Origin of the sequence: Staphylococcus shinii (assembly GCF_017583065.1) — a bacterium.
Lineage (GTDB): Bacteria > Bacillota > Bacilli > Staphylococcales > Staphylococcaceae > Staphylococcus > Staphylococcus shinii.
On sequence record NZ_JAGEVL010000001.1, the window covers coordinates 692,058 to 807,400 of the forward strand.

Annotated in this window: 113 protein-coding genes, 1 tRNA gene and 1 pseudogene (2 of these 115 cut by a window edge); 20 read left to right on the forward strand and 95 right to left on the reverse strand. The window is 32.6% G+C overall.

From position 1 onward, the window contains the following. Positions 1 to 533: the 3' portion of an Mph(C) family macrolide 2'-phosphotransferase gene (locus J5E45_RS03240; RefSeq protein ID WP_039066825.1), read on the forward strand. It extends 367 nt beyond the left edge of the window; only the last 533 of its 900 coding nucleotides appear in the window; its start codon lies beyond the left edge, outside the window; it ends in the stop codon at positions 531 to 533. A 400-nt stretch (positions 534 to 933) separates the two neighbouring features. Here J5E45_RS03240 and J5E45_RS03245 read toward each other — a convergent pair whose 3' ends face one another. The 29 genes from J5E45_RS03245 to bshC all read right to left on the reverse strand — a co-directional run bounded on the left by J5E45_RS03245 (position 934) and on the right by bshC (position 33,533). After that, positions 934 to 1,116, reverse strand: a complete 183-nt coding sequence (locus J5E45_RS03245) for a hypothetical protein (RefSeq protein ID WP_039066827.1) — start codon at positions 1,114 to 1,116, stop codon at positions 934 to 936. 22 nt (positions 1,117 to 1,138) lie between these two features. Further along, positions 1,139 to 1,750, reverse strand: coding sequence for an orotate phosphoribosyltransferase (pyrE, locus tag J5E45_RS03250; protein ID WP_039066829.1), 612 nt, complete (start codon positions 1,748 to 1,750; stop codon positions 1,139 to 1,141). Then, positions 1,751 to 2,443 carry an orotidine-5'-phosphate decarboxylase gene (gene pyrF, locus J5E45_RS03255; RefSeq protein WP_208181574.1) on the reverse strand — a complete coding sequence of 231 codons (693 nt, stop codon included), beginning with the start codon at positions 2,441 to 2,443 and terminating at the stop codon, positions 1,751 to 1,753. Positions 2,444 to 2,547: 104 nt separating this feature from the next. Further along, a complete protein-coding gene (gene carB, locus J5E45_RS03260) occupies positions 2,548 to 5,721 on the reverse strand; it encodes a carbamoyl-phosphate synthase large subunit (protein WP_101094257.1) in 3,174 nt (1,057 codons plus the stop codon). Next, complete coding sequence (locus J5E45_RS03265) at positions 5,714 to 6,814, reverse strand: carbamoyl phosphate synthase small subunit (protein WP_039066834.1); 1,101 nt, start codon at positions 6,812 to 6,814, stop codon at positions 5,714 to 5,716. The genes carB and J5E45_RS03265 overlap by 8 nt, the downstream gene beginning before the upstream one ends. After that, positions 6,814 to 8,088, reverse strand: a complete 1,275-nt coding sequence (locus tag J5E45_RS03270) for a dihydroorotase (protein WP_208181575.1) — start codon at positions 8,086 to 8,088, stop codon at positions 6,814 to 6,816. Before J5E45_RS03270 ends, J5E45_RS03265 begins: the two co-directional genes overlap by 1 nt. Next, positions 8,085 to 8,987 carry an aspartate carbamoyltransferase catalytic subunit gene (locus tag J5E45_RS03275; RefSeq protein ID WP_107548724.1) on the reverse strand — a complete coding sequence of 301 codons (903 nt, stop codon included), beginning with the start codon at positions 8,985 to 8,987 and terminating at the stop codon, positions 8,085 to 8,087. The genes J5E45_RS03270 and J5E45_RS03275 overlap by 4 nt, the downstream gene beginning before the upstream one ends. Positions 8,988 to 9,019: 32 nt before the next feature. Then, entirely contained in the window at positions 9,020 to 10,324 is a 1,305-nt protein-coding gene (locus J5E45_RS03280; protein ID WP_039066839.1) for a uracil-xanthine permease family protein, read from the reverse strand. 276 nt (positions 10,325 to 10,600) lie between these two features. Continuing rightward, positions 10,601 to 11,128 carry a bifunctional pyr operon transcriptional regulator/uracil phosphoribosyltransferase PyrR gene (gene pyrR / locus J5E45_RS03285; protein WP_039066840.1) on the reverse strand — a complete coding sequence of 176 codons (528 nt, stop codon included), beginning with the start codon at positions 11,126 to 11,128 and terminating at the stop codon, positions 10,601 to 10,603. Positions 11,129 to 11,711: 583 nt separating this feature from the next. Further along, complete coding sequence (locus J5E45_RS03290; RefSeq protein WP_039066842.1) at positions 11,712 to 12,629, reverse strand: RluA family pseudouridine synthase; 918 nt, start codon at positions 12,627 to 12,629, stop codon at positions 11,712 to 11,714. A gap of 12 nt (positions 12,630 to 12,641) precedes the next feature. Further along, positions 12,642 to 13,118, reverse strand: a complete 477-nt coding sequence (gene lspA, locus J5E45_RS03295; protein ID WP_069792868.1) for a signal peptidase II — start codon at positions 13,116 to 13,118, stop codon at positions 12,642 to 12,644. A 211-nt stretch (positions 13,119 to 13,329) separates the two neighbouring features. Next, a complete protein-coding gene (locus J5E45_RS03300) occupies positions 13,330 to 14,124 on the reverse strand; it encodes a VOC family protein (RefSeq protein WP_101050796.1) in 795 nt (264 codons plus the stop codon). A 259-nt stretch (positions 14,125 to 14,383) separates the two neighbouring features. After that, on the reverse strand, positions 14,384 to 17,134 hold the full coding sequence (gene ileS / locus J5E45_RS03305; RefSeq protein ID WP_208181576.1) for an isoleucine--tRNA ligase: 2,751 nt from the start codon (positions 17,132 to 17,134) through the stop codon (positions 14,384 to 14,386). Positions 17,135 to 17,383: 249 nt separating this feature from the next. Beyond that, entirely contained in the window at positions 17,384 to 18,001 is a 618-nt protein-coding gene (locus tag J5E45_RS03310) for a DivIVA domain-containing protein (protein WP_107548727.1), read from the reverse strand. A gap of 153 nt (positions 18,002 to 18,154) precedes the next feature. Next, complete coding sequence (locus tag J5E45_RS03315) at positions 18,155 to 18,934, reverse strand: YlmH family RNA-binding protein (protein ID WP_107548728.1); 780 nt, start codon at positions 18,932 to 18,934, stop codon at positions 18,155 to 18,157. 89 nt (positions 18,935 to 19,023) lie between these two features. Beyond that, the gene (locus tag J5E45_RS03320) at positions 19,024 to 19,314 is read right to left on the reverse strand and encodes a YggT family protein (protein ID WP_039066850.1); all 291 of its coding nucleotides are present in this window, start codon (positions 19,312 to 19,314) and stop codon (positions 19,024 to 19,026) included. Positions 19,315 to 19,327: 13 nt separating this feature from the next. Further along, entirely contained in the window at positions 19,328 to 19,927 is a 600-nt protein-coding gene (locus J5E45_RS03325; RefSeq protein WP_039066851.1) for a cell division protein SepF, read from the reverse strand. Between the two features lie 5 nt (positions 19,928 to 19,932). Continuing rightward, positions 19,933 to 20,607 carry a YggS family pyridoxal phosphate-dependent enzyme gene (locus J5E45_RS03330; protein ID WP_208181577.1) on the reverse strand — a complete coding sequence of 225 codons (675 nt, stop codon included), beginning with the start codon at positions 20,605 to 20,607 and terminating at the stop codon, positions 19,933 to 19,935. A 17-nt stretch (positions 20,608 to 20,624) separates the two neighbouring features. Next, positions 20,625 to 21,413: a peptidoglycan editing factor PgeF gene (gene pgeF, locus J5E45_RS03335; protein WP_039066853.1), complete on the reverse strand. Its 789-nt coding sequence runs from the start codon at positions 21,411 to 21,413 to the stop codon at positions 20,625 to 20,627. Positions 21,414 to 21,536: 123 nt separating this feature from the next. Then, positions 21,537 to 22,712, reverse strand: coding sequence for a cell division protein FtsZ (gene ftsZ / locus J5E45_RS03340; RefSeq protein ID WP_039066854.1), 1,176 nt, complete (start codon positions 22,710 to 22,712; stop codon positions 21,537 to 21,539). A gap of 29 nt (positions 22,713 to 22,741) precedes the next feature. Further along, positions 22,742 to 24,169 (reverse strand): cell division protein FtsA, encoded by a 1,428-nt coding sequence (gene ftsA, locus J5E45_RS03345; protein WP_039066855.1) that lies wholly within the window; start codon positions 24,167 to 24,169, stop codon positions 22,742 to 22,744. 105 nt (positions 24,170 to 24,274) lie between these two features. Then, on the reverse strand, positions 24,275 to 25,162 hold the full coding sequence (locus tag J5E45_RS03350; RefSeq protein ID WP_208181578.1) for a cell division protein FtsQ/DivIB: 888 nt from the start codon (positions 25,160 to 25,162) through the stop codon (positions 24,275 to 24,277). 15 nt (positions 25,163 to 25,177) lie between these two features. Next, the gene (gene murD, locus J5E45_RS03355) at positions 25,178 to 26,527 is read right to left on the reverse strand and encodes a UDP-N-acetylmuramoyl-L-alanine--D-glutamate ligase (protein ID WP_039066856.1); all 1,350 of its coding nucleotides are present in this window, start codon (positions 26,525 to 26,527) and stop codon (positions 25,178 to 25,180) included. Position 26,528: 1 nt separating this feature from the next. Then, a complete protein-coding gene (gene mraY / locus J5E45_RS03360; RefSeq protein ID WP_069792875.1) occupies positions 26,529 to 27,494 on the reverse strand; it encodes a phospho-N-acetylmuramoyl-pentapeptide-transferase in 966 nt (321 codons plus the stop codon). A gap of 209 nt (positions 27,495 to 27,703) precedes the next feature. Next, the gene (locus tag J5E45_RS03365) at positions 27,704 to 30,001 is read right to left on the reverse strand and encodes a penicillin-binding protein (protein WP_107549552.1); all 2,298 of its coding nucleotides are present in this window, start codon (positions 29,999 to 30,001) and stop codon (positions 27,704 to 27,706) included. Further along, on the reverse strand, positions 29,982 to 30,374 hold the full coding sequence (gene ftsL, locus J5E45_RS03370; protein ID WP_017724210.1) for a cell division protein FtsL: 393 nt from the start codon (positions 30,372 to 30,374) through the stop codon (positions 29,982 to 29,984). Before ftsL ends, J5E45_RS03365 begins: the two co-directional genes overlap by 20 nt. 14 nt (positions 30,375 to 30,388) lie before the next feature. Beyond that, positions 30,389 to 31,324, reverse strand: coding sequence for a 16S rRNA (cytosine(1402)-N(4))-methyltransferase RsmH (gene rsmH / locus J5E45_RS03375; protein WP_039066861.1), 936 nt, complete (start codon positions 31,322 to 31,324; stop codon positions 30,389 to 30,391). Between the two features lie 15 nt (positions 31,325 to 31,339). Beyond that, complete coding sequence (gene mraZ, locus J5E45_RS03380) at positions 31,340 to 31,771, reverse strand: division/cell wall cluster transcriptional repressor MraZ (RefSeq protein ID WP_039066862.1); 432 nt, start codon at positions 31,769 to 31,771, stop codon at positions 31,340 to 31,342. Positions 31,772 to 31,919: 148 nt separating this feature from the next. Continuing rightward, positions 31,920 to 33,533 carry a bacillithiol biosynthesis cysteine-adding enzyme BshC gene (bshC, locus tag J5E45_RS03385; protein ID WP_208181579.1) on the reverse strand — a complete coding sequence of 538 codons (1,614 nt, stop codon included), beginning with the start codon at positions 33,531 to 33,533 and terminating at the stop codon, positions 31,920 to 31,922. A 270-nt stretch (positions 33,534 to 33,803) separates the two neighbouring features. On the opposite strand from bshC, the gene J5E45_RS03390 reads away from it, so the two are divergent. Continuing rightward, positions 33,804 to 34,250, forward strand: coding sequence for an N-acetyltransferase (locus J5E45_RS03390; protein ID WP_039066865.1), 447 nt, complete (start codon positions 33,804 to 33,806; stop codon positions 34,248 to 34,250). 123 nt (positions 34,251 to 34,373) lie between these two features. On the opposite strand, the gene J5E45_RS03395 is transcribed toward J5E45_RS03390, so the two are convergent. The 11 genes and pseudogenes from J5E45_RS03395 to J5E45_RS03445 form a co-directional block, all read right to left on the reverse strand. Continuing rightward, complete coding sequence (locus J5E45_RS03395) at positions 34,374 to 35,060, reverse strand: YjjG family noncanonical pyrimidine nucleotidase (protein ID WP_039066866.1); 687 nt, start codon at positions 35,058 to 35,060, stop codon at positions 34,374 to 34,376. A 115-nt stretch (positions 35,061 to 35,175) separates the two neighbouring features. Next, positions 35,176 to 35,310: a beta-class phenol-soluble modulin gene (locus J5E45_RS03400; RefSeq protein WP_037556984.1), complete on the reverse strand. Its 135-nt coding sequence runs from the start codon at positions 35,308 to 35,310 to the stop codon at positions 35,176 to 35,178. A gap of 43 nt (positions 35,311 to 35,353) precedes the next feature. Further along, positions 35,354 to 35,488 (reverse strand): beta-class phenol-soluble modulin, encoded by a 135-nt coding sequence (locus J5E45_RS03405; protein WP_039066868.1) that lies wholly within the window; start codon positions 35,486 to 35,488, stop codon positions 35,354 to 35,356. A gap of 47 nt (positions 35,489 to 35,535) precedes the next feature. Further along, on the reverse strand, positions 35,536 to 35,670 hold the full coding sequence (locus tag J5E45_RS03410) for a beta-class phenol-soluble modulin (protein WP_208181580.1): 135 nt from the start codon (positions 35,668 to 35,670) through the stop codon (positions 35,536 to 35,538). Between the two features lie 43 nt (positions 35,671 to 35,713). Further along, positions 35,714 to 35,848 carry a beta-class phenol-soluble modulin gene (locus tag J5E45_RS03415; protein ID WP_039066868.1) on the reverse strand — a complete coding sequence of 45 codons (135 nt, stop codon included), beginning with the start codon at positions 35,846 to 35,848 and terminating at the stop codon, positions 35,714 to 35,716. 47 nt (positions 35,849 to 35,895) lie between these two features. After that, on the reverse strand, positions 35,896 to 36,030 hold the full coding sequence (locus J5E45_RS03420) for a beta-class phenol-soluble modulin (RefSeq protein ID WP_208181581.1): 135 nt from the start codon (positions 36,028 to 36,030) through the stop codon (positions 35,896 to 35,898). A gap of 485 nt (positions 36,031 to 36,515) precedes the next feature. Next, complete coding sequence (locus tag J5E45_RS03425; protein ID WP_069792878.1) at positions 36,516 to 38,399, reverse strand: glycosyltransferase family 2 protein; 1,884 nt, start codon at positions 38,397 to 38,399, stop codon at positions 36,516 to 36,518. A 640-nt stretch (positions 38,400 to 39,039) separates the two neighbouring features. After that, positions 39,040 to 39,500: pseudogene (locus J5E45_RS03430) on the reverse strand (ATP-binding cassette domain-containing protein); the annotation flags it as partial. 667 nt (positions 39,501 to 40,167) lie between these two features. Continuing rightward, positions 40,168 to 40,785, reverse strand: a complete 618-nt coding sequence (locus tag J5E45_RS03435) for an FMN-binding negative transcriptional regulator (RefSeq protein WP_208181583.1) — start codon at positions 40,783 to 40,785, stop codon at positions 40,168 to 40,170. Positions 40,786 to 40,800: 15 nt separating this feature from the next. Next, the gene (locus J5E45_RS03440) at positions 40,801 to 41,307 is read right to left on the reverse strand and encodes a GNAT family N-acetyltransferase (protein WP_208181623.1); all 507 of its coding nucleotides are present in this window, start codon (positions 41,305 to 41,307) and stop codon (positions 40,801 to 40,803) included. Between the two features lie 17 nt (positions 41,308 to 41,324). Continuing rightward, positions 41,325 to 41,777, reverse strand: a complete 453-nt coding sequence (locus J5E45_RS03445; RefSeq protein WP_208181584.1) for a MarR family winged helix-turn-helix transcriptional regulator — start codon at positions 41,775 to 41,777, stop codon at positions 41,325 to 41,327. 200 nt (positions 41,778 to 41,977) lie between these two features. Here J5E45_RS03445 and J5E45_RS03450 point away from each other — a divergent pair, with 200 nt between their 5' ends. Further along, positions 41,978 to 42,616 carry an HD domain-containing protein gene (locus tag J5E45_RS03450; protein ID WP_208181586.1) on the forward strand — a complete coding sequence of 213 codons (639 nt, stop codon included), beginning with the start codon at positions 41,978 to 41,980 and terminating at the stop codon, positions 42,614 to 42,616. 557 nt (positions 42,617 to 43,173) lie between these two features. Here the strand turns inward: J5E45_RS03450 and J5E45_RS03455 are convergent. Continuing rightward, positions 43,174 to 43,395 (reverse strand): hypothetical protein, encoded by a 222-nt coding sequence (locus tag J5E45_RS03455; protein WP_208181588.1) that lies wholly within the window; start codon positions 43,393 to 43,395, stop codon positions 43,174 to 43,176. Next, positions 43,385 to 43,540, reverse strand: coding sequence for a hypothetical protein (locus tag J5E45_RS03460; protein WP_208181590.1), 156 nt, complete (start codon positions 43,538 to 43,540; stop codon positions 43,385 to 43,387). Before J5E45_RS03460 ends, J5E45_RS03455 begins: the two co-directional genes overlap by 11 nt. A 428-nt stretch (positions 43,541 to 43,968) precedes the next feature. Between J5E45_RS03460 and J5E45_RS03465 the strand changes: the two genes are divergently transcribed. Beyond that, entirely contained in the window at positions 43,969 to 44,898 is a 930-nt protein-coding gene (locus tag J5E45_RS03465) for a DUF5067 domain-containing protein (protein ID WP_208181592.1), read from the forward strand. Positions 44,899 to 44,957: 59 nt separating this feature from the next. After that, positions 44,958 to 45,995, forward strand: a complete 1,038-nt coding sequence (locus J5E45_RS03470; protein WP_208181594.1) for a tyrosine-type recombinase/integrase — start codon at positions 44,958 to 44,960, stop codon at positions 45,993 to 45,995. Between the two features lie 124 nt (positions 45,996 to 46,119). On the opposite strand, the gene J5E45_RS03475 is transcribed toward J5E45_RS03470, so the two are convergent. The 13 genes from J5E45_RS03475 to zapA all read right to left on the reverse strand — a co-directional run bounded on the left by J5E45_RS03475 (position 46,120) and on the right by zapA (position 59,681). Then, positions 46,120 to 46,193, reverse strand: a tRNA-Arg gene (locus J5E45_RS03475). A 322-nt stretch (positions 46,194 to 46,515) separates the two neighbouring features. Next, complete coding sequence (locus J5E45_RS03480; RefSeq protein WP_208181596.1) at positions 46,516 to 47,025, reverse strand: YfcE family phosphodiesterase; 510 nt, start codon at positions 47,023 to 47,025, stop codon at positions 46,516 to 46,518. Beyond that, the gene (locus tag J5E45_RS03485) at positions 47,025 to 47,606 is read right to left on the reverse strand and encodes an XTP/dITP diphosphatase (protein WP_039066880.1); all 582 of its coding nucleotides are present in this window, start codon (positions 47,604 to 47,606) and stop codon (positions 47,025 to 47,027) included. The genes J5E45_RS03480 and J5E45_RS03485 overlap by 1 nt, the downstream gene beginning before the upstream one ends. An 11-nt stretch (positions 47,607 to 47,617) precedes the next feature. Further along, a complete protein-coding gene (racE, locus tag J5E45_RS03490) occupies positions 47,618 to 48,418 on the reverse strand; it encodes a glutamate racemase (protein WP_039066881.1) in 801 nt (266 codons plus the stop codon). A 207-nt stretch (positions 48,419 to 48,625) separates the two neighbouring features. Next, the gene (gene sdhB / locus J5E45_RS03495) at positions 48,626 to 49,438 is read right to left on the reverse strand and encodes a succinate dehydrogenase iron-sulfur subunit (RefSeq protein WP_039066882.1); all 813 of its coding nucleotides are present in this window, start codon (positions 49,436 to 49,438) and stop codon (positions 48,626 to 48,628) included. Between the two features lie 2 nt (positions 49,439 to 49,440). After that, positions 49,441 to 51,204 carry a succinate dehydrogenase flavoprotein subunit gene (gene sdhA / locus J5E45_RS03500; protein WP_039066884.1) on the reverse strand — a complete coding sequence of 588 codons (1,764 nt, stop codon included), beginning with the start codon at positions 51,202 to 51,204 and terminating at the stop codon, positions 49,441 to 49,443. 45 nt (positions 51,205 to 51,249) lie between these two features. Continuing rightward, complete coding sequence (locus J5E45_RS03505; RefSeq protein ID WP_039066885.1) at positions 51,250 to 51,861, reverse strand: succinate dehydrogenase cytochrome b558 subunit; 612 nt, start codon at positions 51,859 to 51,861, stop codon at positions 51,250 to 51,252. Positions 51,862 to 52,190: 329 nt separating this feature from the next. Continuing rightward, entirely contained in the window at positions 52,191 to 53,978 is a 1,788-nt protein-coding gene (uvrC, locus tag J5E45_RS03510; protein ID WP_069792883.1) for an excinuclease ABC subunit UvrC, read from the reverse strand. 332 nt (positions 53,979 to 54,310) lie between these two features. After that, positions 54,311 to 54,625, reverse strand: a complete 315-nt coding sequence (gene trxA, locus J5E45_RS03515) for a thioredoxin (protein WP_017724191.1) — start codon at positions 54,623 to 54,625, stop codon at positions 54,311 to 54,313. 81 nt (positions 54,626 to 54,706) lie between these two features. Beyond that, positions 54,707 to 57,055, reverse strand: coding sequence for an endonuclease MutS2 (locus tag J5E45_RS03520; protein WP_039066886.1), 2,349 nt, complete (start codon positions 57,053 to 57,055; stop codon positions 54,707 to 54,709). A gap of 9 nt (positions 57,056 to 57,064) precedes the next feature. Beyond that, complete coding sequence (gene polX / locus J5E45_RS03525) at positions 57,065 to 58,777, reverse strand: DNA polymerase/3'-5' exonuclease PolX (protein WP_039066887.1); 1,713 nt, start codon at positions 58,775 to 58,777, stop codon at positions 57,065 to 57,067. Positions 58,778 to 58,893: 116 nt separating this feature from the next. Continuing rightward, complete coding sequence (locus J5E45_RS03530) at positions 58,894 to 59,415, reverse strand: CvpA family protein (protein ID WP_039066888.1); 522 nt, start codon at positions 59,413 to 59,415, stop codon at positions 58,894 to 58,896. Beyond that, the gene (gene zapA, locus J5E45_RS03535) at positions 59,415 to 59,681 is read right to left on the reverse strand and encodes a cell division protein ZapA (protein ID WP_017724187.1); all 267 of its coding nucleotides are present in this window, start codon (positions 59,679 to 59,681) and stop codon (positions 59,415 to 59,417) included. The genes J5E45_RS03530 and zapA overlap by 1 nt, the downstream gene beginning before the upstream one ends. 308 nt (positions 59,682 to 59,989) lie before the next feature. On the opposite strand from zapA, the gene rnhC reads away from it, so the two are divergent. Next, on the forward strand, positions 59,990 to 60,928 hold the full coding sequence (gene rnhC / locus J5E45_RS03540) for a ribonuclease HIII (protein ID WP_039066890.1): 939 nt from the start codon (positions 59,990 to 59,992) through the stop codon (positions 60,926 to 60,928). 314 nt (positions 60,929 to 61,242) lie between these two features. Here the strand turns inward: rnhC and pheT are convergent, their stop codons facing one another. The 6 genes from pheT to J5E45_RS03570 all read right to left on the reverse strand — a co-directional run bounded on the left by pheT (position 61,243) and on the right by J5E45_RS03570 (position 67,681). Continuing rightward, on the reverse strand, positions 61,243 to 63,645 hold the full coding sequence (gene pheT, locus J5E45_RS03545; RefSeq protein ID WP_208181598.1) for a phenylalanine--tRNA ligase subunit beta: 2,403 nt from the start codon (positions 63,643 to 63,645) through the stop codon (positions 61,243 to 61,245). Beyond that, complete coding sequence (gene pheS, locus J5E45_RS03550) at positions 63,645 to 64,703, reverse strand: phenylalanine--tRNA ligase subunit alpha (RefSeq protein WP_039066895.1); 1,059 nt, start codon at positions 64,701 to 64,703, stop codon at positions 63,645 to 63,647. The genes pheT and pheS overlap by 1 nt, the downstream gene beginning before the upstream one ends. A 332-nt stretch (positions 64,704 to 65,035) precedes the next feature. Then, on the reverse strand, positions 65,036 to 65,776 hold the full coding sequence (locus J5E45_RS03555) for a TrmH family RNA methyltransferase (RefSeq protein ID WP_039066897.1): 741 nt from the start codon (positions 65,774 to 65,776) through the stop codon (positions 65,036 to 65,038). A 27-nt stretch (positions 65,777 to 65,803) separates the two neighbouring features. Continuing rightward, on the reverse strand, positions 65,804 to 66,748 hold the full coding sequence (locus J5E45_RS03560; RefSeq protein ID WP_237282762.1) for a M23 family metallopeptidase: 945 nt from the start codon (positions 66,746 to 66,748) through the stop codon (positions 65,804 to 65,806). A gap of 130 nt (positions 66,749 to 66,878) precedes the next feature. After that, positions 66,879 to 67,052, reverse strand: a complete 174-nt coding sequence (gene rpmF, locus J5E45_RS03565; protein ID WP_017724181.1) for a 50S ribosomal protein L32 — start codon at positions 67,050 to 67,052, stop codon at positions 66,879 to 66,881. 80 nt (positions 67,053 to 67,132) lie between these two features. Continuing rightward, on the reverse strand, positions 67,133 to 67,681 hold the full coding sequence (locus J5E45_RS03570; protein ID WP_039066899.1) for a YceD family protein: 549 nt from the start codon (positions 67,679 to 67,681) through the stop codon (positions 67,133 to 67,135). Between the two features lie 126 nt (positions 67,682 to 67,807). Here J5E45_RS03570 and J5E45_RS03575 point away from each other — a divergent pair, with 126 nt between their 5' ends. Beyond that, positions 67,808 to 68,941, forward strand: a complete 1,134-nt coding sequence (locus J5E45_RS03575) for a nucleotidyltransferase (RefSeq protein ID WP_208181600.1) — start codon at positions 67,808 to 67,810, stop codon at positions 68,939 to 68,941. Between the two features lie 118 nt (positions 68,942 to 69,059). On the opposite strand, the gene coaD is transcribed toward J5E45_RS03575, so the two are convergent. After that, complete coding sequence (coaD, locus tag J5E45_RS03580) at positions 69,060 to 69,545, reverse strand: pantetheine-phosphate adenylyltransferase (RefSeq protein ID WP_039066901.1); 486 nt, start codon at positions 69,543 to 69,545, stop codon at positions 69,060 to 69,062. 1 nt (position 69,546) lies between these two features. Beyond that, a complete protein-coding gene (gene rsmD, locus J5E45_RS03585) occupies positions 69,547 to 70,089 on the reverse strand; it encodes a 16S rRNA (guanine(966)-N(2))-methyltransferase RsmD (RefSeq protein ID WP_039066902.1) in 543 nt (180 codons plus the stop codon). Between the two features lie 71 nt (positions 70,090 to 70,160). On the opposite strand from rsmD, the gene J5E45_RS03590 reads away from it, so the two are divergent. Then, positions 70,161 to 70,550: a DUF7147 family protein gene (locus J5E45_RS03590; protein WP_039066903.1), complete on the forward strand. Its 390-nt coding sequence runs from the start codon at positions 70,161 to 70,163 to the stop codon at positions 70,548 to 70,550. Positions 70,551 to 70,660: 110 nt separating this feature from the next. Here the strand turns inward: J5E45_RS03590 and J5E45_RS03595 are convergent, their stop codons facing one another. Then, positions 70,661 to 70,912, reverse strand: coding sequence for a YlbG family protein (locus J5E45_RS03595; protein WP_039066904.1), 252 nt, complete (start codon positions 70,910 to 70,912; stop codon positions 70,661 to 70,663). Positions 70,913 to 71,042: 130 nt separating this feature from the next. Between J5E45_RS03595 and J5E45_RS03600 the strand changes: the two genes are divergently transcribed. After that, positions 71,043 to 71,963: a glycerophosphodiester phosphodiesterase family protein gene (locus tag J5E45_RS03600; protein ID WP_039066905.1), complete on the forward strand. Its 921-nt coding sequence runs from the start codon at positions 71,043 to 71,045 to the stop codon at positions 71,961 to 71,963. A gap of 90 nt (positions 71,964 to 72,053) precedes the next feature. On the opposite strand, the gene J5E45_RS03605 is transcribed toward J5E45_RS03600, so the two are convergent. Both J5E45_RS03605 and J5E45_RS03610 read right to left on the reverse strand, forming a co-directional pair. Next, positions 72,054 to 72,488, reverse strand: a complete 435-nt coding sequence (locus J5E45_RS03605) for a YlbF/YmcA family competence regulator (RefSeq protein WP_039066906.1) — start codon at positions 72,486 to 72,488, stop codon at positions 72,054 to 72,056. A gap of 17 nt (positions 72,489 to 72,505) precedes the next feature. Beyond that, entirely contained in the window at positions 72,506 to 73,555 is a 1,050-nt protein-coding gene (locus J5E45_RS03610) for a CAP-associated domain-containing protein (protein ID WP_039066907.1), read from the reverse strand. 188 nt (positions 73,556 to 73,743) lie between these two features. Here J5E45_RS03610 and J5E45_RS03615 point away from each other — a divergent pair, with 188 nt between their 5' ends. Beyond that, complete coding sequence (locus tag J5E45_RS03615; protein ID WP_081325013.1) at positions 73,744 to 76,002, forward strand: ATP-binding cassette domain-containing protein; 2,259 nt, start codon at positions 73,744 to 73,746, stop codon at positions 76,000 to 76,002. Positions 76,003 to 76,397: 395 nt separating this feature from the next. On the opposite strand, the gene J5E45_RS03620 is transcribed toward J5E45_RS03615, so the two are convergent. After that, positions 76,398 to 76,859, reverse strand: coding sequence for a DUF420 domain-containing protein (locus J5E45_RS03620; protein ID WP_039066909.1), 462 nt, complete (start codon positions 76,857 to 76,859; stop codon positions 76,398 to 76,400). Between the two features lie 24 nt (positions 76,860 to 76,883). Beyond that, positions 76,884 to 77,795, reverse strand: a complete 912-nt coding sequence (gene cyoE / locus J5E45_RS03625) for a heme o synthase (protein ID WP_039066910.1) — start codon at positions 77,793 to 77,795, stop codon at positions 76,884 to 76,886. 285 nt (positions 77,796 to 78,080) lie between these two features. Here cyoE and J5E45_RS03630 point away from each other — a divergent pair, with 285 nt between their 5' ends. Next, positions 78,081 to 78,989, forward strand: coding sequence for a COX15/CtaA family protein (locus J5E45_RS03630; protein ID WP_039066911.1), 909 nt, complete (start codon positions 78,081 to 78,083; stop codon positions 78,987 to 78,989). 328 nt (positions 78,990 to 79,317) lie between these two features. Here J5E45_RS03630 and J5E45_RS03635 read toward each other — a convergent pair whose 3' ends face one another. The 4 genes from J5E45_RS03635 to J5E45_RS03650 all read right to left on the reverse strand — a co-directional run bounded on the left by J5E45_RS03635 (position 79,318) and on the right by J5E45_RS03650 (position 85,015). After that, positions 79,318 to 82,773: a pyruvate carboxylase gene (locus J5E45_RS03635; protein WP_180948505.1), complete on the reverse strand. Its 3,456-nt coding sequence runs from the start codon at positions 82,771 to 82,773 to the stop codon at positions 79,318 to 79,320. A gap of 360 nt (positions 82,774 to 83,133) precedes the next feature. Beyond that, the gene (ftsW, locus tag J5E45_RS03640) at positions 83,134 to 84,369 is read right to left on the reverse strand and encodes a cell division peptidoglycan polymerase FtsW (RefSeq protein WP_039066914.1); all 1,236 of its coding nucleotides are present in this window, start codon (positions 84,367 to 84,369) and stop codon (positions 83,134 to 83,136) included. Positions 84,370 to 84,445: 76 nt separating this feature from the next. Beyond that, complete coding sequence (locus J5E45_RS03645; RefSeq protein ID WP_039066915.1) at positions 84,446 to 84,625, reverse strand: hypothetical protein; 180 nt, start codon at positions 84,623 to 84,625, stop codon at positions 84,446 to 84,448. 114 nt (positions 84,626 to 84,739) lie between these two features. Continuing rightward, positions 84,740 to 85,015: an Fpa/YlaN family protein gene (locus tag J5E45_RS03650; protein WP_039066917.1), complete on the reverse strand. Its 276-nt coding sequence runs from the start codon at positions 85,013 to 85,015 to the stop codon at positions 84,740 to 84,742. 339 nt (positions 85,016 to 85,354) lie between these two features. On the opposite strand from J5E45_RS03650, the gene J5E45_RS03655 reads away from it, so the two are divergent. Both J5E45_RS03655 and J5E45_RS03660 read left to right on the forward strand, forming a co-directional pair. Further along, complete coding sequence (locus tag J5E45_RS03655) at positions 85,355 to 85,837, forward strand: hypothetical protein (RefSeq protein ID WP_039066919.1); 483 nt, start codon at positions 85,355 to 85,357, stop codon at positions 85,835 to 85,837. 1 nt (position 85,838) lies between these two features. Next, positions 85,839 to 86,012: a DUF2197 domain-containing protein gene (locus tag J5E45_RS03660; protein ID WP_080706854.1), complete on the forward strand. Its 174-nt coding sequence runs from the start codon at positions 85,839 to 85,841 to the stop codon at positions 86,010 to 86,012. Between the two features lie 367 nt (positions 86,013 to 86,379). On the opposite strand, the gene typA is transcribed toward J5E45_RS03660, so the two are convergent. Continuing rightward, positions 86,380 to 88,227, reverse strand: a complete 1,848-nt coding sequence (typA, locus tag J5E45_RS03665; RefSeq protein ID WP_039066921.1) for a translational GTPase TypA — start codon at positions 88,225 to 88,227, stop codon at positions 86,380 to 86,382. 99 nt (positions 88,228 to 88,326) lie between these two features. Between typA and J5E45_RS03670 the strand changes: the two genes are divergently transcribed. After that, positions 88,327 to 88,512, forward strand: a complete 186-nt coding sequence (locus J5E45_RS03670) for a DUF5325 family protein (RefSeq protein ID WP_208181601.1) — start codon at positions 88,327 to 88,329, stop codon at positions 88,510 to 88,512. A 100-nt stretch (positions 88,513 to 88,612) separates the two neighbouring features. Here J5E45_RS03670 and J5E45_RS03675 read toward each other — a convergent pair whose 3' ends face one another. Continuing rightward, positions 88,613 to 89,434 (reverse strand): inositol monophosphatase family protein, encoded by an 822-nt coding sequence (locus J5E45_RS03675; RefSeq protein ID WP_039066925.1) that lies wholly within the window; start codon positions 89,432 to 89,434, stop codon positions 88,613 to 88,615. A gap of 264 nt (positions 89,435 to 89,698) precedes the next feature. Here J5E45_RS03675 and J5E45_RS03680 point away from each other — a divergent pair, with 264 nt between their 5' ends. Then, positions 89,699 to 90,310, forward strand: coding sequence for a YktB family protein (locus J5E45_RS03680; protein WP_039066926.1), 612 nt, complete (start codon positions 89,699 to 89,701; stop codon positions 90,308 to 90,310). 183 nt (positions 90,311 to 90,493) lie between these two features. Here the strand turns inward: J5E45_RS03680 and J5E45_RS03685 are convergent, their stop codons facing one another. Together J5E45_RS03685 and J5E45_RS03690 are read right to left on the reverse strand one after the other, a co-directional pair. Then, positions 90,494 to 90,649, reverse strand: coding sequence for a hypothetical protein (locus J5E45_RS03685; protein ID WP_182477867.1), 156 nt, complete (start codon positions 90,647 to 90,649; stop codon positions 90,494 to 90,496). Positions 90,650 to 90,898: 249 nt separating this feature from the next. Beyond that, positions 90,899 to 91,402, reverse strand: coding sequence for a DUF4064 domain-containing protein (locus J5E45_RS03690; RefSeq protein ID WP_069792892.1), 504 nt, complete (start codon positions 91,400 to 91,402; stop codon positions 90,899 to 90,901). A gap of 204 nt (positions 91,403 to 91,606) precedes the next feature. Between J5E45_RS03690 and J5E45_RS03695 the strand changes: the two genes are divergently transcribed. Beyond that, positions 91,607 to 92,959: an Nramp family divalent metal transporter gene (locus J5E45_RS03695; RefSeq protein WP_052253481.1), complete on the forward strand. Its 1,353-nt coding sequence runs from the start codon at positions 91,607 to 91,609 to the stop codon at positions 92,957 to 92,959. A gap of 96 nt (positions 92,960 to 93,055) precedes the next feature. Here the strand turns inward: J5E45_RS03695 and auxB are convergent, their stop codons facing one another. From auxB to J5E45_RS03755, 12 genes are all read right to left on the reverse strand, one after another. Continuing rightward, entirely contained in the window at positions 93,056 to 94,246 is a 1,191-nt protein-coding gene (gene auxB / locus J5E45_RS03700; protein ID WP_039069768.1) for a lipoteichoic acid stability factor AuxB, read from the reverse strand. Between the two features lie 72 nt (positions 94,247 to 94,318). Then, positions 94,319 to 95,392, reverse strand: coding sequence for an ABC transporter substrate-binding protein (locus tag J5E45_RS03705; protein ID WP_208181602.1), 1,074 nt, complete (start codon positions 95,390 to 95,392; stop codon positions 94,319 to 94,321). Further along, positions 95,389 to 96,201, reverse strand: coding sequence for an ABC transporter permease (locus J5E45_RS03710; protein WP_069792894.1), 813 nt, complete (start codon positions 96,199 to 96,201; stop codon positions 95,389 to 95,391). The genes J5E45_RS03705 and J5E45_RS03710 overlap by 4 nt, the downstream gene beginning before the upstream one ends. Positions 96,202 to 96,206: 5 nt before the next feature. Continuing rightward, a complete protein-coding gene (locus J5E45_RS03715; RefSeq protein WP_039069771.1) occupies positions 96,207 to 97,010 on the reverse strand; it encodes an ABC transporter permease in 804 nt (267 codons plus the stop codon). After that, positions 97,003 to 98,097, reverse strand: a complete 1,095-nt coding sequence (locus J5E45_RS03720; protein WP_039069772.1) for an ABC transporter ATP-binding protein — start codon at positions 98,095 to 98,097, stop codon at positions 97,003 to 97,005. The genes J5E45_RS03715 and J5E45_RS03720 overlap by 8 nt, the downstream gene beginning before the upstream one ends. A 10-nt stretch (positions 98,098 to 98,107) precedes the next feature. Then, complete coding sequence (locus J5E45_RS03725) at positions 98,108 to 98,647, reverse strand: helix-turn-helix domain-containing protein (protein WP_039069773.1); 540 nt, start codon at positions 98,645 to 98,647, stop codon at positions 98,108 to 98,110. A 166-nt stretch (positions 98,648 to 98,813) separates the two neighbouring features. Further along, entirely contained in the window at positions 98,814 to 99,086 is a 273-nt protein-coding gene (locus J5E45_RS03730) for a UPF0223 family protein (protein ID WP_208181603.1), read from the reverse strand. Between the two features lie 261 nt (positions 99,087 to 99,347). Beyond that, positions 99,348 to 100,754, reverse strand: coding sequence for a dihydrolipoyl dehydrogenase (lpdA, locus tag J5E45_RS03735; RefSeq protein ID WP_208181604.1), 1,407 nt, complete (start codon positions 100,752 to 100,754; stop codon positions 99,348 to 99,350). Positions 100,755 to 100,757: 3 nt separating this feature from the next. Further along, entirely contained in the window at positions 100,758 to 102,053 is a 1,296-nt protein-coding gene (locus J5E45_RS03740) for a 2-oxo acid dehydrogenase subunit E2 (RefSeq protein ID WP_208181605.1), read from the reverse strand. A 147-nt stretch (positions 102,054 to 102,200) separates the two neighbouring features. Next, positions 102,201 to 103,178, reverse strand: coding sequence for an alpha-ketoacid dehydrogenase subunit beta (locus J5E45_RS03745; RefSeq protein ID WP_039069777.1), 978 nt, complete (start codon positions 103,176 to 103,178; stop codon positions 102,201 to 102,203). Positions 103,179 to 103,181: 3 nt separating this feature from the next. Next, entirely contained in the window at positions 103,182 to 104,294 is a 1,113-nt protein-coding gene (pdhA, locus tag J5E45_RS03750) for a pyruvate dehydrogenase (acetyl-transferring) E1 component subunit alpha (RefSeq protein WP_017724145.1), read from the reverse strand. 266 nt (positions 104,295 to 104,560) lie between these two features. Continuing rightward, on the reverse strand, positions 104,561 to 105,187 hold the full coding sequence (locus tag J5E45_RS03755; RefSeq protein ID WP_208181606.1) for a YkyA family protein: 627 nt from the start codon (positions 105,185 to 105,187) through the stop codon (positions 104,561 to 104,563). Positions 105,188 to 105,310: 123 nt separating this feature from the next. Here J5E45_RS03755 and def point away from each other — a divergent pair, with 123 nt between their 5' ends. Next, positions 105,311 to 105,862: a peptide deformylase gene (gene def, locus J5E45_RS03760; RefSeq protein WP_069792897.1), complete on the forward strand. Its 552-nt coding sequence runs from the start codon at positions 105,311 to 105,313 to the stop codon at positions 105,860 to 105,862. Between the two features lie 57 nt (positions 105,863 to 105,919). Here def and J5E45_RS03765 read toward each other — a convergent pair whose 3' ends face one another. Beyond that, a complete protein-coding gene (locus tag J5E45_RS03765) occupies positions 105,920 to 106,192 on the reverse strand; it encodes a hypothetical protein (protein WP_039069780.1) in 273 nt (90 codons plus the stop codon). Positions 106,193 to 106,687: 495 nt separating this feature from the next. Here J5E45_RS03765 and J5E45_RS03770 point away from each other — a divergent pair, with 495 nt between their 5' ends. Both J5E45_RS03770 and rnjA read left to right on the forward strand, forming a co-directional pair. After that, positions 106,688 to 106,903, forward strand: a complete 216-nt coding sequence (locus J5E45_RS03770) for a DNA-dependent RNA polymerase subunit epsilon (protein ID WP_039069781.1) — start codon at positions 106,688 to 106,690, stop codon at positions 106,901 to 106,903. Continuing rightward, positions 106,903 to 108,759: a ribonuclease J1 gene (gene rnjA, locus J5E45_RS03775; protein WP_039069782.1), complete on the forward strand. Its 1,857-nt coding sequence runs from the start codon at positions 106,903 to 106,905 to the stop codon at positions 108,757 to 108,759. Before J5E45_RS03770 ends, rnjA begins: the two co-directional genes overlap by 1 nt. A gap of 256 nt (positions 108,760 to 109,015) precedes the next feature. On the opposite strand, the gene J5E45_RS03780 is transcribed toward rnjA, so the two are convergent. The 3 genes from J5E45_RS03780 to J5E45_RS03790 form a co-directional block, all read right to left on the reverse strand. Next, a complete protein-coding gene (locus tag J5E45_RS03780; protein ID WP_017724139.1) occupies positions 109,016 to 109,675 on the reverse strand; it encodes a potassium channel family protein in 660 nt (219 codons plus the stop codon). Positions 109,676 to 109,773: 98 nt separating this feature from the next. Next, positions 109,774 to 110,790 carry a cytochrome d ubiquinol oxidase subunit II gene (locus tag J5E45_RS03785; protein ID WP_101051318.1) on the reverse strand — a complete coding sequence of 339 codons (1,017 nt, stop codon included), beginning with the start codon at positions 110,788 to 110,790 and terminating at the stop codon, positions 109,774 to 109,776. Beyond that, a complete protein-coding gene (locus J5E45_RS03790) occupies positions 110,787 to 112,142 on the reverse strand; it encodes a cytochrome ubiquinol oxidase subunit I (RefSeq protein ID WP_101051319.1) in 1,356 nt (451 codons plus the stop codon). Before J5E45_RS03790 ends, J5E45_RS03785 begins: the two co-directional genes overlap by 4 nt. Before the next feature lie 199 nt (positions 112,143 to 112,341). Between J5E45_RS03790 and J5E45_RS03795 the strand changes: the two genes are divergently transcribed. Then, positions 112,342 to 112,572, forward strand: coding sequence for a glutaredoxin family protein (locus J5E45_RS03795; RefSeq protein WP_101094588.1), 231 nt, complete (start codon positions 112,342 to 112,344; stop codon positions 112,570 to 112,572). Between the two features lie 205 nt (positions 112,573 to 112,777). Here the strand turns inward: J5E45_RS03795 and ptsP are convergent, their stop codons facing one another. The 3 genes from ptsP to J5E45_RS03810 all read right to left on the reverse strand — a co-directional run. Further along, entirely contained in the window at positions 112,778 to 114,493 is a 1,716-nt protein-coding gene (gene ptsP, locus J5E45_RS03800) for a phosphoenolpyruvate--protein phosphotransferase (RefSeq protein ID WP_208181610.1), read from the reverse strand. A 2-nt stretch (positions 114,494 to 114,495) separates the two neighbouring features. Continuing rightward, positions 114,496 to 114,762 (reverse strand): phosphocarrier protein HPr, encoded by a 267-nt coding sequence (locus tag J5E45_RS03805; protein WP_017724134.1) that lies wholly within the window; start codon positions 114,760 to 114,762, stop codon positions 114,496 to 114,498. 164 nt (positions 114,763 to 114,926) lie between these two features. Beyond that, a protein-coding gene (locus J5E45_RS03810) for a hypothetical protein (protein WP_039067578.1) crosses the window boundary here: on the reverse strand, positions 114,927 to 115,343 show its 3' portion. 126 nt of this gene lie beyond the right edge of the window; the window shows 417 of its 543 coding nt (coding positions 127–543); its start codon lies off the right edge, out of view — the gene reads right to left on this strand; its stop codon occupies positions 114,927 to 114,929.

Below are 115,343 nucleotides of genomic sequence, written 5' to 3' on the forward strand. Positions count from 1 at the left end.
ATACATTAGCCGAAACACTCGTAGATTTACACAATATACCAGAAGAAAACATTACCGCAGAGCATATAAAAATTAAAACCATACAAGAAATAAAAGATGACTTTCAAAGAAGAATGAATAAAGTTAAAGAAACATATGGCGTAGCATATGAATTATGGGACAGATGGAAACAATGGTTAGAAAACGACGAACTATGGCCTCGACATGCGACCATGATACATGGAGACTTACATCCAGGACATATAATGGTTGATAACCAAGCAAACGTCACAGGTCTTATAGATTGGACTGAAGCAACTCACTCCGATCCATCAATGGACTTTATGGGACACCATCGTGTATTCGGGGAAGAAGGATTAGATCAACTTATAACTGCATACAGTAAAGCTGGTGGTGAAATATGGCCACGAATGAAAGAGCATATCATAGAATTTAATGCAGTATTTCCAATGTTTATTGCTGAATTTGCTATGAAATCAGGAGAATCAGCATTTGAGAAAATGGCATTGAAAGAGTTAGGTATGGAAGAATAGGAGTTTTAAAATAACGCATATAATTTTTATTGAAGGTTCAATAATAGATTGAATTAGCTGTATCAAAGTTGTAACAGTAATGTACACGACGATTATCAAAAGTACCTTTCATATAAAAAATACTAGCCGAAGACTAGAGGTTAAGCCTGAAGAAAACGTGTACAAAAACTGTCGACAGTTTGAATCCTCAATCCAGTTAAAATGGAAGATTTTTCCATGTAATATTTAGTTATTACTATTTAAGATAGAACTATTATTATTGTTTGTCGTGTATAAACAATAATGAGACAGAAATTTAACTATTAAAAATTAAATTTCTGTCTCATTATTTTTATTCTAAATTCTCAAATATGATGTTAAACAACATTAAAGCTATATAGAAGTCACATTAAGTTCGTTATTATATGTGTCCTTTTTGTTTAATAGTTGATTTAGATTTTTTATAAATATTTTCTTCAGCTGTTTGCATTGAACCGATTTTGTCATATACTGCATTATCTTGATGTCTATAATCTTGCTCTTTTTTTAAAAATTTGTTTAAGTGTGCGAAATGATTATAAGCTTCTTTCGGGTCATTTGTCATAACATCCCCTCCACTTAGTATATTATGATAAGTTGTCTCTCCAATCAACTAATCTACTAATATCATTGTCAGAAATTTCTCCATTTTCTTTCGCGACTTCTATAAGTTCATTATAATCGCTCAAAGTGTAAAATGGTACTCCAACGTTTTGAAATTCTTCATCAGCTTTTTTCAAGCCATAAGTAAATATAGCAACCACACCAATAACCTCTGCGCCTGCTTCTCTAAGTGCATTGACCGCTGTAATTGATGAACCACCAGTAGAAATTAAATCTTCTATAACTACAACTTTTTTACCGTCGCTTAATGCACCTTCAATTTGATTTTGCTTACCATGACTTTTACTTTTTGAACGCACATAATTCATAGGTAAGTTAAGTACTTCAGATACATAAGCTGCATGTGGGATGCCTGCAGTTGCTGTACCAGATAGGACTTCGACATTTTCAAAATTTGTTTTAATCAATTCGCTTAAACCATCTCTAATGTCGCGTCGTACATCTGGATAACCCAGTGTTACACGATTATCACAATAGATAGGAGATTTAATCCCTGAACTCCACGTAAATGGATCATTTGGAGATAATGAAACTGCTTTAATATCTAATAATGATTTTGCAATTGCTTTTGCCATTTAACTCAACCAACTTTCTTTAATTTTATGGTAACTTTCGACTGGATTACTATTTTTAGTAATCGGACGACCTACGACGATGTGTGTCGCCCCCATTTTTTTAGCATCTTCAGGTGTCGTCACTCTTTGTTGATCATCTTTCGTTGAATCTAATGGTCTAATACCTGGTGTTACTTTTAAAAATGCTTCTCCTAATTCACTTTTAAGCAATTCAGCTTCAAGTGGTGAACAAACTACACCATCCAAACCAGCTGATTGTGCCAACTGCGCATAGTTAAGTACAGCATCTTCAATCGAACTTTGAATATTTTGTTCATTTCTCAACATTGCTTCCGTTGTAGACGTCAGTTGTGTTACTGCTATGAGTTTAATGTTAGGGTTATGCTTTTTAAGTCCTGCTAAAGCACTGTTCATCATTTCAGTTCCGCCAGCAGCATGTACATTTACTAAATCAACATTCAATTTACTTAACCCTTCCATCGCTTTTCCCACAGTATTTGGAATATCATGTAATTTTAAGTCTAGAAAAATATCATGACCGCGTTCTTTAATCGATGATATCAATTGTGGTCCAGTTTGATAAAAAAGTTCCATTCCAACTTTTACAAATAATGGTTCTTGAAATCGATCTAAGAATGCATCTACCGCTTCCACAGAATCAAAATCTAATGCAATAATAGGTAAGTTTCTCATTTAATTTACACCCCAACACTTTAAATTTCTTTATTTACTTAATTAAAAGGTAAAATAGTATTTGGATAAAATACTGTTTTACCTTAGTTTATTTTAATAACGTATTACATGTTTTTCATTGTAAAAGTCATACTTTCAAGCACACTTGTTAGTGCGTCTACTGTATCTAACGATGTTAGACAAGGCACACCATTTTCAACAGATGCACGTCTGATTTGGAAGCCATCACGTTCAACTTCTTTTCCTTTTGTCATTGTATTAACGACGATTTGAACTTCACCATTTTGAATGCGAGTTAATAGATCATCTTCGCCACCAATTTTGCCTACGACTTCTGAAGGAATTTCATTTTCAGCTAATTTCTGGGCAGTACCTTCTGTCGCTAAAATTTTATAGCCGACTTCGTTTAAGCGATGTGCGATAGATACAATTTCATCTTTATCTTTATCACTTACTGTCATCAAGACTGTCCCGTGGTCACTGACTTCCATACCACTTGCAGTTAACCCTTTGTATAGCGCTTTTTCCATTGTAGAATCTTTGCCCATCACTTCACCTGTAGATTTCATTTCAGGCCCAAGCGTAATATCTACATTTTTCAATTTATTAAAACTAAAGACCGGTGCTTTAACAAACACACCATTTGCATACGGTTGAATACCCGCTTCATAACCTAAATTAGCAAGTTTTTCTCCCATTATGGCACGCATTGCCAATTGTGCCATTTGAATATCAGTAATCTTACTTAAGAATGGCACCGTACGACTGGCACGTGGATTTACTTCCAAAACATACACGCCGTCGTGTGCGATAACAAATTGAATATTAATTAATCCAACTATGTTTAAGCCTTTTGCTAATTTAATAGTGAAATCTTCTAATGTGTCTATTTCTTCTTGTGTCAATGTCTGGGGTGGATAAACTGCAATAGAGTCACCTGAATGAACGCCCGCTCTTTCTATATGTTCCATGATACCTGGAATAATTACAGTCTCTCCATCACATATAGCATCAACTTCAATTTCTTTCCCCGTTAAGTACCTATCTACTAATACAGGGTGATCTGGACTAGCTTTAACAGCTTGATTCATGTAGTCTTCTAATTCTGCATCACTATTAACAATCTCCATCGCTCGTCCACCTAATACGTAAGATGGTCTTACAACGACTGGATAACCGATGTTTCTTGCATTTTCTAGTGCTTCTTGAGGTGATGTAGCCGTCTTACCATTTGGTTGTGGCACACCAATTTTATGCAATAATGCTTCGAATTCTTTACGGTCTTCTGCTCTATTTAAATCTTCTAATGATGTTCCTAGAATTTGAACGTCATGTTTTGCAAGTTTATCAGCCAAGTTAATCGCTGTTTGCCCACCAAATTGAACGACTACACCTTTAGGTTGTTCTAAATCAATGATATTCATGACATCTTCTTCAGTTAGTGGTTCAAAGTATAATTTATCTGATATTGAAAAGTCAGTTGATACTGTTTCTGGATTATTGTTTACAATAATTGCTTCATAACCAGCTTGTTGAATTGCCCACACAGCGTGCACTGTTGCATAGTCAAATTCAACGCCTTGACCAATACGTATTGGACCTGATCCTAGCACTAGAATCTTTTCTTTCTCTGTAACGATAGATTCATTTTCGTATTCATATGTCCCATAATAATATGGTGTTGCTGACTCAAATTCTGCAGCACATGTATCTACCATTTTATACACTGGTGTTATACCATTTGCTATTCTTAAATCGTGAACTTCAGTTTCTGTCATATCGAAGCGGTGCGCGATGACACGGTCACTAAAGCCATAATTTTTAGCGAATTTCAGGTAATTAATATCCCCTTTATTAGCTTTTAAATCATGCTCAATATTAATAATATGTTGGAATTTATTTAAGAAGAAATAATCTATTTTTGTCATTTCATGAATTTCTTCTAATGTAGTACCTCTGCGGATTGCTTCTCCTATAAAGAATAGACGTTCATCATCTTGGTCTTTGATACGTGATTTAATATAATCTAAATCAAATGTCTCGCCGTTTGGTAAGCCTAAATGATGGACACCGTACTCTAAAGAGCGAATTGCTTTAAGTAAGGACTCTTCATATGTTCTGCCAATTGCCATTACTTCGCCTGTGGCCTTCATTTGCGTACCTAGAACACGTTCACCTTTTTCAAATTTATCAAATGGAAAACGTGGAATTTTAGAAATCACGTAATCTAATGTTGGTTCAAAGGCTGCGTATGATGTTTCAGTAATTGGATTTAACATTTCATCTAATGTCAATCCTACTGCAATTTTGGCAGCTAGTTTTGCAATTGGGTAACCTGTTGCTTTAGACGCTAACGCTGACGAACGAGATACACGAGGATTCACCTCGATGATATAGTAATCCATAGAATGTGGGTCTAGTGCAAGTTGTACGTTACAACCACCTTCAATGCCTAATGCGCGTATCACTTTTAACGACACGTCACGTAACATTTGATATTCTACATCTGATAACGTTTGACTAGGTGCTACTACGATTGAGTCACCTGTATGTATACCCACAGGGTCAATATTCTCCATATTACAGACAACGATAGCATTGTCATTTTTATCACGCATAACTTCATATTCAATTTCTTTATAGCCAGCGATTGATTTTTCAATTAAACACTGTGTGGCTGGACTATAATGTAAGCCATTACCTACTATTTCTTTAAATTCTTCGTCGTTATAACAAATGCCGCCGCCAGTACCACCCATTGTAAATGCTGGTCTTACGATTAACGGATAACCAACTTCTTCTTTAAATTCAAATGCTTGTTCAACTGTATTGACGATATCACTTTCAGGAACTGGTACATTTAGTTCATTCATTAATGTTCTAAATAACTCTCTGTCTTCTGCTTGTTGAATAGATTTCAATTCTGTACCTAATAGTTGCACATTATTAGCTTCTAATTCACCACTATCATGTAATTGAATTGCCATATTTAATCCTGTTTGACCGCCTAATGTAGGCAAGAGTGCATCTGGTTGCTCTTTTCGGATAATACGTGCAATAAAATCATGCGTTAACGGTTCAATATACACTTTATCGGCAATTTCAGTGTCCGTCATGATTGTAGCTGGGTTTGAGTTAACTAATATAACGCGGTAGCCCTCTTCTTTTAATGCCAAACATGCTTGAGTACCTGCATAATCGAACTCTGCAGCTTGACCGATAATAATTGGTCCTGATCCTATAACTAAAATCGTTTCTATATCTTGACGTTTAGGCATTGATTGTACGCTCCTTTGTTTTATATTCGTTCATCATATCGATAAATTCATCGAATAAATAATTAGAATCTGATGGTCCCGGACATGCTTCAGGATGATACTGTACTGAAAAGGCTGGTAGTGTTTTATGTCGTAAGCCCTCAACTGTGCCATCATTAATAGCAATATGTGTAATTTCTAAGTCTGTATTTATTAAAGAATCTTTATCGATCGCATAACCATGGTTTTGACTTGTCAATGCAATTTTGCCAGTTTTTAAATCTTTGACTGGGTGGTTAGCGCCTCTATGGCCAAACTTCATTTTGAAAGAAGTTGCTCCTTGAGCCAGTGCAAATAATTGGTGCCCTAGACAAATACCGAAAAATGGAACCTGTCCTAAGATGCCTTGAATCATCTCCACTGCTGTTTCAACTGCTTCAGGGTCGCCGGGGCCATTTGATAACATCACACCATCTGGTGACATTCTAATAATTTCTTCTGCAGTAGTGTCGTATGGTACCACCGTTACATTACAACCACGTGCGTTAAGTTCTCTTACAATATTTTGTTTTTTACCAAAATCAACCAAGACAACATTCAAGCCATAACCAGTAGATACATAAGGAGATTTTGTAGATACCGTTGTCACTTCATTACGCGGTAATTCTTTTGCTTTTAATTGTGTCACTATTTGCTCAATCTCGGCTTTATTATCTGTAAAAGCTGCTTTTAGCACACCATGTTTTCTAATTTTCCGTGTAATACTTCGTGTATCAACGCCTGAAATGCCTGGTATATCATACTCTACAAGTACTTCGTCAAATGTTTTTTGTTTTCTAAAATTACTTGGTTGGCTGCTGATTTCTTTAACTACAACACCATTTAAAGTAGGAACGAGTGATTCAAAATCGTCTCTATTTATACCGTAATTCCCTATTAAAGGATAAGTAAATGTAATAATTTGACCAGTGTATGAAGGATCCGAAATTGTTTCTTGATAACCCGTCATTGCCGTATTAAAGACAATTTCACCTAGTGTTAAATTATCGGAGCCTATTGGATATCCTTCATAATATGAACCATCTTCTAAAACAAGATAACGTTGTTTTAACATTATTTTTCCTCCTTAAATTTAACTTCACCTTCGACCATTGTTAATACTGGTGTTCCATAAACGCTATACCCTATAAAAGGAGTATTACGCCCTTTAGACGCAAAGTCATCTGCGTTGATTTCAGTTTCTTTGTCTAAATTGATAACTGCTAAATCTGCTAATCCACCTTCTTCTAATTTTCCGTATGGTAAATCAAATGTCTGAGCTGGTTTAATTGTTAAATAATCAACTAATTGTTGTAATGTCCACTCACCATTTTTAACAAAGTGTGTATAAAGTAATGGGAAAGCTGTTTCACTACCTACGATACCAAATGGTGCTTTAGTCATTGGTTGATCCTTTTCTTCTGCTGCATGTGGAGCATGGTCTGTCGCGATACAATCAATTGTTCCGTCTAGTAATCCTTCAAGCAATGCATCTCTATCCTCTTTACTTCTTAAAGGAGGATTCATTTTATAAATCGCATCATCTCCAGGAACATCGTCTTCAGTCAATAATAAGTGATGTGGGGTAACTTCAGCAGTTACATGTATGCCTGCTTTTTTAGCATCGCGTATCGCTCTAACACTTTCTTTAGTAGATACATGGCACACGTGGTAATGCGCGCCTGCTGCTTCTGCTAATAACACATCTCTAGCAATTTGTACTGCTTCACAAATATTTGGAATACCTGGTATACCTAAAGATTTGCTGCGTTCTCCTTCGTGCATGGCACCGCCATAAATCAAGCTGTTATCTTCACAATGTGCTACGACAGCCTTATTAACTTTTGCAGCTTCTTGCATAGCTTCGTACATCATGTTTGCTTGTTGTACGCCTACACCGTCATCTGTAAAAGCAAAAGCGCCATTTTGTGCAAGCGTAGAAAAATCAACATGTTCCTTACCTGCTTGTCTAATCGTTATAGCGGCATATGGTAAAACTCTAACTTGCGCGTTTTCAGCGATTAATTGATTTAAGTGATTAAGATTTTCTTCAGAATCTGGTACAGGACGAGTGTTTGGCATAGGACAAACTGTAGTGAAACCACCTCGAGCTGCGGCTTTAGTCCCTGTTTCAATTGTTTCCTTATGTTCGCCGCCTGGTTCGCGTAAATGAACATGAACATCGACTAATCCTGGTGAAACAAATTGTCCTTTGACGTCGATTTCTTCTGTGTCTGCATCAACATCTATTTGAGGTGCGATTTTCTTAATATGTTTTCCCTCTATTAAAATTGATACTTTTGTTAGCTCACCGTTTTGTAAAATTTGCGCATTTGTTAATAATTTCATTTTGCTGTTGCCCCTTCCATTTGTAAGATGTAGTCAATAATTGCCATGCGAATATACATACCATTTTCCATTTGTTTAAAAATACGAGACTTAGGTGCTTCAACAAGTGTATCTTCTATTTCTACGCCTCGATTAACCGGTGCGGGATGCATAATAATCGCCTGATCATTTAGCTTGTTATATCGTTGTTGTGTAAGTCCAAACTGTTCATGGTATTGCGTTGTTTCAAAACTAGCTATTTCACTATCGCCATGTCTCTCGTGTTGTACCCTAAGTAGCATCACAATGTCTATTGAATCAATCACTTCATCTATTTCTACATACGGTGCTTCTAATGTTTCATCTTTCCATGACTCTGGGCTTGAAAACATCACATTGGCACCTAAGGCACTTAAACTTTGAAAGTTACTTTTGGCTACACGTGAATTTTTAATATCTCCACATATTAAAATATTTAAGTTCTCAAATGTTTTGTATTCTTCGTAGATTGTCATAATATCTAATAAACTTTGAGTGGGATGTTGTCCACTTCCGTCACCAGCGTTGATAATGGGAATATTTAGATTCTCTAACTCATCATAATAATTTGTTTGAGGATGTCGAATTACTAACACATCTGCACCTACTTGTTCTAAAGTCTTACAAGTATCATATAGTGATTCACCTTTTTGAACAGAAGATGTATCTGTTTCAAAATCAATTAATTTCAAACCTAATTTTTGTTCGGCTACTAAAAAGCTACTTTTTGTGCGTGTAGAATTTTCAAAGAATAAATTTGCTACGAATTTATCATCAAAACAACATGGCTTTGCATCACCATTTTTAAAAGCGCTCGCGCGTTGTACCAATTCATAAATTTCAGTCGTATTTAAGTGTTCCATTGTTAGTAAATTATCCATATGTTTCAGCTCCTTATTATGACAATTTTTTATTAATCTGCTGGTGTTTCTTTTGGTAAAATCAAATTTAGTGTTATGCCTGCTAAAGCAGCTAATGCCATGCCTTCAATTTCTAAATTAATACCTAGTCCGTTTAAATTAAATACAAGGTTACCTATCCCTATAACTAATATGACAGATGCAATAACCAAGTTTCTGTTACTCGCGAAATCCACTTCACTTTCTACTAACATCCTCAGACCACTAGCTGCGATGATACCGAAAAGTAAAATCGAGACGCCTCCCATTACTGGCGTTGGTATAGATGAAACTAGTGCTGTGAATTTTCCTACAAATCCTAAAATAATTGCAATAGTTGCAGCGCCACCAATAACATAAACACTGTAAATTTTTGTTATTGCTAACACGCCGATGTTTTCTCCATATGTTGTACTTGGAGGGCCACCAATGATGCTCGCAAACATCGTTGATACACCATCACCAATGATAGACTTATCTAAACCTGGATCTTTAAAAAAGTTACGACCCACAATTTTGTTTATTACCATTTGATGTCCAATATGTTCACTAACTGTCACAAACACAATTGGTATTAATACCATTACTAACCCCAAGTGAAATGAAGGTGTATAATCTTTAAATGGTATGTATACTTCAGGAAATTGTAACCATTTGGCCTTGGCAATAGGCGCAAAGTTTACTAATCCCATAGCAATTGAAACAATATAGCCAGTTACTATGCCGATGAGTACTGGAATTAAAGATAAGAAACCTTTAAAGTAACCTTGCACTATAATCGTTACTAGTAATGTAATCACTGCTACTGCTAAATAACTTAAGTTATAACCTTTCATATCTCCCGAGTTCTCAAACATTGCCATATTGACAGCGGTTGGTGCTAAACTCAAGCCGATAACCATAATAACCGGACCAACAACTACTGGAGGTAATAAGTTCATTAACCAATTTGTCCCACTGATTTTAATTGCTATACCAATCAGAACATACATAACACCACTCATAAAAAGTGCCACAAGCATGTCGCCTAAGCTATGTGAGTTTAACCCTGTAATGATCGGCGTTATAAAGGCAAAGCTTGATCCAAGATAAGCAGGTATTTTTGCTTTAGTAATTAAGATATATAACAATGTCCCTATTCCTGATGCTAAAAGTGCCGATGATATTGGTAGTCCTGTCAAAAATGGTACAAGCACTGTGGAGCCAAACATCGCAAACAAATGTTGCGTACTCAAGAATGCCCATTGTCCAATTTTAGGTCTATCACCTACATCTAATACTGGTTTGACTGTCCGTTCAAACATTGTTTCATTTTCCATGTTTATGCTTCCTCTCATAAAAAAATCTCTTTACATTGAATTCATGTAAAGAGACTAAAAAGTATATATTATCTGTTTTGATTATAGAAAACTAAGCGTTATTCGTAGTTTAAACGGTAGCTCTATATAATTTAATCAAGATAATATGAAGAGGCGTTTGTTTTAAGCTAACAGCTTATCTTTCTAAAAGCTTTATAACCCCCCTGTTAAACGGTGATTATCATAATAGCTTTTACCTCTTCCCTTTTCCAGTCTCTCGTACTGAATTAAAAGGTGCTATTCAATTACAACTGCATTTCTATCATCTATTTCTTGAAGAAACACTGATACATCTTCTTCTTTTGCTGTAGGAATATTTTTTCCTACGAAGTCTGCTCGAATCGGTAATTCTCTATGACCTCTGTCTACTAAAGTAGCTAAACCAATTTTTTTTGGCCTCGCGTACTGTAGAACAGCGTCCAATGAAGCTCGCACTGTACGTCCTGTGTATAAAACGTCATCGATAATAACAACGACTTGATTTGTAATATTTACATCTATTTCATACGCTTTGTCATCAACTTGGTTTATTGTTTGTTCTAAATCATCTCTAAATTGTGTAATATCAATCGTTCCAGTTGGTACGGCGATCTCTTCTATTTGTTCAATCTTTTGTTGTATACGTCTCGCTAAAAATGCACCGCGTGTTTTAATGCCTAACAAGATTAAATTATCGGTACCTTTGTTATATTCTAAAATTTCATGTGCAATACGTGTAACCGTTCTTTGTATTGCTGCTTCATCCATAACAACGCGTTCTGACATTTTTATACACCTGCCTTTAATTAAGTGATGATATAAAGAAAACCTCATGTCTTTATCAGACATGAGGTTTAGTTAAAAAGTGTTCCAAACTTCAAGAGACATCACTCATTAAAATGAGACGCTTTCTCTTCCATAGTTAAAAATTTATACTATGACTCCTATTGTGTTAAGATATTATAACTACAACAGTGCTTCTTCATTTACATGAACAAACAGTAAGTTTATAACCTTTTTTATTAAATACATGTCTTCGGAGCCTCTCTGGACTCTCAATTAAAGACGTTCTCTCTTTATTAAACTGTCATAATAATACCATGAATCATATTACCTTGCAAGTCGGTAAACATGAAAATAACAACTCTAGTAATTGTTAATTCCATTCATCATAAAAACAATAAAATTCTTAAGACATAGACTTCATATTCAATATAAAAAACTAATATTTATGATGGTATGCTCACTTCAAAGTGGACACTTAAAAATGTGAACTTCAATAGACAAAGAAAACGTCAATTTCTATATAATCTCAATAGAAATTGACGTTTATTCTTTAGGCACTGATATTTATATCAAGCTCTTATAATTATTTTTCGCTTCTACGTAACTCAGCTAATAATTGCTCAAAATCGTCTGGTAATGCAGCTGATTTTTCGATATTTTCATGTGTAATTGGATGTTCAAACCCTATTACACCAGCATGTAATGCTTGGCCGCCTATAGCCATCGTTTTTTTCGGTCCATATTTTGGATCACCAACTAATGGGAAACCAATATATTTCATATGCACACGAATTTGGTGCGTACGGCCAGTTTCTAAAATACACTCGATTAATGTATATTTATCAAAATGCTCTAATACATTAAAATGTGTAATTGCATCTTTTCCATCATCAACAACATCCATAGATTGACGATCATTTTTATTTCTGCCAATCGGTGCATCAATTGTGCCATAATCATGAGGAATGTTTCCATGTACTAATGCAACATATTTACGAGTGACTGTCTTATTAACTAATTGATTTACTAAACTACGATGTGCAATATCATTTTTAGCAACCATTAATAATCCAGATGTATCCTTATCGATACGATGCACAATACCTGGACGAATTTCACCATTAATTCCTGATAAATTCTTCATTTGATACATAAGACCATTAACTAAAGTACCTGTATAATGACCAGCTGATGGGTGAACTACCATACCTTTAGGTTTATATACAATAGCTACATCATCATCTTCATAAAAAATATCCAAATTTAAATTTTCTGGTTGAATATCCGCTTCTACAATTTCCTTTTCAGTCACAACTATATAATCATTCATCTTCGTTTTGTAGTTAGATTTAATGACCTTATCGTTAACTTTCACAAGATTCTCTTTAATCCAATCTTGGATTTGAGTACGTGACCAATCTGAATTATATTCAGGTAATAGCTTATCAATACGTTGACCTGTATCGTTCTGGTCTTCTATCTTAAACTCATGTATATCCATACGATATCTCTCCTATTCTTCTTTCTTCATATCTGTTAACAAAGCGATTACTATCAACAAAACGCCTATAGTCAAACTAGAATCTGCTACATTAAATATAGGGAAATTATAACCAAAAATATTTGTATCAACAAAGTCTACAACTTCTCCATGTAACACACGATCAATAAAATTACCTAAAGCTCCTGCAAATAATAAACTAATAGCCACTTGCATTAATAAATGCTGTTTTGCTTCTTTAATGTAAAATATAATTAATACAACAAGAATTATAATTGTAATAATATAGAAAAAACTCATTTTCCCACTCAATATACCCCACGCTGCACCATTATTACGGTGTGAAGTTATATTTAAAAAATTGGGAATTACGTTAAAAGAATCTCCAACTTTCATAGAACTAGCAACAATAAATTTTGTGATTTGATCTAATAATAATATAACGATTGTTATGAATAAAGAAATACCAATGTAGTACTGACGTTTCATGTCTGTACCTCCTATTCTGCGCTCAGTCGCTTTTACAACATCTTTCATTATATCCTAATCAAACTTATAAAAAAAGTTACAGTTTGATTATATATATATAAATTAATAATTCATGATCAACCATTGATCTAATGCTATATATTTATATGAAAGTCATTTAATAAGTTTTCTTAGTATCATAATAAAATAATTTGTCATTGCTCCATGTTAATTACATAACTTTATAAAAATTAAAACGAAACATTATACCGTCAGGTCCTGTAATATTTTTATGCGTCGTCTCAGGATAGTGATAGTCTACACAAGCTAACCCATATGTTTTATGGTTTTCAATACGCTTAATTCGAGAAAACCAATTATTGACTACTATATGTTGGTGATAACCGTTAGAAGATAAATACAATGCTGTGTTTGTTTCTAAGGAAGAAGCTTCTAAACCAAAGAAATTTTTATAATATGAAATTACACGTTTTAACTCTATTGTTTTAAGATTAATATATCCGATTATTGTTTCATCAGGGATGCCTTGCCACTTTTCATTTGAAACATAGGTTAACAAATTAGGCACGTTGATTGGTCGTGTCTCTAAGACAGCCTTATCATCTTCAAACACCCAATCTTCAATCGGATGATCCACATAAAATTCTAAACCATTGCCTTCCGGGTCTTCTAAAAATAATGATGTTGTAATATCGTGTTCTCCACCATTAATAGGTAAATCATTCTCACTCAATTGAACGAGCAAATCCGCTAAATCTGTTTTCGATGGTAATCTAATAGCGAGATGAAATAACCCCGCTTCCGAAGTTAAAGGCTCTCTACCATGGTTAATTTGCTTTAATGTTAGAAAATGATTTGAATTACCAATTTCATAATGAACAATTGAATATGATTCATTTACTACATTAAGCCCTAAGATATGTTCATAAAATTGTTTCATAGCTTCTTTATCTCTTACATTTAATGTTATGCCGTTTACAAAATGTGCACTTTGATTATGAAACATAAAAAACACCCTTCTAAAATCAAGTTTTACTTAAATTCTTATAAATTTCTTTATCCCTGTCCAATTACAGATTCTATTATAAATGCGCATTGTCGAAACTTAAGTAATGGAAGCGTAAATATCAAGCCTCAATGGCATTATGTTTATAAAAATAAATTGGAACGTCAATACACTCCAGAAAAGATGAGGCTAAGACAATTAATTATGTCCCAGCCTCATCCAAATCAATTTATTCAATTAATAACAACTAGCGTTTTAATTATACTAGTGTTTTGACAACTTCTTGACAACGTGGACACAAGTTATTTAATTCGCCTACAGAACCTAATGATTCACTATAATTCCAACAACGTTCACATTTTTCACCATGTGCATGCTCAATACGGATATCACCATATTGGTAAGGAATTCTATTTTCCACTTGGTCTACTACTTCTGCTTGTGAAGTAATAAATAATTGTTGTAAGTCAGCAAATTGTTGTAAGAAAGACGTCGCATCAAAGTTATCATTGCTTCCAATCACAACTTTAGCTTCTAATGATTTACCAATTACTTTTTCGTTACGTGCGACTTCTAATGCACGGTTAACATCATCACGTAATTTCATAAACGTATTCCATCTATCTACAAATTCACGATCTACTTCAACACGTTCTGGCATGTTTGTTAAGTGTACACTTTCTTCCTCTACATGAGGGATATGTGACCAAACTTCTTCAGATGTATGAACTAAGATAGGCGCTAACAATTTGGTCATATCAACAACGATTTGATATAACACTGTTTGCATACTACGACGTTTATGAGAATCACGCTCTTCAATATAAAGAATATCTTTACCATAATCTAAATAGAAATTACTTAGTTCTACATTAATAAAGTTTTGAACTTCTTGGAAAATATCTAAATAATCATAGTTATCATAGTGGTCTAACGTATTCGCAGTAAACTCACGTAATCTATTCAATAAATATTTATCCACTTCTAATAAATTATCTTCAGCGATTGCATCAGTAGCAGGGTTATAATCATTTACGTTACCTAACATAAATCTTAAAGTGTTTCTGATTTTTCTATAAACATCAGAAGTTTGTTTTAAAATTTCATCTGAAATACGTACGTCTGCTAGATAATCAACACTACTCACCCATAGACGTGCAATGTCTGCACCTTTTTGTTTAACAATTTGATCCGGTACAATCACATTACCTAATGATTTACTCATTTTCTTACCTTCTCCATCCATTACAAAGCCATGTGATAGTAACATTTTATATGGAGATTGCCCTCTCGTAGCTACTGAAGTTGTAATTGATGAGTTGAACCAACCACGGTATTGGTCACTACCTTCAAGGTATAAATCAGCTGGGTATGATAATTCCGGACGTTCCTCTAACACACCACGGTGTGATGAACCTGAGTCAAACCAAACATCCATGATATCAGTTTCTTTTGTAAATTCACCATTTGGACTACCTGGATGCGTAAAGCCTTCAGGTAGTAAATCTTTCGCATCACGTTCAAACCAAATGTTTGATCCATTTGCTTCAAATAAATCAGCAACATGGTTAACTGTTTCAGATGTCATGATAATGTCGCCATTTTCAGCATAAAATACTGGTAACGGCACACCCCATACACGTTGACGTGAAATAACCCATTCGCCACGGTCACGAATCATGTTATAGATACGTGTTTTACCCCAGTCCACTTTGAATTGGGTTTCATCGATAGCATCTAAAATATCTTGACGTACTTTATCTATAGATGCAAACCATTGTGGCGTCGCTCTAAAGATAACTGGTTTTTTCGTACGCCAGTCATGAGGATAACTATGTGTAATAAATTCTAAATGTAGTAATGCACCATTTTCTTTTAGTAGGTCTGTAATTTCTTTATTCGATTTATCATAAAACATGCCTTCAAATTGACCAGCTTCATCAGTAAATACACCTTTATCATCTACTGGGCTAATCACAGGTAAATTATATTTTTGACCAACTATATAGTCATCTTCACCATGTCCAGGTGCAGTGTGTACACATCCAGTACCTGCATCAGTAGTAACATGTAAACCATTAATTACTAATGATTCACGCTCAAAGAATGGGTGTTGGGCTTCAACATATTCTAATTCTTTACCTGTAAATTCATTTTCTAATACTAAAGTATCTTCGTCCCATCCTAACGCTTCTACAACATCACTCGCTAAATCTTTACCAATGATGTATTTTTGACCATTTACATTGTATTGACCGTAAGTTAAATCAGGATGCACCGTAATCGCTACATTTGATGGCAATGTCCATGGCGTTGTAGTCCAGATAATAAATTTTGCATCTGGATCGATAATACCTTTACCATCTTTAACATCAAACGCTACATAAATAGATGGTGAACGTTTATCTTGATATTCAATTTCCGCTTCTGCTAATGAAGATTCACTTGATGGTGACCAATATACTGGTTTTTTCCCTTTATAAATCAAACCTTTATCCGCCATTTCTCCAAATAAACGAATTTGAGCTGCTTCATATTCTGGTTTTAAAGTAATATAAGGGTCATTAAAATCGCCTTTAATACCTAAACGCTTGAAATCTTTTTTCTGATTTTCAATTTGCTCTAATGCAAATGCTTCACATTTTTTTCTGAATTCTGCTACTGACAATTCTTTGCGTTTAACACCTTTTTTAGTTAACGCTTGTTCGATTGGCAAACCATGTGTATCCCAACCTGGCACGTAAGGCGTATAATACCCACGCATTGATTTATAACGTGTGATGATATCTTTTAAAATTTTGTTTAACGCATGTCCCATGTGTAAGCTTCCATTCGCATATGGTGGGCCATCATGTAGAATGTATGAAGGATTCCCTTCATTTTTATCTAATACTTTTTGATAGATGTTTTTTTCATCCCATTCTTCTTGTATCTTAGGCTCTTTATTTGGCAAACCACCACGCATTGGGAAATCTGTTTTTGGCATTAATAATGTATCTTTATAGTCCATTTCTATACACTCCTCGTTCCGTTTTCATACTTTATTCATTTTAAATAATAAAAAGAACTCTAAGTTCAATTAACAGGGACGATGTATACCGCGTTACCACCCTGATTAACTCAACTTAGAGTTCTCTCATTATCTTTATTACTTTGTAATGACATAACAGTGATATAAGAAACTAACATATGAAAGGCTCCCACTATCCCTAACTCGCTGTGATATGTTTATTGTTTCAAACGCGTCTGTTATCTAATATTATTTATTTTCTGAATCAGTAGCTGATGTTTGATCGCTAGCAGTTGCGTTATTGTCTGCTTCAGCTCTCGCTTTCATAGCTTTTTCTTCTTCAGTCAATTCATTATCATTTAAGTGATTAATATTTTCTTCAGTGACTTGTTCAGAATCAAGATCATAATTTAATAAATAATCCCAATCTTCATTTTTAAGTAAATCTAATTGTGCTTCGACTAACATACGGAAACGCGATCTGAAAATTTTGGATTGACGTTTCATATCTTCAGTTTGGAAAGATAGTCTACGTGCTTTTTCAACTGCGTCGTTAACAATTCTATCTGCTTCTGCTTTTGCTTTAGATACTATCGCTTCGGCATCTTTTGAAGCAGCTGCTTTAGTTTCTTCTCCGGCTTGTTTAGCTTGAATTAACGCATCACTTACAGATTGATGTACATCTTTATACGATTGAATATTGCTTTCTTTGTCTTCAATCACTTTTTCTAACTGTACTTTATCTTCTTTCAAACGTTCAATTTCATTACTCAATTGTTCTAAATAGCTTTCAACTTCAGTAGGCTCAAAACCATTTCTTGCATTTGTAAAAGTTTTATTTTTAATTTCATTTGGTGTAAAAGGCATAAATATCCTCCTTCTATAATACACTATTTTCTACAACGATTAAATAACAGAAATAGTGTTTTATCGACAATATGTTTTTATAATATATCATTTACTAAATTGCGCAAAGCGTTAAATATGTTATCTCAAATTATATGATAGCTTATTATACCATTATTTGAATAACGTTTTGTAAGAAATTCTGATTTTATCTTTTTTAGTTTTACCGCCTATGTCAGTAATCATAGCTCTACCAAATCCTTGGATTGATAATAAGTCACCACTATCAAGTTGAAAGTCTGCAACGTCAACCACTGTATGATTCACTTTAACACGTTTCTTGTCTATCAGTTGTTTTGCAATAGTTCGTGATTTCCGTATCATGTCTTTTAATACAACATCTAACCTTAAGCCACTTACAGTTGTATCAAATGTTTGCCAATTCTCTTTTGATTGTATCATATCTTTTATAGGAATAGAATTAAGTTTAACTGTTGCGCCTTTGATTCTATTTAATTCCAATATAATATAAGATTCTAGTTGCTTTGTCAAAGTGAATTGAATATTATCTGCCACAACAATGTCACCTAATTGTTCTCTTTCAATTCCAAGTGACATAATTGTGCCTAAAATATGTTGATGTTGTAATGTTACAAATTTTTGTGGATAATCAACTTTAATCAATACAATTTCGAATGCTTCTTCACTTGGTACAAAGTAACTTGGCGCGACAATAGCACGTTTTCTTTCCGCATATGGTCCGCCATAAAATGTAACATTCAAGTCTTCAAAGCTACCGACGACAACCTCCATTATATATTGACCACGTGGATCAAGAAACGTTGTCAATACAGGTGCGTATTGATTATTAGCACGATTGCATTTATCTATAAGTTGATCTATTAAATCATGTTCTTCTTTTCTGAAATGCTGATAAATATCGATGTGTATCACTCCAAATACAATACAAAGCACCTCTCGTTATTTAACGTTAGGTGCTTGTCATTTATTTTATGTTAGTTCATTTAGTATTATTCAATGCCTTACATTAATTTAGTTAAAATCAAATTAAATATGCTCGCTAAACCACTACGGAATAGTACGAGTACTACTATGGCAACAATTGATGATATATCAATCATTCCAATTGGTGGTATAACTTTACGGAATTGCTCTAAAAACGGTTCATATAGTTTTGATAAAAATTGACCGAATTTATTTTCACGTGCATTGGGAATCCATGACATAACAAAATATACAATCATCCCATAATAATAAATCTGAACCAAGAATAAAATAAAATTAAATATGTTTGCTAATAAACCAATATCCATTTATTTTTTACCTCTATTCACCTTGGTATTCCATATTTTCTATTTGATCAGTGATACTTCCAGCAACTTCAACATTGTCTGGCGTACATAAGAATATATCTGATCCAACTCTTTGAATATCTCCACCAATTGCATAAACAGTACCACTTAAAAAGTCGATAATACGTTTAGCAGACACTTTATCAATACGTTGTAAATTAACTAATGTGGCACGACGATTCTTAAGTTCGTCTGCAATATCTTGTGTATCTGAAAAAACACGGGGTTCAAATAAACACATTTTAGAACTTTCTTGTGCAAAAGCGAATTGATCTTGTTCTTGATTATTCATATTCACAACGTTCCTTGTATTATTTTTAGATGAACTGTTATTCATTTGATACTTCCTTTCTCCCGATGATTGCTGTAATCTAGTTGACTGTTTCTTGGGAACGGACTGTATTGATCTTGGCTTTTCTGTATAACCATTATTTGATTGTTCATTAAAGTTGCTTTGAGACTGCGCTTGTTGTTTGTTTTGTGTTCTATTTTGTTCTTCTTCTGGCGGCGCTTCTAATTCGTCATCTTCCTCTTCTACAACGAAAAATCCATTAAATAAATCTTTTAAAGCCACGGGGCTCACTCCTCTTTTCCTACAAGTTTAGTCCCAATTCTCACAAATGATGCACCTACTTCAGCGGCTAAATGATAATCGTTACTCATTCCCATAGAAAGCTCAGTACATGGTGCATAATTTAAATTGAGCGCTTTAATTTCATCTCTTTTTGTTTTTAATAATTGAAACAAGCTTTTTATATATGGCTCATCTTCAGTCAAAGGAGCCATCGTCATAAGACCAACGATTTCTATATTCTCATATTGCTTTAACTCTTCAATAAAAGTCTTAACCTCTGATAACGAAACACCTTGTTTAGATGATTCACCAGATACATTCACTTGAACAAAACATTTAATTTTATGTTCGGCTCTTTTATCAATTTCTTTTGCTAATTTCAAACGGTCTAATGCATGGAAATAGTCAACTTCATTGATAACTTCTTTAACTTTTCTAGTTTGTAATGAACCTATAAAATGCATAACGGCGTCATTAGGTAAGATTGCTTTCTTTTGTTGAAACCCTTCCAAACGGTTTTCGCCGAAATGTCTAATTCCTGCATTATATGCATCATTAGCTCGGTCTATTGTAACATACTTTGTCACTGCAATCACGTTTGGCATTGTTGAAATATTACCCTTTTCGCAATGTGACTGTATTTGTTCATTTATACACTTTAAATTATATTGTACGTCCAATTCTATACACCTCTTCGTTATTGACCAATAAATGCTAACATACGACCCGTATTTCCTTTTTCAACTCTATAAGAAAAAAATAATGATAAATCTTCAGATGTCGCATAGCTTGTTATATAAATATTATTTTTGGGAACACCAGCATATTCTAACAGTAATGCATTCGCAAGTTTCAAATCAATACCGTGTCTATCTACACCTCTAGTTTGTGTATATTGATTAATATCTATCGGCAGCGCTTCAAATTTAGATTTTATATCATCGTTAATTTCATAAGATATAGAAGTTGCGGGTCCAATGACAACATTTAAATCGCTTAACTCAAAATCTATACGTGAAACCATTTCATTGACTATTTGACCAACAGTTCCTCTCCAACCTGCATGTGCAAGACCTATAAAATGATATTTTTCGCTATAAAAGTAAATAGGTACACAGTCAGCATAGCACATTGTAAGTAAAATATTATCATCATATGTGTATAAACCGTCTACACCATGCAATCGATCTGTCAGTGAATCTATATTAGACCCTCTATCTTGTTCAGTTACTTCTACAACTTTATTTTCATGAGTTTGAATTGGAAAAACCCATTGCTCTCTAGGAAATTCAATAGTAGCAGCGAGTATTTCTTGATGTTCAGTGATACTTTGTTGATTGTCGTTAATATATCTTGCCATATTAAAGGCGTTTTGAGGAAAAGGGCTAAAACCATCTTCTCTTGTTGTTATACCCAGTTTAACATTTTTTAAATGAACGTCCTCATATTCTAATGTATGATGCTTTTTAATAAATTTATCTTGCATGATCACAAACCTCCATAGGATATATAAAAGCAACATTATTATTAATTAAATTTAAAAAAGTCATCAGATCTACTGACCTGATGACACTTTATTATTTAATTTAGTCTACAAAACTTGTTGCGACTAACGTCTAGTTCTTCTTGAACGTCTTTCTTCTCTATTTCTAATGAAACTTGGAATATCATCTTCATTAGTTGTATGTGCTCTACCTTCACTAGCGTTTTCTGATGATGCTTGTGAAGCACTTGCTGAACTTGAAGAAATTGTGTCTTCTTTAGTAGTACTTCCGCTTGTTGCACTATTACCAAAGCCAGTGTTTGAAGCTTTACGACCTTGTGATGAAGGTTTGTCTTCAAAACCAGTTGCGATAACTGTTACAACAATTTCATCTTGTAATTCTGGGTTAATTACTGTACCGAAGATCATATTAACATCTTCGTCTGCTGCATCTTGCACGATATCTGCTGCTTCTTGTGCTTCGAAAAGTGACAATGATTCTCCGCCTGTAATATTCATAAGCACACCTTGCGCACCTACGATTGAAGTTTCTAGTAATGGTGAAGAAATTGCTTTTTTAGCAGCTTCTACTGCACGGTTTTCGCCAGAAGAAACACCGATACCCATTAAAGCTGAACCTTGGTTAGACATAATTGTTTTAACGTCTGCAAAGTCTAAGTTAACTTCACCAGATACAGCGATTAAATCAGAGATACCTTGAACACCTTGACGTAATACGTTATCTGCTTCTTTAAATGCTTCCATCATTGGTGTTGATTTATCAACAATATCTAATAAACGGTCATTAGGAATAACGATTAATGTATCAACAGCAGCTTTCATTGCTTCAACACCTGCTGCAGCTTGCGTTTGACGCTTACGGCCTTCAAAACCAAACGGACGTGTTACAACACCTACTGTTAATGCGCCCATTTCTTTAGCAATTTTTGCTACAACTGGAGCAGCACCTGTACCAGTACCGCCACCCATACCAGCAGTTACGAATACCATATCTGCACCTTGAATTGCATCTTCAATTTGTTCACGTGACTCTTCAGCAGCTTTTTTACCAATTTCAGGGTTAGCACCGGCGCCTAAACCACGTGTTAATTTTTCACCAATTTGGATTTTAGACTCAGCTTTTGATAAATTTAAAGCTTGTCCATCCGTGTTAATTGAAATAAATTCAACATTATTCATACCATGGTCAATCATACGGTTTACAGCGTTATTACCGCCGCCCCCTACACCGATGACTTTTAACGTCGCTAAATGATTAAATCCTTGTTCAAATTCTAACATTTATATTTCCTCCTAGTTTTAATGGCCAATCAATCGAATAGAGATTTCATAAGTTTTTTGAATTTACCTTCTTCTTTGTCTTGAGGTTTACGTTCTTCATCATGATCGATGTTTACTTCGTTATCGTACACCTCTGGCTCTTCTTCTGCTTCAACAGTATTAGTTGCTTCTCTTGACTCAGTTGATGACATTTGAGGTTCTTCAGGTTTGTTCGATTTTTTCTTAAACCAATCAAATCCACTTGATTTTGTACTATGTTCTCTTTCATCAGATTCGATGACTTCTTCCTCGAATTCTTCACTGTCATGATTACTAATTGTAACATAATCTAGTAATTCGTCGAAAGTAATGCTACTAGAAATTGTTGAAATTGCTGACGAGAACTCAGGTTTTCTGATTCCCATTTGTGATGGAGTGTGAATTCTCACTTTTTCACTCACCATATCTTGAAGCAATTCTTTAACTCCTAATAAGTTTGCAGAACCACCCGTAATAACAAAACCACCATTTACTTTTGTAAGTCCTAATTCTTGCAATACTTCAAACACATTAAAGAAAATATCTTCGACGCGTGCTTCAATAATGTCTGCTAAGTCTTTTTGTGTAAATTCCGCTTCTTCGTCACTGTTGACTTGTTCAACGGAAAATACATCGTGATCAGAAGCAGAATCAAAGAAAGCGTGTCCATATTGATGTTTAATTTTTTCAGCGGTCTCGTATGAAGTATTTAAGCCTGAAGCTATATCTTCAGTAATATCTCGACCTGCCATTTCTAATGCATCTGCATCAACTAATTCACCACGCTCGTAAAATGCAAGTTGCGTGATATCTTCACCAATGTCGATTACACATGCACCTAATTCTTTTTCAGTAGCTGAAAGAACTGAGCCATAGTTGTATGCATCAGAATATACATCAAGTACATCCACGCCACAAGATTCAACACATTTAATCATATTAATTAATATTGATTTTTGTATTGCAATAACACCAGCTTCAACTTTCAGACTATGTCTAGCAATCAATTCTTTTGGATCAGAAACTTCATTCTCCCCATCTACAATAAATTTAATTGGAAATGCGTTAATAATTTCAGTTTCAGGGACATCATTTTTATCGCGAATACTTTCAAGTACACTTTCAATATGTGTACCATCTAATTCTGTATCTTCATAAAATTCTATTTCATTGGACTCATCAAATACCTCTGTTCCGATAATAGGTAGTTTTAAAAATACTTCCTTAATATCTACTCCTGAAGCAATAGAGGCTTTTTTGATTGTATCTTTAATTGCTTGTTTAGCAATATCGAAATCATCAATAAGACCATTTTTAATCCCACTTGTGTAGGTTTGTCCTGTACCTATCACATTTATACCGTTGTGAAATTTCTCGCCTACTATCGTTTTAACGCTCGATGAACCGATATCTATACTTACATAATAATGCTCTTCCATAGATAGGCACCTCCTGACAATAACTTATTCAAATTCACACTATTAATAGTTTACAATAGGTTTTAACGCTTGTGAACTATAAAGATAAGTATTTGTCGAAATTTTTTAATTATTTTTGTCTGTTTTCTCATTAATCTTATTTAATGCACTTTGAAGCTCATCTTTTGCCTTATCTTCTTCTGTTGTACCCTTATCCACATTTTGGTCACTTGAAGATTTTGTAGTGCTATCACCACTATATGGAATAAACGATGCACCTACTGATAAATCAATATACCCCGCTTTTTTTAATTCTCCAGATTCATCACGTTCTAATGATTGTGACATTTGCGGATAGTATTTCATTTTTTTACCAATTGTATTTAAATTACCAAGAATTTGAATATCGTCTGTTGTGAATAATTTGATTTGATTTTGTGCATTTTCTTGAGGGTCAAATTTAATTTCTGCTATCATCCCTCTAACCTTCGCAGGCATTTCAGAAAGCGCTTGTATAATCTTTTCTTTTTTGTCTTTTTCAAACCCTTCAAGAATTGGTCCATTATCAGTAGCATTACCATCATAATCTTCTAACTCTGTACCGTCTTCTAAAACAGGTACGTAATTATCTTTCTTTTTAGTTAAGGCTACAATTTGTTTTTCTGACACTTTCACAGTTAACTTGTTTGGAAAATGCTTTTTAACTTCTGCACTTTTGATAAGCGTGCTTTCTTCAAGCTTGTTTTGAGCATTTGTAGTGCTATAAGTGTACATTCTTGAGTTGTCTTTTACGTTTATAGCTTTATTAATTGTATTCTTAGATGTATTATCATTCCCGCTAATCTCTACACTACTAATCTTACTCAAAGGTGTAAACATATAAATCAATATTAAAATAATTATAAACAATAAAACACCAAATACTGAATATTGAATTTGCTTTTGTCTTTTACGTCTTTTTGCTCGTTTCTCTTTTAAGTAATCAGAGTCAAATTCACTAACTTTGTCAGACATTTAATATCACACCCTTTAAAAAGAAGGTAAATTTGCTTGGAAACTTTGGATAAATTTATTTCCACGCTCTTCAAAAGTATTGTACTGATCCCAACTTGCACATGCTGGTGATAATAATACAACGTCATTTGGTTCTATGACAGACTGTATCTTATCTACTGCATCTTGCACATCAGAAGCTGTAATGACGTACTTACCTTGGCTTTCACCTAACTTCACAAATTTCTCCTTTGTCTCACCGAAAGTTACCATAACTCTTACATTTTTCATATGTGGAATAAGCTCATCAAAGTCATTGCCACGATCTAGCCCGCCACATAACCAAATGATTGGTTGTTTGAACGAATTTAATGCAAATTGTGTAGCTAATGTATTCGTAGCCTTTGAGTCATTGTAATACTTGTTCGTTTTATTTGTTCCAATATATTGTAAACGGTGTTCAATACCTGAGAATGACGTCAAACTATCAATAATTGCTTTAACGGAAACTCCAGAAAGTAATGCTGCCAATACTGCGGCAAGAATATTTTCTAAATTATGTTCACCTGGTAGCACAAGATCATCTATATGAATGATTCTAAAACCTTTAAATACAATATAGCCATCCTCAACATAAATACCGTCTACTTCTTGATGAGTTGAAAAATAATATGTTTTTGCTTTCAATGATTCAGATTCGATTAAATGACGTTGATGGTAATTACAAATTAAATAATCATTTTCTGTTTGGTTAATATATATTTTCTTCTTAGCATTTTGATAATTTTCTAGAGATTCATGATAATCAAGATGCGCTGAATAGATATTCGTAATTATAGCGATATGTGGTTTATACTTATCGATTCCTAATAATTGGAAAGATGATAACTCCGTAACTAAATAGTCATCAGCTGAGACTTCTTGTGCAACTTTTGAAGCCACATAACCAATATTACCCGATAGTTTACCAGTCACCCTACTTTTTTGAAACATATCTCCAATTAATGAAGTCACTGTTGTTTTACCGTTTGTACCAGTTACACCAATAATTGGCGCTTCTGATATTAAATAACTTAATTCTACTTCCGTTAATATTTTCAATCCTTTTTCAGTTGCTGCTTCTATTAATGGAACATTATAAGGAATACCTGGATTTTTAAATATTATAGGATTACTATCTAACAATGAAAGTGGGTGGTCTCCCCCAATTACTGTTATGCCCATATTTTCTAAATCGATCGCATGTGCATCTTGACTCAAGTCTTTACCGTCATTGACAATTACATTTGCACCAAGTTTTTTTAATAATTTAGCGGCTTCATAACCACTTTTCGCCAATCCAATCACTAATACGTTTTTATTTTCTAATTCTGTATACTTCAGCAATTTAATTCACTCCAATCCATAAACCGATGAGTCCTGTAATCAATCCTACTGTCCAGAATACTGTCGTCACTTTTTTCTCATTCCATCCAATCAATTCAAAATGATGATGTAACGGAGACATTTTGAAAATACGTTTTCCAGTCAATTTAAATGAAGTTACTTGTATCATAACCGATAATGTTTCTGCTACAAATACAAAACCGATAAAAATTAGAGACAGTTCTTGATTGAGCATAATAGAAATAGTAGCAAATATACCACCTAGTGCCAAACTACCCGTATCTCCCATAAAGACTTTCGCCGGATTCAAGTTGAATGGTAAGAAGCCAATTAGCGCAAAAATCATGATAATACAGAATAATCCGATAGACGTTGCACCTTGGAAGTAAGCCATAATTGCATACATTACAAAGCCGATAATAGATAAGCCTGTAGCTAGGCCATCTAATCCATCTGTTAAATTAACTGCATTTGAAAAACCTACTTGCCAAAAGACTATGAAAATTACATATGCAATCGAAAGTGGTACTTCAATATTTGTAAAAGGCAAATGAATTCCTGTAGAAAAGTCAGTTAAGTTAAATACTTGGCTTAAAATAAAGAAGATAACTGCAATACCTATTTGAGCTAAGAATTTTTGCTTACTCGTTAAACCTTCATTATTTTTCTTTACTACAATAATGTAATCATCAATAAACCCAATTAAACCAAAACCTATTGTTACAAATAACAACAAAATAATCGGATTAGAGTTATCCATAAAAATGATTGCTAAAATTGAAGTTACAATAATACTAATGAGAAAAGTCAATCCACCCATAGTAGGTGTGCCTGTTTTCTTCATGTGACTTTGCGGACCTTCTTCTCTAATGCTTTGCCCAAATTTCATTCGTTTTAACGTTGGTATTAGAACTGGGACTAATATAAACGTGATTAACAGTGCGATAATTGCGAGTAAATAAACCATATTGCGCTCCTTTATTTATTTAATTGGATTATGTCGTTATGCTCGTCGATTAGTCATATGTACTGAGGTTCGTAGCCAACCAATTCAAGTTGTTACTTTATTGCAACACTTAGTGATTAGCTACTTTTATTTAAACCTCAAAGTTGATTACATATTAAGTCTTAGATTTTAATGAAATATCTCCATTAAGAAAATCCACTTAGCTCAAACTACGATTCATTATCTTTTGAATCTTTATTTTCATCTGAGTCTTTGTTGTCATCTTTGTCTTTTGAATCTTTGTTTTTATCTGAGTCTTTGTCCGAACTAGATTCGTCTTTTGAAGTTTGGCCATTAATATCTTCTGAAGATAACGTTACTTCAATTTTATCTTTGCTGCTTATTTTTTGTCCTTTAGTAACAGATTGATTCGATACAAATCCACTACCTTTTGTTGTTACTTTAGTTTTTGTAAGTAACTCAAATGCCACAACTTCTTCTTTCGACCAACCTGTCATATCAGGCATTGTAATATCACTATCTGTCAATAATAATACTTTACTGTTAGGCAATACTTCTTTATTAGCGCTCACAGATTGCTTAGTAATTTTCTCTCCATCGCCAATTACTATAGGTTTTAGAGACTTACTATTTATTTTATCTTGCGCTTTTTGCGTTTCTTGTCCTTCAACATTAGGTACTTCACTATATTTCACATCTGAGTTGTCTTTAGTATTCTTATCTCCAACATTCAGATATTTTAGCGTATTTTCCATAATAGGTTTAAATGCTTTACTTACACCCATCTCATAAGCTTCTTGATCATTTTTCTCTGCTAAACTCATACCAGCATAAACAATTACTTCAGGGTCATCTTTTGGTGCATCACCGATAAAACTAACAAAATACGGATTTTCACCTTCAACATAACCACCATTATCTGGGTCTGCAACTTGTGCTGTACCTGTTTTACCTGCAACATCATAACCATCGATTTGATAGTTCTTAGCATGGCTATCTTCACTATTTACAACTTTATCTAACTCAGTACGCACTTTTTTAGCTGTATCTTTCGTTATAGGTTTACCATCATATTCTTTCTTACCTTTATAAAAAGTATCTTTGCTGACGGGGTTCGTTATATTATCAACATACCAAGGCTTAATCATGTTACCGTCATTAACGAAAGCAGATTGCGCTTTAAGCATTTGTACTGGTGTTACTGTAGTAGACTGACCAAACGCAGATGTTTTCTGTTGTGCTTCATTATCCCAAGCGATTCCACCAGTAGCTTCCCCGTCAAACATACCGTTTGTAGATTGACCGAAACCAAATTTCTCATACCAGTCTTTCATTTTATCTGCGCCAACTAAATCTTGCAGGTGCATCATTAATGTATTAGACGAATATGTGAATCCTAGTGACATTGGGATTTCTCCCCAACCCACCTTGTTCCAGTCAGAAATTTTTGATCCCATGACTTCTCTAGGTTCGGCTGTATATTTTTTATCTGGTTCAAATTTCCCTTCTTGTATAGCAGCTGCTAAGCCATATGATTTAAAGGTTGAACCAGGCTCATATGTGTTTTGGTATAAATCATTTGCCCACTTTTTACCGAAATCTTTTCCTGTTTCTGGATTAAAAGTTGGACGCTGACTAAACGCGAGTATTTCACCGGTATGTGCGTCCATTACAACAGCGAATAAATCTTTCGGTTTATAGTGTTCCACCATGCCATCTAATGCCTCTTCAACAAATACTTGGATATTAGAGTCCAATGTTAAATGTACATCATCCCCACGTTTAGGTGTTTTTTCCTTCTTAGTATTAGGTGCAATATAACCCCATATATCATGGATGTAAGATAATGCTCCTTTTTGCCCAGATAAATAACTATCAAATATTTTCTCAACGCCCATAGCGCCTTTCAAGTCGCCACTATCCGGATCTTTTTGAGCCATTCCAATTAAATGTGATGCAAAGTTTCCATTAGGATAAAAACGTTCAGTTTCTGGATAAAGCGTTACACCAGGTAACTTCATTTTTTCAATTTTTTCTTTTTCTTGATATGTTAAATCAGTTCCTTTTTGTCCAAATTCAACTTGGAACGCTTTTTTATTATCTAATTTTTCTTCAATTTCTTTAGCAGACATATCAATGACTGTCGCTAACTTCTTAGCAGTTTCTTTCTTATCTGTAACGTGTTTAGGTTTATCGCTACCTTCACTTGCTTTTTTATCAACAATAGCCACGACTTTATACCGTTCGACGTCTTCTGCCAAAATCTTCCCATTACGGTCATAAATTTTTCCGCGTTCAGGTTGTTGCTGGCTATTAACTAAATATTTCTCGTTTGCCTTCATAATTAAATCTTCACCTGAAGAATGTCCAGTTAGCATTATATATGAATATCTTAAAACCAACGTAAAAAAGAGCAGTCCGAATCCAAGAATGAGTAGGACTGCCCCTATTTTACTTTGTTTAATAAGAAACTTGGGTTTTTTTAATCTAATTTTTCGCTTCGCCATTATTACGCACTACCTTTACATTGTCGTTCTTAAGGCTCATTCCTTCGTTTTTGGCCTTATCGTAAATGCGTTCATATGAAGAGTTCTTTTTAATTTCAGATTCTATTGCGCTATTTTCACTTGATTGTTTTTCGATTTTTGTATCTAAATCTGCAATTTTTCCTCGAGTATCATACGCATCCATTTTTAAAGATAGCATATAAATACTTATCAATGCAATTACTGTTATAAGTCCTATGTATAACATTTTCTCAAATTTTGTAAGTTTAACTACAACTTTGCGTTTTACGGTTTTGGGCTGGGTCGAGGGTTGCGACTCAGGAATTTGTGTTTCCGGTTCATTATAAGGTTGATATATCTTTTCTACTGCCACTCAACATTCACTCCTTATTTTAATATTTCTGCAACACGTAACTTCGCACTACGCGCTCTATTATTAGTTTCTAGATCTTCATCAGTAGCGGTAATAGGTTTACGATTAACGCGTTTCAATTTAGGTGTGTATGCTTCGGGTATAACTGGTAATCCCCTTGGTACATCTGGCCCCTTTTCGTACTCTTGAAACATTTGCTTGCATAAACGGTCTTCCAAAGAATGGAACGTTATGACTGAAATTCTACCATCAACTTTTATTAAATCTATCGCTTGTTCTAATGAGTCTTCAAATGATGACAATTCATCATTTACCGCTATTCTAATTGCTTGGAAAATCCTTTTTGCTGGGTGCCCGCCTTTACGTCTCGCTTTGGCAGGTATTCCTTCTTTAATGACATCAACAAGTTCTAATGTCGTTTCGATTGGCTGTTGTTCTCTATTTTGCTCAATACGTCGGGCAATTTGTTTAGCAAATTTCTCTTCACCATAACGATGGAAAATTTTCACTAATTTTTCAAACTCCCAATCATTAACGACTTCATAGGCTGATAATGATTGGGATTGATCCATACGCATATCTAACTTCGCATCGTGATGGTAACTAAATCCACGCTCTGGTATATCTAACTGTGGGCTAGAAACCCCTAAGTCGTAATAAATACCATCTACTTTTTCAATATTCAAATCATTTAAAATTTCAGTTAATTTTCTAAAGTTGTTATGGACAAAGGTAACTTTATGCAAATGATCCTTTAAAACTTCTTTTGCATTTTCAATAGCTGTAGTATCTTGATCTATTGCTATCAGTCTTCCTTTGTCACCAAGTTGATTTATTAAATATAGTGCATGACCTGCTCCACCTAATGTACAGTCGACATACACGCCATCTTCTTTTATATTCAAATAATCAATGGTCTCTTTAAGCATTACGCTGACATGATGAAACAAAATAACGCCTCCATATTAGAAATCAAAATCAATTAAGTCTTCAGCAATATCTTCAAAACTATCTTCAGATTCATCGTAGAAGCTGTTCCAAGTTTGTCTATCCCAAATTTCAATTCTATTCGAGACACCTATTACTGTGCATTCCTTACTTAAGTTTGCGTATTGGCGTAAGTTTTGCGGAATATTAATACGCCCCTGTTTATCAAGTTCTACTTCAACAGCACCTGAAAAGAACATACGCATAAATTTACGTGCATCTTTTTTAGTCATTGGTAAGGTTTTCATTTTTTCTTCAATAACTTGCCATTCTTCCAAAGTATAACCAAATAAACATTTATCAAGGCCACGAGTGATTATAAAACGCTCATTTAAGTCATAACGAAATTTTGATGGAACAATCATGCGTCCTTTTGTATCCAACTGATGTTCGTATTCTCCCATGAACATTTATAATCACCTCACCTTCTCATATATATAATTTACCACATCTCACCACTATCCTCCACTAATTATACAATTTTCACCAAAATTTATCGTTTTACATAAAAAAATGCCCGATCCATCATTTTGATGAATCGGGCGAAACCTTGGCGCTCTAAGGTTTAACAATAATATGATCGAAAGTGTAAGAAAGTGGTGGATAGGTGGAGGGACTGAACACATCTATCCCAAAATCATTCATAATTTGTAGCGGATTCCAGATTCTTTCTTGTAAACCTCCCATCGGATGGAGGACTTCATTTAATTCTTTAAAATGTTTAATACTAATTTCATTTTCACGTTCTATATTTAATAAATACCTTTTAATTAAATAATCATATTGCTTTTGGTGTATTTCATTATTTTTGTCCAATAACTGTTTATTATCATTGTTCCCATCTACTTCAGCTTGCAATCTTTGATATAACTGAGTTTGTTGTACTTTTAAATGCTCTATTTGATCTATAAACTCTTGTGAAGCTTGTGCACGTACGAACTGCTTTTTGTAGTCTTCAACACCTTTTTCAATAATTGAATTTTCATCCAATTGGTATTGTTTAAGTAGTTTTTCAGTTCTTTCATATAAATAGCTAATACGTAAACGTGGTAATACAATCGGCATCGTTACATCCAAAGTTTTAAATACATCATTTAATTCAGTCCAATATTTAATTTCACTCGGACCACCGACAAAAGCAACTGTGTTAAACAACCATTCTTCCATAACTGGTCGTGTCACAACGTTATTTGAAAAGAGCTGCGGTTCAGAATCTACTATTTTTAATAACTCATCTTTTGAAAAATACTTATCTGATTTATTCAAATAAAACTTGTTATCTTTAAAAGTTAATAATTGCCTCATATTATTATCATGCATAAACAAATGGACATTCGTGTCTGTTTGAATCATTTGTTCTAAGCCATTTGCTATAGTCTGCTTTTGTGTATTTCTAAACGCTTCATCCACTTCACTATGATGTTCAATAATTTGTTTAATAAATGGTTGTTCTAAATCCCTTAAATGAGCATCATTTGCATCTATAATTAATAAGCCATAAGACTTAAATACTTCATGCAACAATGCTTTAAACATATCTGTCCAACTATCATTTGCTTCAATGATATCATTACACATTTTTAATAATGGTTTGGAATGAATTGTTTCGTTCATTTGTTTGAAAAACTGTCCTAAAGTTTCTTTTAATTGTTCTTTATCAGGATAATACCTTGAGACACTAGTTTCAGGAGGTGTCATTGTATGATATTTTATTTTTTGTAATTTAGCATATTGTGTATTATAGGCATAAGTATGGTTAACTTCATCAAAATCATGATCTTCACCAGCAATCCAAAATACAGGGATTACATTTTTCTCATATTCATTCGATAATTTCTCACTTAATGTAATAATAGAAAATATTTTATGGAAAGTATATAATGGACCGCCGAACAAGCCAGCTTGTTGGCCTCCAATAATTACCTTCGCCCCATCACTTAATAACGCTATATTATTTTCTTGTTGCTCAGTTAAAGATAAATCGCTCATATATTCTTTTATAATATTAGCTAATTCAACTTCTCTACCATTATTAGAAGATGTTAAACGTTCATAATAGCTTTTATCTTCCATAGCATCTAAATTATAAAACTGTCCTAGCGTTGAATCACTCTTTTTTAGTTTTGATATAAATTGATCTTTTTCGTTGAGTTTTGTCGTCATACAATCCATGCGTAATTCTCCTTATGTTACTCTATTCCTAATCAGTATAAAGTTTATATCCAATATTGACAATTATACGGCTTACAAATTTCAAATTTTCAAAATGCAAACCATACAATACGCTTGGACATAATATTTCTATAGTTCAAAATTTTTATGTTTACATCGTTGCAAAAACGATAACAAATTAACAAAATAAAGTTTCTAACAGTCATTTTTGTGAAAAAAGTCATAAAATAAGGTATAATAATACTTAATAATACAAAGGGGGAAGATGCGATGAGTAGTGTAAAGCGTCTTGATATTAATTACAGAACTGACGAACTATTCGAAGATTTTAGAAACTTTGGAAATGAAGATTTATATTTAGTCGATGAGCTACGTGGTGAAATGATTGATGCAAGTTCAGACTCACCATTTTATGGCGTTTATGTCGGCGATCGATTAGGTGCAAGGATGGCACTTTATCGTAAAGGTGACGTAGAAGAAAAACACTTCCCTAATTTCGACGATTATAATGTGTTGTGGAAATTAGAGGTCTTACGTGATTTCCAAAATAGAGGTTATGGTAAAGCATTATTAGATTTCGCAAAGGATCAAGGATTACCAATTAAAGTAATAGCACGTAATCAATCAAAACAATTTTTCATCAAACATGGCTTCACTGATTTAGAAGAAGCAAACAAAGAAGGCCACGATGTTTTAGTGTGGTCGCCAAGTCAATAATACTTATTTATATGAATAAGTATTTATAAAAATATCGATTGTTAACTTATTATAAGCTCAGAATAATATAAAAGCGGGTCTATGAAATCAATTTTTAAATATATGATTTCTGCCCCGCCTTTTTTATTGAATATAAGTTACTATTTCATCTAATGCTGTAATTGTATAATCTGGTATTATCGTTGTCTCATTTACTTTATTTCTTGGGTTAAACCAACAAGTTGCTATTTTAGCATTTTTGCCTCCTAATATATCTGAAGTCATTGAATCACCAATAATCAATGATTCTCCACGCTTTTCTTCTCCAATTTTATCAAATACATAATCAAAAAACTCTGGCATTGGTTTTTGAAAACCTGTTTGTTCTGATACAAATACATCCTTGAACCAATGACCGATATTAGTTTTCTCAATTCGACGTTCTTGTGTTTCTAAAACGCCATTAGTCACTATATACAAGTCATAATTATCTTTTAATCTATCAAGTGTTTCTATTGTATTTGTAAAATGTTTAATCGGCGCATTAGCTAACTCATCTCTAAATATATAATCTGCTTCAACACCATTTACTATTAAATTATGTAATTTAAAGTACGCTTCAAATCTTTTGCTTAACACTTCATCTTTGGTAAGTTCATTTTTTTGGAACGCATCCCAGTGAGCTTGGTTAACTTTCATAAATACTTCTAAATCGGCTTGAGTTGTTTTTAAATTATAATTTTTTGCCAATTTATTAAAAGCATAAGCTTCAGCATCATGAAAATCCACTAATGTATCATCAAAATCTATCAGTAAACTTTTAATCGTCATTTTAATATCCCTCCGCTCATTATTAATAATCATTAACCATCTCAGTATACACATATTTTACACATAAAAAAATGGCCAAGGTTATCACCTTGACCATTGTATAAAAATTGAAAGACTAGAATCCAAATAATTTTGAAACTAAGCCTACGCCGTTTTCTACGATGCTTACAATGCTTGTTCCTAATTTAGCGCCGTCTCCTGCGATACCTGCTTGTACTGTTTCTTTGATTGCGTCAAATAGTCCTGCCATAATTAATTACCCCTTTAATTTGTATTTTTTATTTATAAAAGACTTATAGTCCGAATAATTTTCCTACTAAACCTGCACCACTTGATACGATATCTACAATGCTTGAACCTAAATCTGAACCATTACCTGATTTTGCCGCTGCTACTGTGTTTGCAATTGCTTCTGCTAATTTAGTCATTTAAATATCTCCTTTATTTAGTTCATTGATTTATATTAAATTAAAATCTAGAATCCGAATAATTTTGATGCTAAACCTACGCCATTTTCTACGATACTTACAATGCTTGTCCCTAATTTAGCGCCGTCTCCTGCGATACCTGCTTGTACTGTTTCTTTGATTGCGTCAAATAATCCTGCCATAATTAATTACCCCTTTAATTTGTATTTTTTATTTATAAAAGACTTATAGTCCGAATAATTTTCCTACTAAACCTGCACCACTTGATACGATATCTACAATGCTTGAACCTAAATCTGAACCATTACCTGATTTTGCCGCTGCTACTGTGTTTGCAATTGCTTCTGCTAATTTAGTCATTTAAATATCTCCTTTATTTAGTTCATTGATTTATATTAAATTAAAATCTAGAATCCGAATAATTTTGATGCTAAACCTACGCCATTTTCTACGATACTTACAATGCTTGTCCCTAATTTAGCACCGTCTCCTGCGACACCTGCTTGAACTGTGTTTTTAATTACTTCGAATAAACCTTCCATTGTAAACACTCCTCGTTAAATTTTGATTATTATGACTGTTTTTATGTTGAAAACGATGCTTTTAAACAATTATTTTGTTTAGCTATCGTTCCTTACATTTACTATAAGATAATACATAATTAAATTGTCCATTTTTCCTTACTTAACTTTAAATATGCTTCATCTGTTCATTTTTTTATTTTGCTAAACAGTTTTGAATGCTTAAGTGTATTACACACAATTAAATCAATCACAATTATGTAAATCCTGCATTAATAATATATTTGAAAATTGTTAAATTTATTAGATAATTTAATAATCACTACTAATACCCATAGTATGTTTTTCTGTAAACAATGCTGGTTATAGGAAAAGAATATTTAAATTTATACTCTTCTACTTTATATAAGTAAAAAAAAAACTATAAAGACATCTATATGGATATCTTCATAGCTTAATTTCATTTCTAAAATATAAATTATTATAGTTCAAATACCTTCGCAAATTTATATTTCTGTTACAAATTCACGATTAGCCGTAATAAAGGTACCGTGATTTGTTTTGAGTCTTGGTGTGCCCTTAGGTGATAAAACTATCTTTTGAATTTCTAAATTATCGCCTGAATTTAATATATTAACTGCTTCACCTTCAAATTTTCTATTTGTATACTCTTTACATTTTTTCAACACAGCAACAGTATCAGGTTTACTATATATATATTTATCTTGCTTGTCCTTATTAACTGGATACACATTTTTTTTATTAGCAGTTAAATAATAACCTTCAGTTGTAATAAGCCTTGGTGTACCTTTAGTAGTTTCCACGACATCTAAAACGTCTACTAATTCTCCAATTTCTAAATCTTTTTCAGCAATTTTTTTGAATTCGACATCTTCATATAAATTCGATTTTTTAACAAGCGATACCGATTGCGGTTTATATGTCAGATATTCTGCTAAACCATTATCTCTATTTGTAGACTTGCTTGCTGATACAAACTCAGTTTTAAAACTTTGTCTGTTTAAAGTTGCCAATTGACTTGCATTAGGTAAATTCATATTCACGTAAATTGCTTTATACCCATCATAGATTAAGGAGATATTGAATGCGAAATCACATTGGTTCAAATCTTCAGTGTTGATATAAATATAGTTATTTTTTATTTCAAAATCGAGAATCACGTCATTTATTTCGTTATTAATTTCATTAAGTATCACTTTATCAATAATGGTTTGATCATCTTTATATACACGAATCACATCTTTAAAAGTTCCTTCGATTAAATGTGAACCTTCATATACAGCAAACACTGTCTCTTTAATTGGTAAAACATTACGTAAAGTTTCGGGCATTAAGAAATGTACTCGATTATTTTTAACAAATTTATTTGCTTTGCCACCTTGTTGCAGCATAGTTATAAATTCTATTAGATTTTGATACTCTTTGTTTTTCAAAAATTGGTAGATGTTTTTAAATGTATCTGTTAATAAATAATCTTCAATATTTTTACCATATGATTCTAACATTCTCACCATTTTATCAAACACTTCATAAAACACTGGTTTATTTTTAGCTTTTAAAAATCTATTATTTTTAAATAATCGTGACATATAATCAAGTTCCACAATTCGACTAATTGCTTGATGTTCTGCTTCACTTGGAAGTTCAAGTTTCAAAACTTCATCTAAAACTGTTAAATTTAAATTAGTTTTTTCAATTATATCCGTTTGACCAACTAATGATTGATTATAAGTATAACGGTTCACATGATACGTTGGTGTAGGATTCATTGATCCTGTTTTACTTTTAGATATTACTTCTATAAAGAACAATTTATCTTCGCCGTATTTCATATGTTTAAAATAAATACCATTTTCTGTAATGATATTACGCTTAATGATTTTGCCTGGTGGACCAACTGCTCTAAATATTTTTTCTATTTCATATGGAACCAAATTATTAGCATTTTTATAAGAACTAAATCTTCCAATTTTCTTTATAGCTTTTTCTGTATGTTTAACACTTTGACCAAAAGCTATATCAGAATGGTGATCTATTGCTTGATTTAGTAATATCGGCAGCCCTTCCGCATCTAACCAGTCATCTGCATCTAAGAAAGTAAGGTATTTACCTACAGATTTTTTTATACCTACATTTCTAGGTTCAGATGGACTGCCTGTATTTTCTTCTAATTGTATTATTTTAATAAAATTATATTTAGTAGCAAATGCTTCAACAATTTCTAATGAATTATCACTTGAACAATCATCAACAAAAATTGCTTCTATTTTGTCTTTATTGATATTTAGTTTATTGATAGATTCTATACACGTTTCTAGAAAATACGATTTATTGTATACAGGCACTATGATAGATAGTAATTTTTCCAATCCAATAATCTCCTTTTAAGTCGCTTTTTGTAATAAAACTGCTTATACTTATTATCAAAATATGTACTTTCATTCGTTTTTGAACTATTCAATATGGAGATATGTTTTATACAAACCCTTAATTATTTTTTTAAATGAAGCGCTCTAATAAGATAACATAATTTAATTACTTACAACACAAATAACCTATATGAGACAAATTAAAAATTAAAGATTGTATATTAATCTTGTTTTCACTTTTCTAATTATTTTTAAACAAACATCATAAAAATTAGACAAAAAAACAACCACCTTCCAAGGGAGAAGGTGGCTCAAAAAGAATGAAGTAATGGAGTACTTCATAACACAATTTTATTACGCACAACAAAATTGTTCAATGCTTTTTACAATAATTTAACATTCTTTTTTTAATCCTGAAATTTGGTAAGGCACGTTAAGAAATATATTTTCAATTTTTCAATGAACTTCCCTCAATGTATTCGCAAATCTTCCTTTAATATATTTTTTGTATAATTAAACAGATTATATTTCAACTTATCTAAATTATGACAACATATACCTATACTGTCTTTTTCATAATTGTCAATTTACTACCTAATACACCGTTACCACCTAAAATACCTACTCGATTAAACATCTATCATAATCGCCAAGCTTCTGATTGATTTTTTATAGTTATAAAATCTTTATACATTCCTGATGTTTGAAGTAATGTATGATGATTACCAATTTGAATTATTTACCTTCATTAAGCACGATAATCTCATTAGCATTTTTAATCGTTCCTATCTTATGTGCGATAGTGCTTACTGTTTTACCTTTACTTAATTCATCAATAGCTTGCTGTTTGAGATGTTCATTTTCTGGGTCAATACTTGCAGTTGCTTCATCTAAAATAATAATAGATGCATTTTTCAAAATAGCTCTAGCAATTGCTATTCTTTGCTTTTCTCCTCCTAAAAGTGATAATGGATTTTCATATTTTTTAGCCAGTAAATTCATAATTTCTAACATATTGTCGACTTGTGCTTCAGCTACTTGAATATTTAGTAGTTGCAATTCTTGTTCTAAGTTTTCCGTAAATAATTGTGTATTCACATCTTAAATGACCATGAAGCCCTACTTTAACAAGACAACTTTACTATAAGTAACAATAATTTTCTGATTTTTAATTGTGATATCGACAATTACATCACATTTATATTTTTCGATTCATCATTATATTACCCCCTATTGATAATCAATATCAATATAATTTATAACGAATAATTACGTTAAATAATAATTTTATAATAATGTACTAATAACCACTTTTTTTACATTAGCTATTAATACTTCAATTTTACTTACACTACACATTGACCTTTCGCTCCACATAATAAAAAGACGACACAATGTGCCGACTAATAGAATTAATTAGATTGTGTTAATTTATAAATAGAAAAAGGACAATACACCATAAATGTATTGCCCAACTGAGACCGTTAAAAAGACGCTGACTCAATTGAATATAAGATAAAAAATAATCATCTTCCTCGTCAAAGATAGAGGTGGTTATTTTTATAGTCACTTTTACTAAATAATACTAAACCAATGATTGTCAAAATAACCATCAACATTTCATAATCAGTCAATGAAATTTATTTCTTTATATAATTTAGATAGCTATTACAATCATTAAGTGGTTAAATTATGGTATTTTGTAATTGTTTTCAGGTTAATAAAAGCTATATCCTTTTATCATCAAAGTATTTAGCTATTTTTTGCTTCAATCATTTCGAATGACTCTTTTCATTTCGTCTGCTAATTTTTTATCTGACAATTCGTTAGAATTACTTAACTCATTAATAATATTATTTTTTTCACTTTCACTACGTTTTTGACTTAGTTTATAGGCAGCTAAAATTTTAGTTGCTTTAATTTTAAAACCTACAATACCTTTAATCTGTTTTTTTGTTTTATCTGACATATTATCCCACGTAGCACCATTTTCACGATATTTTTCATATTTATCCAATAATTGTTCTAGATCTGCTGCTAATTCATCTTCATTTAAAGTCTTACCCTTACCGTAGATATGAACACTTTGATAATTCCAAGTCGGAACATCTTCTTGATGATACCATGTTGACGATATGTAACTATGTTCTCCTTGAAATATCACTAATATGTTATCGTTGTCGTCTATAGTTCCCCATTGCTTATTTCCTTTTGCAAAATGACCAGAAATATATAAATCATTGTCCTTCTCTGTAACCATAACAGGAATATGTGTAGCTATAGGACATCCATTATCAGTCGATACTATAACGGCAAAATTATTTTTCTCAATAAAGCTTTTAATTTCCTGATAATCATTAATTTGATAATAATTTGGTATGTACATAGATTATCTCCCCTTTTATAATTCTTTTAACATAATGAAATCAATTTGTTTCTCATCTCCCATAAAAAATACATGTTCACCTATTTTATAGAAACCTAGTTTTTTATAAAATTGAATCGCATTTTCATTTTTTTCCCAAACCCCTAACCATATATTCTCACACTCTAAATCTTTCGCTAGTTTTAATGCTTGTTTATATAATTCTTTCCCTAATCCATTTTTTTGAAATTTCCTCAATATATAAATTCGTTCAATTTCTATATTGTTACCTTCAATTTCTTCAGTTTGTGCATTACTTAGATTTAGCTTCAAATAACCGGCTAATTCATTTTTAAAATAAATGAAATAAAAATATGAATTTGGATTTTTTAACTCTTCTGCCATTCTTTCCGAAGTAAAAGCTGTTTTTAAGTATTCTTCAATATTTTCTTTTTTGTTTTGAGACCTAAAGGTTTCGCCAAATGTTTTTTTCCCAATTTGTTTCAAGTATTCTGTATCACTCACTTTACAAATTCTAATCATCACTATCCCCCCATTTTCTAATAGTTTCTTTTATTGCCTTTTTTAACATAAAGCCAATCTTCTGATATATTATTTTTAACTTTGTCTAGCAATTCTACTAAAGTTGTAATTTCTGTTTCTGTTAATCCTTCTAAAGCGACAGAATTAGAATGTTCATTCTCTCTAATTATAAAAGAGTAAAGTTTTAGCCCTTTTTCAGTAGCATATAATAATTTATTTTTTTTATTTTCCACCTCACTTTTTTTCGTAATCATTCCATTATTTTCCATGTTTTTAATAGCTCTTGAAGCTGTTGCTCTATCAATTTTCAACATTTCTACTAATTGTTCTTGAATAATACCTGGGTTCTCACAAATTCTAACTAAATAAACAAATTGCCCTTTTGATAAATTGATGTCTTTAAACTCAATATTACTTATTGAATCCAAAGCTCTTGCTATAATTCCTATATCTCTTAATATATCTTTCATTATTACTCCTTTATTTTTATTGCAATTGCAACAAAAATGATATAGTGATATTCTAACACAACTACACTTATAAAATATAGAAAAAGGAAGTGGAATGAGAAAAAGTATTTAAAATAATATTTCCCTATATATTATTTTAAAATGTGATTAATTTAAATAAAGATAGGGAATTCTAATAGAAAAGTAAAGGAGGAACTATTTTGCTTAAAAATATTAATGAAGTTAGAGTTCCAGATAGTAAAATAATAAAAGATGCTCAAGACATTGTTAGAGAATATGGTAATGAATTAATATGGAACCATTCTAATAGAGTTTTTTTATTTGGAGAAGTTAAGGGGGTACAAGATAATTTAAATTATGATAAAGAACTGTTATATATAACAGCCTTGTTTCATGATTTAGGATTAACAGAAAAGTATAGTAGCGATGATTTAAGGTTTGAAGTGGACGGAGCTAACGCTGTCAGACAGTTTTTATCCACATATAACTATGAGAAGGGAGATTTACAATTAGCTTGGGATTCTATCGCTTTACATACAACTTTAGGTGTCGCAGAACATAAAGAGAATAATGTTGCATTACTTTATCATGGTGTAGGAATGGATGTTATGGGAGACAATTGGAACCAATATTCTGATGAGATTAGAAAAGCAATAGTTAATAAATTTCCTAGAGGTAATTTTAAACATGATGTAATAGAATCTTTTTATAACGGGTTTAAACATAAACCAGAGACTACTTTTGGGAATATTAAATCAGATGTTATAAAATATTTCGAACCAGAATATCCACAAAATAATTTTTGTTCTTGTATTTTAAGATCTAAGTGGGATAGTTAAACTAATGTGAGCCTAAGAGATAAATATCTCTAATTAAAAATAAACGCCAAATTCTATTGAAATAATATAGAGAAAACTAGACAAAAATTTTAAATTTTAGCTACTTATAATAAATAGATGATATGAGTATGACCACTTAACTATTTGGTAATATTTTTCTACTGTGTTAATTTATATATAGAAAAAAAGCAACACATCATAAGTGTATCGCCCAAGTGATTCCATTAAAAAACGATGGCTAGTTACTAATAATTATCAAAAAATAATCATCGAAACTGTCCAAAGTTAGCGATGGTTATTTTTTATAGTCATTTTTACTAACTAATACTAGGCTTATGATTGTCATAACAACCATTAACATTTCATAATAATTCAATGTTACTCCTTTCTAGGAGTCAAACCATATTTCATAGGCAATCATCCCTTATTTAAAGAGATTAGCCGCCATCTATCCAACTTGCTTATTTTTTATTTTATCATATTTTTATAAAATTCGTATAAATTTTATATACTGTTGCTCTTCCCCTTTTTTCTTTAGTATTATAGGTGAATGCAAATTACTCAATTGGGTGTCCATTAAATGCGTAATATACTTCTCTTTCATAATCCTCAAACCATATAAGTATTTCTAAATTAGAACCTAAATAAGGAAATTCTCCGTTTTCTTTCACATAAACATCAAATTCGTAAATTTCAAAATCACCATACTGTATTGCTTTTAAATATTCAAAGAACTTTTTAGTGCTAAAATATAAGCAAGCATTATCATCACCCCCCATTGTCTTCCATTGTTTTATCGATAAACTCTTTAACTAATTCTTCATCTAGGAAATTATTTAAATCCATTTTCGTGTCATCATAATAAATACCCAAAGTTACCTTGCCATATGATTCTTTCTCATCTACTACTTTGATTTTATGCACTTTAGTTTGACCTCTGTCTTTTAGAAAATCTTACTTTATTAAATTGCACGCATAAATATATTAAGATATTTTATATTTTTATAAAAATAAGTCGTACAATTAATGATATAATATTCAATAGTTCAGCATAAAAAAATTTAAACTTAAAAGTTTTGCCAAATACAAATAATGATAAGTATTTGCATGAACTGAATTATACTAAATCTGAGGAACTATGTATTATATTAATCACCGAAAAACTTTTCATTAAATAACTGTATTAAAATATACTAGTCGCCTTTTTTGATTTTTAATAATATTTCGAACAATGATGTATTGTTGACAATAAAAAAGGTATGGTTTATCCGTACTTCATAATGGTTACCTTATTCATTTCGAACCATTACGTGTATTTGAATATAAAAAAATTAAATAAAGGGGTATGTAGAATGAAAAAGGTTTTTGGATTATTATTAGCTAGCACACTAGTATTGGGAGCATGTGGCAATAGTACCGATAAAAAGCAAGAAAATAAAACGGAATCTGTAAATGATAATAAGACACAATTCAAAAATAATACTTTAGTTATTGATGATGCTGTCCTATCAATAAAAGATACATTTTTAGTAAATGATAAAAATTCAGAAGAAAAACTATTAGCGTTCAAATATGAAGTTAAGAACAAAACTGATAAAGAGGAAATCACACCTTTCAATGTATGGTTAGCTACTATGCAAGCCAAACAAGATAGCGATAACACTGTTAATGATTTAGAAGTCGGAATCACACCTAATACTGGAAAGTATGAAGAATGGTTCAAACATTCAGATGACCAAATTAAAAAAGGCAAAAGTGCTAAAGGTATAATTACATACACTTTGCAAAATGACGAAGACGTTACCTTGAAAGCTTCTAAAGGTGTTGACGGTAAAGAATTAGGGTCTAAAAAGATTAAACTTAGCGACTTAAAAACGGTAGATTATGATGCTGCAGCAGATATAACGAATAAAAGTAATAACGAAAATGAAACAGAAGATGAACCAGTTAGTCAAAGTGATGATGAAAATAACTCCACATCTACAAAAGATGCAGTAGCTAGCAATAAATCACAACAAGAAAATAATCAATTTGTCACTCCAACCAACAACACAACCAAAGAGCAAGGCTCATCAAACAAACAAGAAACAACTAACGACTATATGAACGAAACTGAAATAGCTGAATGGAATAAATCAAAACCAACTACACATGACGAATCGCAATTGCAAGGTGTAGGTGGTCACCCTTCTGCTTTCGACCCATCAATTCCAAAAGAGACGCAAGGAGTTCCAAAAACAGATAGTAACGGAGAACAATATATAGACGCAACAGGTGAATAATTTTTAGGGTAGCACGCCTACCCTTATTATTTTTTTACCTTTTTTAGGAGGAATAGACTATGACAGTAAAAAAATATGGTAATGGTAAATGGGGATATTACTTCGGTCATGATGGTAAAAGATATAGAAAACAAGGTTTTAAAACAAAAAGAGAAGCAACAGAAGCAGAAGTAAAAGCATATTCAGATTTAACGCAAGGACTGGTTATAGATAATAAAGTATCTTTCGGTGAATATTTTAAAGACTGGTGTGAAACTTTTCAAAAGCCAAAAGTATCAGAAAAAACTTACGAATCATACATGACGGCAGTAAAACATATCAAACAAAGTGATTTGTATAAAATACCGTTAAATAAATTAACTAGACAACAGTATCAAAAGTTCATCAATGAATTTTCATCGACCCATTCAAAAGAAACAATACGAAAAATTAACGGAAAGATTAAAAGTAGTTTAGACGATGCAGTATTTGAAGGTTTAATAAAAAAGAATATTAATTATAAAGTTGAATATAAAGGGAAAATCCCACAAAAAACAGAAGATGCTAAGTTTATTAATTTAAATGAATATAGTAGTCTAAAAAGATATTTAATGACCAAGGAAAATAAATCAGCGTTAGCATTATTTATAATGATTGCAACAGGATGCAGAGTAAGTGGAGCTATAAATATGAGAACAAAATATATAAACCAGTTGAATGATACGATTTATATAGACGAACACAAAACGGATACTTCACCTAGAACTGTAGAAGTGTCAAAAGAAGATATGAATCATATAATCAAGACATTGGAAAAATATCCCATAAATATGGATGGATACATTTTTAAAGATCACGGAACATTCTTATCGATAAATGCCATAAATAAAGTATTAAAAAAGTATTGTGATAACTTAGGGATTAAGAAAATCACTTCTCACGCTTTAAGGCACACCCACTGTTCTTATTTATTAGCAAAAGATATTTCTGTATATTATATTTCAAAAAGGTTAGGTCATAAAAATATTTCGGTTACTACAGAAATATATTCTCACCTATTAGAAGAAAAATATATTGAAGAAAATCAGAGAGCTGTGCAAGCTCTTAAAGTATTATAATCTCGTTGGCGTAACGTTGGCGTAAAAATATAGAAACGATGGAAAACGAAGGATATCGAAGATAAACAAATCCCCGTTGTATCAACGTTTTAGTTAACGAAGACAACGGGGATTACGCTATTAGTGTCCTGGGAGGGATTCGAACCCCCGACCGATGGCTTAGAAGGCCATTGCTCTATCCAGCTGAGCTACCAGGACATATTCTTTTTGAACACAAGAATTATTATATCTAACTTATCGCTATAAAGCAATACTCCAAGCATTAAAAATAAATATGATTTTTCACTTTAATAGACTTTTTATCATCTTTTTTTAATTTCATTAAAAAATTTACTGATTTCAGCTTTTTACTGGGGTAAAATAGCTTAATAATTAAATGATTTTAGGAGCGAAAGCGAAATTAAACTACATTAATCGCCCCTAAAAAGTTCTATCCTCACCAATATTACTTTATTATTCCTATAACAACACGTAATTTTACATAATTTATATAATTACTAGGCTGTACGTCCTTTTATCATTATAGACTGAACGTTTCACTATCAATGATTTGATGATTACGATTATAAAAATTTAATTTTACATCTTTTTCAATTTCATCAATCAACAATTCGGCATAGGTTTCTTCTATGTTACTTCTCGATTGTGAAATACTTCCAGGGTTTATGACATGAACGTCTCCAATGTGTTCATGTTTAGCCACGTGTGTATGGCCATAAAAAGCAAATTGACATTCTGATGCTTTTGCTTGTTCTGCAAGTGGCATTCGTGTACGGTTCACATTATATAAATGGCCATGTGTATAAAATGCTTTAATACCATTTACTTCTATAATTTCTTCAGTTGGAAATTCTGGATAAAAGTCCGTGTTCCCTTTAACTCTATAAAAATGGCTTAATTCGCTATCATGATATTCAAATTCTGAATCACCTAAATGAATCGCAACATCAATATCATCGTGATGACTTATTACGTCAAAAAGAATACCTTGTTCTGTGTGGTTATCACTTACTATAATCCATTTTAACATCACTGTTCACCTTCTAAGTATTGTCGTAACTTTTCAATTGCTTTACCTCTATGACTTACTTCACTTTTTTCTTCAGCTGTAAGTTGAGCCATTGTTTTATTTTTGTCATCTAAATAAAATATAGGGTCATAACCAAAGCCTTGTTCTCCTATTTTACTCAAAGTAATTTCCCCTTCAACTGTGCCTTTAAATTGGACAGTTTCTTCTCCAGGAGCACTCATACTAATGACACACACAAATTGTGCAGCACGGTTGATTTCATCACCTAAATTGGTTAACAATTTATCTATATTAGCATCATCATTTTTTTCAGTTCCTGCGTAACGCGCAGAATATATTCCAGGTTCTCCACCTAAAGCAAATACTTCTAGGCCACTGTCATCAGCTATCACTCGTTTATTTAATACTTTTGCAGCTGCTTCTGATTTCAACTTCGCATTTGCTTCAAATGTATGTCCTGTTTCTTCTACATCAAAATCTTCAATTAATTCTGTGATGCCTATTACATTATAATCAGGGAATATAACTCTAAAATCATTTATTTTACCTTTATTATTTGATGCAATTACTATATCTTTCATCGTTTAATCTCCTATTCTTGTAATTCCATTTTTTCAACTTTCACTTTCATTTTTAACCACTCTTCAATAATTAATTCTATATGTTCAGTTTCTCCTGTAGCAAAAAATTTATGTTCAGGTTGTCGTTTATATCCTGCATGTTCATTACTAAAAGTTAATAATGCACTTACTTCTCGTGCAGTTTCTAATCCAGAAGAAATCACTACTTTTTCTCCACCAAAATAATCATTTATTGGTTGGTATAACAGTGGATAGTGTGTACAGCCTAAAATCACTGTATCAGCATTACTATTTCTCCAATGCTTTAATGTCTGATGTATAATAATACTTGTGATTGTAGGGTCTTGATACCTCATTTGCTCAACTAATGGTACAAAACCAGGACAAGCTATCCCTGATACTTCAACATTAGGGTTTATATTTTTTATATGATGTCTATAGGCTTCGGATTTAATTGTGCCTTCTGTACCTAAAATTAAAACATCATTGTTTTTGGTAGTCATAATCGCTGTTCTTGCACCAGGTTCAATAACACCAATTACTGGAATAGGTAATATATTTTGCAAATGTTTTAACGCTACTGCTGTAGCTGTATTACAAGCAATTACTAGCATTTTGATATCAAATGCCATTAATTTCTGTGCTAATTCTGTAGTGAATTCCCTAACTTGTGAGCCCTCTCTTGGGCCATAAGGGCAACGCTTAATATCACCTAAATAATATATTGTTTCATTTGGAAGTTGGCGCATAATTTCTTTGGCAACAGTTAAACCACCAACTCCAGAATCAATTACACCGATTGGTTTGTCCATATTCAATTACATCCTTATTTATTATCTTGTACTTTATTGTAGCATAGTCTTGTTTTCAAAATCATTAATCATGCTAATAGTTAAGTTTTCATCCGTAATATATACAATATGTATTTACCCTATTCAACTATGAAATAATTATCTAATTTTATAAAAAAGACTTAACATTTATTGTATAAATGTTAAGTCTTTAATAATATTGTGAAATTAATATACTTGATGATCTGAACCAAAGAATGATTTGAACATATGGAACGATGTTTCTCTATTTAAAGCGGCAATAGATGTAGTCAACGGTATACCTTTAGGACATGCGTTTACGCAGTTTTGTGAGTTACCACATTCCTGTAAACCTCCACCGCCCATTAATGCTTCTAAACGTTCATCTTTTGTCATTGAACCTGTTGGATGTAGGTTAAATAGTCTAACTTGTGAAATTGCCTGAGCACCAACGAAGTCATTTTTGCTAGTTACGTTTGGACAAACCTCTAAGCAAACACCACAGGTCATGCATTTAGAAAGTTCATAAGCAGTTTGACGTTTTTTCTCTGGCATACGTGGACCTGGACCTAAATCATACGTACCGTCAATCGGAACCCATGCTTTCATTCGTTTCAAATTATCGAACATTCTAGTACGATCTACTTGTAAATCACGGATAACAGGGAATGTACTCATTGGTTCTAATTTAATAGGTTGTTCTAATTGATCAACAATTGCAGAACATGATTGTCTTGCTTGTCCGTTAATCACCATTGAACAAGCACCACAAACTTCTTCTAAACAGTTCATATCCCAAATAACAGGAGTCGTTTTTTCACCTTTACTATTAACTGGGTTACGTCTGATTTCCATTAAACATGCTATAACATTTAAATTCTCTCTATAAGGAATTTCAAATTCTTCGTTATATGGTGTTGAGTTGTCATTGTCTTGACGTTTTATAATTAATTTAATTGTTTTTTGGCTAGGTTGCTCGTTTTGTGCAGGAGTTTCATTAACTTCTTTTGTTTCTACCATAATTATTTACCTCCCTTTGACGCCTTAGAGTAATCACGTTTACGCGGTGGTATTAAACTAATATCAACTGGTTCATAAGTAAACTTAGGTGCCTCTGTCTTGCCTTGATACGTAGCTAATGTTGTTTTCAACCATTCTTCATCATTTCTTTCTGGGAATTCTGGTTTATAATGCGCGCCACGAGATTCATTTCTATTATATGCACCAATCGTGATTACACGTGCGAGTACTAACATATTCCATAATTGACGTGTAAAGAATACAGCTTGGTTACTCCAAGTTTGAGTATCTTCAATATCAATATTTTGATAGCGTTCCATCAATTCTACAATTTTCTTATCTGTCTCTAATAATGTTTTATTTTCACGCACAACTGTAACATTTGCAGTCATGACTTCTCCTAATTCTCTATGAAGTTTATAAGCATTTTCAGTACCCTTCATATTTAATAGGTTATCAAATTTCTCTTGCTCTTCTTTAACGTGTTTTTCGTAAATGCTCTCATCTAAATCTGTATATGAATCTTCAATATTTGAAATATAGTCTACTGCATTTGGACCAGCAACAGTACCACCGTAAATTGCAGAAAGTAATGAGTTAGCACCTAAACGGTTACCACCATGTTGTGAGAAATCACATTCACCAGCTGCAAATAACCCTTTGATATTTGTCATTTGATCATAATCAACATATAATCCACCCATTGAATAGTGTACTGCAGGGAAGATTTTCATCGGTACTTTACGAGGATCATCACCGGTAAATTTCTCATAAATCTCAATAATACCACCCAATTTAATATCCAATTCATGTGGATCTTTATGAGATAAATCTAGATATACCATGTTTTCACCATTAATACCTAATTTTTGATTCACACATACATCAAAAATTTCACGTGTCGCGATATCACGCGGTACCAAGTTACCATAATCTGGGTATTTTTCTTCTAAGAAATACCATGGTTTACCATCTTTATATGTCCAAATACGGCCGCCTTCACCACGTGCTGATTCACTCATTAATCTAAGCTTATCATCGCCGGGAATCGCAGTTGGATGAATTTGAATAAATTCACCGTTAGCGTACATTGCACCTTGTTGGTATACAATTGAAGCAGCTGAGCCTGTATTAATCATTGAGTTTGTTGTCTTACCAAAGATAATACCAGGGCCACCAGTTGCCATAATAACAGCATCTGAACCAAATGATTGAATTTCAGCAGTTGTCATATTTTGAGCAACGATACCTCTTGCCATATTATCATCATCTTTGACTATACCTAAGAATTCCCAACCTTCATATTTTGTAACTAAACCGTCAACTTCATAGCTACGCACTTGTTCGTCTAATGCATAGAGTAATTGTTGACCTGTAGTAGCACCGGCATATGCAGTTCTATGATACATCGTGCCACCGAAACGTCTAAAGTCTAATAGACCTTCTTTAGTTCTATTAAACATTACGCCCATACGGTCAAGTAAATGAATAATTTTAGGTGCCGCATCTGTCATTGCTTTTACAGGTGGTTGGTTTGCTAAGAAATCTCCGCCATAAACAGTATCATCTAAATGCACTGTAGGAGAATCTCCTTCCCCTTTTGTATTTACCGCTCCATTAATGCCACCTTGTGCACAAACAGAGTGTGAACGTTTAACAGGAACAAGTGAGAACAGATCTACATGCGCGCCCTGCTCTGCTGCTTTAATTGTTGCCATTAGACCAGCTAGTCCACCGCCGACAACAATAATTTTCTTCTCTGCCATAAATTGTCACTCCCTCAAATATATGTGAAACTTTATTTTATAATTTTATAAAAATGCTAAGATTGCGCTCATACCGATGTATGAAACAACTAAGAATACAATAAGTGAAACCCAAGTGAAGATTTGTTGTGATTTTTTAGATTGTAAGATACCCCAAGTAACTAAGAATGACCATAAACCATTCGCAAAGTGGAATGTTACAGCTAATAAACATACAATGTAAAAAATCAACCACCCTGGATTAGTTACAATATCGTGTACCATATCAAAGTTCACTTCATGTCCTAACGCACGTTGTATTCTTGTCTGCCATAAATGAATTGCTATAAAAACGAACGTTATGATGCCTGTGAGACGTTGTAACATGAACATCCAGTTTCTAAATGCTGAATAATGTCCTACGTTCTCTTTTGCCGTAAAGGCAATATGTACACCGTATACTGCATGATATAGTATTGGAATATAAATAACAGCAAATTCCAATACAATTAAAAAAGGTAATGATTCCATAAATCCAGCTGCCTTGTTAAACGCTTCAGCGCCTTTAGTTGCCTGATGGTTAACAAGTAAATGGACTAATAAGAATCCACCTATTGGTATTACACCTAGTAAAGAATGTAATCGTCTTAAATAGAATTGATTTTTCGAGTATGCCAAAAGGAAGTCCCCCCTGTGAAACAATTAATTTTTTAGATTTCTTTTTTTGATGTGAAAGTAATTGGAATTTCTATATAACCCCTGCGTACAATAACTCTTTATGTATTGTATGTTTGTTACAACACAATATTATTGCACAATTTTAAACATAGAAGTATTATACAAAGTCTATTTTTATACATAATTTAAAATACAGTGTTAATGAGAATATTCTCAATTAGAAAACGCTTCCACATACATGTAAAAAAAGAATTCCTGTTATTTGCTATTGTAACACTAATTAAATAGAAAATGGGCATGAGAATGATTCTCATGCCACAAAGTTTTCACTACTTTTTGTCATATAACGCTTGATGAAGATTCTCAGCAACATTTTGTGGGAGCCCTGATTTTTTTAAATCTTCTACGCTTGCTGCTTTCATTTTCTTAATAGAACCAAATGTACGTAATAATTTTGTTTTTCTTTTAGCGCCAATACCTTCTACAGTATCCAATACAGATTGTAACCCAGTCTTCTGTCTTGTTTGTCTATGGAATGTAATCGCAAATCTATGCACTTCATCTTGTATTCTTTGAAGTAAATAAAATGGTTGACTATTTTTCTTCATGGGAACAACCTCTGCATTTTCACCGTAAAGAATTTCTGATGTTTGGTGCTTATCATTTTTACGTAGTCCTGCTACAGGTATATCAAGCCCTAATTCATTTTCAAGGACATCAAGTACACCGCTCATGTGTCCTTTACCGCCATCTACAATAATCAAGTCTGGTAATGGACTACCTTCATTAAGTACTCGCGTATAACGTCGACGCACAACTTCTCGCATAGATTTATAATCATCTGGACCTACTACTGTCTTTATCTTATATTTACGGTAACCTTTTTTATTAGGTTTACCATCCACAAATGATACCATTGCCGAAACAGGATTAACTCCTTGAATATTTGAGTTATCAAAAGCCTCTATACGAATTGGTGTTTGAATGCCCATCACATCACCAAGCTCTTCTATTGCTTTTACTGTACGTGATTCATCTTTGGCAATTAATTCAAATTTATTTTCAAGTGTGATTTCGGCATTATGATTAGCTAAGTCTACCATATCTTTCTTTTTACCTTTAAGAGGCTGAACAATTTTAGTATCTACAACTGATTGGATAATTTCTTTATCAAGATGCTTTGGGACATGTACTTCTTTAGGTAAAATATGCTGATTCAAATCATAAAACTGACCAATGAATGTATAGAATTCTTCTTCTTCCGTCTGTTGAATGGGTATCATCGTAGCATCTCTTTTAATCATATTTCCTTGTCTTATAAAGAAGACTTGAATACACATCCAACCTTTTGACACACTATAGCCGAATACATCTCTAATAGTGCTGTCAGAGGAGGTAACTTTTTGTTTTTTATTTAAATTGTGTATATGTTGAATTAAATCTCGGTACTCTTTTGCACGTTCAAAATCTAATGACTCACTAGCTTCTTGCATTTTTTGTTCTAAATTATGCAAAATTGTCTTATCTTCACCGTTTAAGAAATCTGTAATTTCTTTTGTCATCTCAGCATATTTTTCTAAATCAACTGGATAAACACAAGGGCCTAAGCATTGTCCTATATGATAATACAGACATAATTTATCAGGCATTTTATCACATTTTCTAAAGGGATAAATACGATCTAATAGTTTTTTAGTTTCTTGTGCTGAATAAGCATTAGGATATGGTCCAAAGTACTTACCGCTTCCCTTTTTAACAGTACGTGTAACAATTAACCTCGGATATTTTTCTTTAGTTATTTTAATAAAAGGATAACTTTTGTCATCTTTTAATAAAATATTGTATCTAGGTTGATATTGTTTGATTAGGTTTAGTTCTAACAATAAGGATTCTGTTTCACTCGATGTCACAATAAACTCAAAATTTCTAATTTCACTTACTAAGCGTGTCGTCTTAGCGTCATGTGCTCCTGTAAAATAAGATCTTAATCTATTTCTTAACTTTTTGGCTTTACCAACATAGATGATTTGGTTATTGCGGTCTTTCATTAAATAACAACCTGGTTCAGTAGGAACCACCGTAAGTTTTTGTTTAATTTCTTTTTGATATGTTTCCATAATCAGAGCAGCCTCCTTTCTTTATCATTTTTATACTGGTTAAACTTGGCTTATAAAGACAAAAGCGTTACTACTAAAAATCTATATCTACACTATTATAAAATAGCTTGGCTACATTACACAATTTATTGAAATCTCTACACTTTAACTTTATAAGTGCTTATATAAGATGACACTATTAGACGAACAATACTAGCTTCTATCAACAAAGCATTTAAGATTAAACTCATCTATAAGATTAAGAGGTTGGTCTCATTTCAATAAATTACTTTTCATATGATTAAAAAATCCAGGACATTGATATGTCCCGGATTAGGTTCTTCTTTAGTATATTATAAGTGTTTTTCGATTACTTCAGCTAAGTTTTCTTTAGGTTGGAAACCTACAACTTTATCTACGGGTTCGCCATCTTTAAATACGATTAAAGTTGGGATACTCATAACTTCAAATTTAGCAGCTGTTGATGGATTTTCATCTACATCAAGTTTTAAAATATTAGCCTTACCTTCAAAATCACCAGCTAAATCTTCTAATACTGGAGCAATCATCTTACAAGGGCCACACCAAGTTGCCCAAAAATCTACTAAATTTACCCCTGATTGAATATTTTCATCAAAGTTTGAATCCGTTACTTTTACGATTGCCATAACTGCCAATCCTCCTTAAATTTCAAATGATGAAGAAATTATAACAGACTTTATGATATTCTGCATACCTCTTGCTCACGATTATTTTAATTCTACCACGGTTACACCAAATCCGCCTTCACTTGGCATCCCGTTTCTATATGATGACACACTTTTGTGCCGTTTCAAATGATTTTGCACACCTTTTTGTAAAGCACCTGTACCTTTACCGTGAATAATATAAACTTGTTCATAGTTACTTAGCACAGCTTGATCTAGATATTGGTCTACCGCGACCATTGCTTCATCATAACGGTAGCCACGTAAATCAAGTTCCATTTTAATACTTTGTCTATTTTCGCGTTTAATCATTTTAGTAGGCTCTTCTTTAGTTTTCTTAGTTTTTTCCAAGTCTTCTAAAGGTAGTTTCATCTTGATTATACCCATTTGTACTACTGCTTCATTATTATCAATTAGTTCTAACACTTCACCTTTTTGACCGTAAGTCAATACTTTAACTTCGTCACCAGTTTTAATCGTATCCCATTTTTTCTTTTCAACATTTTGTTTAATTGATTTAGCTTCATACTGATCGTCCAATTGTTTCTTCTTATCAATCAGTTCATGTTCTTTTACATCTGCACCTTTTTTATCTCTTAATTCACGTAATTCTTTTAAAATCTCATCCGCTTCATTAGTAGCTGATTTCACACGTTGATTCGCTTTTTCTTTCGCTTCATTCATGAGTTGCTTTTCATGGTTTTGATATTGTTCATATTGTTTTGCTAAAGCATCATGTGTATCTTGAGCTTCTCTAAGCAGTTGGTCTAACTCAATTCGTTGTTCATCTACACGTTTTGAATTTGTTTCAAGCGAAGCTATCATTTCATTAATTTCTTGTTCGTCTTGGCCAATCATAGATTTAGCTTTTTGAATAACTTGAATGTTTAGCCCTAGTTTTTTTGAAATGTCAAAAGCGTTTGAACGTCCTGGGACACCCATCAATAATTTATATGTTGGGCTCAGTGTATTAACATCAAACTCTACACTCGCATTCATAACTCCGTCTCTATTATAACTATATGCTTTTAATTCTGGATAGTGTGTAGTTGCCATTACTAAAGAACCTATATCATGTACATAATCCAAAATACTCATTGCTAAAGCAGCACCTTCGCTTGGATCTGTTCCAGCGCCTAATTCATCGAATAAAATCAAACTATGCTTTGTTGTTTCTTGTAAAATCTCAACGATATTTTTCATATGAGAAGAAAATGTAGAAAGTGATTGTTCAATAGATTGTTCATCACCAATGTCACAGAAAACATTTTCAAATACACTCAACTTACTACCATCAAGTGTAGGAATTAACATACCTGATTGTGCCATCATAATGATTAAACCAAGCGTTTTTAACGTAACTGTTTTACCACCAGTATTAGGACCAGTAATAATAACCGTCTCAATATCTTGTGCAAATTCAATCGTATTAGCTACAACAGTATCTCTATCCAATAAAGGATGATAAGCTTTTGGTAGATATACTGTTCTTTCAGCAGTAAATTCTGGTTTAGTTCCTTTAATTGAACTCGCATAACGCGCTTTGGCAGTTAGGAAATCAATTTGTCCCATTATAGATTCTGACATTAAACAAGCTTCAGCTTCTTCCGCCACATAGCCCGTGAGTTCAGATAAAATTCTTTCTTTTTCAACTGCTTCATCATTACGTAAACGGCTAATTTGATTACTCATTTCTACAATAGATGATGGTTCAATATATAAAGTCTGTCCTGAAGCCGATTGATCATGAACAATACCATTAAAATCTTGTCTATACTCAGCTTTAACCGGTATAACATTACGTTCATTACGTACAGTTACAATTGCATCGGAAAGTTTTTTCTGATTACTTTGGCTTTTAACAATTTTATCTAAGTTTTGTTTGATACGCTGTGTCGTACTAGAAATTTTACTTCTAATACCTTGTAATTCATAACTGGCATTGTCATATAAATCATACGCATCACATTTTTCGTGTATACTTTGATATAAAGTTGTTAAAATTGGTAACTGTTCCATTCTATCATTGAGAATTGGGTAATTAATCGTTTCTTCTTCGCTTATAAGATTGTTATAAAATGTCTTATATTGATTTTGTATTTGTATAAGACGTTTAATTACATTTAATTCACTCACATTCAGCACGCCACCAATACTAGCTCTATGAATAAACGCTGAAACTTTTGCTAACCCGCTTAAACTAGGCATACGATGTTTGTTGTAAATTTGTGCAATTTCATCAGTCTCATTCATTTGAAATTCTACAGTATTAAAATCCGTAGCAGGTGTCATAGCTATAACTTTTTCTTTTCCTAAATCACTAATTGCTTCATTTTCAACTAACAATTTGATTTTATCGAATTCTAAGACATCTAATGATTTCTGTCTCATCTAATCCCTCTATTTCTTCAATTTAATATTATTTTCTATTAGCGATTTAAAATCTTCGCGAGACATCGTATTAATAACTCTATCTTTTTTTACAAATCCTTTTTGTGCAGTTGCGATACCATATTTCATAAATTCTAAATGATCTATATGATGTGCATCTGTATTAATTGTTAATTTAACATTAGGATGTTTTTTTACAGTTTCTGCATTTAAATCTAAGCGTTTAGGATTTGCGTTAATTTCTAAAATTGTATTTGTTTCAGCTGCTATCTCACATAATCTGTCAATATCCGGTTCATAGCCTGGACGTTTACCTATGATGCGTCCTGTCGGATGCGCAATATGCCTAACATAAGGGTTACGGCATGCATTTTCCAAACGTTGCATAATTTCCTCTTGTGATTGATTAAAACTTTGATGTATTGCAGCTATAACATAATCTAATTGTGCTAATACTTCATCATCATAATCTAAACGTCCATCTGGTAATATATCCATTTCTATTCCTGAATAAATATCAATTTCATCATATTTCTCATTTAAAGCTTTTATTTCTTCATTCTGGCGTAATAACCTTTCTACAGACAAACCGTTTGCTACTTTCAAACTCTGCGAATGGTCTGTAATTACCATAAATTGATATCCTTTTGCAATATTAGCTTTGATCATTTCTTCTAAACTAAATGCACCATCACTATATGTTGTATGCATATGAATATCTCCTTGGATATCATCTAATTTTATAATCTCTGATAAGTCTTTATCAAACTCACTGCCATCTTCTCTAATTGCAGGTTCAATCCAATTAACACCAAAATGTTCGTAAATCTCTTTTTCACTTTGGTATTGAATGATGTTTCCATCTGCTTGTTCAATTCCATATTCGCTCACTTTTTCATCTTGTTCTTTTGCTAATTGACGTATGCGAATATTATGATCTTTGGAACCTGTAAAGTGCTGTAATGTATGATAAAACGCTGATGGTTCGATCAGCCTAAAATCAACACCAATGGTTTCATCATCAAAACTCAGCTCTAATGATACCTTTGTTTGACCAACGGCAACATCTTTAACTTTGTTCGGAATATTTAATAATGCTTGTTGTACATTGGCTGGTTCATCTGTACTAATTATATAATCTAAATCCTTACTCATTTCTTTATATCTTCTAAAACTTCCAGCAACTTCATATTGTACAACGGCGTCAATTTGTAACAAATATGCATCTATAATTTTATTTAACCCACGCATTTGGTCAATAGGATAATTATCTTTTTTAGCGCCTAATGCTTTTACAGCTTCCAATATATTTTGTTCTGTCTTTTTGGCAAAACCACTTAATTCACTTACTAATCCTTGTTCACATGCAGCTTGTAACGCTTCTTTCCCATCAATATTCAATTCTTTATATAACTTAGCTATTTTTTTACTACCTAATCCTTGAATCTTCAATAATGGAATAAGACCTTCTGGTACTTCTTGCTTCAAAGATTCTAATGTAGATGATGTGCCATGTTTTCGGTATTCATCTATTACGTCACCTACGCCTTTGCCGATACCTTTTAATTGAGTCACATCTTCTATTTGTTCTATAGGACGTTCGTCAATTTCAAGGCTTTGCGCGGCTTTTCTATATGCAGATACTTTAAATGTATTTTCACCTTTTAATTCCATATAAGTAGCTATTTTTTCTAATAATTGAATAATATCTTTTTTTGTCATTATTTTCACTCCATAGAAAAAGGTCAAGACAGATTACTGCTTCAAATTCAGTAAATTGGTTATGTCCTGACCTCCTATATTTTATAAAACTTTATATGTTTATATTCTAAAACATTCTATATATTTAGTACATAAGTTGATATAAATGGTACGTGAAATATAAAGTGTTCAGCTAAATGGCCTTCCATCAACTGTTGTTGCATGAATTCAAGTGGGTACATTGAAATCATATAAACCAAAGTAGCGCAAATAATAGTTGAAGAAATAACACTCATTATTACACCTAACATACGACTTACCCAATTAGGCTTTCTAGATGTAATTACATTATCAAATACAACGACAATAGCATAACAAATTACTTTAGTAACAGTTGCTATAATCAAAAATGCTATAATATGATCAAAACGCTGCTGTAGATTATCAAATTGAAATGCATAGTTCAAATCATATGCACGCGTTTTAGGAAATGGCACAAATAATTCTAATCGTTGTGAAATTTGTGAATGTAAACGATGGGCCACCCAAAGTGAGAATATGGTTGAACCTAAATGTAACGACCCCAACCAAATACCTCTTCTAAACCCAATCATGCCTATGTAAAGGAAAATAATTATGATTATTAAATCGCTAATCATTATTCTTCTCTATTTTTTAATTGTTTTATTTCTTGTTGTAAACGGTAATTTTCTTCTTCTAGCTGTACTTTTTCATGCATTATGTTTACGGCTGTAAGAATAGCTTTTCTAGTAGTATCAAGACCTGCGCTTTTACTAGCTAGTGTTTTCAGTCTCTCATCTACTAAATGCGCTACATAACGGATATGCTCAGGGTTGTCTTCTCCGACAATTGTATAATGTTGATCATTTATAGTTACGTTAATCCGATTTTTAAACTCACCCATATAATAACTCCTGACTTTGAATGTAAATTTCCGAACTTATTCTTTCATTAATTCCATTAAGTATGTAATTTAGTTATTTAGAATATTTATCACGAACTATTATACACGACATAATATTATTTTGTAAGTGGTGAGATTTGTTATATTAGAATTTCTTGTGATTTATTCTTTTTTTGTCTATATAAAAAGATTTTCTCTAATCTTTATATATACTATCCATTCGTGCTATTCTCAAATTTTATACGTGTGATATGATATTAAATGTCTAAATTTTAATTAAGATACTTATATAAAGCGAGGTCAATAACATGTCTAATGTTGTACACAAACTAACTAAACAACAAATCGACCAATTACTGTCGAAAATACCTTTTGATACTACAAATGTATCTCAAGGTATGAAAGCTAAAACAAAATATAAAAATACATCTATTTCTGTATATAATTCAAATAAGGTAATGTTTCAAGGTAAAGATGCTGAATCCATCGCAGCCCAATTATTACCAAATGCCATTCCCACTAAAAAAAACGCAACTAAAACATCTAAATCATCAAATTCACAACAAACAATACAATATAACCGCTATCAATGTATAGGAAGTGATGAAGCTGGCAGTGGAGATTACTTTGGACCGCTTACGGTATGTGCCGCTTATGTTTCTAAAAAAAATATTCAAATCTTAAAAACATTAGGCGTAGATGACTCCAAAAGATTAACTGATGCTAAGATTGTTGAACTAGCAGAACAACTTGTAACTTTTATCCCTCACTCATTGTTAACAATGAACAATGAGAAATATAACGAAAAACAAAAAGCTGGGTGGTCTCAAGTGAAAATGAAAGCTGTGTTACACAATGAAGCTATTAAAAATGTGACACAAAAAATTGATACGGAGGAGTTAGATTATATTGTCATTGACCAATTCGCTGAGCCTGGCGTATACAAACGCTACGCGTTGAGCGAACTACCATTTAGTAGTAAAACTAAATTCGAAACTAAAGGAGAATCAAAATCCATTGCCATTGCAGCTGCAAGTATTATCTCACGATATGCGTTCGTTAAACATATGGATAGTTTATCTCGTGCAGCAAAAATGGAAATCCCTAAAGGTGCGAGTAACAAAGTTGACTTAACCGCCGCTAAATTAATTGAGCGTAAAGGCATAGCTTATCTTGATAGTATTTCAAAAAAACATTTTGCAAATAGACAAAAGGCTGAAAACTTAGTACAAAAAAAATATAAATAAGAAAATAACACTACTTTCAACCTATCATTTACCATTATCTTCTCTTAACATTATGACGCGTTCATTGAAAGATTTTTCTAGTTACACTGTAAATCTAGTAGGTCTTATTTAATACATCAAATAATCTGATATAAATATAAAACACACCTCCATGTTTGAAATCGTACTTAATCCCAAAAGTTGGACTAAAATCTAACTTTTAGAAGTGCACGTCAATGGAGGTGTGTTTTTAGTTTATATGTTTACTTTAAACCACTTTCAACTATATTCTATATTTTTTATAGTATTAAAAGCATATAGCAATTTAAGTATGACTATCTAATTGTAGCACCTTCTGCTTGTAAAGCAGTCAATATTGCTTCATGTACCGCATTCACTTTATCATCCGTAAGTGTATCTTCAGTATCTAAATATGATAAACGAATTGCTATTGATTTTTCATCTTCAGCGACATGTTCCCCCTCATAAACATCAAATACTTCAGCTTCTTGTAATATATCGCCACCGTTTTGCTGAATTGTATTTACTAATTTTGCTGAAGGCATATCGCGGTTAATAACTAATGCAATATCTCTTGATACGCCTGGGAATCTAGGTATTGGTTGATAATTAATATAACCTACAGATACTGCCATTAATTCATCATAATTCAACTCGAATACGTAAGTACGTTTTAAATCATTGTCTTTTTCAATTTGTGGATGTAATTCTCCTACAAATCCAATAATTTTTCCATTTAATTTCACGTAAGCCGTTCTACCTGGGTGTAAACCGTTAATTTCGCCAGCTTCATATTCAAATTGTATATCTAACTTCTCAGCCACTCGATCCACAATACCTTTAGCTATGAAGAAGTCTATTTCTTCCTTCTTACCTTGCCAAGCGTTCACTGTATAATCACCTGTTAAGATACCACTTAAATATTCAACCTCATCTGGTAATTCACCTTCACCGTTACCAAAAAAGACACGACCAAGTTCATATAAGCGCACTTGGGTATTTTTACGTGCTACATTATATGCAACAGCATCAATTAAATGTGGAATCAAACTTTGACGCAACGTAGAATGTGCTTCACTCATTGGCATTAACAACGCAACTGTATCACGGTTTTGCAATGCAAAGTGGTTAGCTCGTTCTTTATCGACAAGTGAATAATTAATAGCTTGGTTTAAGCCTGCACCTTCTAAAGACGCTTTTACAATACGAGACTTAGACTGTCTATCTGTTAAAGAACCATGAGTAACATGTTCAAATACTGGTAGTGTTGAAGGAATTTCATCATAACCATATATACGTGCGATTTCTTCAATTAAATCTTCTTTAATTGTGATGTCTTTACGACGTGAAGGCACCATAACAGTTAGTACATCATCAGTGTTCGTTGTTTCAAAACCAAGTTGCACGAAGATAGCTTCAATGTCTTTTGCAGCTAGTTCAAAACCAATTGTTTGATTAACTTTTGAAACCGAAATATCAATAGGTGTTACAAACTCACCCAAATCACCTTCAGCGACACGTCCTTGTGTAACAGTACCACCTGCGTATGTTTGCAGTAAATAACAAGCACGATCAACCGCTTCGTCTACAAATTCTGTAGCAATTCCTTTTTCAAAACGGCTAGAAGCTTCACTTCTTAAATTCAATCGTCTTGATGTATGGCGAATTGATACTGGATCAAATATAGCACCTTCAATAACAACATTTGTTGTCGCTTCAGTTACCTCTGAGAAGTCTCCGCCCATCACACCAGCAATAGCAATTGGTGAATTACCGTTAGTGATCACGATATCAGATGTTACTAATTTACGTTCTTGATCATCTAATGTTGTTATAATTTCACCTTCTTTTGCTTGGCGAACATCGATTTGTTTAGAACCAATTTGGTCTTTATCAAACATGTGTAACGGCTGGCCATATTCAATTAAAACATAGTTTGATATATCAACTACATTATTAATCGGACGGATGCCTGCTTTAATCAAACGCATTTGCATCCACTCTGGTGAAGGTTCGATAGTTACATTTTTTACGACACGCGCACTATAATAAGGTACTTTATCTTCATTTTGAATAGTTACACTGATTTCATCAGCAGTTTGTTCATTATTTTCATTACTTTGGGTTTCTGGTTTTACCATTGGCACATTATATAACGCTGCCGTCTCATAGGCTGTACCAATCATACTCAATGCATCAGCTCTATTTGGTGTAAGATCAAATTCCATAACTTGATCATCTAAATATAACGCAGTCAACGCATCAGTACCAGGCGTCACTTCTGATGAAAATACATAGATACCGTCCTCGAATTGTTTAGGCACTAAGTTTGTTGGTACACCAATTTCCTGAAGTGAACAAATCATGCCTTCTGAACGTTCTCCACGTAACTTTGCACGTTTAATTTTCACTCCACCTGGTAATCTACCTCCAACCGTTGCAACAATAACTGTTTGACCGGCATCTATATTAGGTGCGCCACAAACGATTTGGACTGGTTCTTCTTCACCAATATCAACTTGGCAAACATTGAGTTTATCGGCATCAGGGTGTGTCGCTTTTGATTGTACATAGCCTACAACTAGATTTTTAATGTCTTTTGTATAATCAATAATATCGTCTACTTCAATACCAGTTCGTGTGATACGTTCAGCAAGCACGTTAACAGGTTGATCAACCTCAACATATGATTCTAACCATTCTTTTGAAATAAACATTATTTTTCACCTCTATCTTCTACTGCTTTAAATTGATTTAAGAAACGTACATCATTGGTATAGAAATGTCTTATATCTTCAATACCATATTTCAACATTGCAATACGGTCTGGACCCATTCCAAATGCAAAACCAGAATATTTAGTTGAATCAAATCCTGCCATTTCAAGTACGTTAGGATGTACCATTCCAGCACCTAAAATTTCAATCCACCCTGTTTGTTTACATACATTACAACCTTCTCCTTTACACTTGAAGCAAGATACATCTACTTCTACTGAAGGTTCTGTAAATGGGAAATAGCTTGGACGTAAGCGAATCTCTCTATCTTCACCGAATAATTGTTTTGCCAATAATTCTAATGTCCCTTTTAAATCACTCATTTTAATATTTTCATCTACAACTAATCCTTCAATTTGTGTAAATTGATGACTATGTGTAGCATCATCTGAGTCACGGCGATAAACTTTTCCTGGACATAAAATTTTAACAGGCCCTTGTCCATTACGTTTTTCCATAGTCCTTGCTTGAACTGGAGATGTGTGTGTACGCATTAATATTTCATCAGTTATGTAAAAACTGTCTTGCATATCCCTAGCTGGATGAGATTTTGGTAAATTTAATGCTTCAAAATTATAATAATCTTGCTCTACTTCAAAGCCATCTACAATTTCATAACCAAGACCTAAGAATAAATCTTCAATTTCTTCGATTGTGCGTGTTAATGGATGTTTTGCACCATTAGCAATTTTACGGCTAGGTAATGTCACATCGATTTGTTCTTCTTTAAGTTGTTGTTCTAATTGTTCGTTTGCTAACAATTCACGGCGTGAGTCAATTTCGCCTTCAATTGTCTGTCTCACTTCATTTACTTGTTGACCGTAGGCAGGCTTTTCTTCATTCGGTAGATCTTTCATATGCTTCATTAATCCAGTAACTGAACCTTTTTTTCCTAAATACTTAACCTTTACATCTTGTAATTCTTTTTCATTTTGAGCTTCATTGATATCCACTAATGCTTGTTGTTTTATTTCTGACATAGCTTCTGTTTGTGTCATACTTAGCCCTCCTATTTTTTAAATATGATCGAGTTATTTAAATTAAAAAACCACACAAAAAAGACTTTCATCCCTTGAAACTGGGACGAAAGCCTTCCGTGGTACCACCCAAATTTATGCATAAGCATACACTTGTTGTCATTGATAACGGAAATGATATCCGACTTAAATTTCTTTAAGTAACCAAAAAGGTGAAAAAAACTAAATACAGTGGATTATCTTTCAGTCTTGAATAATCTCCCTTAAGCATCTGTATATTATAGTTTACGTCTTTTTATCGGTAATTATTTAAATTTCATTCTCTTTATTATATACGATTATTCACAAAAGGGTCAACCTTTCAAGTGATACATTACAATACTTCCTGCAATGGCAACGTTTAAGCTTTCAGCTTTACCATAAATCGGAATTATTAAATTTTGTGTGGTTTGTTCTAATAATTTTGGATTTACGCCATCGCCTTCATTGCCTAATAATAATGCAAATGCATCTTGACTTGAAACTTGATGGTAATCTACTGCATTCTCTAATGCTGTACCGTATACTTCGCCTTCAAAATTTTCAATAAACTCACTTAAATCTTTTGTGACAATAGGTAAATGAAATACACTTCCTTGGCTTGCACGTAATACTTTATCCTGATAAGGATCTGCAGTGCCTTTTTCAAGCACTATTAAATCTAACCCTGCCGCATCTGCAGTACGAATTAAAGTACCTAAATTACCTGGATCTTGTATACAATCAATAAGTAACACTTGTTTAGCAGAAGTAATTTCATATTCAGGTTTTTCAATAACAGCGAAAAAACCTTGTGGTGTCACTGTACCTGATAATACTTCTGCAACTTTCAGGTTAATTTCAAATACTTCTTGTGCATAATCTTTTAATTTATCATCCAATCTATCTGCATCGACAACGTATAATTGTTGGATTATCAAATTACTTTTATAAGCTTCTTCGATTAAGTGGTAACCTTCAATAAGTGCTAATCCAGTTTTATCTCTTTCGCGTTTCTTTTTTAATTTATTCGCGCTTTTAACTTTACTATTTTGTGCTGAAGTAATCATTTCCATAGCATAGCCTCTTTATCATTTTATTTTTCAACCTCTGAATAAATGTGTAATATTTGTATGAATATTTTTTGCGATTTTAGAAAACGGTTGTTCTTTTTCTACTAATACACTATCACCATTATAAGTTATTTCGTCTCCTTTAACAGGGGAAATATCATTAAGGAATTGAATTTTCAATGTTTGTGTTACTTGCAAGTTTTTATCATTCATTACTTGAAAATGAATATGTGGTTCAGATGAATTACCCGAATTACCAACATTAGCTATATGTTGACCACGTAATAATTCATCACCTTTTTCAATTTTAAATGAATGTGGTTTAATGTGTGCAATCAGACTATATTCTTTGGGCCCATGTTTTATAACTATATAATTTCCTTCGGGATGAACTGTATTCATCTCACCTGGTATACTATCTGGGATTCCGTCGACTATTTCTTCAACAACACCATTTGCTGGAGCAACAATCGGCGAATCATAAATATGATAATTCTCACATTGGTTTAAATCACCTTTATATGTACATCCATCTTCAATTTTTATAAGATCCATTGCTAATCTCTGATTTTTATATTGATAATGATAATTGATTAACTCATTGTCGCCGCCCCAATAGACAAGACATTTGGATTTAATTGGTATCGTGTAATGTTGTTTTGATTGTTTTATACCACGTATATGTTTAATCGGTAACAACGTCATTCCGATAATTTCCTGATATTTGTTTAAAAAAACACTTACACCCGTGCTCAGGTTATCATCAAACCAAATAAATTCTTGATGTCGATTTATATGTAAGTGTCTATATAAATGATTTTGACCTCTAATGGCATTATAATTACTTAATATTTTTTCCAAATCATTTATAGACGTAACATCTTGAAAATAATCACTAAAATGATTGTATAGCCATTGAACATCATTGTTTTCTATCTTATTTATAATAATTTGCGCATTTATTGTTTCCATCATTTTTACACAACCCATCAGTTGATAATAAAAAAATTTCTATCTTTAAAATAAAAAATCGTTCAAAAATTATCAAGTGAATAATTAATGAACGATTTGATTAGGTTAAAACATAACCTTTAAATTATTGAAATTATTTTGATACAACTTCTTCGCCATTGTATGAACCACAGTTCTTACATACACGGTGAGATAATTTGTATTCTCCACAATTTGGGCATTCTGTCATACCAGGTACTGAAATTTTTAAATGCGTACGACGTTTATTTTTTCTTGTTTTAGACGTTCTTCTTTTTGGTACTGCCATGATAATCCTCCTTATATTCAAACACTAAATAGATATTTTTAGATTCAATAATCCATTATACTATAGATTACTTAAATCTGCTATTGCTCTTCGTCATATAATTGTTGTAGTTTTTGAAGCCTAGGATCGATTTGCTCTGATTCGGAAGATTCCTTCTCTTGTGCAAGTTCAATCGCTTGTTCTTCGTCAATAACTTCCCAACCATTACCTTCTCGTAACATCTGATCGCTTTCATTTGAAAAAGCACGCATTGGCTTTTCAATAATAACTAATTCTTCAGCAATATCCTTTAGATTTATCATACCGTTTGTTGCATCATGGTAATGTTCATCATCTTCTTCATCGTTGCCATATTGCTCATATCCTTCTAAATCAAAAATCTCTTGAGAGTTAATATCTAAAGGAACTTCAACTGGAACCAATGTACGTGCACACGCCATTGTGTATGTTCCTGTTATATGCATATCTGCAATGACTTCATTTGATCTGACGGTTAATTTACCCTCAACATCAATATCAGATAGATCTATTAAATCTAATGATTTTACTAAATGATCAAAATTAACCGTTTGATGGAACTCAAATGGTTTATCTTGGAATTTTCTTAATTGTGTTATTGACCATTTCATATGGCTTCACCTCTATCAAGCACAAAATTTATTTTAACTTTATAGACATAAGTTGTCAAGATTTTTTCTTAACACAATTATATCTGTTACAATAACTATAATGAATTCTGAAAGGAAGAATTGCAAATGAAAAGTGTTGCACTAATCACTGAATATAATCCTTTCCACAATGGTCACTTATATCATGCTCAACAATCAAAGTCAACAACCGGCTCTGAAGTTACTGTTGCAATAATGAGTGGAAGCTTTGTGATGAGAGGACAACCAGCAATTTATAATAAATTTAAACGCACGCGTATGGCACTAAGTGTGGTCGACTTGGTAATTGAACTTCCTATCTTTGCATCGTTATCAGCAGGACAATATTTTGCTGAATTAGCCGTAAAAGTTGCTGATTATTTAAATATTGATCATTTATCTTTTGGTAGTGAGTCTGGAAACATTGATGCTTTTCTGACACTAGCAGAAGATATCTCAAATACAGAACAATCATTACAATTTGCCGAAAAAACAAAAGAAGGCAAAAGTTATCCTAGAATCCTAAGTGAACTAATAACTAATAATGAGTTACTATCTTCACCAAACAATACACTAGGTATTTCTTATATCAGAGCAATTCAAAAATGGGCGCCAACAATACAACCATGGACCATATCACGTTTACAAAGTGCACATCATGAAGAAGAGATAGCAAACTTAAGTTTTGCTAGTGGCACGTCAATTCGCAAATCACTTCAAAATGCTAATACCCAATGGAAACAAGTAGTCCCTGAATCTGTGCACCCCTACTATACTATTCCAAATGTTTCAGTTTCTGACACATTTCACTATTTAAAATATGCAATATTAAGCCAAGATACAGATTCCTTAAACCAAATTTACACCATGAGTGAAGGTTTCGAAAATCGTATTATTCAATTTATTGACCAAGCAAAAGATTTCGAACATTTTATGGCACTATTAAAAACGAAACGATTTACCTATACACATATTCAAAGATTATTAATGAATATTTTATTGAATTTTAAACAGCAACAAAAACCTGAAGCAATACATGCCGTTAGGGTATTAGGTATGACTCAAAAAGGCCAGCAATATTTAAAGCAGTTGAAGCAACTTTTTCCTGAACGCAATTTCATTACTCAGCTCAATAAGCAAAATGCACATTTTTTCAAACATGAAATACATGGAACAAAAATTTATAACCTTATTTCAGGTGAAGCTGCCAATGACTTCAATACACCTGTTATACGTGTTTAAAGCGGATCTATACAATACAAATTCGTAATCGATGTTATCTTAACTATTTGTTTATTTATTCAAAAAGAGTGGTTCAATAATCAAAATAACCAATTAGATTATTGAACCACTCTTTTTGTTATTTTTTAAATTTTTCATTCAAAGCTTTTTCAACATGTACAGGCACAAAATCTGACACGTTAGCTTTATACGCCGCTACTTCTTTTACTACACTGGAACTTATAAACGAATAATTTGTACTCGTCATCATATACATCGTTTCTACGTTGTTGTTAAGCTTTTTGTTCATAGATGTTAGTCTTAACTCATATTCAAAGTCACTCACAGCTCTTAATCCTCTGATTATTGTTTGCGCACCGATTTCGTCACAAAAATCAACCAACAATCCATTAAAATGATGCACTGTTACATTATTTAAATGTTTTACTGATTCTTCAATTAGCTCAATACGTTCTTCAATTGAAAAAGTGCCTGCTTTATTACTATTTTTCAAAACACAAATATGTAACTCATCAAAACGATCCGCACTCCTATCTATAATATCGATATGACCGTATGTGATTGGATCAAAACTCCCTGGAATGACTGCTTTAGTTGTAGACATTTTAATCTCCTTTTTCTAATAACAAAGTATCTGTCAATCCATAATGATAACGTTTTATCACATGGAATGGCTCAGTTTTTATATTTTCGTGATGATGGAACTCACAAACGATAATACCATTTTCTTTTAACAAATTAAACTTTGTGATACCTTCAAGTGCTTCATCTATCAAACCTTTTTCATAAGGTGGATCCAAAAATATCACGTCAAATTGGATATCTCGTTTAGACAATGCTTTTAAAGCGCGATCTGCATTGTTTTTATATACTTCTGCCTGTGATTCGATATTTAACATTTTTAAATTTGCTTTAATCACTTTTACTGCTTTAAAATTTTGATCGACAAAAACCATTTGATCCATACCACGTGACAAGGCTTCTATGCCTAAAGCACCACTACCAGCAAATAAATCTAAACCTATACCTGAAACTTCATGTAAACTATTAAAGATACCTTCTTTTACTTTATCCATTGTTGGTCTTGTATTACGCCCTTCCATACTTTCAAGCGCTTTACTTTTATGTATACCCGATATCACTCTCATACAATACACACTTCCATTCTTAAAATAAATTTTATATAATGCTTAATGCACAGGTAAGGAGGAACAATTTAATGAAACAATCTTTTATAAAATTAGGTGAAGGCCTAACAGATTTGTTTGAGTTTAATACATTAATCGAATACAACTTCGAAAGAATCGATCACCTTATTTATTTCCATTCACCTAAATCTAAAACTCAACGTTCATCTGTCGCACTAGTCATGAAACCAACCAGCGGACAGCATTTCCAAGCAATGTATATAATGCTTAATGCCCTTAATTATCCATATCCAAGCTCAAATAAAAAATTCGAAATGATCAACAATCAAGCAGCTAAATATAATGTAGTCGTAAAAGCGATTGAAGTTCAACCACTCGAATTGTTCCACGAAACTGAACTGTATTTCAATTATTTAACAAGCGTCTTGAGATTACAAAGATGGATACCACCTTTACAGTAAAGAAAAAAATAAGCCACACTAGACATACGTTGTACTATTGTGGCTTCCATATTTTCATCAGTTGATGCATTTAACTTTTGTAGCTTTATGTTTTATATCTGACGTAATGCTTACATTATCTCATGTTGCTCTTTTTCATAAGTTTTCTTCAAATACTTATAAGGTGAACCTTCTACATGTTTAACATATTTAAGTTTCATCAATTTGTTTACAACATCATCCGCTTCCGCCTCATTAATATACATGACTACGAAACGATCTTGTCTATTTGTACTTACAATATGCCCAAATTTTCTTATTTGTCTTTCATGTTTCATATGCTTCAAATATATAATCAAGCTTATTCTAGGTATAATATTCATATTCTTATCACTCCAATTATTAGCCATTATATAATATCATGTCTTTTTCAATTTATAAATAACAATTATTTTGAACTCTCCTGTACTTTTGCTATATTACTTTATATACACAACTTGAGGAGGAATGTTCGTGACAAAATTCAACAAACTAATTAAAGGCGGTTTTTTAGGCACAGTAGGTTTAATGGGTAGTATTTTCTTTTTCACTAAATATAGTACTAAGCCACATAATCAAAGTATACCACCTTTCTTTTCTAAACCCGCACCATATATTTTTGCACATCGCGGTGGCATGGCAGTTAGACCTGAACAAACTAAATTAGCTTTTGATAACGCAGTTGCCCACGAAATAGATGGGTTCGAAACAGATGTAAGGTTAACAAAGGATCAAGAACTTGTTGTTTTTTATGATGCTGACGTGGACCGCACTACAAATGGTTCCGGAAAAGTAGCAGAGCATACTTTAGCAGAACTTAAACAATTAGATGCTGGTTATCATTTTACCGATATTAATGGCATTCAGCCTTATCGTGGCGATATAGATGCAAAAATATTAACGTTTGATGAATTATTAAAAACGTATCCAAACCAACTTATAACCGTCAATTTACAAGATGATCCAAAAAGTGAACAAGGTCAGCTTGCGCCTGAAATCATCTATGAAATTATCGTTGCTAATAACGCACAACAACGCGTTTTAGTATCTAGCTTCTATAGCAAACAAATTGAACGCTTTAATATAATAAGTAATGGTACTGTAGCCATTGGCGCAAGTCAAAATGAGGTTGCAGAAGGATTGTTAAAATTTTACACCGGACTAGGTAATACTTTTCAACCACGTGCCAACACTTTCCAAATGTTTGTATCATTCAAAGGCATAAAATTAACTTCACCTAAGTTTATCAAATGGTTAAACGAGCGTAATATCGTCCCAGCTTATTGTGGCGTAAACAACCTTGATTTAATGAACGATTTGGTTTTTTACGGTGCGCATACATTAATAACTGACAGACCCGATTTAGCACAACGTTTTAAAAATACTTATCACTAAAATATAAAAAATAGGGCAACGATACCAAAATGTATATTTTGATTTCGTTGCCCTGTTTCTATAGCTCAATAACTAAAGTAACTCTTTTATTTATAAAGAACAACTACATGATCCGCCTGTTGCACAACCACCTGCATCTTTTTGGAAAAATGGGTTTCCTGCTTCAATTTTTACATTTTCAGAAACTGCATATGCAATTTTCACTATCACTTGGTCGATTAATTCTTGCAATGCGACTTCTTTTTGTTTGTGGTTCATGACGACAGGTAACATTTCATATGCTCTTTTACGTTTTCGCGTATCTAACATCACGTTTTGGTAATCTGGATGATACTTACCAAAACGCATAATTTCATCGTATTTATCTTTTGACTTTAAAAAGGCTTGGTACAGGAGATGTGCTTCGTCATTATTAGCAAGCGCTTGTTCTGCCTGTCTGTATTCTTGATACAAACGAGATTCTAATATTTTATCACTTAAATCTTCTATTTCATCGAGTACGGTCAGCGTTTCCTCAGTTATCATAATCAACTATCTCCTAACTATTTATCTTCTACAAAAATCAGCGTATAGTAACCATTTGTTACTTCTCCACCCATTTCATTATATTTTGAGTTTAACATTCTAGATCTATGAATATCCGAATTCAACCAACTATGAATAAGTGTTGGCACTTCATTGAAATCATAACCCACGTTTTGGCTCGTAGATACAAATGGTATCTCTTGCTCATTTAATTGCTGTTTTAAAGCATCTTCAGTAAATTCAACACTATCAGTACCTATTGCTTCATACAAGTTAAACGATGCAATGTGTGCTAAATCATTATTTATACTTAACGGTTCAGCATCTTTTAACCTTCTCATTTCATTTGTAATTTCATATAATGTCATCAATTGGTTTGCATTTTGCTCATATGGCAAATCTTTTTGTTTACGCGTAACTTCTCCATCTTCTTTATCACTCAACATTTGATAAGGTTTAAATGCTGCTAATGCATCACTGTCTAAATACCTAACTGCAACAATTTTATTAGCTTGTTGATCAATATAGACTTGAGCATAAATATCTTTAAATTTTATAAGTGTTTGAGTTTTCATGTCAGAATCTGAAATTTCTAATTCATATTTTTTTCCATTTGATTTGATTGTTGGTTCTGGATTTATACTAAATTTCTCAAATACATTTGAAGCATCATCAGAAATTTTAACCGGATTTACTTTTGCTTCTTTTCCTGTAGCGTATACAGATTTAATACTATTACCTTTAGTTGTAACTAAATAATATTGGTTTTTTTCTTTGAATACATAATTTTTAAAATCACCTTTATATGAGTACACTCTTTCAGCTTGGCCATATGTATCTGTAAGTTTTTTTAGGTCTTGGCCAATCCAAGTACCTATACCTTCCTTGGGCATTGGATTTTCAACATTTTGCTCACTTTCTTGAAAGTCTTTGTTTTGGGTTGTTTTGGTCGAATTTTTATTTGGGTTTTCCAAAACATCAAACTTCAAACGTGGCGAGTAAAAAAGATATATCAAGAAAGAAATCAATAATAGTACACCAATAACTTTAATTATTAGTTTTTTCATCACTCACCCACCTATAGTTCTCTTTTGTTTATTGTACATGTTTCAATATATCACAAGCAAGGTATGTCATTATATAATGATGAATTATTAAAATGAATTTGATTTACTAAACGCATAAGCTTATTAAATTAATTTAAGTATTATGCAATGCTTTTAGGGGTATACTGACTTAGGAGAGGTGAATGATTATGTCAATAATTCGCGTACATGGCGCTAAACAGAATAACTTAAAAAATGTTTCGGTCGATATACCCAAACACCAAATAACCGTATTTACAGGGCGTTCTGGCTCTGGAAAATCTTCTTTAGTTTTTAGTACTATCGCCGCAGAGTCAGAACGCTTGTTAAATGAAACTTACTCAACATACATACAACATCAATTAGCTCAATTTTCAAAACCAAATGTAGATTTAATTGAACACTTACCAGTAGCAATGATTATTAACCAAAAAAGATTAGGAGGTAATTCACGCTCTACAGTTGGTACTATTTCAGATATTTATGCTTCTGTCAGATTACTGTGGTCCCGTATTGGTGAGCCATTTGTTGGTTACTCAGATATATTCTCCTTTAATAATCCTAAGGGTATGTGTCCCGAGTGTTCAGGATTAGGTTATGTGGAAAATATTGATTTAGATGAATTGTTAGATTATGATAAATCACTTAATGAAGATGCAATTCAATTCCCGTCATTCAGACCAGATAGTTGGCGAGGTAAACGTTATTTATATTCAGGACTTTTTGACAATGACAAAAAATTAAAAGATTATACTGAAGACGAATTCAATACATTACTTTATACAAAACCAACTAAATTAAAAAATCCACCCGAGAATTGGCCAAAAACAGCAAAATTTGAAGGCTTAATTCATCGGTTTAGGCGCTCTTTCCTATTAAATGATAACTTTGAAAAAAATAGATTTAAAGACGCTATCGATCGCGTAGTCACATCTAAAAAATGTCCAACATGTCTTGGTAAAAGACTTAATCCTGATGTATTACAATGTAAAATTAATGATTTAGACATTGCAGACTTTACTAATTTATCCATAGACGAAGCCTTACATTTTATAAAACAAATTAATTCTCCAAAGGCAAAAGTGATTATCGAACCATTGCAACAACAGTTATCTTCTTTAAGCTATATTGGATTAAATTATTTAACACTTTCTAGAGAAACAACTACTTTATCTGGCGGGGAATCACAGCGCATTAAATTAATAAGACACCTTAATAGTGCACTCAGCGACCTCGTCTATATTATAGATGAACCAAGTATTGGTTTACACCCTGATGATATACAACGTATTAACGAAATTATTCAATCATTAAAAGATAAAGGCAACACAGTTTTAGTTGTTGAGCATGATCCTGATGTTATAAGTATTGCTGATTATATCATTGATTTAGGCCCACTAGCAGGCAAAAACGGAGGAGAAATTACTTTTACAGGAAACTATGAATCATTATTAAAATCATCTACACATACGGGTATAGCATTACGTAAACAGCATCAGTTGAAATCAGATCCTAGAACTTCCCATGATTTTATCAATTTAGAACACATCGATAGAAATAATTTAAAAGACGTATCTGTTAAAATGCCCAAACAAGCAATGACTGTAGTGACAGGTGTCGCTGGTTCTGGTAAAAGTTCACTGATACATGCAGGTTTAAAACAAGTACCTAACACAATTTTTATTGACCAAAAGCCCGTACACGCTTCAAGTAGATCAAATTTACTCACCTATTTGAATATATTTGATGATGTGAGAACTTACTTTAGTGAAATAACACATTTAAAAAAGGCAATGTTTAGTTACAACTCAGAAGGTGCATGTCCTGAATGTCATGGTAAAGGTATCATCAAAACAGAATTAGCCTTTATGCCAGACTTTACTCAAACTTGTGATTTGTGCCATGGAAAACGCTATAAACCTGAAGTATTAGAGGCAAAAATAAAAGGTTATAATATTGCAGATATTTTAGCATTAACAGTAGATGAGGCAATTTCATTTTTTCAAGAAAAGAAAAATATTGCTCAACATTTAGAAGCATTAAAATCTACTGGTTTAAATTATATGACTTTAGGTCAAACACTCGATACTTTATCTGGTGGTGAAATACAACGTGTTAAACTTAGTAAATATTTAACACAAACTGTCCATCAACACACTTTTGTATTTGACGAACCCACTACTGGGTTACATGAAGATGATATTCCTATTCTATTAAATTGCTTCGAAAGCCTAATCTATAATAACAATACAGTAGTCATCATTGAACATAATCTCACAATGATGACTCATGCTGACTGGATTATTGATATCGGGCCGTTTGCAGGAGAAAAAGGAGGTAAATTACTTTATCAAGGCGCACCTCATGGTTTATTAACTATAAATGATTCCGTTACGGCGAGACATTTACAAAGATATATCGATAATTAATATTAAATAAATTATAGCGTGATAACTTGAATCGTAAATCAGTTAATTATTTAAAAATTGTTATCATTTGCCCAATTTATTTTTACAAAGAAACGATTTAAGCCAAAACTAATTTTTTACTTATTCCTCTTATATGTTAGTTACACTATCAATCTCTCTTATATATTATAATTAAAAAAGCTATGAAGAAATCTAACTTTCTAGATAGATAACTTCATAGCTTTTTAATATATTACGTATAAGTAGTGCTTATCGATTTAGAAATTCAATTTTTTGTTTTCTAATCGTAAATAAATAGAAACGGGCTATCAAACCTGTTTATATAACAAATTTATGCCCGTTACCCTTTTTATATTCCCTAGTTCAAATAAAAGACTAACATTTTTCAATGTTAATTATAATCCGAATGTCGCTTTAATTAATGAGGTCGTTTCTCCACCTGGATAAAATACATAAAGTAATAAATACACAGCTACGCCCGTAATTGCTGTGAAGAACCAGATGATAGAAGCAATTGGTCCGACAAATCTATGTACTTTAAACTTATCTTTAAAAGCAGTAATGATTTGTAAAAGCCCTAAAACTCCACCAATGGTTGCTAAATTTATGTGAAAAACTAAGAAAATTGTATAATAAAGCTTAACCGAGTCTGGACCACCAAATGCAGTATTACCAATAAAAATAGTTCTTGAAGCGTAAATAATAAAGAAAGCTAATGCAAAACCAGCAGCAGCTAACATTACTTTTTTATGGCTTTCAATTTTTCTTAACCAAATTTTGCGCCAACCGATAGCGACAAGGATTGCACTAATTACAATAAAGCTTGTACTGATTGTAGGTAAAATAGGTAAATTCATATATTACATCCTTATTTATAATTATTAAAACATTTGAATTAATGAGACGACAACAATTAGTACAAAGAAAACCACTAAATAGTTTAATGAATATATAAACATTTTTGTTGCCCATTTTGTTTGATCTGAATCCTTTTTAAAGCTTGTTAATCCTAAATATAACCATCCTAAATTTAATAGTGTAGCCAATACTATAAACGTTGTTCCTAAGCTACTTAATAAAAATGGGAGTGGTAATAAGAATACTAACCATAAAAACATACTTACTCTCGTGCGTTTAAACCCTTTTACTGATGGTAACATTGGAATATTTGCTAATGAATATTCATCTTTACGTTTAATTGCTAAAGCGTAAAAATGGATAGGTTGCCAACAGAAAATCACTAAAAATAGTGCTACTGCTATCAAACTGATATTTCCTTCAATTGCTGTCCAACCAATTAAAGGTGGAACTGCACCCGGAAAACTACCAATCACCGTATTCCATACCGTATGGCGTTTAGACCAAATTGAGTAAAATGATACATAACCCACTATACCTAGTAGTCCGATTACACCTGAAGGTATATTTAACGCAAATAGTAATGCTTCCCCTATTAGCATCATCCCAAAGCTGAGCATTAATAAATTTCTATTCGAAATTCTGTCATTAACTGTTGGTCTCTGTTGTTTACTTGGCATGATACTGTCAATATCTTGATCGTAGTAATTATTTAAAGCACATGCGCCCCCCATAATTAACGTAGAGCCCACCAACATCATTAAGATTTGTGGTATTGACGAGAGGAAGGAATGATTTGCCAACACAATCGCTAACCATGATCCAGCAAATGCAGGGAGTAAATTACCTTGTACTAATCCCATCTTGATAATTTGCTGCAACTCTTTAAAAGTCACACGACTAGAATTATGCGCCAAAGTTTGTTCTTTGTTCATAATTTCCCTCCTAATTTTCCATATAATACAATGATATATTAAATTTGTAACATTGACTACATTTATGTAAACTTATTTGTGACACTTTAACGACATTACTAAAAAGTCATTTTTGTGACACAATTAAAATAACTTTTATTGTTATAATTAAATGTGAGATTTATTAAAATAACTTTAAATGTATCATTATGGAATAAAATAATTACAGTGGCATTAGCTATATGTTTAATAACTATTTGTACTTTAGTTTCTCAACTGTTTTATTTTTATGTGGGGGGTTAATTCTTGTTTAACAAAAAAAACCTAAAATGGTTATCCGTGTTGGCAGCTGTAATTATGGCTTTTGTTCAATTAGGTGGCGCGTTAGTTACTAAAACTGGGTCGGCAGATGGCTGTGGATCCGATTGGCCTTTATGCCATGGCGCATTTTTACCTGAGAACTTACCAATACAAACTATTATTGAATTAAGTCATCGTGCAGTTTCTGGCTTATCTTTAATCATAGTTCTCTGGTTAGTCATTGTTGCTTGGAAGCACATTGGTTATATTAAAGAAGTTAAATCTTTATGCATTATTAGTGTTGGTTTCTTACTAATACAAGCACTTGTAGGTGCTGCAGCAGTAATGTGGCAACAAAACGCTTATGTTTTAGCGTTACATTTCGGTATTTCGCTCATTTCATTTTCTTCAGTATTTGTTTTAACTTTAATTATTTTTGAAATCGATCGCAAATATGAAGCGGATGAATTATTTATTAGAAAACCATTAAGAATTTATACTTGGATAATGGCAATTATCGTTTATTTAACAATTTATACTGGCGCATTAGTCAGACATAAAGAAGCTAGTTTAGCTTATGGTCAATGGCCATTGCCTTTCAATGATTTAATGCCTCACAATGTCCAAGATTGGGTGAATTTTACTCATAGAGGGATGGCATTAATTGCCTTTATATGGATAATGATTACGTTCATTCACGCAGTAAATAATTATAAAGACAACCGTACAATACGATACGGCTATACAGCAGCATTTATATTAGTTATTCTGCAAGTAATTACTGGCGCATTGTCTATTATTACAGAAGTTAATTTATTCATAGCCTTATTACACGCTTTATTCATAACATTACTCTTCGGTTTCATAGCATACTTTATTGTATTGATGTTACGAACAATTAGGAGTGGCGGATAACTAAAACTTTAAACATGTTATATTAAATAAAAAACTGTCAACAAGCTAAAAGCCTTGTTGACAGTTTTTTTGTATGCTTTTCCAGACATATACTCACATGCTATATCATCTAAATACAACATAATGTTTTCTTGATAATTTTCCCATAATTCATTAACTTTTATCTATATTTTTGCGCTTTTTTTGTATCAAAAAACAGGACTGATTTTTATATCTGTCCTGTTTAGTATAGAGCCATATAAAAGAGCGGGCCACGAAATCAGAAATTTCAATTTTGATTCCACGACCCGCTTAATTTAAATGTGTTATAAGAGATTTTGCTAAAATTTTAATCTACAGGTTCTTTTTCAATTTCAATTAACAAATCTCCTGTTTCTATTGCCTCGCCACTTTGTACGGTAACTTGCTTCACAACGCCATCAAACGGAGCTTGAATCGTTGTTTCCATCTTCATAGCCTCAGTTATCAATAATGCTTGTCCACTTGTAACCGTTTCACCTATTGAAGTCTTAACTTCAGTAACTGAGCCTGGCATTTGTGCACCGATATGGTTTGGATTCAATTTATCTGCTTTCGGTTTAACACTTTCATTTGCTTTTACATTTTCATCTTGTATAAATATACGTCTAGCTTGTCCGTTCATGTCATAGAAAATTGTACGAATTCCCTTTTCATCTGGTTCCGTAATAGTTTTCAATGTGATGATTAGGCGTTTGCCTGTATCAATTTCAATTTCTACTGTTTCGTTTGAACGCATTCCAAAGAAGAAAGTAGGTGTATCTAATAACGATACATTCCCAAACTGTTCTTGTGTCGCAATGAACTGTTCATAAACTTTAGGGTATAAAACATAACTTATGATATCTTGCTCCGTTACTTCTCTTTCTTGTTTTTCTTCTAATTCTTCTCTTACCGCTTCAAAATCAACAGGCTCTAAATATTCTCCAGGACGATCTGTAATTGCTTCTTGTCCTTTTAGAATTACTTTTTGTAGCTGTTTATTAAAGCCATTTACAGGCTGTCCAATATCACCCTTGAAGAATGAAACGACAGATTCTGGGAAGTCTAATTTATAACCATCTTTTATCACTGTATCTTCGTCTAAATCATTTTGCACCATATATAACGCCATATCCCCAACAACTTTAGAGGAAGGTGTTACTTTAACAATGTCACCAAATAAGAAGTTAACACGTTGATACATTTCTTTTACTTCATTAAATCTATTACCCAAACCTAAGCTCTTAGCTTGTTGACTAAGATTTGAATATTGACCGCCTGGCATTTCATGCTTATAAATTTCAGTATTCGGTGATTTAATATCACTTTCAAAGTCATTATAATATTGACGTACAGTGCCCCAGTAATGAGACAAGGCTTCTAGGCCATCGACATCAGCACGCATATTTCTATCAAAACCATTTAATGCATAATATAGTGAATTACCACTAGGTTGACTTGTTAATCCACTCATTGATGCAACAGCTGTATCAATAACATCTACGCCTGCATCTATAGCTTCTTTATAGACTAATAATCCATTACCACTTGTGTCATGTGTGTGTAAGTGAATTGGGAGGTTAACCGCTGCTTTCAATTCACCTATTAATTCATTTGCTGCTTTAGGTTTTAGCAGACCTGCCATATCTTTAATAGCTAATATATGGAAACCTTCACGTTCCAGTGTTTTGGCCATATTCACGTAATACTCTAATGTGTAAATATCCGAACGATTTGGATCTAGAATATCACCTGTATAACAAATAGTGCCTTCTGAAATTTTACCGGCTTTTTGTACAGCTTCATTTGCCACTTTCATTTGATCTACCCAGTTTAATGAGTCAAAAATTCTGAAGACATCAATACCAGCTTCAGCACTTTCTTTAACAAATTTTTCAATGACATTATCAGGGTAGTTCTTATACCCGACAGCATTAGATGCACGAAGTAACATTTGGAATAATACGTTTGGAATAGCCTTTCTAAGTCTTTCTAAACGTTCCCAAGGATTCTCTTTCAAGAAGTTATATGCTACATCAAATGTAGCACCGCCCCACATTTCTAAAGAGAAACTATCTTTCATTACTTGTGCTGTTTTCGAAGCAATGTTCATCATATCTTTAGTTCTAACACGCGTTGCCAGTAATGATTGATGCGCATCTCTAAATGTCGTATCGGTTATTAAAACATCATCTTGCTGTTTTAACCATTCAGCTACGGCTTTTGGCCCTTTACTATCTAATAGTTGTTTTGTACCTTCTAACGCTGCAACTTCTTTTTTAGAGACTTGTGGTATAGGTGATGTTTCATAAATAGGTTTTGGTCGTTTTTCTACGTTTGGAAAACCATTAATTGATACATTACCAATATATTCTAATGTTTTTGTACCTCTATCTAGTGTTGGCGCAATATCAAAAAGTTCAGGTGTTTTTTCTATAAATTTAGTTGTATAATCACCTGTTTTAAATTGTTCGTTTCTCATAACATTAATTAAAAACGGAACATTGGTTTTAACACCACGGATTCTCATTTCTTGTAATGAGCGATCCATTTTTTCATTCGCTTGTTTGAATGACATTGCATGTGTTGATAATTTCACTAATAAAGAATCATAATAAGGTGAAATTTCAGCACCTTGGAATCCATCACCAGCATCTAACCTTACGCCAAAACCACCACTTGAACGATAAGCAATAATTCTCCCACTATCAGGCATGAAATCATTTGTAGGATCTTCAGTAGTAATACGACATTGTATCGCATAACCAAGCGTTTGAATATCTTGTTGTTGTGGCATACTGATTGCTTCATCATATAAATTCTCGCCATCAGCTACTAATATTTGTGTCTTAACAATATCTACGCCTGTAATCATTTCAGTTATCGTATGTTCAACTTGTACACGTGGGTTTACTTCTATGAAATAAAATTCGTCCCCAGAAACTAAAAATTCTACTGTACCAGCATTCACATAGTCGATATTTTCCATTAATTGAATAGCCGCAGCACATATACGTTCTCTTAAATCATCTTCAAGCGCTACTGAAGGCGCTACTTCAACAACTTTTTGATGACGTCTTTGAACTGAACAGTCACGTTCGTACAAATGCACTATATTCCCGTGTTCATCACCTATGACTTGAACCTCAATATGCTTTGGATTATCGATATATTTTTCAATATAAACTTCACTATTACCAAAAGATTTTTCAGCTTCAGACTTGGCACGATGGAATGCATCTTCTAACTCGTCTTCAGAACGTACGATACGCATGCCTTTACCACCGCCACCACTCGTAGCTTTTATCATCAATGGATAACCTGCTTCATTTGCAAATGCAATCGCATCTGATTGATTATCAATTGGGCCGTCTGTACCTGGAATAACTGTTAGATTTGCATTAATTGCAGTCGTTCTAGCTTTAACTTTATCGCCAAACATATCTAAGTGCTCAACACGTGGCCCTATAAACTTGATGCCTTCTTCCTGACATCTTTTTGCGAATGTCTCATTCTCACTTAAAAAACCATACCCTGGATGAATTGCATCAACGCCTGCTTGCTTAGCAACATCAATGATTCGTTCAATGTCCAAATAAGATTCAGCAGGCCCCAAATCCTTACCCACTAAGTATGATTCATCAGCCTTATATCTATGTAAAGATCCTTTATCTTCATTTGAATAAATAGCAACTGTTTTAACATCTAATTCTGTTGCTGCTCTAAAAATCCTTATTGCAATTTCACCACGATTGGCTACTAAAAGCTTGTTTATTTGTTTCACATCATGGTCCCCCTTAAATTTAGAATTTTCAAAAAAGTTTGATATAAAAACCATTATAGCAAAATCCGAACAATCTAGACAGTAAAAAATATTTAGCCATTATATTAAAACAATTTAAAATACATATATCTATCCTCAAGAGATAGTTAATGATTACGTCGCTAGAAACTACTTAACGCCTTGATATCAACACTTTCTTATAAAATTATATCATAAGAATAACATAATAAAAAGTTATTAAATACAATAAGTTTAACTTATTATTTTTGTACTTTGTTAAAAGTTTTTCAAAATTACTATAAAAAAGTAAAAAAATAAGCAAACGTTTTCAATACATTCGTATCAAAACGTTTGCTTTTATTAAGAACGTCTAGCTGAATTAATTCGCGTCCTACTTTTTCTAGTCTTTTTATATTTTGCTTGTTCAATTTTAATTTGTTTTGCAGTTATTAATAACAGCCCCATAGCTATACTTAGACTAATCATCGAAGATCCCCCGAAACTAATGAATGGTAAAGGGACACCAGTTAATGGAATTGTACCAGAAATACCACCTAAGTTAACAAAAGTCTGGCTTCCTATATAACTTGCTACTCCTACACAGACTAACTTATAAAAATAAGAATTTGTTTTACTTGCAAGTTCAAAAGCTCTATAAACAATAAAAAAGAGTAAACATATAACGAATAAACCACCTAATAAACCTAACTCTTCACAAATAATAGAAAAAATAAAGTCTGTATGTGGCTCAGGTAAATAACCTAATTTCATAATACTATTGCCTAACCCTCTGCCTAATAATCCTCCATTACCGATTGCAATCAATGAATTTGAAATGTGATATCCTGTTCCTGATTCTTGGCTAAATGGATTTGTTAGCGTGCTGAATCTTGCAGTTAAATAATCCGGCACTAGTCCCACCAACAAGAAAAGCGAACCAATAATTACAATACCTACTATAATCAACAACCCGTATTTGATCGATTTTTGAACACCAATACCTGCATAAAATAAAATTGCGAAGAATATAATCATGATAAGTAATGTTTGACCAACATCTCGTTGTAATAAAACAAGGCCAATACATAAGCCAGATAAAACGATAGGATATGTTAGTAATTTAGGTTCTTTAAATACTTTAGGCCGTTTCTTTTCAATCATATATGGTATATATAAAATGATACCAATTTTTAATAACTCGGAAGCTTGTAAATTCATAAAACCTAAATTAATCCAACTTTTTGAACCATTGATGTTGCTTCCAACCAATAACGTCGCAACCAACAATATTACGATGCCAAGCATCATTCCTTTTTGGAATCTGCTCGTTTCAAGAAATTTGACGTTCATAAAGAAAGCCATAAAAAATACAATAATCAAACTCATAATTACATACATCAATTGTCTTGTATAAAAGTATGTTCCAGCTACCGATATACCGCCTGTCAACGACCCTTTAGTCGCAGCGACCATGCTTGCACTGTAAACCATTACCAAACCTATTAAACATAGTAATAAATAGGTAATGACTAGCGGATAATCAATATATTTTGCATTTCGACCTATATATCGAAAAATTTGTTTTACATTATTCATTTGACATATCATCCAATTCTCATTATTTATTATCACTAACTAAATACTTTTATTAATTCGACTTATGTTCAGTAACCTAGTTGTCTTTAAAAACTTTTTTAGCTTTATGTAAAATAAATTGTGCTTTAAACATTATAACAAACATTCTATCAATTTCTCGAATAAATATAACAAAATATTGAGCTTTAAATGCTCGTAGATTTAACTTTATAAACACGACAAAAGCGGCTAAGATATAATCAACAATTATTGACATCCTAGCCACCTGTAGTATACTTATGTAGTTTGATATTGCACACCATATAAGTTTTCATATTTTTCTAATATTGAAAGCGCGATTCCAATTATAAAACTATTTTATTTAACCCAATTAAACATTTGTAAATGCATCATGCAATTTAGAAAGTTCTTTTTCTAATCGAAGCATTAAATCTTTGCCCACTTCTCTATCAACTAAACCAAGTTGTACAGCGAAATCTACTTCTTTTTGTAATCCAAACATCTGTGTATCAAGTACTTCTTCATACAATGGGCATTGAGGTAATGTAAGATTATCCATTTGTACTTTAATAAGTTGGAGAATCCTATCAGCATCTTTATTCAACTGGTCATATGCCGCATTATTAATTTTTTGATTTTTTACCAAGACATATTCCCCCTATCAATTGTAACTTTATATGACGAGTTTATCTTAATGCATACCAAAAAGCAAGTGAATTCAAGAATATACGTAATACTAGTATTTGTGATAAAATTGAAATTGACAATTATTTATTTGACTTTAATTTATGACGATAATAAGTATAAGACGAGCAATGACGATATATTAGCTAGTTTTTGTCAGAATATTTTGCTTTAAAAATAATATATATATTTTATTTTTAACACGTATTTGTTCACAAAAAAGTCAGATTCAATCAAATTGCGAATCATTGCTTATTACCGTTTTAATTTAGACACAGGATATACAAATAGGAGTGGGATTATGATTCAAATTAAGGGTGAAGTTAAATTTCCAATTACGTTAGATAGTACAACTTGGATTTTTGACGACAGAAAAGTTCAAATAGAAGACTTAGAGCAAGGCACATTCGATGGTACCAAACCTATCAATTTTGATGATAACCGTGAATGGAATAGAGCGATTTTAGAAGGACAAACTAATCCACCAACATTAAATTCTGAAATTAAATATAAAAAAAGAGCAGTTTTAGAAAATTCATTTGTTATTAACATGTCACCGTTTTTCAAAAACGCAGAACCATTTAATCATGCGAAAGCGATTCGCTTATCTAATGACAATGATTCAATAGAAGTACCTATTGACTTATTACCATATCTTTTTTTCCAATTTGCAAAAGATGGGAAAAGATTATATGACGATTATTCAGTAGATAGCTTTGTATATATTCCAGAAGAAGGTTATTCATACGAATTTAAGTATGTCACTCATATCGAGGTGATTTAATATGAAAAAAGTTCAATGCATAATTTGTGATACTGAGGTATTTATCGATCAAAATACTTTAGAAGCTAAAAGATTACGCAATGACCCGATGCATACTTTTATGTGTGATGAATGTAAAAGTAGACTTGATACACCGAAACAACGTAACCAAGTAACTACTTATGACCATCGTTAATATAAATCAGCACCTTCTTTTTTGCGATGGGCTGATTTTAAACTGTCGACAAAGTTTCTGACTTTGTCGACAGTTTTTTATGCATGCTTTCCGTGGCCACTGCCTAGCCTGTAGTCTTCGACTAGCGCGCTTCCTACAGGAGTCGGCCCAAATAACTAACTAAATTACACTAAAAAGATTATAATATATAAATAAACAAACCTTAGGCGAACTATCACTTAAGGTTTGCTTATTTTCTGAGACATCATTTTTACAATCTGGCTTATTTATTAACATCGTATTATCACGCTATCGCTTTAATAATAAATAGAGCTGAGACCTTAATGTCCCAGCTCCACAATCATACTAAATTAAATTTAGTAGACTTTTATTCATCTTCTTGCATTAATTGTTTAATGCGTTTTGCTTCTTTTTCACGAGCATTTTTTTCTAATACTGTTTTTCTAATACGGATATTTTCTGGTGTAGCTTCTACAAGCTCATCGTCATTAATAAATTGTAACGCTTCTTCAAGAGTTAAAGTTCTTGGACGTTTCATTGTTACAGTTTGGTCTTTGTTAGAAGAACGTACGTTAGTTTGGTTTTTCTCTTTCGTAACGTTAACTGTTAAGTCATTTTCACGATTATGTTCACCAACAACCATGCCTTCATAAACTTCAGTTCCTGGTTCCATGAAGTTAATACCACGATCTTCTAAGCCCATAAGTGCATATGAACTTGCTTTACCAGTATCTAATGACACTAGAGCACCATTTCTTCTACCACCGATACGTCCTTTAACACGAGGTTTAAATTCTTCAAATGTATGATTGATAATACCATAACCACGTGTTTGTGACATAAATTCAGTAGTATAACCGATTAAGCCACGAGCTGGTACCATAAAGATAATACGCGTTAAGCCATTATCTGTAGTTACCATGTCTAACATTTCACCTTTACGTTGGCCTAATGATTCAATAACAGCACCTGTGTATTCTTGAGGTACTTCACATTGTACACGTTCAAATGGTTCACATTTTACGCCATCAATTTCTCTTAAAATAACTTGTGGTTTAGAAACTTGTAGTTCAAAACCTTCACGTCTCATATTTTCAATTAAAATAGATAAGTGTAATTCACCACGTCCAGCAACAATCCATTTATCTGGTGAATCAGTTTCTGTAACTTTTAATGACACATCTGTTTCTAATTGTTGATCTAAACGTTCTTGAATTTGACGAGATGTTACATAATCACCTTCACGGCCAGCGAATGGAGAATTGTTTACTCTGAACGTCATTTCTAACGTTGGTTCGTCAATTCTTAATACAGGTAAAGCATCTCTATTATCTATTGGGGTAACAGTTTCACCAACGTTGATGTCTTCCATTCCTGATACAGCAATTAAGTCGCCTGCATGTGCTTCATTAACTTCTTCACGTTTCAAACCAAAGTAACCAAAAATCTTAGTTACACGGAAATTTTTAACTGTACCATCTAATTTAATTAGTGAAACGTTATCACCTACACGCATTGTTCCTCTGAACACACGTCCAACACCAATACGACCTAAATAATCACTATAGTCTAGTAACGCCGTTTGGAATTGTAATGGCTCATCTCTATTATCAATAGGTGCAGGAACATAATCAATAATTGTTTCATATAATGATTGCATGTTTTCGTCTTGTTTCTCTGGATCTAAGCTTGCAGTACCGTTAACAGCTGAAGCATAGACTACTGGGAAATCTAATTGTTCATCATTTGCTTCTAATTCGATAAATAAATCTAATACTTCATCTACAACACCTTCAGCTCTAGCTTCAGGTTTATCGATTTTGTTAACTACTACTACTGGTTTTAAGTTTTGTTCTAAAGCTTTTTTCAATACAAAACGTGTTTGTGGCATTGTGCCTTCATATGCATCAACTACTAATACAACACCATCAACCATTTTCATGATACGCTCAACTTCTCCACCAAAATCGGCGTGTCCTGGTGTATCTAAAATATTAATACGATTATCTTTATAATTTACTGCTGTATTTTTAGCAAGGATTGTAATACCACGTTCTCTTTCGATGTCATTTGAATCCATTGCTCTTTCATCTACATGCTCATTCTCACGGAAAATTCCTGATTGTTTTAATAATTCATCTACAAGTGTCGTTTTACCATGGTCAACGTGAGCGATGATTGCTATATTACGCACATCTTCTCTTAATTTAGTCATTTTATACAATTTCCTTTCTCGAGTAAATTCCCACTTTTCTTTGCAACTTTTTTATTATATCATATAATTGGTTAAAGAAAACTATAAAGGTGTGGTATAATGCAACAAAAAAAATCCAAATCAATTTTCTGGGTACTCGCTATAGTAGCTATTGTCTTTTTACTATTATTTAGCTTTAGTTTAGCTGCTACAAATGTTCCATTCATGATTTTAACATTTATATTATTCATTGCAACATTTGGTTACGGTTTCACATTAAAAAAGAAATATCGTGAAAATGATTGACTATAGTCGGATGATTTTGATTATATTTAATAGATAAGCGTCCCATTCCTTCAAATCAGGATTGAGGCGCTTTTTTATAGGTTTATTTATAAGATATACTCTAATTATTGCTTTTTAATCTCTGTTGTAATAATTCAATAATTTCATTATTTTTTTGAAAATGTTGCTCGATTAATTCAGAATGTAACTGTTCATTAGCCATAATGATTGAATTAGGTTCATAAATTGATAAAGTATCTCCCATTAAATTTGTTCCAACACCCCCCACTTCATTTAAAATAATCAAACCACCTGCAAAATCCCAAGGTTGTAATCTGGGGGTAACATAACCACCCAATTTGCCTGTTGCAACATGTATAATCTCTAAAGCTGCAGAGCCGTATGCGCGTGCACTCCTGGCTTCTTCTACTATAGGTTTGAACACTTCTCCTAATCTTGGCTTTGTCAGCCAATTTGGATTAATTCCAATAATACTTGTCTTTAATGGCGTGTCCTCGATTTTAGGTAACAATGTCCCATTTTCATATGCGCCTTCACCAGTTTTAGCATGATATAACACATCGTTCATAACGTCATAGACAAATCCAGCGTATGGGTTTCCGTTATTATAAATACCAATAGATATTGCAAAATTTTCTTTTTGATGCACAAAATTTAACGTACCATCTATTGGATCAATGACCCAAACGACACCTACTTCATCTTTAAGGTGGTGTCCATGTCCTTCTTCTCCTATAACTAAATGATTCGGATAAGTTTCCGTTATATTATCAAATAGGTATTTTTCTGTAGCCTTATCGACATTTGTTACTAAATCATTAGGATTAGATTTAGTTTCTACTTTTATATCTTCTTTCATTATTTTTCTAACATTAATTCCTGCTTCTAATATAAGTCCTTTGGCAAATTCATAGACAGTCATCGTATCAGCTCCTTATTCATCCTCATTATACATTAACTAACTTTCCAAAAGATATTAACCAACCTTTATTATTTCAATAATTATAAGAATTACGAATAAGGTGAATTAAGATTATTTAATATAATTTATGTTTACCCTTTACCAACATAGTGTACACAATCTATAACAAATCATTTATTAACTAAAAATAAGAGGCATGTAAAATGTTTATCAGAGTATAATGTGCTACAATACATACGAAAATAATGATTATAGGAGGCACAAATGACTCAATATACATTCAAACCTAAAGACTTCAAAGTATTTACAGTAGATGGCTTAGATGCGAGAATGGAAGCACTTAACAACCATGTCAGACCACAATTGCATGCTTTAGGTGATTATTTCTCACAATATTTAGAAACTGCTACAGGTGAAGTGTTCTATCCTCACGTAGCTAAACATGCTCGTAGAAGTGTTAATCCACCTAAGGATACGTGGGTAGCATTTGCAACTAATAAACGTGGTTATAAAATGCAACCTCATTTTCAAATAGGATTATTTGAAAACCAACTATTTATTATGTATGGGGTTATGCATGAGGCAAAAGATAAAGCACAACAAGTTAAGGTTTTCGAAAATCAATTTGAAACATTAAAAAATCTGCCAAACGATTTTAGTATAAGCTTAGATCATATGAGCCAAGCAAAAACATACATACAAGAAATGACAGACGAAGATATACACGAAGCGTTTAAACGTGTTAAAGAGGTTAAAAAAGGTGAGTTTTTCGTAGCTCGTACATTAGCTCCAGGTTCTGAAATTCTTAAGAATGATAAGTCATTTTTAAAATTTTTAGAAGACACATTTGAACATCTATTGAAATTTTACAAATAGAAGTATTGTAAAAATCATTTTAGTAAAATAATTAGTGATTAATCCAATGCCGATAATTATTAATGTTTCGGCTCAGAACGCAAACAACCCTACGCATTAATTTGTGTAGGGCTTGTTTATTTCTATTTATGTAGTTGCTTTTCAAAATAATATTGTACTTTCAGATCATTATATATTCTTTTACTAACCATATTGCAACTTTTTAAGATTCATGGCAGTACAAATTAGCGTGGTATCCTGTAATATTGCATCGCCTTTACGTAATAAATGATTATTAGGAACTACTTTAGAGATAGAAATATTTTCATATTCATCACTTTTATCAATTGATTTATTCATCGTAATATACCCTGCCACTGTTTAATTTATATATTATACTATTTACGAATAATACTGTCAGTTATTTGTCTCATTTCTTGCGAGAAAGCTTATATCTGAAGACTACAGCTTAAGTCAGTGAATGTAGAAAGCGTGCATAAAAACTGCCAACAAAGACGGACACTTTGTCGACAGTTTGAACCAAGGTACTTATTAATGTTTCAACTTTTAATCTAGGTATTAGTTATAAATCAGCTTACCTAAACTATTTTAGTAAATATATGGGTCATCTTCTTTTTTCTTTTTCATTTCATTTTCTGGATTTATTTCAGCTTGTTTACGTTGATTATTTTGCTCGTCAAAATTCTGTTGAGAAAACATATTATTATTTTGTTCATCACGAGGTCCTTTTCTTACAAACAGCATGATAGCAACAACAAACCATAATATCAGTGCAATAAAGTTTCCTGCAAATATACCAGTAATTGCTGCAATGATTAAAATACAAGCTGCTAGGATACGATTTCCTTTAATAGTCAATGTACCAATAATACCTAATATCGTTGAAATAATTAAAAAGCTTCCTTGGAAAATAACGGAAGTTTTAAATGCTCCAATTGACATTTCTATCCCTTGTTGTTGATTCATTTCTTTAAATGTTTCTTGAAATTCTGGCACATTCAGGAAAGAAAATACAAGAACCATTAGTAATAAGAATAATATACTTAGACCATTTGCTACCCAGGCTGTGATTCTTTCAGCTTTTCTCTTCATAATCTTCCTCCTATTTTTTTATTAATCTTATCATAGCAAATTTATATTGTGTTAAAAATCATCACGTCCTAATTACAGCACATTTTTATTAAATATGTTTAAACATAATAATTATTTCAGTAAAAATAAAATGGCTATCGTAACACTGTTTAGGTTGACCTAATATTTTTTTTGGAGTAATCTATGGATTGTTAATAAATGTATATGGAGGTGAGGGTATTGACAAAAACAGTTCAATCCCATAAGAGTTTAGATGAAATCAATAATACGGTTTCCGTCAATGCTCACGGTAAGTTTAGCCAGAAACTTTTTTCTTATTTAGGTCCTGGTCTATTAGTAGCTGTAGGCTATATGGATCCTGGTAACTGGATTACATCTATGCAAGGCGGTGCACAGTTCGGCTACGTTTTGCTATTCGTGATTTTACTTTCAAGCCTGTCAGCCATGTTATTACAAAGTATGACGGTGAGATTAGGAATAGCAACAGGTATGGACTTAGCACAAGCAACAAAACACTATTTAAATAAACCGGTCGCTTTTATATTTTGGATTATTGCAGAATTAGCAATTATCGCAACAGATATAGCTGAAGTAATAGGTAGTGCAATTGCTCTTGATTTACTCTTCGGCATACCCTTATTGATAGGCGCATTAATTACCGTGCTAGATGTTTTTCTATTATTGTTCATTATGAAATTTGGATTTAGAAAAATTGAAGCTATCGTAGGTACGCTTATTTTTACAGTGCTTGTTATATTTATCTTTGAAGTCTTTGTAGCTTCTCCTCATGTCACAGAGGTTTTAAATGGATTCGTCCCTAATAAGACAATCATCACAGATAACAGTGCACTCTTTATTGCTTTAGGTATAATTGGAGCGACAATCATGCCCCATAATTTATATTTACACTCATCCATTGTTCAATCAAGAATGTATGATCGTAATAGTAGTAATTCTAAAGCACAAGCGATTAAGTATGCAATAATGGATTCAAACATTCAATTGTCTATTGCTTTTGTAGTTAACTGCTTACTTTTAGTCCTAGGTGCTGCCCTTTTCTTTGGTGTCAATTCAGAACAGCTCGGTGGCTTTTATGATTTATTCAGTGCTTTGCAAAATCAACCTGTGTTAGGCGCCTCATTAGGAGCGCTTATGAGTACATTATTCGCAGTTGCATTACTAGCTTCTGGCCAAAACTCTACAATAACAGGAACAATGGCTGGTCAAATTGTAATGGAAGGTTTTATCAATTTAAAAATACCAAATTGGTTACGTAGATTGATTACTCGTGCTATTGCAATATTACCAATTATAGTATGCTTAATTATCTTTAAAGGTAACGAAGCGAAAATGGAACAATTACTAGTATTTTCACAAGTATTCTTAAGCTTAGCTTTACCATTCTCATTAATTCCATTACAACTTTCAACTAATGATTATAGTTTGATGGGACAATTTAAAAATAAAACTTGGGTTAATATTATATCTTGGTTCTTAATTATTATTTTAAGTTTATTAAATATATACTTAATCATCCAAACTTTCCAAGAACTATAAACGAAATACAAAAAAGGAGCGAGACATCAGTCTCGTTCCTTTTTTAGTTTCAAATGAACTAGCATATCTTATAGCACATTTTAGAATTTCTATATCTTATTTTTTGTCTTCTGAGTTGTCCGATTCAGCTGATTCTTTGCTATCATGTTCAGTTGTATCACCAGCAGTTTGTGAAGTCATTTTTTTTCTTTCTTCAAAATTTTGTCTGCGTTGATTCACTGCACTTGGTTGTTGTTTACGTCTTTCTTTTTCACGTTTTCTTCGTTCTTTTTTCTCTTGTTTAATACGTGCTTTTTCTTCTGCTTTTTCTTGTTTTAATCTTGCTGCTTCTTCTGCTTCGGCTTGTTTACGACGTTGTTCTTCTTCGTATGCTTCTTGATGTCTTCGTTGTTCTTCTTCGTATGCTTCTTGTCTTCTCTGTGCTGCTTCAGCTTGAGCTTGTTCGTCATACTCTGTAGTTGCATTGTCAACTTCAGTTTGACTTTGATTTGAAACTGATTCTCCATGTTCATCATAAACGTCACTTACTGCGCCAAATTCATCAGTTTGTTGTTGCTCATCTTCAGTTTGCTTTTTATGTTTATAATTGTATTTCGCTTGTCTGGAAAGCACTTGTGGCTCTTCATGTGCCTCTTGTGTCTCAGCGTTTACTTTATCAGCTACTTCAGAAGAATAACCGCCTCTTCTTAGTTGGTTCTCATTTCTTATTTGTTGTTCAGCGTCAGAAGTCTGTTCTCTCTCACTATATTGTGGTTTTGGTCCAGTCTGTTGTTCGTATTCTGAATAACGACCTTGGTACCCTTCTCCATAATAAGCAGGGACTGTTTCTACCTTATCTTTACGTGCAAACATCATAACTGCTACGATTAAAAATAGGATTGGGATAATAAGTGGAACAAATAATAATACCAATGGTAATGTAACTATTGTAGCTAAAAGGAATAAAAACCCTGATAGTATTCTAATATTCATTGAGATAAGTGCTAAGAATGATAATAATAAACACACAATAAAGTAAACGATAATAGCCCACACACCATTTTGTAACCAAATTACAAATTGCGTCGTATTCAAGCTATTATTAGCTAAAATTTGCTGAACAAAATCATTACCATTTAATGTAGTTTCTAAATTTTGTATTGATGTCTCACTACTAAAAGATACTAGTGCAATAAACATCGTAATAATGGTTAGTAATAATAAAAATACCCAGCTTAACCAACCTAATACTTTTTCTGCTAGTCGACTCACAGGACGTCTAACTTGAGTATATTGCTCTCCTGACATGTCTATACAACTCCTTATAATGCTTTCAAACTATTATAGCGAAAATACGCTAAAATAACTACTAACTTAGATTTATTTTAATGACATTTTAAAATTTAAAAATCTTTCGTTATATTCACTCAATGTTTCTTTTCCCAAGTCTCTATAAACTTCTAAGTTTTCTTGTGACTCTTGTGATGGATAAAAGCGTTCATCATTTTTTACTTCGTCTGGAAGTAAATGTCTTGCTGCTTTATTTGGTGTTGCATAACCAACCCATTCTGTATTCTGCTTACTGTTTTGTGCGTCTAATAAAAAATTCATAAACTTATATGCGCCTGCTTTATTTTGAGCAGTTTTAGGTATTACCATATTATCAAACCATAAATTCGAACCTTCTTTAGGCACAACGTAATCAAATTCATCGCTACCTTGAACCATAGGAGCAGCGACACCGCTCCACACAACAGCAATATTCGCTTCATGTTGTTCCAGCATCATAGTGATTTCGTCACCTACGACGCCTTTAACGTTTGGACCTAAATGTCTTAAATCTCGTTCCGCTTTTTCTAGATGTTGTGAATTCTTATCATTTAAACTGTATCCTAATTTATTCAACGCTAAACCTATTACTTCTCTTGCACCGTCTACTAATAATATATCATTGTTATATTTCTTGTTATACAATTGATTCCAAGAGTTAAAATTATCATTAGGATACGCCTTTTTATTATAAATAATACCTACAGTTCCAAAAAAATACGGCAAGGAATAGCGATTATTTTTATCAAAAGACATATTCATATAATCTGGATCCAAATTTTTAATATTAGGAACATTGTCATGATTTATCGGTAATAACATGTTTTGTCTTTTTAATTTTTGAACAGTATATTCACTAGGAAAAGCAACATCGTAATGTGTGCCACCATTACGTATTTTGGCTTCCATTGCTTCATTAGAATCAAAAGTTTCATAGATTACTTCAATACCTGTTTCTTTTTGGAATTTTTTAATTAAACTAGGATCAATATATTCTCCCCAATTATAAACATAAATTTTTTCGCCATTTTTTGAATGGTCTTTCGCTGTATACTTATGACTGATAAACAGACATATTAATCCAACAACAACTGAAACTATGATTAATTGTAAGAATCGCTTCATTGCTGTAAACCTCGTTTCACTTGCTTTTTATGTTTCACCATATTTTGAATGAAATAATAACCAAAAATACCTAACATAATAACTACAAATAATATTGTAGAAATAGCATTGATTTCCATGCTAATACCTTTTCTAGCCATAGCATATACTTCTACTGATAATACACTAAATCCGTTGCCTGTCACAAAGAAACTTACGGTAAAATCATCCAGTGAATATGTAAGTGCCATAAAAAATCCACCAATAATTGCAGGCATCAGGTGCGGTAGCATTACTTTATTTAAAACTTGAAATTCAGTTGCTCCTAAATCACGTGCTGCATTAAGTGTATAATCATTCATTTCATAAAGTTTAGGTAAAACAATGATAACAACGATTGGTATACAGAATGCAATATGAGAAATTAACACAGTCGTGAATCCAAGTCCTAGGCCTGTGAAATGACCAATTGCCGTAAACATAATTAAAAATGAAGCTCCAATAACTACATCTGATGAAACCATCAATACATTATTTAATGTTAATAATGAAACTTTCAACTTTTTATTTCTCAGATGAAATAGACCAATTGCGCCCATCGTGCCAATCACCGTTGCAAAGGCTGCTGCTAAAAGTGCAACAGCAATGGTATTAAAAATGACTGACATGAGGCGTTCATTATTAAATAATGTTTGATAATGTTCTAAGGTAAATCCTTCAAAGTGAATCATGTTACCTGCGGAATTAAAGGAATAAAGCATTAAAAATAAAATTGGAATATATAATACTGCGGTTAATATACCAATGTATAATTTACCATACCATTTCACGTGCTTCACCCTCTTCCATTCGACGATTTAGTATTAGTAATGATCAACACTAGTGCCATAAATATAATAAGGCATAACGCAATCGTTGAACCCATTCCATAATTTTGAATTACAAGAAATTGTTCTTCTATCGCAGTTCCTATATTAATCACTTTATTTCCTGCAATTAATCTCGTTATCATAAACAAGGATAATGCAGGGATAAATGTCACTTGAACACCTGTTAATACACCTTGTTTCGTCAAAGGAAGTATTACTTTTCTAAAAGTAGTAAACGGACTTGCTCCTAAGTCACTCGATGCCTGTAGTATATTATTAGGAATATCTTTCATACTATTAAAAATAGGTAAAATCATAAATGGAATATAAATATAACTTGCTACAATTAAAAATGCAGGAACAGTAAACAATAAATCCATTTCAGATAAATGTAATAACCTTAACATTTGATTGATAATACCATCATGACTCAATAATCCAATAAATGCATAGGTCTTCAGTAGTAAATTAATCCATGTAGGTATGATTAATATCAGTAACCATAAATTTTGAAATTTGGAAGATCTAATAAAATAAGCTGCTGGATAACTGACTAACAATGTAATGAGTGTGATAACAGCTGCAAAAACTACTGAGTCCCAAATCATACGAAAATATTTCCATGTCAGAATTTGCTTATAATTTTCAAAACTGAAATGCCCGTGTAAATCAAATAAAGAGAAGTACACAAGCAAAAGTACTGGAACTATAATAAATAGTATCATCCATAACACATAAGGAATGAATAAGAATTTGTTTATTTTACGCATGGTTATGCTCCTCATAACTTTCGATACGTTGATCAAATTCTGCTTCAGTTTCTCCTGGCACCATAATATGAATCGCTTCAGGATCAAAATACAAGCCAACTTTACTTCCTATTTCTGCTTTTTTAGTAGAATGAATCATCCATTCATAGCCTTTTCTGTCTATACAATTAATTTCATAGTGAACGCCTCTAAATAGCATCGAATCAACAGTGACCTCAAATAAACCTTCTGCAGCTGCCATCAAACTAATATCTTCTGGTCTTATAACAACTTCAACTTTTTTCTGTGAATCTATCCCCATATCAACACAGTCAAAATCTTGACCATAAATATTAACTAAATAGTCATCAATCATTGTACCTTCAACGATATTAGATTCTCCTATAAAGTCTGCCACGAAGCGATTGACTGGTTCATCATAAATATCAGTTGGTGTGCCGAATTGTTGAATTTTACCATCTTTCATAACAAAGATATAATCACTAAGTGCCAAGGCTTCCTCTTGGTCATGTGTTACAAAAATAAACGTTATTCCCAACCTTGATTGTATCTCTCTTAACTCATATTGCATCTGTGTACGTAACTTTAAATCTAGCGCAGACAGCGATTCGTCTAATAAGAGTATTTCAGGCTCATTAACTATAGCTCGTGCAATTGCTATGCGTTGTTTTTGACCACCACTCATACCATCAATTGTGCGTGTCTCATACCCTGTTAATTTCACAAGCTGTAAAGCTTCTTGAACTTTCCTTTTAATTTCAGACTTACTTATTTTTTTAAGTTTTAATCCAAAAGCTATATTGTCATAAACATTAAGGTGTGGAAATAATGCATAATCCTGAAATACCGTATTTACTTTACGTTTATTTGCAGGCGTTTGATTGATTTTCTTGTTTTGATAAATAATCTCCCCATTATCTGCAGTCTCAAAGCCAGCAATGAGTTTTAGTATGGTCGTTTTACCACAACCTGATGGACCAAGTAACGTGTAAAAATGTCCTGATTCTATATCAATATCAATCTTATCTAAAATTTGTAAATCATCGTAACTTTTACTTACAGATTTGAAAGATAATAAAGGTTCCATATATATCCTCCTATAAATAAGAAGCGGTAGCGACTATCATCACTTGAGCTTCTTCTGATTTTGGATTTATTAATCTATGTAACTGATTAGCCTTAAAATAAAGCGCATCTCCTACTACAGCATGGTAATCATCATCACCTAATTTCAAAGTAACTTGTCCTTTTAAACAATAGATGAAAGTATCTGATTCTGATGGTTCAAAATTTTTATACGAGGCGTTCCCTTGTAACGTTAACAATAATGGCTCCATTTCAAATTCATTAGACTGTGTAACCGGCCAATTTAATATATAACCCTTATCATATTCATCATAAGTAACTTGTGATGCCTTTTTATATAACACTTTTTCTGTTCGTGGTTCTTTGAAAAAATCACTAGGAGTCGTACCCAATACTTCTAATATATTCAAAAATGTTTCCATACTTGGTGATGCATGTTGACTTTCAATTTGTGATATATAACCTTTTGATAAGTCAGTACGCTCTGCTAATTCTTCTTGTGTTAAATGCTTTATAATACGTAAATTTTTAATTTTTTTACCTATCTCCATTTTTTCACCTTTTCAAAATATTATAGTGAAAAGTTTTAATTTTCATCATAACTAAAATTTATGCTTTTAAAAAAATAAAAAGCTATATTCTGTTTACTTTTATCAAACATTTTGTTTAATGCTTAATAAAAATATCAGAATATAGCTTTTATGACAATAGTTATTTTTATTTTGATGAAAAATATCTTTGTTCTGGTGAAGTTTGTACTGCTTTAACCACTTGATAAGTGTTATAGCCGCTATTATTCTCAAATTCTTTAAAAATCTGTTTCTCTTCAGCTTTGCCAGGTACAATTTCTTTAAATTGTTTATAACGATTTAATATGAGTTGTCCTTCAACTTTAGATTCATAATAAGCCTCAACAGCATTGAAAAATGACACGACTTGCATCATCTCATCATTTGTCCAATCTAAATCTATTGGATATTGATATTCCATTGTTTTTTTTACCTCCAATTCAATTAACTTATCTTCATTATATTTCAAAGTAATATTTTGTATCATCTATATGCTATATACAAAAAAATCCGAGACATTTATTTATGTCCCGGACTCAATTGTCATATTGGTAATAAATCATTACTTTGAGTAAGAACTTAAATTAAGTTATGCTCAATTGTAAACATTTTTACCAGAGCGTGATAACAAATACTTGTATGTCACATTCCTTTTTAACTTTAGTATGAAAATCTAAAGAAATTACATTGTATGAATAGGTAATCCTAATGCTTTTTCAGCAGCTTCCATAGACATTTCACCTAATGTTGGGTGAGCATGAATAGTTAAAGATAAATCTTCAGCATTCATACCTGCTTCAATTGCTAAACCTAATTCAGAAATAATATCAGAAGCGCCAGTACCAACTACTTGAGCACCTACTAATGTGTTATCTTCTTTAAGTGTTAACAATTTAACAAATCCAGTTGTGTCATCTAATGATAAAGCACGTCCATTAGCTGCATAAGGGAATTTAGAAGCTGTAACTGCTAAACTTTCTTCTTTAGCTTGAGCTTCTGTGTAACCAACAGTAGCAAGTTCTGGTTCAGTGAAACATACAGCAGGCATACCAATGTAGTCTACTTCAGATGCTTCACCAGCAATTACTTCAGCAGCAACTTTAGCTTCATAACTAGCTTTATGTGCAAGTGGTAAACCAGGAACGATATCGCCAATTGCAAAAATGTTTTCAGCTGAAGTACGGCTTTGTTTATCTACTTCTAACAATCCACGATCTGCAAATTTAAGGCCTAACTCTTCTAAACCTAATTCATCAGTGTTAGGACGACGTCCTACAGTAACTAATACGTAATCAGCATCGATTGTTTGTTCTTCGCCTTTTACTTCATAAGTTACTTTCACACCATTTTCAGTTTCTTCAGCAGATTTAGCCATTGCTTCAGTTACAATTTCAACGCCTTTTTCTTTCATACCTTTTTTAACAGGTTGCGTCATTTGTTTTTCGAAACCACCTAAGATGTCTTTTGCACCTTCTAGGATAGTAACTTCTGAACCAAAGTTAGCGAAAGCAGTTCCTAATTCTGAACCAATGTAGCCTCCACCAACAACAACCAATTTACCAGGAACTTCTTGTAAATTTAGAGCACCAGTAGAATCGATTACGCGGTTACCAAATTTGAAGTTAGGGATTTCAATTGGTCTAGAACCAGTTGCAATAATCGCGTTTTTGAAATTATAAGTTTGAGCACTTTTATCATCCATAACACGTAGGCTATTGTTATCAACAAAGTAAGCTTCACCTTTTACGATTTCAACTTTATTACCTTTTAATAATCCTTCAACGCCACCAGTTAATTTCTTAACAACTGATTGTTTGAATTCTTGAACTTTATCATATTTTAGTGAAACACTTTCAGCGATTACACCTAAATTTTCAGAGTTCTTAGTTTCGTCATAACGATGTGAAGCGTGTAATAACGCTTTTGAAGGAATACATCCTACGTTTAGACATACACCGCCAAGCTCGCCTTTTTCTACGATTGTTACTTTTTGACCTAATTGTGCTGCACGAATTGCTGCAACATATCCGCCAGGTCCTGCTCCGATTACAATAGTATCTGTTTCAATTGGGAAATCTCCAACTACCATGTTTTACCCCTCCATTAATAATAATTCTGGATTATTTAATAAACGTTTAATATGATTCATAGCATTTTGTCCAGTAGCACCATCAATTTGTCTGTGGTCAAAGCTTAATGATAATGATAGTACTGGTGCTGCAACAATTTCTCCATCTTTAACGATAGGTTTTTGTGCAATGCGTCCGATACCTAAGATAGCAACTTCTGGGTGATTGATAACTGGTGTGAACCATTGTCCGCCAGCTGAACCGATGTTACTGATTGTACAAGTAGCACCTTTCATTTCATCAGCTGATAATTTACCATCACGAGCTTTAACAGCAAGTTCGTTAATTTCATCTGAAATTGTAAACATAGATTTGCGATCAGCATTTTTAACTACTGGTACTAATAAACCTCTGTCTGTATCAGCTGCGATACCGATATTCCAGTAATGTTTGTGCACGATTTCGCCAGCTTCTTCATTGAATTCTGTGTTAAGCGCTGGGTATTTTTTAAGTGCAGAAACAAGTGCTTTCACTACATATGGTAAGAAAGTTAATTTAGTACCTTGCTCAGCTGCAACTTCTTTGAATTTTTTACGGTGATCCCATAGTTCTTGAACATCAATTTCATCCATTAATGTTACATGTGGTGCAGTATGTTTTGAGTTAACCATTGCTTTAGCAATTGCTTTACGCATTGCTGGGATTTTTTCAGTAGTTTCTGGGAATTCACCTTCAGTAGAAACTGCTGCTGGTTGTGAAGCGCTTGTGCTAGTTGTTTCTTCGCTAGCTGCTGCACTTTCATTTGAAGCAGTTGATTGGCCACCATTTAAGTAAGCGTCAACATCTTCTTTAGTAGTACGTCCGTTTTTGCCTGAACCTGAAACAGCTTTAATATTAACGCCTTTTTCACGTGCATATTTACGTACAGAAGGCATCGCTTTAACACGTTTGCTTTCGTCTACTTCTTCATCATTTGAAGCTTGTGCAGGTGCTTCTGGCGTACTTTCTTCTGCTGGTGCCTCTGTTTCTTCACTAGCAGCTTCGTCACTTTCACTACCTTTAAATTGCATTTCTTCTGCATCTGGTGCATCGATTTTAACAATTGTATCACCAACAACTGCAACAGTACCTTCGTCTACTAAAACTTCTTCAATAGTACCAGAAACAGGAGATGGAATTTCTACAACTGATTTGTCATTTTGGACTTCAGCTAATACATCGTCTTCTTCAATTGTGTCTCCAGCTTTAACAAACCATTTTACAATTTCACCTTCGTGGATACCTTCACCAATGTCGGGTAATTTAAATTCAAATGCCACGTTATTATCCTCCTAAAAATTCATATTAAGTCAAAAATTAGAAAACAGGTTGAGACAATTTACTCATACCTTCTTTATTGTATATATAAACTTGAATGAAGTAGGTATAGCGACGTATCGTATACGCTACTCCATTCAAAGAGTATATTAAAATTCTAATGTTTCTTTTGCTTTTTCAATGATATCGTTTTTGTTTGGTAACCAAACATTTTCCGCTTGTGTAAACGGATAGACAGTGTCAGCCGCTGCAACTCTTGCAATAGGAGCTTCTAATGAAAGGATTGAACGTTCAGCTAACTCAGATGCAACTGTTGCACCAACACCAGCTTGACGTTGAGCTTCTTGAACTACTACTGCACGACCAGTTTTTTCAACTGAAGCAACAAGTGTTTCGATATCAATTGGTTGAACAGTACGTAAGTCAATGACTTCTACTGAATAACCTTCTTTTTCTAATTCTTCTGCTGCTTTTAATGACTCTTGTACCATCGCACCGTATGCAATAAGTGTGATGTCATTACCTTCTTGTTTTACGTTAGCTTTTCCGATTTCAATTGTGTACTCTTCTTCAGGTACTTCATCACGGAAAGAACGATATAATTTCATGTGCTCTAAATATACAACTGGGTCATTACTTCTAATTGCAGAAATTAATAATCCTTTAGCGTCATATGGATTTGAAGGGATTACCACGTGTAACCCAGGTGATTGAGCTAAAATACCTTCTAAGTTATCAGCGTGTAATTCTGGTGTATGAACACCACCACCAAATGGTGCACGAATTGTAACTGGAGCTTGTTTAGAGTTACCAGAACGGAAACGCGTACGCGCAATTTGTCCTGCTACAGAGTCGAACACTTCAAATACAAATCCTAAGAATTGTATTTCCATAACTGGACGGTATCCTTGTGTAGTTAAACCTAGAGCTAAACCACCAATACCAGATTCCGCTAAAGGTGTATCAAATACACGATCTTCACCGAATTCTTTTTGTAAACCTTCAGTTACACGGAAAACACCACCGTTAACACCGACGTCTTCACCGAAAAGTAAGACATTTTCATCATTTTGTAATTCGGTTTTAAGCGCATTATTAATCGCTTGAACCATTGTCATTTGTGCCATCGGTTACTTCGACTCCTTCTCTTTATAAATTTCATATTGCTCAGCTAAATTTTGAGGCATTTCATCGTACATATTTTCCATCAAGTCAACAACTGTTTGTTTTTCAGTATTGTCTGCTTCTTTAATAGCAGCTTTGATTTCAGATTTAGCACGTTCGATAACTTCGTTTTCTTTTTCTTCAGTCCATAAACCTTTATTTTCAAGGAATTTTCTGAAGCGTACTAAAGGATCCTTTTTCTCCCATTCAGAATCTTCATCAGATGTTCTGTATTTAGTCGGATCGTCACCAGCCATTGTATGTGGACCATAACGATAAGTGATTGTTTCGATTAATGTTGGACCTTCACCATTTACAGCACGATCACGCGCTTCTTTAGTTGCTTGATATACTGCTAATGCATCCATACCATCAACTTGGATACCAGGGATACCAACTGAGATTGCTTTTTGAGCTAATGTTGTAGCTGCCGTTTGTTTACTACGTGGTGTAGAAATCGCATAGTTGTTATTTTGAATAACGAAAATTGCAGGTGCTTTATAAGCAGAAGCAAAGTTAATACCTTCATAGAAATCACCTTGTGACGAACCACCATCACCAGTGTATGTGATTGCTACAGCTTGTTTACCACGTTTTTTAATACCTAATGCAACACCAGCTGTTTGAACATACTGTGCACCGATAATAATTTGTGGACTTAGAGCGTTAACTCCTTCAGGCATTCTGTTTCCTTTAAAGTGACCTCTTGAGAATAAGAAAGCTTCTGTTAAAGGTAAACCTTGCCAGATTAATTGTGGTACATCACGGTAACCTGGTAATATAAAGTCTTCTTGCTCTAAAGCATATTGTGAAGCTAATTGTGAAGCTTCTTGTCCTGCTGTCGGAGCATAGAAACCTAATCTCCCTTGTCTATTTAATGAAATAGAACGTTGGTCAAGGATACGTGTCCATACCATTCTCTCCATTAATTCAACTAATTGCTCGTCTGACAATTCTGGTAACAAATCTTCATTAACAACATTGCCATCTTCATTCAAAATTTGAATCATTTCAAATTTAGATTCAGTATCATTCAATACCTTCTCTGCATCGAATTGGGCTTTTAATTTCTGAGCCATTCAATTCACCAAACCTTTCCCGTATAGTAGAAATTCATTTTATCCTTTAACATTGTACCACAAAACTGTTACACTGTTAAACAATTTGAAAAAGTTCTGTAATACTCAAAATAGATACAGTTTTCGTGTCTGTATCAATGAAAATTATAACACTGTACTACTCAAAATCATGTAATTTTTTCTAAAGGCTTCTATATAAATGTAAGCGCACCCATTTATTATGCTATAATCAATTGACACAAATTTCAAATGTAGTGCATTCAATTTTAAGCGAGACTGTCTACATCTTCTTTTTCTTGGTTAACTTTTTTCATTGCATCTGAATATTGTTTAAAGGCTTTGTTCATATCTTTATATGATTTCGATACTGCTTCTGATTTTTTATCAATTTCAGCTTGGTCCACTTTTTCACCTGACGTGTATTGGAACATATTCTTTTCTTTAGTCAAAATGTTTTTGTAAGCTTTAGAATAATTATCGTGTGCTTTATACTTATCTTTAAGTGCATTATTTAATTCTTCAACTTCTTTTTTCTTTTGTTTATCACTTATGTTATCAACATGTTCTTGCGCTTTTTTAAATTCTTTTTCAGAATCATTTAGTGCTTTCTCTTCTTTTTCAAATTCTTTTTTTCTTTCTTCTACGTTATCTACTACTTTTTTTGAAGTTTCTTTAACTTCTTGCTGGTCTTTTCCATTAATTTCTTTTACTAATTTTTGTTTTTCTTGTTCAAGATTATTTAATTTCTTGCCCACTGATGAAACAGGTTTCTCTTCATCAAATGCTTTTTGTACTTTTTCATTATAGTCTTTGATTTCACCTTTATCTGTTGTACAACCTGCGACTAACATAGTAGAAGCAATCACTGCACCGATGCCATATTTTAATTTCATTTTGAGAAATCCTCCTTTATTTGTATGATATATTATATAATATTTTATGATAAATCAAATCTATCACTGTATTTTTCCCATTAAGTTTTGGTATATTTTATATTAAGGAAGGTGTATGAACAAATGTTAACAATGAAAGATATTATCCGTGATGGACATCCAACACTTCGTCAAAAAGCGCAAGACGTGCCACTACCGATTTCTGATGAAAATCGCAATATATTAAAATCAATGCGAGAATTTTTAATTAATAGTCAAGATGAGGAAACTGCTAATAAATATGGTCTACGTTCAGGCGTTGGACTCGCTGCCCCTCAAATTAACATTTCTAAAAAAATGATAGCTGTATACTTACCAGATGACGGAAATGGCAAAAGCTATGACCTTATGCTAGTCAACCCAAAAGTAGTAAGTCATAGTATACAAGAAGCTTATTTGCCTACTGGCGAAGGATGCTTAAGTGTAGACGAAAATATTCCCGGACTCGTCCATCGTAAAAATAGAATTACAGTTAAAGCAACTGATATCGATGGTAAAGAAGTTAAGTTACGTCTAAAAGGCTACCCAGCAATCGTGGTTCAACATGAAATTGACCATATTAACGGCGTTATGTTTTATGACCACATTGATCAAACTAACCCTCTTCAACCACACGATGATGCAGTAGAAGTTTAATTTATAAAGTAAAAATACCGTTAGCAAATTGAGATTATCAAATCGCTAACGGTATTTTTACATAAAGTCATCCCTACGTTCATGATAAGGAACTTCTAATTCTTTCAATTCTGATTTCAATAAATTTAACTCTTGAATGTCGATGAATTCTGGATCATGATTATGTTTTACATAAATTTGATTTCCATTTACATTATCAATGATTTCATTATAATTAAAAAACATAATTACTTGTTCAGCACGCACCTCAAAAGTTACATCTTGAAATATTTTATCAGTTCGTTTTTTTTCAACTTTCACATCTTCAATAATTCTCTTTACTTGATCCATTTCTATCACCTCAACGTCACTTTCACTACGATAAGCTATTGCTATTGCAATGATAATTAAATTTTCCTTCTCAATATTATCTTATAATAATTTTCATTTCATACTCAAGCTTAAACTTCTTTTTATACAAATTTTCTGAAAAAACACAAAGTCAATTTTACAATCTATATAAAATATGAGCATAATTGTTCGGATTAATGGCATACAACAAGATAAAACTGCTTTATTTATTCTACTACATCATGTAAAATGAGAGATAACTGAAAACATACAAGTAATTATATTTGTGTTTTTCTAATCGAACGAAATTAAGAAAATCGCCCTAGCAACATACTGGGATAACTAGTATGTTCTCTTTATATAATGGTAGTGGAAACATCACATTTTTGAAAATAATGATAATACTTCATCATTTTCGTCCCACTTATAATACTAGGGTTTTACAATAAAATAAAAAGAAAATCAATAGATGATTTTTAGGAGGAAAATAATAAAATGGCAGTATTTAAAGTATTTTATCAACATAACAGTGACGAAGTAATTGTACGTGAAAACACGCAAACAATTTATGTTGAAGGACAAACAGAAGAACAAGTTAGAAGATATCTAAAAAACCGTAATTTTAATATTGAATTTATAACTAAATTAGAGGGCGCACATTTAGAGTATGAAAAACAATCAGATCACTTCAACGTGGAGCAAGCTGAATAATGAAACAAATTCATAAAAATGAAGTTGCGGTTTATGCACTTGGTGGTTTAGGTGAAATTGGTAAAAACACTTATGCCGTTGAGTATCAAGATGAAATCGTTATTATCGATGCCGGGATTAAATTCCCTGACGACAATTTATTAGGTATCGATTACGTTATTCCTGATATCACTTACCTAGAGCAGAACCAAGATAAAATTGTTGGTCTGTTTATTACTCATGGACATGAAGACCATATAGGTGGTGTGCCCTACCTATTAAAGAAAATTAATGTCCCTATTTATGGTGGACCATTAGCTTTAGGCTTAATTAGAAATAAATTAGAAGAACATCATTTGTTAAGAACAACAGAGCTTATTGAAATTGAAGAAAGTAGTGTAATTAAATCAAAACACTTTGAAGTTTCTTTCTATTTAACTACTCACAGTATTCCAGAATCATATGGTGTTATTGTAAACACTCCTGAAGGTAATATTGTGCATACTGGAGATTTCAAATTTGATTTAACTCCTGTTGGAGAGCCTGCTAATATAGCTAAAATGGCTAGACTTGGTGAAGAAGGCGTTCTGTGCTTACTCTCTGATTCAACTAACTCATTAGTACCCGATTTCACATTAAGCGAACGCGAAGTTGGTCAAAACGTCGAAAAAATATTCAGAAATTGTAATGGCAGAATTATATTCGCCACATTCGCTTCTAATATTTATCGTGTGCAACAAGCTGTAGAAGCTGCTATTAAGCATAATCGTAAGATTGTAACTTTTGGTCGTTCGATGGAAAATAACATCAAAATTGGTATGGAATTAGGTTATATCAAAGCACCGCCAGAAACATTTGTTGAACCTAATAAAATCAATACTGTTCCTAAACATGAACTCTTGATTTTATGTACTGGTTCACAAGGTGAACCAATGGCTGCACTTTCAAGAATCGCTAATGGTACACACAAACAAATTAAAATAATACCTGAAGATACGGTTGTCTTCAGTTCATCACCTATCCCAGGTAATACGAAAAGTATCAATCGTACGATTAACTCACTATATCGAGCTGGTGCAGAAGTCATTCATAACAAAGTATCAAATATTCACACTTCAGGACATGGTTCTAAAGGTGATCAACAATTAATGTTACGTTTGTTACGCCCTAAGTTCTTCCTACCAATTCATGGTGAATACCGTATGTTGAAAGCACATGGTCAATCTGGAATTGAATGTGGCGTTGAGCCTGATAATGTCTTCATATTTGATATAGGGGACGTCTTAGCTTTAACACGTGATACAGCGCGTAAAGCTGGTAGAATCCCTTCTGGAAATGTACTTGTCGATGGTAGCGGTATCGGTGATATAGGTAATGTAGTTATTCGTGATAGAAAACTTTTATCTGAAGAAGGTTTAGTAATCGTTGTAGTAAGTATTGACTTTAATACAAATACACTGTTATCAGGTCCAGACCTTATTTCAAGAGGTTTCGTATATATGCGCGAATCAGGACAATTGATTTATGATGCTCAACGTAGAATCAAATCAGATGTAATTGCTAAATTAAATCAGAACCCAGAGATTCAATGGCATCAAATTAAATCTTCTATCATTGAAACATTACAACCTTATCTATTTGAGAAAACTGCACGTAAACCAATGATATTACCAGTTATAATGAAAGTTAATGAAGATAATAACCAATCATTTTCTAAAAAAACTAATAGCAATCAGCCTAAACCTAAGAAAAACAACACGAAGGCATCTGCTAAGTCTAAAAAACCAACAGATAAAAATAATAAAAAAGTTAATAATAAAAAACCGACACAAAATACTAAGAAGCAATCAACAGATGTACCATCAAAAAATGAATAGTGGTGCGTTGTGCAAAAGGTTGATTTACGACAGTAAAGCTAATTAGAACTAGTAATGAATATTAACAGTTCATTAAGTAAGCACTAATAAAAAAGATGAAGTTGAGACTTAAAATTACGTTTCAACTTCATCTTTTTTTATTTTAAAACAACAATATCTTAATACACTATTAGAAAAAGCACTTAAAAGTAGATATTGTATAAGTAACTACTTTTAAGTGCTTTTTCTATGATTAACGTTAATGATCTACTAATGATTATCTTACTACTTTTTTCTCAAAGCGATTTAAATCATTATCGTGTCCTATCATTATTAAAATATCTCCTATTTCTATACTTAAGTTAGGGTCTGGCGATACTAAGATTTCTCTACCACGTTTAATAGCAATAATACTAATGCCAAATTGTGCACGAATATCCAATTGTATAATTGTTTGACCTGCCATTTTCTCACTTGCTTTGATTTCAACGATAGAATGTTCATCTGCAAGTTCTAAATAATCCAAGACGCTTGCACTAGCTACATTATGAGCAATCCTTCTTCCCATATCTCGTTCTGGGTGAACGACGGTATCAGCACCAATTTTATTTAAAATTTTAGCATGATAATCATTCTGTGCTTTAGCTGTTACTTTCTTTACACCTAATTCTTTTAAAATTAAAGTCGTTAAGGTACTAGATTGAATATTCTCTCCAATTGCAACAATAACGTGGTCAAAATTTCGGATACCTAAACTTTTCATTACAGCTTCATCTGTTGTATCAGCTACTACAGCATGTGTTGCAATGTCACTGTATTCGTTTACTCGAGCTTCATTCATATCAATTGCCATAACATCCATGTCTAAAGCATTTAATTCTCTTACTATACTGCCACCGAATCGGCCTAAACCAATCACCACATATTCTTTATCCATATGCGTCCTCCAATTTAAAAATTGTGGCATATTAATTGAAATCATTACTTAGAAAAGTATTACTTTCAATTAATATAACCACATTTGAAAATATTAAGTTATTTTTTGCCTTCTACATATTTTTTATCAAAGACAAATAATCTTAATAATAATATTAACGATGGAATGAGTAAAAGTAAACCTAAAATAAACACAATAATTAAGGCTATTGCCATGCTACTATTTACGACACCTTCATCTATTCGAATATAAGGATACAATATATATGGCAATTTACTTGCGCCATACCCAAAGAATGCAAAGCCCATTTGGAAAATTACTAATGTAAAAGCATAGCCATGACCTTTTTTCATAAGTGTTAATATCATTGCACCAACAAAACATATAAAACTTAGTAGGAACATCCACCAATAATTTGTTACCGCGTTTAAGAAGTGTTCTTCATTTTGTAAACGTAATGATAAAAATACAAATAATGATACCGCGATCATAGGTGCTCCCCAAATTAAGAACCAATATCTCAATAAATTGTATGCTGGTTTATCTTTTGCTTTAGAAGCGTAAAAAGTAAGAAAACCTGATGAGATATAAAGAACTGAAATAATCGCTAAAAATACGACTGACCATGAATATGGACTAAGCAACAATTCTAACCAATTTAAGTCTAAATGATTCTCTGTGCCAGAAATATACCCACCTTCAGATATCGTTAATGTTGTAGCTAGCGCAGCTGGGATTAGCAACCCAGCTATACCGTACATTCCTAACCATGGTAACTTAGTATCTGGACCATAGTTTTCAAAAGCATAAAAGCCACCTCTAATTGATAGCAAAATTAACGCAATTGACGCTGGCAAGAGTAACACTGTCCCAAGATATTTCGCTGTATCAGGGAAGAACCCAACCATACCTACGAAGAAAAATACAAAGAACACATTTGTTACTTCCCACACTGGATTAAGATAACGAGCAATCAAATGATTAATTTTCTTATCCTGTTTCGTAATTTTTGCATGTAGTGTAAAAAAGCCTGCACCAAAATCAATTGAGGCGATAATGATGTAACAGAATAAGAAAATCCAAAGCACCGAAATACCAATGTATGCAAATATCATTCTGCATCACCTCTTTCTGAAGCTAATGCTTCAACATCTTTATATGCTGGTTTATGCTTAAACATACGGATCAGTACATAAGCTGAAGTAACCATAAGAACGATATAAAGTAGTCCAAATAATATCGTCACGAGCGTAAGTCCACCCGCTTGTGTTGCAGCATCAGCGACTTTTAGATAGCCACGAACAATCCATGGTTGACGACCTTGTTCAGTTAAGAACCAACCAAACTCAATTGCCAACATTGCTGCAGGCCCGGTTAATAATGCACCATATAACATCGGTTTTGAATATGTGAATTTCCGTAATTTTTTAAACACAAGCGTTAACACATACGCACCAGATATTATGAGACAAAATACTCCCATAGAAACCATTAAATCGAAGTAATAATGTACAATCATAGGTGGATGTAATTCCTCAGGGAAATCATTCAAACCTTTTACTTCTGTATCTGTATTATTATCTGCTAAGAAGCTTAAAATACCAGGAATTTTAACTGCACCTGTAACTTCTTGCGTTTTTTCGTCTAATGATCCAAATAAAACTAAATCTGCATTCGATTCTGTATCAAAGTGCCATTCATATGCTGCTAGTTTTTCTGGTTGCTCTTGATGTAAGAATTTTGCAGATAAGTCTCCAGCTAACATAGATCCTAAGGTAAAGATTACACCTAAAATCATAGTTAATTTTAGTGCTTTCTTATGATACTCAGTATCTTTTTTAAATTTATTTTTTAACAATTTAAACGCTGCGATAGCGGCTAATACAAATGCCATTGTCATTAATGCAGTGGCTACAACGTGAAATGAACGTATCAAGAATGAATCATTAAACATTGCGACTAAGGGTTCTACATTAACCATTTTACCATTTTTCATTTCAAATCCAGCAGGTGTATTCATAAATGAGTTAACTGCCGTAATAAAGAATGCGGAAAATGAGCCACCTAATATAACTGGAATACTAATAAGAAAATGTGTCCATTTTCCTTTAAAGCGATCCCAAGTATACAAGTAAATACTTAAGAAAATTGCTTCAAAGAAGAAAGCAAAAGTTTCCATAAATAACGGTAATGCTATGACATGACCACCCATTTGCATAAATGTAGGCCAAAGTAGTGATAGTTGTAAACCAATTATAGTCCCGGTTACAACGCCAACAGCTACCGTGATAGTATAACCTTTGGTCCATCTCTTCGCCATCGCCGTATACGATGGGTCATTTCTCTTAATCCCTAAAAATTCAGCAACAGCAAACATGACCGGTACACCTACACCGATTGTTGCAAAAATTATATGAACTGCGAGTGTCATCGCAGTTAGAAAGCGTGCTAATTCAACTGAATCCATAATATCACCTTTTTTATTTATTTGTGACAAAAATCACAACGTCCATTCATTATAAACTGCTTTACATTTTTTTGAAATAAATTGTGCTTAAAATAAAGTGACAAATTAATGACCAATAACATGTATTTTTTAAACTTGAAATATTTAATAAAGTTTCTTATATTTAAGTAAATTACAATTAAGAAAGGATAAAAGCACTATGACTGAAATTATAATTTACACTCAAAACGATTGCCCCCCTTGTACGTTTATCAAGAATTATTTGTTAGATAAAGACATTGAATATACTGAAAAAAATATTAGCATTTCAAAATTCAGAAACGAAATGATGGATTATGATGCGTTTGCTACACCATTTATCTTAATAGACAACGAAGCAATGTACCAAATTGATATGGATAAAATCAATCAAAGCTTAAATTTAAACTAGTGAGGCCTTGATATTCCATTAACTTATATATCAAACCTAACTCACAAAGTTCCATTTTACAATAATTGTGTATTGAAAGATTTAAATAATCAAAAAAACTGTTCACAAAGTTATTTAACTCTGTGAACAGTTTTTTTATTGTAGTGATACACTAAAGTAATTCAATACTTATATATGCATTCGCTTACAAAATTATTCAAAAATTTTACTTAGCGTATTGTTCAACCAATTCTTGGACTTCTTCTGATGTCGCACAATTAATTGCTCTATTCGCTAGTTCTTCCATTTCATTTTGACTTAGACCTTTGATTTGTCGACGTGCTTTCAATATAGATGTTGCACTCATTGAAAATTCATCTAAACCTAGACCTAATAGCAATGGAATAGCAGTTTCATCTCCAGCCATTTCTCCGCACATACCAGTCCATTTACCTTCATTATGAGAAGCTTCAATCACTTGTTTTACTAAACGTAAAATTGAAGGATTGTATGGTTGATACAAGTAAGAAACACGCTCAGACATACGATCAGCAGCCATTGTATATTGAATCAAGTCATTCGTGCCGATACTAAAGAAATCAACCTCTTTAGCAAATACATCTGCTAAAGCAGCAGTTGATGGTATCTCTACCATAATACCTAATTCAATATCGTCAGAAACTTCAATGCCTTCGTTTGTTAAATTTTCTTTTTCTTCCAATAATAATGCTTTTGCATCGCGGAACTCTTTGATTGTGGCAACCATTGGGAACATAATATTTAATTTACCGTAAGTAGATGCACGTAATAATGCTCTTAGCTGCGGTCTAAAAATATCTGGTTGATCTAAGCATAAACGAATTGCACGATATCCTAAGAATGGATTCATTTCTTCAGGTAAGTTTAAATACGGTAACTCTTTGTCGCCACCGATATCTAAAGTACGTACAACAACACGCTTACCTTCCATTGTTTCCAATACTTTTTTATAAGCCTCAAATTGTTCATCTTCAGTTGGCATTTCATCTCTACCCATATATAAGAACTCAGTACGGTATAATCCAATACCTTCTGCGCCATATTCGATAACACCTTTTAAATCATCTGGTGTACCTATATTAGCAGCAAGCTCTACATGCGTTCCATCAGCTGTTGTTGATGGTTCATCACGTAATTGTTGCAATGCTTGCTTATCTTCAAAGAAACGCTCACGTTTATTTTGATACGCTATAACTTCATCTTCAGTTGGGTCAATAATTACGTCACCAGTTAAACCATCAACGATAATCATATCGCCTTGTTTTACTTCTTTAGTAATTGACTTAGTACCCACGACTGCAGCAATTTCTAATGAACGACTCATAATTGCAGAATGTGATGTTCTACCACCAATATTTGTAACAAATCCTTGTACAAATTCTTTGTTTAACTGAGCAGTATCTGAAGGTGTTAAATCGTTTCCGATTATAACAACGCTTTCATCAATCATACTAGGATTTGGTAATTCTACACCTAAGATGTGTGCTAACACACGTTTTGAAACGTCTCTAATATCAGCAGCACGCTCTTTCATGTATTCATTATCCATTGATTCGAATATTGTGATAAATTGTCCAGTTACATCAGATAATGCAGTTGGTGCGTTAACTTGTTCGTTTTTAATTTTTTCTTCAATCGGTTGAATTAATTCAGGATCATCTAAAACTAATAAATGCGCATCAAAAATTGCTGCCTTATCGGCACCTAAATTCTCTTCTGCATTATTTCTAATCTTAGTTAATTCAACTTTAGATGTTTCGATAGCATGATTAAACTTTGCAATTTCAGCGTCGACATCTGTTACCTTTTCACTATCAAATGAAAGATCAGGTTCAACTAATAAATATGCTTTAGCAATAGCTACACCATCAGATGCAGCTATGCCATTAATATAGTTAGACATAATTATTTAGTTAATCCTTCTTTAGATAAGATATCTGTTATTGCTTCGATTGCGTCAGTTTCATCGCTACCATCAGCATAGATAGTGATTTCAGCATCTTTACCTACACCTAAACTCATAACACCCATGATTGATTTCAAGTTAACTTTTTTACCGTTATATTCTAATTGAATATCTGAGTCGAATTTTGAAGCAGTTTGAACAAGCATTGTCGCTGGACGAGCGTGGATACCTGTTTCGTCAATAATTACATATGATTTTTGTTCCATAATATGATATCTCCTTCGTATAGTTAAAATCGTTAGTTTATTATAAAACCTAGCATAGTTTTATATAATAACATTACCAAATTCTACATATAAATTCAATTCGTTGCACCCATGATATGACAATATTCAACGAATTTTAATTATTTTGTGAAAACGTTATAGTTTTAAACAAGTGTTTTCGCAACTTTTTCACATTTTTGAATATGTTCTTCGCCTATTTTCTTCATGAAGTAATAACTGATTGAAGCAGAAATAGCTTGCCCAAGAATTGGGAACCATTTCGTTTGTTTAGCTGCTACACGTTTCGCTACATCTCGGATAACCACTTTCAATATTGCATTAGATACTTTTTTACCAATAAACTGGCTTCCTTGAATTGCAGCAGCTGCAAAAACACGTTCTTTCATATCGTCTCTCATATTATTAACCTGTTTATGATCAAGACCATATATCTTATTAACATCTTCAATAATGTCTCTCATAAGCTTAATATCTACACCAAAGTCTAAACCTGGAATCGGTACAATACTTACACTCGAAGATAAAACCGATTTCTTTCTAACGAGTGCTTGTGCTCTTTT

Excerpts from the sequence above, each read along its gene's own strand:
- J5E45_RS03605 (WP_039066906.1), bottom strand. The coding sequence starts at position 72,488 with ATGATAACTGAGGAAACGCTGACCGTACTCGATGAAATAGAAGATTTA.
- J5E45_RS03290 (WP_039066842.1), bottom strand. The coding sequence starts at position 12,629 with ATGGATATACATGAGTTTAAGATAGAAGACCAGAACGATACAGGTCAA.
- J5E45_RS03415 (WP_039066868.1), bottom strand. The coding sequence starts at position 35,848 with ATGACTAAATTAGCAGAAGCAATTGCAAACACAGTAGCAGCGGCAAAA.
- J5E45_RS03350 (WP_208181578.1), bottom strand. The coding sequence starts at position 25,162 with ATGTCTGACAAAGTTAGTGAATTTGACTCTGATTACTTAAAAGAGAAA.
- J5E45_RS03485 (WP_039066880.1), bottom strand. The coding sequence starts at position 47,606 with ATGAAAGATATAGTAATTGCATCAAATAATAAAGGTAAAATAAATGAT.
- J5E45_RS03445 (WP_208181584.1), bottom strand. The coding sequence starts at position 41,777 with ATGAAAGATATATTAAGAGATATAGGAATTATAGCAAGAGCTTTGGAT.
- J5E45_RS03280 (WP_039066839.1), bottom strand. The coding sequence starts at position 10,324 with ATGGAAAATGAAACAATGTTTGAACGGACAGTCAAACCAGTATTAGAT.
- uvrC (WP_069792883.1), bottom strand. The coding sequence starts at position 53,978 with ATGGAAACATATCAAAAAGAAATTAAACAAAAACTTACGGTGGTTCCT.
- J5E45_RS03440 (WP_208181623.1), bottom strand. The coding sequence starts at position 41,307 with ATGATTAGAATTTGTAAAGTGAGTGATACAGAATACTTGAAACAAATT.
- J5E45_RS03780 (WP_017724139.1), bottom strand. The coding sequence starts at position 109,675 with ATGGATAAAGAATATGTGGTGATTGGTTTAGGCCGATTCGGTGGCAGT.
- J5E45_RS03480 (WP_208181596.1), bottom strand. The coding sequence starts at position 47,025 with ATGTTAAAATGGATTATAGTAAGTGATAACCACACAGAACAAGGTATT.
- J5E45_RS03400 (WP_037556984.1), bottom strand. The coding sequence starts at position 35,310 with ATGGCAGGACTATTTGACGCAATCAAAGAAACAGTACAAGCAGGTATC.
- J5E45_RS03755 (WP_208181606.1), bottom strand. The coding sequence starts at position 105,187 with ATGAAATTAAAATATGGCATCGGTGCAGTGATTGCTTCTACTATGTTA.
- pyrF (WP_208181574.1), bottom strand. The coding sequence starts at position 2,443 with ATGAGAAACTTACCTATTATTGCATTAGATTTTGATTCTGTGGAAGCG.
- lpdA (WP_208181604.1), bottom strand. The coding sequence starts at position 100,754 with ATGGTAGTTGGAGATTTCCCAATTGAAACAGATACTATTGTAATCGGA.
- auxB (WP_039069768.1), bottom strand. The coding sequence starts at position 94,246 with ATGTCAGGAGAGCAATATACTCAAGTTAGACGTCCTGTGAGTCGACTA.
- trxA (WP_017724191.1), bottom strand. The coding sequence starts at position 54,625 with ATGGCAATCGTAAAAGTAACGGATTCAAACTTTGATGAAAATATTCAA.
- pdhA (WP_017724145.1), bottom strand. The coding sequence starts at position 104,294 with ATGGCTCAGAAATTAAAAGCCCAATTCGATGCAGAGAAGGTATTGAAT.
- J5E45_RS03620 (WP_039066909.1), bottom strand. The coding sequence starts at position 76,859 with ATGAATTTACCTATTTTACCTACAATCAGTACAAGCTTTATTGTAATT.
- carB (WP_101094257.1), bottom strand. The coding sequence starts at position 5,721 with ATGCCTAAACGTCAAGATATAGAAACGATTTTAGTTATAGGATCAGGA.
- J5E45_RS03730 (WP_208181603.1), bottom strand. The coding sequence starts at position 99,086 with ATGGAATATCAATATCCAATAGATTTAGATTGGACAAATGATGAGATG.
- J5E45_RS03720 (WP_039069772.1), bottom strand. The coding sequence starts at position 98,097 with ATGGAACCTTTATTATCTTTCAAATCTGTAAGTAAAAGTTACGATGAT.
- J5E45_RS03725 (WP_039069773.1), bottom strand. The coding sequence starts at position 98,647 with ATGGAGATAGGTAAAAAAATTAAAAATTTACGTATTATAAAGCATTTA.
- J5E45_RS03655 (WP_039066919.1), top strand. The coding sequence starts at position 85,355 with ATGATTCAAATTAAGGGTGAAGTTAAATTTCCAATTACGTTAGATAGT.
- J5E45_RS03705 (WP_208181602.1), bottom strand. The coding sequence starts at position 95,392 with ATGAAGCGATTCTTACAATTAATCATAGTTTCAGTTGTTGTTGGATTA.
- J5E45_RS03570 (WP_039066899.1), bottom strand. The coding sequence starts at position 67,681 with ATGAAATGGTCAATAACACAATTAAGAAAATTCCAAGATAAACCATTT.
- J5E45_RS03715 (WP_039069771.1), bottom strand. The coding sequence starts at position 97,010 with ATGCGTAAAATAAACAAATTCTTATTCATTCCTTATGTGTTATGGATG.
- rpmF (WP_017724181.1), bottom strand. The coding sequence starts at position 67,052 with ATGGCAGTACCAAAAAGAAGAACGTCTAAAACAAGAAAAAATAAACGT.
- J5E45_RS03320 (WP_039066850.1), bottom strand. The coding sequence starts at position 19,314 with ATGGATATTGGTTTATTAGCAAACATATTTAATTTTATTTTATTCTTG.
- J5E45_RS03555 (WP_039066897.1), bottom strand. The coding sequence starts at position 65,776 with ATGGAAATGATTACTTCAGCACAAAATAGTAAAGTTAAAAGCGCGAAT.
- J5E45_RS03685 (WP_182477867.1), bottom strand. The coding sequence starts at position 90,649 with ATGAATAAATCAATTGATAAAAGTGATGAATATGAAAATATTTCTATC.
- J5E45_RS03395 (WP_039066866.1), bottom strand. The coding sequence starts at position 35,060 with ATGACGATTAAAAGTTTACTGATAGATTTTGATGATACATTAGTGGAT.
- J5E45_RS03270 (WP_208181575.1), bottom strand. The coding sequence starts at position 8,088 with ATGAAATTATTAACAAATGCGCAAATTTTACAAAACGGTGAGCTAACA.
- J5E45_RS03785 (WP_101051318.1), bottom strand. The coding sequence starts at position 110,790 with ATGATATTTGCATACATTGGTATTTCGGTGCTTTGGATTTTCTTATTC.
- J5E45_RS03770 (WP_039069781.1), top strand. The coding sequence starts at position 106,688 with ATGGCAGTATTTAAAGTATTTTATCAACATAACAGTGACGAAGTAATT.
- J5E45_RS03410 (WP_208181580.1), bottom strand. The coding sequence starts at position 35,670 with ATGGCAGGATTATTTGACGCAATCAAAGAAACAGTACAAGCAGGTATC.
- mraY (WP_069792875.1), bottom strand. The coding sequence starts at position 27,494 with ATGGTTTATTTACTCGCAATTATCGCACTGTTAATCACGTTTATATTA.
- ileS (WP_208181576.1), bottom strand. The coding sequence starts at position 17,134 with ATGGACTATAAAGATACATTATTAATGCCAAAAACAGATTTCCCAATG.
- J5E45_RS03300 (WP_101050796.1), bottom strand. The coding sequence starts at position 14,124 with ATGTTTCATAATCAAAGTGCACATTTTGTAAACGGCATAACATTAAAT.
- J5E45_RS03690 (WP_069792892.1), bottom strand. The coding sequence starts at position 91,402 with ATGAAGAGAAAAGCTGAAAGAATCACAGCCTGGGTAGCAAATGGTCTA.
- J5E45_RS03520 (WP_039066886.1), bottom strand. The coding sequence starts at position 57,055 with ATGAGACAGAAATCATTAGATGTCTTAGAATTCGATAAAATCAAATTG.
- J5E45_RS03610 (WP_039066907.1), bottom strand. The coding sequence starts at position 73,555 with ATGAAAAAACTAATAATTAAAGTTATTGGTGTACTATTATTGATTTCT.
- ftsZ (WP_039066854.1), bottom strand. The coding sequence starts at position 22,712 with ATGTTAGAATTTGAACAAGGATTTAATCATTTAGCGACGTTAAAAGTC.
- lspA (WP_069792868.1), bottom strand. The coding sequence starts at position 13,118 with ATGAAACGTCAGTACTACATTGGTATTTCTTTATTCATAACAATCGTT.
- J5E45_RS03695 (WP_052253481.1), top strand. The coding sequence starts at position 91,607 with ATGGAGGTGAGGGTATTGACAAAAACAGTTCAATCCCATAAGAGTTTA.
- mraZ (WP_039066862.1), bottom strand. The coding sequence starts at position 31,771 with ATGTTCATGGGAGAATACGAACATCAGTTGGATACAAAAGGACGCATG.
- pyrE (WP_039066829.1), bottom strand. The coding sequence starts at position 1,750 with ATGGCAAAAGCAATTGCAAAATCATTATTAGATATTAAAGCAGTTTCA.
- J5E45_RS03390 (WP_039066865.1), top strand. The coding sequence starts at position 33,804 with ATGAGTAGTGTAAAGCGTCTTGATATTAATTACAGAACTGACGAACTA.
- J5E45_RS03670 (WP_208181601.1), top strand. The coding sequence starts at position 88,327 with ATGCAACAAAAAAAATCCAAATCAATTTTCTGGGTACTCGCTATAGTA.
- J5E45_RS03795 (WP_101094588.1), top strand. The coding sequence starts at position 112,342 with ATGACTGAAATTATAATTTACACTCAAAACGATTGCCCCCCTTGTACG.
- rnhC (WP_039066890.1), top strand. The coding sequence starts at position 59,990 with ATGTCTAATGTTGTACACAAACTAACTAAACAACAAATCGACCAATTA.
- J5E45_RS03745 (WP_039069777.1), bottom strand. The coding sequence starts at position 103,178 with ATGGCACAAATGACAATGGTTCAAGCGATTAATAATGCGCTTAAAACC.
- J5E45_RS03405 (WP_039066868.1), bottom strand. The coding sequence starts at position 35,488 with ATGACTAAATTAGCAGAAGCAATTGCAAACACAGTAGCAGCGGCAAAA.
- J5E45_RS03470 (WP_208181594.1), top strand. The coding sequence starts at position 44,958 with ATGACAGTAAAAAAATATGGTAATGGTAAATGGGGATATTACTTCGGT.
- pheS (WP_039066895.1), bottom strand. The coding sequence starts at position 64,703 with ATGACACAAACAGAAGCTATGTCAGAAATAAAACAACAAGCATTAGTG.
- J5E45_RS03790 (WP_101051319.1), bottom strand. The coding sequence starts at position 112,142 with ATGGATTCAGTTGAATTAGCACGCTTTCTAACTGCGATGACACTCGCA.
- J5E45_RS03435 (WP_208181583.1), bottom strand. The coding sequence starts at position 40,785 with ATGTACATACCAAATTATTATCAAATTAATGATTATCAGGAAATTAAA.
- coaD (WP_039066901.1), bottom strand. The coding sequence starts at position 69,545 with ATGTCTACAACTAAAGCAGTCATTCCAGGGAGTTTTGATCCAATCACA.
- ftsA (WP_039066855.1), bottom strand. The coding sequence starts at position 24,169 with ATGGAAGAGCATTATTATGTAAGTATAGATATCGGTTCATCGAGCGTT.
- polX (WP_039066887.1), bottom strand. The coding sequence starts at position 58,777 with ATGACAAAAAAAGATATTATTCAATTATTAGAAAAAATAGCTACTTAT.
- sdhA (WP_039066884.1), bottom strand. The coding sequence starts at position 51,204 with ATGGCAGAGAAGAAAATTATTGTTGTCGGCGGTGGACTAGCTGGTCTA.
- bshC (WP_208181579.1), bottom strand. The coding sequence starts at position 33,533 with ATGGATTGTATGACGACAAAACTCAACGAAAAAGATCAATTTATATCA.
- pheT (WP_208181598.1), bottom strand. The coding sequence starts at position 63,645 with ATGTTTATTTCAAAAGAATGGTTAGAATCATATGTTGAGGTTGATCAA.
- J5E45_RS03660 (WP_080706854.1), top strand. The coding sequence starts at position 85,839 with ATGAAAAAAGTTCAATGCATAATTTGTGATACTGAGGTATTTATCGAT.
- racE (WP_039066881.1), bottom strand. The coding sequence starts at position 48,418 with ATGGACAAACCAATCGGTGTAATTGATTCTGGAGTTGGTGGTTTAACT.
- J5E45_RS03615 (WP_081325013.1), top strand. The coding sequence starts at position 73,744 with ATGTCAATAATTCGCGTACATGGCGCTAAACAGAATAACTTAAAAAAT.
- J5E45_RS03590 (WP_039066903.1), top strand. The coding sequence starts at position 70,161 with ATGAAACAATCTTTTATAAAATTAGGTGAAGGCCTAACAGATTTGTTT.
- sdhB (WP_039066882.1), bottom strand. The coding sequence starts at position 49,438 with ATGGTAGAAACAAAAGAAGTTAATGAAACTCCTGCACAAAACGAGCAA.
- rsmD (WP_039066902.1), bottom strand. The coding sequence starts at position 70,089 with ATGAGAGTGATATCGGGTATACATAAAAGTAAAGCGCTTGAAAGTATG.
- J5E45_RS03595 (WP_039066904.1), bottom strand. The coding sequence starts at position 70,912 with ATGAATATTATACCTAGAATAAGCTTGATTATATATTTGAAGCATATG.
- J5E45_RS03675 (WP_039066925.1), bottom strand. The coding sequence starts at position 89,434 with ATGACTGTCTATGAATTTGCCAAAGGACTTATATTAGAAGCAGGAATT.
- J5E45_RS03420 (WP_208181581.1), bottom strand. The coding sequence starts at position 36,030 with ATGGAAGGTTTATTCGAAGTAATTAAAAACACAGTTCAAGCAGGTGTC.
- pyrR (WP_039066840.1), bottom strand. The coding sequence starts at position 11,128 with ATGTCAGAACGCGTTGTTATGGATGAAGCAGCAATACAAAGAACGGTT.
- J5E45_RS03465 (WP_208181592.1), top strand. The coding sequence starts at position 43,969 with ATGAAAAAGGTTTTTGGATTATTATTAGCTAGCACACTAGTATTGGGA.
- J5E45_RS03680 (WP_039066926.1), top strand. The coding sequence starts at position 89,699 with ATGACTCAATATACATTCAAACCTAAAGACTTCAAAGTATTTACAGTA.
- J5E45_RS03575 (WP_208181600.1), top strand. The coding sequence starts at position 67,808 with ATGAAAAGTGTTGCACTAATCACTGAATATAATCCTTTCCACAATGGT.
- J5E45_RS03805 (WP_017724134.1), bottom strand. The coding sequence starts at position 114,762 with ATGGAACAAAAATCATATGTAATTATTGACGAAACAGGTATCCACGCT.
- typA (WP_039066921.1), bottom strand. The coding sequence starts at position 88,227 with ATGACTAAATTAAGAGAAGATGTGCGTAATATAGCAATCATCGCTCAC.
- ftsW (WP_039066914.1), bottom strand. The coding sequence starts at position 84,369 with ATGAATAATGTAAAACAAATTTTTCGATATATAGGTCGAAATGCAAAA.
- J5E45_RS03365 (WP_107549552.1), bottom strand. The coding sequence starts at position 30,001 with ATGGCGAAGCGAAAAATTAGATTAAAAAAACCCAAGTTTCTTATTAAA.
- zapA (WP_017724187.1), bottom strand. The coding sequence starts at position 59,681 with ATGGGTGAGTTTAAAAATCGGATTAACGTAACTATAAATGATCAACAT.
- def (WP_069792897.1), top strand. The coding sequence starts at position 105,311 with ATGTTAACAATGAAAGATATTATCCGTGATGGACATCCAACACTTCGT.
- J5E45_RS03455 (WP_208181588.1), bottom strand. The coding sequence starts at position 43,395 with ATGGGGGGTGATGATAATGCTTGCTTATATTTTAGCACTAAAAAGTTC.
- J5E45_RS03645 (WP_039066915.1), bottom strand. The coding sequence starts at position 84,625 with ATGTCAATAATTGTTGATTATATCTTAGCCGCTTTTGTCGTGTTTATA.
- cyoE (WP_039066910.1), bottom strand. The coding sequence starts at position 77,795 with ATGAACAAAGAACAAACTTTGGCGCATAATTCTAGTCGTGTGACTTTT.
- J5E45_RS03275 (WP_107548724.1), bottom strand. The coding sequence starts at position 8,987 with ATGGATAATTTACTAACAATGGAACACTTAAATACGACTGAAATTTAT.
- J5E45_RS03765 (WP_039069780.1), bottom strand. The coding sequence starts at position 106,192 with ATGGATCAAGTAAAGAGAATTATTGAAGATGTGAAAGTTGAAAAAAAA.
- J5E45_RS03245 (WP_039066827.1), bottom strand. The coding sequence starts at position 1,116 with ATGACAAATGACCCGAAAGAAGCTTATAATCATTTCGCACACTTAAAC.
- J5E45_RS03310 (WP_107548727.1), bottom strand. The coding sequence starts at position 18,001 with ATGCCTTTTACACCAAATGAAATTAAAAATAAAACTTTTACAAATGCA.
- J5E45_RS03560 (WP_237282762.1), bottom strand. The coding sequence starts at position 66,748 with ATGATGGAAACAATAAATGCGCAAATTATTATAAATAAGATAGAAAAC.
- J5E45_RS03530 (WP_039066888.1), bottom strand. The coding sequence starts at position 59,415 with ATGATTAGCGATTTAATAATCATAATTATTTTCCTTTACATAGGCATG.
- J5E45_RS03265 (WP_039066834.1), bottom strand. The coding sequence starts at position 6,814 with ATGTTAAAACAACGTTATCTTGTTTTAGAAGATGGTTCATATTATGAA.
- rnjA (WP_039069782.1), top strand. The coding sequence starts at position 106,903 with ATGAAACAAATTCATAAAAATGAAGTTGCGGTTTATGCACTTGGTGGT.
- pgeF (WP_039066853.1), bottom strand. The coding sequence starts at position 21,413 with ATGCAAGATAAATTTATTAAAAAGCATCATACATTAGAATATGAGGAC.
- ptsP (WP_208181610.1), bottom strand. The coding sequence starts at position 114,493 with ATGTCTAACTATATTAATGGCATAGCTGCATCTGATGGTGTAGCTATT.